This is a genomic window from Dongia sp. (assembly GCF_041909655.1).
Taxonomy (GTDB): Bacteria; Pseudomonadota; Alphaproteobacteria; order Dongiales; family Dongiaceae; genus Dongia.
The window spans coordinates 111,595-224,463 of sequence record NZ_JAYRDA010000006.1; the positions used below are offsets into that span (position 1 = coordinate 111,595).

Below are 112,869 nucleotides of genomic sequence, written 5' to 3' on the forward strand. Positions count from 1 at the left end.
TTCATGCGCGCAAGGGAGATACGACCGATGCCGACTTTACCGACCGAAGCCGATTTTGCCGATGCGCTAGGCGCCATCCGCGCGACGGCGCCACTCATCCACAATATGACCAATATCGTTGTGGCCAATGTCACGGCGAATGCGCTGCTCGCCATCGGTGCCTCGCCGGCGATGGTCGAGAATACCGAGGAGGCGGCCGAGCTTGCCGCCATTGCCGGTGCGGTGGTGGTCAATCTCGGCACTTTGTCGCCGGATTGGGCGGCGGCGATGCGCCTGGCGACCCAGCGGGCACAGCAGGAAGGGCGGCCCTGGCTGCTCGATCCGGTGGCGGTGGGGGCACTCGGCTATCGCACGCGATTGGCGGCGGACCTCATCGAACATGGCCCGGCCATCATCCGCGGCAATGCCTCCGAAATCGTGGCGCTGGCAGGCGAGGCATCGGGCGGCAAGGGCGTCGACAGTACGCTTGGATCGGACGCCGCCATCGATGCCGCGAAATCTCTGGCGCGGCGTTATCACACGGTGGTGGCGGTCAGCGGCGCAATCGATTACGTGACCGACGGATCGCGCCTTGCCGGCATTGCCAACGGCCATCCCATCATGACGCGTGTCACCGGCATGGGCTGCACGGCCAGCGCCATCTGCGGCGCCTATCTCGCCGTGCTCGAGGACCCGTTCATGGCGGCCGTGCAGGGCATGGCGGTAATGGGGGTCGTGGGCGAGATCGCACAAGGCATCTCGGCCGGCCCCGGCTCGTTTCAGGTGGCCTTCCTCGACACGCTTCACGGCATCGATGCCGGTCGATTGGCGCAGAGGGCGAGGCTGTCATGACCGCGTTCAATCCCGCGCTCTATCTCGTTGCCGATCAGCAATTCTGCCGGCAAGGCGGCATCGAGGCGATCGTGGCCGAGGCCATCGCTGGCGGTGTCACCATGGTGCAGTTGCGGGGCGATCGCCGCGATCTCCGGCAATTGCTGGCCGATGCCCAGGCCTTGCGCAGGGTGACGGCGAAGGCCGGCGTTGCCTTCGTCGTCAACGATCATCTGGACATCGCACTCGCCGCCAAGGCCGATGGCGTGCATGTGGGACAGGCCGACATGCCGGCGCCTTTCGCCCGGCAATTGCTGGGCAAGAACAAGATCGTCGGGCTCTCGGTCACCAATGCCGCGGAACTCGTGGGCATTGATCCGGCGCTGGTTGATTATGTCGGTCTCGGCCCGGTTTTCCCGACGCAATCGAAGATCGACGCGGCACCCGCTTTGGGGCTCGAAGGTTTCAGCGATCTCTGCCGCTACATCCCGCTGCCGGTCGTCGCCATCGGCGGCATCAAGCCCGAGAACGCGGCGGATGTCGTCGCAGCCGGCGCCGATGGCATCGCTGTGGTCTCGGCGATCTGCAGTGCCGCCGACCCGCGCGCGGCGGCGGCGGCGCTTGCGCAATCCATGGCGGGAGCGAAAAAATGATCCCCAATGTTCTCAGCATCGCCGGCAGCGATCCCAGCGGTGGGGCCGGCATTCAGGCGGACCTCAAGACCTTCTCGGCGCTTGGCTGCTATGGCGGCGCAGTACTGACGGCGCTCACCGCGCAGAACACGCGCGGCGTCTTGGGCGTCGAAACCGTTTCCGCCGGTTTCGTGGCGCAGCAGATCGACGCGGTGTTCGACGATCTTCGCATCGACGCGGTGAAGATCGGCATGCTGGCGAATGCCGCGATCATTGCGGCGGTGGCGGATTGTCTCCGGCGCTGGCAGCCGCGCTGGATCGTGCTAGATCCCGTCATGGTAGCCAAGAGCGGTCATCATCTGCTCGATGCGGACGCGGTCGACGCCCTGCGCCGCGACTTGCTGCCCTTGGCGAGCATCGCCACACCCAATTTGCCGGAAGCGGCGGTCCTGCTGGACATGGACGAGCCGGTCGATTGGGCCGGCATGGAGCGATTGGCCGATACCTGGCAGGCGCGCTTTGGTACAGCCTTGTTGCTCAAAGGTGGCCATCTCACCGGGGCAGCAAGTCCGGATCTGCTGGCCATTGATGCGTCGCGTCATCGCTTTGATGCGATCCGGATCGGCACCGGCAACACGCACGGGACCGGCTGCACCTTGTCATCGGCCATCGCCGCCTTGCTGCCGCGGCACGCCGATATCGCTGCGGCGGTCGGCGCGGCCAAGGCCTATCTCACCGGCGCCATCGCGGCGAGCGGCGAGCTCGACGTGGGCCATGGGCATGGACCGGTCCATCATTTTCACCAGCTCTGGAAGACGGGACATACATCATGAGCTCCTTCATCGCGACCGCGCGCCAGCAGAACGCCGATCTGCGCCAGGCCATCCACGCGCTGCCGTTCAACCGGGAACTGGGGCAGGGCGTGCTGCGCCAGGGCCGCTTCCAGCATTACCTTATCCAGGACGGTCTCTATCTCACCGATTATGCGCGGGCCCTGGCAGCGCTTGCGGCGAAGGCGCCTGATGCGCGGCTGATCGCCCAATTCGCCGAGAACGCGGCGGGCGCGGTGCATTTCGAGCAGGCGATGCAGCAGACCTATCTCGCACAATTCGGGATTGATGCCGCCACGGCGCAGGCCGCCGAACGCTCGCCGACCTGTCTCGGCTATACCAGCTTCTTGCTGGCCGAGTCCGTGACGGGTTCCTATGAAACCCTGCTCGCCGCCGTCCTGCCCTGTTTCAGTATCTACGCGGAAGTGGGCTTGGCAATCGCCGCCGATGCGGTGCCCGACAATCCCTATCAGGCCTGGATCGACACCTATGCCTCGGATGAATTCCAGGGCGCCGTGCGTGCGGCCGAGGCAGCGGCGGAGACGGCCTTTGCCCATGCTGGTTCGTTATGCCAGGCGCGAATGCTGGCGCTCTTTCAGCGCTCGGTCGAATTCGAATGGATGTTCTGGGACGCCGCCTACCGCCTGGAGACCTGGCCGACGGCGCAATATCGCTAAAAAAGAAAACGGGCGATGCGAGGGGTTCCCGCATCGCCCGTGAGACGTCGATTTACTTCGCGTCGGCGGCGACCTGGACTTTCACGATTTTGTCCGGGTTGGTGACGGCGCCGTTATTGGCTTCCGTGCCCGGCGTGATGCGGTCGACGAAATGCATGCCGTCGATCACCTGGCCCCAGATGGTGTATTTGCCGTCGAGGAACGGGGCGTCGCCGAAGCAGATGAAGAACTGGCTGTCGGCGCTGTTGGGGTCCTGCGCGCGGGCCATCGAGACGGTGCCGCGCACATGCTTCATGCTGCTGAACTCGGCCGGCAGGTTCTGGCCAGAGCCGCCCGTGCCGGTGCCCGTGGGATCGCCCATCTGCGCCATGAAGCCCGGGATGACGCGGTGGATCGGCGTGCCGTCGAAGAAGCCCTGGCGCGCCAGTTCCTTCATGCGGGCCACGGTCTGCGGCGCCACGTTCGGCAGCAATTCGATCACCACGCGGCCGTCCTTGAGGTCGAGGAAGAGCGTGTTCTCGGGATCGGCGGCAAAGCTTGGTGCGCTGGCGCCGATGAAGAGGGTCAGAGCCAGGAGGAGTCGTTTCAACATGATGATCAGCCCATCGCTTTCTTGAGGTTCTCGTCGAGCTTGTCGAGGAACTGGGTGGTGGTCAGCCATTTCTGGTCGGGGCTGATGAGAAGGGCGAGATCCTTGGTCATGAAACCGGATTCGACCGTGTCGACGCAGATCTTCTCGAGATTTTCGGCGAATTTCTGCAGCTCGGGCGTGTTGTCGAACTTGCCGCGATACCAGAGGCCGCGCGTCCAGGCATAGATCGAGGCAATGGGGTTGGTCGATGTTTCCTTGCCCTTCTGGTGCTCGCGGTAGTGACGCGTCACCGTGCCATGGGCGGCCTCGGCTTCCACCGTCTTGCCGTCCGGCGAGAGCAGGACCGAGGTCATGAGGCCCAGCGAGCCGAAGCCCTGTGCCACGGTATCCGATTGCACGTCGCCGTCATAGTTCTTGCAGGCCCAGACGAAACCACCGGACCATTTGAGGGCCGAGGCGACCATGTCGTCGATCAGGCGATGTTCGTAATGAATCTTCTTCGCCTTGAACTGATCGGCGAATTCCTTGTCATACACTTCCTGGAAGATGTCCATGAAACGGCCGTCATAGATCTTGAGGATCGTGTTCTTGGTCGAGAGATAGACCGGCCAGCCCAGCATCAGGCCGTAATTGAAGCAGGCACGGGCAAAGCCACGGATCGAATCGTCGAGGTTGTACATGCCCATGGCGACGCCGGCGCCGGGGAATTTGAAGATTTCCTTCTCGATCGGCGCGCCGCCGTCTTCCGGCACGAAGGTCATGGTGAGCCGGCCCTTGCCCGGCACGATGAAATCGGTGGCGCGGTATTGATCGCCGAAGGCATGGCGGCCGATGACGATCGGCTGCGTCCAGCCCGGGACCAAACGCGGCACGTTCTTGCAGATGATCGGCTGGCGGAACACGGTGCCGTCGAGGATGTTGCGGATGGTGCCGTTGGGCGACTTCCACATTGATTTGAGATTGAACTCCTTCACGCGGCCTTCGTCCGGCGTGATGGTCGCGCATTTGACGCCGACGCCATATTGCTTGATCGCGTTGGCGGCATCGATCGTGATCTGGTCGCCGGTCTTGTCGCGGCTTTCGACGCCGAGGTCGTAATACTTCAGGTCGATGTCGAGATAGGGCAGGATCAGCTTGTTCTTGATGAATGCCCAGATGATGCGAGTCATCTCATCGCCGTCGAGCTCGACGACCGGAGTCTTGACCTTGATCTTTGCCATGAAGCGATTGTCCTTCTGATAGAAGCGCCTAGCAGGCGGCGGAATGCCGGGAATGACGCAAAATCGGCGGCAGTCTAGTGGGTGGCCCGGCCGATTTGAAGGATTTTGCTAGGCCATTGTCGACAGATCTTGTGAGAAACCTTACTGACTCCTGACATTACAATTGTTATACAGGTGAGCCATCCGGGCGGGGAGGCGACAGAGAAACTATCGAGCGCATTACTATGGCCTATCTTCGGTTGCCGTTTTGTTCACCGTATAAACTGTTCTGGTCCCTCGGCCCCGCCAAAACCCCCGCTGCCATCATCCATAAATCCTACGCCAGATATGTCTGGCGGATGCATGGCAAAAGCGCCTGGCCGCGTATCGCTCTCTACAGCGTCACCTGGCCGGTGATGTTCGCCTATCTCTCCTGGAAGCATACAACCAAACTGGGGGACAAGGTCCGGGAGGTGTCCGGCAAGGGAAAACCGCGCCAGGTCTGGGAGCAATGGGTCGTTGCCTTCCGGCATTCGATCTCGCCGAAGAAATATTACGTGTTCGAGCTGTTCCGCCCCGAGCGCTATGCCAATGCCGGCGCCTATATCGCGCGCTACGAATTCAAGGGCGGCCTTCACAATCTGATCGAGTCGCGGATCGATCAGTCCAGCCGCCGTATCCTCAACAACAAGGCGGCCTTCTTCCTGCATTGCGAGAAGGCCGGTGTCACCACCATTCCCTCGTTCATGCTGGTGCATGACGACGGCCGCATCGAGCGACTGGCGACGTTCGAGGGCGATCTGCCGCCCGTCGACATTTTTTTCAAGCCGTTCCGCGGGCGCGGCGGCCGTGGCTGCGAACGCTGGCTGCGCCAGCCCGATGGCAGTTATGCCGATCAATATGACACGCGCAAATCACCCGCCGATTTGCTGGCCCATATCCGCGCCCAGGCCAAGATCGAACCGGTTATTGTGCAGCAGGCGCTGTTCGGCCACAGCGCGCTTCGTGACCTTTCCATCAACGTGCTCACAACCTGCCGTGTGATGTCGGTCAAGAACGAGAGCGGCGGCTATGAAGTGACCCATGCCGTCTTCAAATCCTCGACCCGGTCGGATTCCGTGGTCGATAATTTCCACAAGGGCGGCATTGTCAGCCGGGTGGATGTGACGAGCGGGAAGCTCGGCCCGGCCTCTGATGCAGGCACCAAGCAACCCTGCGTGTGGTTCGACAGGCATCCCACCACCGGGGCGATGATCGCCGGGCGTCAGTTGCCGTTCTGGCAGGAAACTAAGGAATTGCTCTGCCGCGGTCATGCCGCCTTCTCCGACCGCATCACGATCGGCTGGGATGTCGCCATCACCGATGACGGTCCGGTCATCGTGGAAGGCAATGTGCAATCGGGCTGCGACATGATCCAGCGCACGCATGACCTGCCGGCCGGTATCGGGCGCCTGGCGGAATGCTATGCGCACCATATCCAGATCGCCGAGCGCCAGCCGATCAGCGAGAGCTGGAAGGCACGCCGCGCGCGGGCGTAAGACCCGCGACGATTGAAGGTGCAATGGCGCTTAGAGGCGCTCGGGGAAATCCGGTTCCTGAGTGTCCGCGGGTGCCGCCAGAAGATCGAACAGGCGACCGACTGAATTGGCGACCGAGAAGTATTGGCGCACGGCGGGCTTTGCAAAGCCATCATCGATGATGCCGTCGATCATGCCGACCAGTCGGTCCCAATAGCCATCGGCATTGAGCACGATGATCGGCTTGTCGTGAATGCCGAGCTGCCGCCAGGTCACGACCTCGAACAATTCCTCAAGGGTCCCCAGCCCACCCGGCAGAACGCAGAACGCGTCCGACAGGTCGAACATCATGCGCTTCCTGGTATGCATGTTGTCGACCACCTTCAACTCGGTGAGGCCGGTATGGCCGACTTCGAGATCCTGGAGATGCTGCGGGATGATGCCGATCACCTCGCCGCCGCCGGCCATGACGGCATCGGCGCAAGCGCCCATCAGGCCGACTCGCCCGCCGCCATAGATGAGGCGGATGCCGCGCTGGGCCATGTCACCGCCGAGTTCCTGGGCGAGCTTGAAAAAAGCGGGGTTGGTGCCGCGGGATGACCCGCAATAGACGCAGAGTGAGGTGATCGGAGTCATTCCGATTTCATTGCTCCTGAAAATGGGTGGTTGGTCACGGCCAGATTGGGCCGGAGAGATAATCGTCGCGTTTTCATTGCCACCAATATGAGCCAGCTTCCGGGACAGTTCAATGACGATACCGCCGCCGGGGACGCGCCGGAATAATGTCCCCGGGGAGGCCGAGCGCCCGGCATGGGAGTGATTGCCTGAATCTGCGCCGAGGATTAGCTTTCCTTGAGGCAAATCACATGTCCGGGCCAGACGGCACGGAATCGGGCCGGAACGGGGTAGAGAAATGTCGAGACTGGCACTGATTGGGGCGGCGGGCGCCGCCGTGGTGATCCTGGCGGCCGGCCTCATCTACGCGATCGGGCAGCAGGAACAGGAAGATGCCCTGGATGCCCCGCCTGCCACCGAAGCACCGGCCACCGCCGAGAGTTCCGATTCCGCCCCGGCGACGAGGGCTCCCACGGATAGCACGGCGGTTGAGCAAGGGGGCGAAGCAGCGACCACGAGCGGTTCAGCGGCGAACCCCGCCGCATCGCCCGAGAACGAGGCCGATGATATCCTGCCCAGCTTCGACGTGGTGCGTGTCAATCCCAATGGCGATGCGGTGATCGCTGGCCGCGCAGCGCCCGGTGCCGAAGTCGAGTTGCTTGATGATGGCCAGGTCATCGGCCGTGCCGAGGCTGATGACCGCGGCGAATGGGTTCTGCTGCCCAACAGTGCGATCGAGCCGGGCGAGCATAAATTCACGCTGCAGGTTCAGCGCCCCAATGCGCCGTCGCTGCAATCGGAGCGCATGGTGATCGTCATGGTGCCGGCGCCGGCCAAGGATATTGCCGGCAGCGCGGTCACCGAGCCGGCGGGCGCCTTGGCGCTCTCGGTCCCGCGCGACGGCGACGGGCCCAGCCAGATTCTGAACCTCCCCAGCGCGGGATCCGGCGGCGAGGCGGCGACAGGACCGGTGACGGCACCCGTGCTCGACGTTCTCGATTTCGATCGCGACGGCCGCATGGCCCTTTCCGGCCGCGCCCCGGCGGACGGCAAGATCGCCCTTTATCTGGACGACAAATTGCTGGGCGCGGTCGATGTGGACCCGCAGGGGCGCTGGGCCTTTATCCCCACCGAGACCTTGCCGGTGGGCGGGCATGAATTGCGGATCGATCAGCTCGACGCTGCGGGCAAGGTTGTTGCCCGTTCCGCGCAACCGATCGAGCAACCCGATTTCGCGGGCCTGTCGCCCGAGGGGGACAAGATAATCGTGCAGCCGGGCAATTCGCTTTGGCGCCTGGCGCGCCGTACCTATGGCGACGGCATGAACTACAGCGTCATCTACGAAGCCAACAAGGATCGCATCCGCGATCCGGATCTTATCTATCCCGGCCAGGTCTTCGAACTGCCGAACTAGATCCGGCTGCCAGATCCGGCTGTTTGTCAGGAGCTTTGGCGCGACGGCCAGGCCGGCAGGATTTCGGCCAGCATCTGCAGATAGGGGCTGATTTCAAGGATGACGCTGGTGGCGGCCGCGATCAGATCGACCGGCGCCCAGGAATCTCCGATCGGCGCCTTGCCGACGCACAGGATCGTCTTGTGCTTGCTGATGGCAAGGCGCGTATGCGGCAGATGCTGGCTGGCGGCGATGATGGCCATGGTCGAGCGGCGGACCGTGATGCTTTCGGCGGAATAGGGCAGGGGTGCGACCTCGCCCGAGATCTGCACAATGGGGCCGGATTGAATCTGCCGGGTGTTGGCGCTGAAGGGCACGTCCATGAAACGGAACTGGAACTGAACCAAGCCGCCGCTGCGCCCGACGCGAAGCTTGCCGCCATCATCGATCCGGACATGCTCCACATCCGACGGCAGCATCTTCTTGGCTAACATCTCCATGGTCACGGTCGGGCGCCCCTTCTTGCACCGTCCAATGCCGCGGCGCGAAAATGGATGCTAGGGCAGTACGTTTAACGATTTGTAAAAACTCCGCGCCATCACCAGATTTTCATGTGATGCCGCGGTTGCGATTTCATTCGTGACGCGCCTCCCGTTCTGTGGCAAATCAAACTGTTAGTCGTCGGCGCTGCGTTCTTTCCGAAGGTGCCGCATGGAAAAGAGAGCCTATTTTGACGCCAAAAGTCCTCTGCCCGATCCACCGCGCCGGCTGGCCGTTTATCGGCATCTTTGCCGCCGTCACGATTCTGCTGTGGTGGCTCTGGATGCCGCTGGGCCTTGCCGGTGCCGTTCTCACGCTATGGTGTGCGTATTTCTTCCGCGACCCGGACCGTGTGACGCCCACGCGCCCCGGCCTGCTGATCAGTCCGGCCGATGGTGTCGTGCAGATGATCCAGCCGGCGGTGCCCCCGGCCGAGCTCGGCCTCGACCAGCGCCCGCGCACACGCATCAGCGTCTTCATGAATGTCTTCAACGTGCATGTTAACCGCTCCCCGATCGATGCCGAGGTGATGGCCAGCGCCTATCGCCCGGGGAAGTTCGTCAATGCGGCCCTCGACAAAGCCAGCGACGAGAACGAGCGGCAATCCCTGCTTCTGCGGACCGCCGACGGCCAGGATATCTGCACGGTGCAGATCGCAGGTCTGGTGGCGCGGCGCATCATCTGCTGGACCCAGGTCGGCCAGCGCCTGAAGGCCGGCGAACGTTTCGGCCTGATCCGGTTCGGCAGCCGCGTCGATGTCTATCTGCCCGATGGCGTGCAGCCGCTGGTCAGTGTCGGCCAGATTGCCATTGCCGGTGAAACTGTCCTCGCCGATCTGCGTTCTGAAGAAGCCACCCGCCTCGGCGAGATGCGCTGAGAGATAGGAGAGTAGGATGATTCGACGCCATCGCCTGCGCGACCATTCGATCAACCGCCTCATTCCGAACATGCTGACGCTCTGCGCGCTCTTCGCGGGGCTCACCAGCATCCGCTTTGCGCTGCTCGAACGCTGGGATTACGCGGTTATTGCGATTCTGATCTCCGCTGTCTTCGACGCCCTGGACGGTCGTATCGCGCGCCTCCTCGATTCCGCCAGCAAATTTGGCGCGGAGCTCGATTCCCTGAGCGATTTTGTGAGCTTTGGCGTGGCACCCGCGGTGATCATGTTCCTGTGGAGCACGCAGGAAGTGAAAGGCGTCGGCTGGGCCCTGGTTCTTGCCTTCAGCGCCTGCATGGCGTTGCGCCTCGCCCGCTTCAATACGAAGCTCGACAATGCGGATCTCCCCGCCTGGCACAGCCGCTTCTTCACCGGCGTTCCGGCGCCGGCTGCCGCCGGCCTTGTGCTGATGCCGCTCATCGCCTGGCTGGAATTTGGCTTCACCTTCCTGCGCTCGCCGGCTTTCGTGGGGCTGGTCATCATCGGTGTCGCGGGGCTCGCGGTGAGCCGTCTGCCGACTTTCTCCTTCAAGCGGGTACGCATAAGCCAGCGTCTGGTGCTGCCCACCATGACGGCGGTGGCGATCTATGCCTCCTTGCTGGTGAGCCTGCCCTGGGCGACCTTGTTCTTCACCTTGCTGGCCTATATCTGCACCATCCCCGTCGCCTATCAGACTCACCATCGCCTGCAGGCGCAACGGCCGGCCAACGCGCCGGTCGAAAACAGCGTCGACATGGATCACGACTGATGCTGGATCGCGCCGTTCGCCGGCGCATCGATCCGGTTTTGGAACGCGTGGCAGCCAGGCTCGCCAGACAAGGCATCGCCGCGGATGCCGTGACGTGGTTCGGGTTCGCTCTCGGCCTTTGCGCCGCTGCTGCAATCGCCGCTGATTGGCGCGTCTTGGCCTTGTTTCTTCTTTTCGGGAACCGTCTTTGCGATGGCCTCGATGGGGCGCTGGCGCGTCTCTCCGCGCCGACCGATCGCGGCGCCTATCTCGACATCGTCCTCGATTTCCTGTTCTACGCGCTGTTCGTGTTTGCCTTTGCCTGGCGCGATCCGGCGGATGCGTTGGCAGCGGCTTTTCTCATCCTCAGTTTCGTGGGCACCGGGACCAGCTTTCTGGCCCATGCCATCTTCGCTGCCAGGCATGGCGGTGCTGCCGCCACCCCACGCAAGGGCATCGCCTATATCGGCGGCCTCACGGAAGGGACCGAGACGATCTTCGTCTTCGTGCTGATGCTGTTGTTGCCCGGGCATTTCGCCTTGCTGGCCTGGATCTTCGGCGCGCTCTGCTGGGCAACGACGGCCAGCCGCGTGGTCACGACGCTGGACATGCTACGCCGCTGACGGCGCGCTTATTTGTGACGGCGCGCTTACGCGCCTACTTGTGATTGTGATGCGCCTGCAGGGTCTGGACCAGTTCTTCCAGCTTGCTGCGGTCCATCAGATAGAGATTGCGGCCCTTCCGCTTCAGGAGGCCGCTCGGATAAAGCTGGCTGATGGCGCGGTTGACCGTTTCGCGCGTGGTGCTGGTCATGCCGGCGATCTCGTGCATCGGCGGCAGGGGGCGCACGACCCAGAGGCCGGGCACGGCCGCTTCAGGCTGGGCCATGCGCAGCAATTCGGCATAGACGCGCTGTGCGGCCTGCAGCGTCGAAAGCTCCATGATGCGCAGGCCGCTTTGCCGGACCAGGCGCGCCATGCGCTGCATCAGATGGAACGAGACGGCGGCATTGGTGCGGACCAACTCGACGAAAGTGTCGGGCGGCATGATGCACAATTCCGACTTTTCGATCGCCGTCACGCTGGCCGAGCGGGGCTGCTCGTCGATCGCCGCCAACTCGCCGAAGGATTCGCCAGGCTTTACGGTCGCCAGGGTGACTTCCTTGCCGGTCGGGGAAAACGTCACCACCGCAACCGAGCCGCGCAGGACGAAGAACACGTCGCGCGAGGTGGCGCCCTTGTCGAGGATGGTCTGTCCCTTCTCGTAGATGCGCCAGCGGCAGCGCCCTTCGAGTGCCTTCAATTCGGCTTCGGACAGGCCCTCCAGCAGCGAAAAGGTGCGTAGAGTCCGTTCCACAATTTGTGTCTGAGTCGTTCCCATGGCGGGCAGCATAATCGAAACATGCGGCGGCGCCAACCGGGGCGCGCGCCTGCGTCGCGATGGAACTCTACGGGAACACTACCAGCGCAAGTAGCGCCGGCCAATGAGGGCACCCAGAAGTGTCACGATGGCGATGGCTCCCAGATACCAGATCGCGACATAAAACGGCGAATCATTGTCGCAATGGATGGCGAAGATCAGGGCGCCGATGCCGCCGGCGGCCAGCCCCGCCGCGGCACCGCCGGCCAGGGGCGATTGCGGGGCCCCCCGGCCGATGGCCCAGAGTGTCGCAACGAGTGGTGCCAGCGAGAGCAGCGGCACGAAGATCAGGCAGAAATAGGGCTGCTGCCCTAAAGCGGCCGTCGCCCATTGCTCGCGCGCCAGGAGCGAGCCTTCGGCGGCAAAACCGGCCAGCAAGGGCAAGGCGAGCAAGGGGAGAAAGCGGAAGGCCGCACGCGGCGCATGGAGCGGGTTGGCGAGATGCAGGACGAAGACCGTGGCCGTGACGGCGATGAGCGCCGCCATCAGCACCTTGAGCAGATAGCGCCAGGTGGCAAGGGCGTCGGCAAGGTCCGGGCGCATGTCCAGGAAATAGGCAAAGATCATCATCGACAGGATAATCGCCGGGGGCAGGGCATAGAGAATGCCATGCCCGGCGCGGAGCGGCTTGCGGTCCTGATCGGCCACCAGGCTGTCGATGAGTTGGTCGGTCTTCATGTCATTTGCTTCATGTTATCTCGCCGCTGCGCGCGGCCTTGGCGAGGGCGGCCAGCCCCCGGTGCAAGGCGACGCGCACGGCACCTTCCTTCATGGTCAATCTCTGTGCCGTCTCGCTGATCGAGAGGCCCTCTACCGAGATCGAGCGGACCACCTTTTCCTGGCCCTTGGGCAATTGCGCGAGATGCTTGTCGAGGGCGTCCGAGGTCAGCGTCTCCTCCGGCTCCGGCGCCGGCAGGAATTCGGCAAAATCGTCGATCGGCACCATCACCCGGCGACCGCGGCGGCGCAGGCTGTCGATCATCTTGTGCCGACTCACCGCGCGCAGCCAGGGCAGGATCGGCCGTTCCCTATCCCAGGTCGCCCGCTTCAGGTGAATGGCGATCAACGTTTCCTGCACGATATCCTCCGCATCCGCGACATCGTAACCCTGGCGCGACAATTCACGCCGGGTCCAGCCCCGCAGCAGACCCGCCAAGGCGCCGAGCAAACGGCGATACGCGGCCTCGTCGCCAGCCAGGGCAACCCGCATCGAACCCGCCAGTTCTTGCTCCAAATCACTCACGCCTTTCCCCCTTCTTCGGCGCCCGGCCAGGATTGTTACACTTTTTCCCAAGCCATGATGCCGCAGGGTGTGCGGCCGGTAAACCGCCCATCCACCGGTCGCTGGATTATGGCGGCCGGTACTGTAACGCCCCCGACGAGCGCGGCGTAACTCCCTGTAAGCCGATCCCGGCCCAACTTCAATCGTGAGGAACCCCATGAATCGTCGCACTGCCGGTCTCGCCATTGCCGGCTCTCTCCTTTCCGCGCTTGCTCTCTCTGCCGGCCCGGCCGCCGCCGAGGGTACCGAGAAATGCTATGGCATCTCATTGGCCGGTCAGAACGATTGCGCCTCGACCGGTGGAAATTCCTGCGCCGGCACCTCCAAGGTCGATTACGACAAGGCTGCCTGGAAACTGGTGCCGGCTGGTTCCTGCGAAACCACGATGGTGACCTTGCCCGACGGCAATACCCGCGCTGGTTCCCTGAAGCCGATCGAATCCTGATTGGTCATTGCCGTGCCGCCCATGGTCCCTCCCCAGATCGATGGCATGGTTCCGATGCCGGCCGGGCTTCAAGCCCAGGCCGGCATCGGCTTGCGCCCGCAGCATTACAATGATGCTCTGGCGAATCCGCGCGATGTTGCCTTCGTCGAGGTGCATCCTGAAAACTATCTCTGCGCCGGTGGCCCGCAGCATCATTATCTGACGCTGGTGCGCGAAATTCTGCCGGTCTCGTTTCACGGCGTCGGCCTTTCCTTGGGGGGTGAAACACGTCCCGACCGGACACATCTTGAGCGCCTGCGCGGGCTCATTGATCGCTATCAGCCGTTCCGGTTTTCCGAACACCTCGCCTGGTCCAGTCATGGCGGGCATTTCTTCAACGATCTGCTGCCGCTTCCCTACACGCAACGCAATCTTGCGCGCATGGTGGATCATGTCGTCGAGACGCAGGAAGCGCTCGGCCGGCAGATCCTGATCGAGAACCCTTCGCTCTATCTCGGTTTCGCCGAGAGCGAAATGAGCGAGCCGGAATTTCTGGCGCAATTGGCGGCGTGCAGCGGCTGCGCCTTGTTGCTGGATATCAACAACCTTTATGTCTCTGCGATCAATGCCGGGACCGATCCATGGGCCAGCCTCGCCGCGTTTCCACTGTGGCAGGTTGGTGAAATTCATCTCGCCGGCCATGCACGGCAGGTGGATGCGGATGGCGATGTCCTGCTGATCGATGCGCATAACGCACCGGTCGCGGATGCCGTCTGGCAGCTCTTTGCCGAGGCGGTCGCGGTGATGCCGCCGGTCCCGGTCCTGATCGAATGGGACAATGATCTGCCGGCCTGGGCGGAACTGACAGCCGAAGCGCACAGCGCCCAAAGCATTCTCGATCTATCGCAGCCTGGAGGCCGTCTTGCCGCCATCGCGTGATGATTTCGCGGCTGCCTTGCTGGATCGCCGCTCCGTTCCACCGGCCGGACTCATCGCGCGCCCAGACGTGTCGCCCGCCAGCCGTTTTGCCGTTCATCGCAATCATATCTTTGCCAGTTTGAGCGCACTCCTGCAGGCGCGTTTTCCCGCGATCCACCGGCTCGTCGGCGCGGATTTCTTCCATCATCTCGCCCGGGAGTTTATCGTGGTGCATCCACCGGCCTCGCCGGTGCTGATGGAATATGGCGGCGCTCTGCCGGGTTTTTTGCGCAGCTTCGCGCCGGTCCGGCATCTCGCCTATCTGCCGGACGTGGCGCTGCTGGAATGGTCGTGCCACACGGCGGCGCATGCTGCCGATACCGTACCGGTGGATCTTGCCGGGTTGGCTGCGATGGCACCGGACGAGATGGCGCGACTAAGTTTCAGCCTCCATCCCAGCCTGGCGCTTTTGCCCTCGGACTTTCCAGTCGTCTCGATCTGGCGGACCAATGTCGAAGATGCCGAGCCGCAGCCGATACCGGCAGATCTGCCGGCGGAAAGCGCGCTGATCGTGCGGCCGCATCTCTCGGTCCAGGTCCATCCCGTTCCACGCGATATCCTGCGTTTCATCGCGCGCCTGCAAGCGGGTGACAATCTGGGCGATGCCGCCGCGGCGTCGGATGCCGCTTTCGATCTCACGGCCGCTCTCGCCTTTCTTTTCCGCGCCGGTGCCGTCACCGGATATCGCTTGGTCCAACCATCCAGCTAGGAGTTGCTCATCATGATAGCCCGCATTCAACGTCTCAACGGCTTGCTCGGTCTTGTTCCCGCCGATCTCGTTGTCCTTCTGGCGCGGCTTGGCATCGGTGCCATCTTCCTGCGCTCCGGCTTACTGAAGCTGGATGGCTGGGAGAGCGGCCTCACTCTGGCGCTGTTCGAAAGCGAATACCGCCTGCCGTTCCTGCCGCCGGAACTGGCCGCACCCCTGGCGATGGGCGCCGAACTCAGCATGCCGTTCCTGCTATTCCTCGGCCTCGGCACGCGCTACGCGGCGCTGGCGCTGTTCGGGATGACGGCGGTGATCCAGATTTTCGTCTACCCCAACGCCTTCGACACCCATGCGGTCTGGGCCGTGGCGCTGCTCTGCCTGATAAAGTTCGGCGCCGGGCGTTTCTCTCTCGACCATCTTCTCAAGCTGAAGATGGGGACGGCTCAGCCGGCGCCTTTCGGCCGGGGGATGGCATAGCGCCCCATCAGGTACCAGAGGAGGGCGGCAAGCTGAAACACCAGCAACCCGCCGAAGGCGATCGCATAGCCGCTCTGCCGGTCCGCGCCGGCTTGGTCGAGAATCCAGCCGATGCCGGATTGGAACAGGGCCGAGGCCAGGAACAGCAGCAAATTCGCCGCCGATTGCGCGCGTCCGGCAAGTTCGCGCCCGAAATGGCCGGCCAGCGTCGCATAGCCGAGATTGGCGGTCTGGCCGGTAAAGCCGAAGGCCATCCAGATGAGCGGCAACAGCACGGGGAGGGCGAAGATCATCGCGATCTGGGTCGCGCTGAAAATGACAAAGGTGCCTGCGATCACCGCCTTCAAGCCGATACCGCGGCGTTGCAGGCGATCGGCGATGAAGCCGGTCGATAAAGATCCGATTGCAAAGGCAAGTCCCAGGATCATCAATTGCTGATTGGCAGCATGTTGATCGAGACCGCGCACATCCGTCATCCAGCGCGTTGCCCAGAGGGTCTGGATCGCGATCGCGGCACCGGAGAGGGCTGCAACCATCGGCGCCACATGCCAGAAGACGGGATCGCGAAAGATCTGCCAATAACCGGCCAATTGCTCCTTGAAAGCGACCGGCCGGTGATCGTCGGGCCGCTTCGGCACGACCAGATAGATCGTCGCCGCGATGGCGAGAATGAAGATGCCGAGGCAGACGAAGAGGGCACGCCAGCCGATGACACCTGCCAGGAAATTGGCGGGGTAGGTCCCGGCCAGGAAACCGAGGGCACCAAAGGTGATGACGGCTGAATTGCCGAGCGCCAGGCGTTCCGCGGGCAGCCACATCGCATTGGCCTTGAAGGCCGACATCAGGCAGCCTGCCAATCCCATGCCGATCAGCAGGCGCGCGATCGCGAGATTGGTCGTGTCTTCGCCGAGCGCGAACCAGATGGCACCGATCGCGGCGACCAGCAGCAGGCAGGATTGCACCAGACGCGCCCCGAAGCGGTCCAGGAGCAGGCCGAGCGGCAATTGAAACAGCACGAAGCCGTAGAGATACATGGCCGTCATCAGGCCGAGATCGGTATTGCTGAGGCCAAGCTCGGCAATGAGGTCGTCGGAGATGGCGGCGTTGACGACGCGAAAGAGATAGGACGCAAAATAACCGGCGGCGAAGGGGCCGAGGGCGCGGAGGAGAATGCTGGCGGTCGTGCTCATGATGATCAGGCGACGTTGAGCGGCTGCGGCTGCACCCGGCGCTGGTCGTAGAGCGTGTTGGCTGCCACCGCGCCGATCACCAGCGCGCCGCCGTAAAGCGCATAGATTCCGGGGTTCTCGCCGAGGAACAGGAACACCCAGAAGGCGCCCAGAACGGTTTCCACCAGCGATAGCAGAGCGGCCTGTGCCGCCGGAATATGCCGCGCGCCGGTGGTGAAGAGGATGAGGCCGATCGCCAATTGCACCGCGCCGAACAGGAACAGATAGCCGAAATCGACGAGGTTGATCTGAAGCGCGTCCAGACCTGCCATCAGAAACCCGGCCAGGCCCATGAAAGCCGTGCCGAGGCAGGTGGCGGGGGTCATCCGCACGTGAGCGAAGCGCCGCGTCAGCACCGTCGCGAAAGCAAAGCTCACGGCAATGACACCGGAAAGTGTCAGCCCGATCGCATCGGCATGACCCTCGGCCTTGCCGACCATGAGCAGGATGCCGGCAAAAGCTACCGCCATGGCGGCGATGCGCGCCCAGCCCAAACGTTCACCCATCCAGACCCAGGCGATGAGCCCGGCGATCAGCGGTGCCGTCGATTGCACGACCAGGATGAGGGCGACCGTCGCATGCTGCAGCGCGATCACGAACGAGATCGAGGCGGCGGCGAAGCAGATGGCAACGCCGATGCCGCCCAATCCCATGTTGCGGAAGAGGGCCCAAGTATTGCCGCGGTCGCGGAGCAGCAGGAAGAGAAGCAGGCTGATGGCGGCGATGGTGCCGCGCCAGGCGACGATGGTCCAGGGATCGAGATTGATCTGCCGCGCGATGAGGCCGCCGAGGCTCCAGCAGATCGCCGCACCCACCACGAGCAAAGTTCCCAAGCGTTGCGCGTTGGCGTGTTGCGAGCCTGCCGGCGACGTCGACATGATGTTCTCCCCTGTTGCCGCGGCAGCATAAAGAGGCCGCCCGAGCGCGCAAGCTTGGCGCGCCTCATGGCAGATATGCACGCAGCGGTGACGGCCTCACCCGGCGGCTGTGCTTTGGCTGTTCTGGACTTCCGCCAGCAGCCAATCTCGAAAGGCCGCAAAGGGCGGATCGGTGAGAGCCTCCGGGCGATAGATCAGGTGCCAGGCCTTGCCGGGATCCACCAAAGCGAGATCGAACAGGCGCACCAGACGACCGGCATCGAGATCGTCCTGGACGTAAGGCGGTCGTACCAAGGCGATGCCGAGCCCGTCGAGCGCCGCCTGAATGGCATAGGTCGAATAGTCGAAAGAAAGGCGCCGACGGAAGCGCGCGGGGTCGAGACCGCTTTCGCTGAGCCAGCGCGGCCAGGCCTGGGGCGCATGCGAGACCTCCAGCAGCGTGTGGTGGATGAGGTCGCTCTGCCGCTTGATCGTCGCGGCGACCTGAGGGGCGGCCACGGGAATGAGGGCCGCCGAGAAAAGCCGCTCGGCCAGCAAGCCGGGCAGGGGAGCGGCACTGAGGCGGATCGTGGCGGCCCAGTCTTGCCGCAACGTGATGTCGTCTTCGATCGCAGTCACCAGCCGCACCTCGATCCCGGGATGCCGCATCTGGAAGAGATGCAGGCGCGGGATCAGCCAGCGCATGGCAAAGGTGGGGCCGATCGCGACCGAGAGGCCCGGCGGTGTTGCCCGGCGCACCGTGTCGACCGCCGCATCGAGGCGCCGGAAGGCATCCTCCAGCAGCGGCGCCAGGCTGCGTCCGGCGGGGGTGGGCGTCAGGCTGTTGGCCTGGCGGTCGAACAAGCGCTGGCCGAGTTGTCCTTCGACCAGCTTCACCAGGCGGCTGATCGCCGTTTGCGTCACGTTGAGTTCGTTCGCTGCGGCCACGAAACTGCCCAAGCGCAAGGCAGCCTCAACCGCCTTCAGGCCTTTCAGCGATGGCGTCATTTCAATCCTACCCCAATCTAATATTGGCCTAGTCTGGCATATTGGCGCTGGCGCGAACAGGGCCGGAATGGCACTCCTGACGCCACCCCACCGGCAATTCCCGAGTCATCCATGGGCACCCTCGCAACCCTTTTCGCCGTCATCGCCGCGGTGCTCTCGACCTCCTTCCTCTCCGGCATTTTCGGCATGCTGGGCGGGCTCATTCTGCTGGCGCTACTACTGGTGGTCCTGCCCGTGCCGGCGGCGATGAGCCTGCATGCCGTGACGCAGATGACGTCGAACGGGTGGCGCGCCGTGTTGTGGCATCGCTATGTCCTTTGGCAGATTCTGCCCGGCTATCTCGCCGGCTCGTTGGTCGCGTTCGGCATCCTTACCTGGATCAGCTTCCAGCCGCCGACCGCCTGGGTCTATATCGGCCTCGGCATCATCCCGTTCCTCGCCCTGGCCATTCCGGCGCGCCTCGCCCCCGATATCCGCCGGCCTCTCGCCCCGTTTTGCCTGGGCTTTGTGGTGATGAGCATCCATGTCGTGGCCGGTGTCTCCGGGGCACTTCTCGACATCTTCTTTTTTCGCACCGATCTCGACCGGCGCCAGATCGTCGCCACCAAGGCGTGCTCCCAGACTTTGGGGCATCTGCTGAAGCTCGCTTATTTCTTGCTGGTCGCAAATGCCGGCGAAATCGCGAGCGACGTCCCGGTTTGGATCTTCGCCATCTCAATTGCTACGGCCATTGCCGGGACCAGCCTCGCGCGACTGGTGATCGAGCGCCTCAGCAACCGCGCCTTCCAGCTTTGGACGCGCTGGCTGGCCGCCCTGGTGGGCGGTATTTGCGCCATCCGTGGGATTGTCATGTTGATCGGCTAAGTGCCCATAAACAGGTGACTTTCCGCCGGTCTGCCCGTATTCTCGCCACACCTTTCAACAAATGATTCGGGTTCGGTGAGCGAGATGTCTGTTAATCGCAGCAAGGGGCGCTGGAGCGCCGCCACAATCCTGGCGACGGTGCTGATGGCTGGATGTGCCTCGCCGCCACCGCCGCAGGCCCAGGCGGCAGCACCCACCGAGAATGCGCCGGCACCTGCGGCGGAAACGGCGCCGGCCGCCGCCGTGAATGTTCCGGACATCACGGCGATCAACCAGACCTCCTGTCCCAAACAGGCCGCGAGCTATGAAGAATGGGTGGCGCGCTTCGGTGCCTATGCTTTGCATCAGGGCCAGTCGGAGAAGGTGGTGCGCACCGCCTTTGCCGGCGTCTACGAAAACCCCAGCATCCGCGACCGCGCCGGCAAGCAGCCGGAATTCGTGACGCCGGTCTGGACCTATCTCGAAAAGGCGGTTTCGCCCGAACGCATCGCCAAGGGCCAGGCCAGGCTGCCCGAGAACCGCGCGCTCTTGGCCGAGATCGAGCGCGATTTCGGCACCAATCCCAACATCCTGATGGGGATCTGGGGCATCGAGACCGATTTCGGCAATAATTTCGGCGACGTCAACGTGTTCGAAGCGCTCTCCAATGTTGGCTACGGCACCAGCCGCAAGGATTTCGCCTGCACCGAGCTGCTTTCCGCGTTGAAGATCGCCGCCGGCGGCAAGATCGCGCCCCAGGACATGATCGGCTCCTGGGCCGGTGCGATGGGGCATAGCCAGTTCCTGCCCTCGAACTACCTCACCATTGCCGTCGATCGCGACCGTTCGGGCGCTCCGGATCTCTGGACCTCGATGCCGGATGTCTTCGCCTCCACCGCCAATCATCTGGTGCGCGATGGCTGGCAGCGCGGGCAACCCTGGGGCTTCGAGGTAAAGCTGCCGGCCGGGTTCCCCTATCAGGAAGCCGAGCTCGACATCGAAAAGCCGGTCAGCCACTGGCAGCAATTGGGGGTGAAACGGGTGAACGGCCAGGCCCTGCCGGCCTTGTCGGGCGATACCGCCATCCTGCTGCTGGCGGGGCATAAGGGCCCGGCCTTCCTCACCACGAAGAACTTCAAGGCGATCCTGAAATACAATTACTCGACCTCCTATGCCCTCGCGGTGGCCTATCTCGGCGACCGGGTCATGGGTGGTTCGGGCATTCAGGGGAAGTGGCCCGTCGACGAGCCGCAGCTCAGCCTGGCCGAGCGCGAGGAGATCCAGCAGCGTCTGGTGGACCTTGGCCATTTGAGCGGCAGCGTCGACGGCGTCATCGGCCTGAAGACCCGCAAGGCCATCCGTCTCTTCCAATCCCGGGCGGGCTTGCCGGCGGATGGATTCGCCACCAAATCACTGCTCCTGGAAATGCGCCGACGCGCGGCTGGGTGATTGCCGCTAACCGTCTGTAATTCAAGGCAAAGGGCCAGATTGCTTTTCTGGGCCCGATGGTTATAGTCGCGCCTTTCGGGAGGGTTGGGACGGCGTGCCGGACCCTGACGGTCAATTAATTCCAGGGAGAATATCGATGTTCGTTTCCGAAGCTTATGCGCAGGCCGCCGGTGCCGCCCCCGGCGGGACCGATATGCTGGCGAGCTTTCTGCCGCTGGTCCTCATTTTCGTGGTGTTCTGGTTCCTGATGATCCGCCCGCAGCAGAAGCGGATGAAGGAGCATCGGGCGCTGGTCGCCTCGCTGAAGAAGAACGACAAGGTCGTCACCAATGGCGGCATCATGGGTGTCGTCACCAAGGCGGTCGATGGCGAGAACGAGGTCGAAGTCGAAATCGCCGCCAATGTGCGCGTACGCGTTCTGCGCACCGCGGTGAGCGAAGTCGTCAACCGCACGCTGCCGGCCAAGGGCGCCAAGGCGGATGCGAAGGCCGAGGCGAAGACGGTCGAGACCAAGAACGGCGCCAACGACGCCTGATTTGAGCTGACGAGGCCGCTCGATCGCGAGCGGCCTCGATCCTCTGGCGCAAGTCGCCCAGCACCGAAGGTCACATGCTGCATTTCTCCAAATTCAAGATCACCCTGATCCTGCTCAGCCTGATCATCGGGCTCTATGCGGTGGCGCCGAACTTCTTCAGCGAAGGCCAGTTGCAGCGTATTCCCTCCTGGCTGCCGGCGCGCACGGTCAGCCTCGGCCTCGATCTGCAGGGCGGTTCGCATCTGCTCTTCGAGGTCGACACCAATGCGCTGATCAAGGAGCGGCTGGAAGGTACCTTGGGTGAAGTGCGTCAGGCCTTGCGCGGCGCCAGCCTGGGCTATACCGGCCTCGGCATCCGCGACAATCAGGTGGTCGTCACGTTGACCGATCCCAGCGCGGCTGAGCGAGCGCGGGAGGCACTGGCGCCGGTCGCCACCAACATGGCATTCGACATCGCCGCCGATGGCAGCGTCACGCTGGCTTTTTCGGATACGGCGATCGAACAGGCCAAGACACATGCCGTCGATCAGTCGATCGAGATCATCCGGCGCCGCATTGATGAGACCGGTACCAAGGAACCGACCATCATCCGCCAGGGCGAAGATCGCATCGTCGTGCAATTGCCCGGCGTCAAGGATCCGCAGAATCTGAAGGCGCTCATCGGCGCCACCGCGAAGATGACCTTCCAATTGGTGGACGAGACGGCGGAATCCACCGGTACGGCGGCTGCCACCTCCATTCAATTGCCCATGGCCGAGGGCGAAGGGGCGGCAGGCCAGCGCCTCTGGGTGCAGCGGAGCGTGCTGGTCTCCGGTGAAAACCTGACCGATGCGCAGCAGAGCTTCGAAGGTGGCCTGCCGGTGGTGCAGTTCAAATTCGACTCCATCGGTGCCCGCAAGTTCGGCGACGCCACGGCGCGCAATGTCGGCAAGCGCTTTGCGATCGTGCTCGACGGCAAGGTCATCAGCGCACCGGTGATCCGCGATGCGATCCTGGGCGGCAGCGGCATCATCAGCGGCAATTTTACCGCCCAATCTGCCAACAATCTGGCGTTGCTGTTGCGTGCCGGTGCTCTGCCGGCACCGCTCACCGTGCTGGAGGAGCGCACCGTCGGTGCCGATCTCGGCGCGGATTCGATCGAGGCCGGCAAGCTGGCGTTCATCATCGCCATTGTGATGATCGTGGTGGCGATGGTCGTGCTCTACGGCTTTTTCGGCATCGTTGCCAATATCGCGCTGTTGTTCAATGCGGTGTTGCTGCTGGGCATTCTCTCGCTGCTGCAGGCGACGCTGACCCTGCCCGGCATTGCCGGCATCGTGCTGACGCTGGGCATGGCGGTTGACGCCAACGTGCTGATCCTCGAGCGCGTGCGCGAGGAAATGCGCAATGGCCGCTCGCCGGTAAATGCCATGGAAGCGGGTTACCGCGAGGCGCAGACCACCATCATCGACAGCAATCTCACCACCCTGATCTCGACCTTGTTCCTGTTCGGCTTCGGCTCGGGGCCGATCAAGGGCTTCGCTGTGACACTCTCGGTCGGTATCGTCACCTCGGTCTTCACCGCCGTTCTGGTGACCCGTCTCATCACCTCGATCTGGTTGCGCCAGGCGCGCCCCAAGGTCCTGCCGCTTTAGGAGTTACGGCGCATGTGGAAACCACTGCATCTGGTGCCGGCCAATACGCGCATCGACTTTCTGCGCTTTCATAAATTCACCTTCGTGCTGTCGATCGTGATGGTGCTGGGGTCGATCGGCCTCATCGCGACCAAGGGCCTCAATTTCGGCATCGACTTTGCCGGTGGTATCGTCATGGAAGTAAAGAGCCCGGATGCGAGTGCCGATCTCGGCGCCATGCGCTCCGGACTCAACAACCTCGGTCTTGGCGAAATGTCGCTGCAGGAATTCGGCTCGCCCGATGTGGTGCTGATCCGCATTCCGCAACAGGATGGCGGCGAGACGGCGACGCAGGAAGCCGTCGCCAAGGTGCAAGCCTCTCTCGGCAGCAATTGGGAATACCGCCGCACCGAGACCGTGGGGCCCAAGGTCGGCAGCGAGTTGATCGAAGGCGCGCTCATCGCCTTCCTGCTCGCGATGGGGGGCATCATGGCCTATATCTGGTTCCGCTATGAATGGAATTACGGCGTCAACGCGCTCATCGCTTTGGTGCATGATTGCGTGACGACGGTTGGGCTCTTTGCCCTGCTCGGCCTCGAGTTCAATCTCACCACCGTGGCCGCGGTGCTTACCATCGCCGGTTATTCGGTCAACGACACGGTCGTTGTCTTCGACCGGATCCGTTACGAACTCCGCCGCTACAAGACCATGAATGTGCGCGACGTGATCAATCTCTCGCTCAACGCCACATTGAGCCGCACGACCGTTACCTCGGGCTTGACCATGCTTTCGGTCCTCGCGCTCGCCATCTGGGGCGGCGAGGCGATGCGTGGGTTCTCGATCGCCCTGGTCTGGGGCATCGCCATCGGCACCTATTCGACCCTGTTCATGGCGACGCCGCTCCTGCTCTACGCAAACCTGCGGCCCGGTGCCAAGGCGAAGACGGCGGAAGCCGACTCGCCCTCGGCCTGATCGGGAATCCAGATGGACCTGACGCCCCTCATCCCGACCGGTCGTCAGATCATCGAGAGTTATGGCGATGGTCGCTTCCGGGTGGCCGGTGCCGTCTATGAGGGTTCGGTCCTGGTCTTCCCGCAAGCGACACTCGCTTGGTCAGTCACGATGATGACTGAGCTTTCGGCCGAAAGCCTTGCCCCCGTCGCGGCCCAGGCCGACGCGGGGGAAATCGATCTTCTGCTGGTGGGATGCGGCCCGCGTCTGGCCATGATCCCGAAGGATCTGCGCGCGCAACTACGCGCCAAGGGTGTCGTGATGGAGCCGATGGATACCGGCGCCGCCGCGCGGACCTACAATGTACTGATGGCCGAGGGCCGCCGCGTGGCGGCGGCCCTCATTGCCGTCTAGGCCTCGTTACCTGCCGGCCTTGCGGATGGTCTTGGCCTGGTCGGCCGAGGCATCGGCCAGGTTGTTGGCGGCGAAGCGCCAGTTCACCAATTCCCAGAACGCATTCAGGTAATCCGGACGCTTGTTCCGGTAATCGATGTAATAGGCGTGTTCCCAGACATCGCAGGTGAGCAACGGTTTGGCATCGCTGGTGAGCGGGGTCTGGGCGTTGCTGGTGTTGACGATGTCGAGGTTGCCATCCGCTTTCTGCACCAGCCAGGTCCAGCCGGAACCGAAATTGCCCGTGGCCTGCTTGGTGAACTCGGCCTTGAAGGTATCGAACGGGCCCCATTTTTTCTGAATCGCTTCGCCCAGCGAGCCGTCCGGCTCGCCGCCAGCCTTCGGCGCAAGGCAGTTCCAATAGAAGGTGTGGTTCCACACTTGGGCCGCGTTGTTGAAGATCGGGCCGGACGCCTTCTTGATGATCTCTTCCAGCGGCATGTTCTCGAATTCGGTGCCGACGATCATCTTGTTGAGGTTGTCGACATAGGTCTTGTGATGCTTGCCGTAGTGATACTCGAGCGTCTCTTTGGAGATATGCGGCGCAAGCGCATCCATGGCATAGGGCAGTTCGGGGAGTTTGTGGGTCGTCATGGCGTGCCTTCCTTGGGAATTGGGCGTTTCAATGACGATTGCCACGCATCGGGGAGGGCAGCGCGGCAACGTGCATTTATCAGACTAGAACGGATCGATGACCGATTGGTTCCGCATCGGGCGCGGCGGATTGGCACGTACAAAGAATAGGGAATTACCAAACAAAACGGGGCCCCGCAGGGCCCCGTTCGTCGTCGTGATTGTGGCTGAGATCAGCCGGTATAGCCCTGCTGGTAGGCGACCATGCAATAGAGCATGGGAAGCGACAGCATGGTGTTGGTGCGCGAGAACAGCATCGCCGTGCGCGCGGCCTTTTTCTTGGTGTCGGCATCCGCCTCGACCAGGCCCAGCGCCTTCTTCTGGTTCGGCCAGATGACGAACCAGACATTGAACGCCATGATAAGCGCCAGCCACATGCCGATGCCGATCGTGAGGAAGCCCGGCTGGAAGGTCAGGGCCTCGATCAGATAGCCAAGATGCATCGCGGTCAGCAGGCCGAACACGACTGTGCCCAAGGCCGCCCAGCGGAAGAAGAAGAGGGCAGTCGGCGCAATCACCTTGCCGATCGCCGGCTTGTGCTCGTCGGGAATCTTGGGCATCGACGGGATCTGCACGAAGTTGAAGTAATAGAGCAGACCGATCCACAGGATGCCGAACCAGACATGGATCCAGCGGAACAGGAACGCAAAATAGCTGCCCGGATCGAAATTGCCGAGATTGATGATCAGAAAGACGATGATGGTGAGAACGATACCTGCCGCCAGCGTGCGGTGCAGGTTTTCCAGAATTTTGCCCATGGCTATCCCCCTCGATAAGCAAAAGCGGTGTGGCTATGCGCCGCATTCTATAGGATGGCCTTAACCGAAGAAACTGATTCCCCCTAATCCATTGGAAAATTATGGGAATGCTGTGAAAATGGCGCCCCCGAATCCAGACGCCGGCTCAGCCCCGGGGCAGAGCGAGGAAACCGCTCTCGCCGCCACTCTGCAGGAGTTGCGGGCGAGCGACCGAGATCGCTTTTTATGTGCATTGGCGGCCTCGGCCGATCTCCGCGCGGATCTCGCCACACTCTATGCCTTCAACGCCGAGATCGCCGGCATCGCCGAAAAAGTCTCCGAGCCGATGCTCGGCCTCATTCGTCTGCAATGGTGGCGCGATGCCTTGGGGGACATCGCCGCCGGACGCAGCCATCGCCATCAATTGGTCCAGGCCTTGGGCGATATCAGCCGTCGCCGTAGGCTCGATCTGGCTCTCCTGAATGCGATGCTCGATGCGCGTGAAGGCGATGTCGATCCGGCGCCGCCGCCGGATCTTGCCGCACTCGAGACCTATGCCGCAGCGACCGCCGGCAATCTTTCCGTGGCCGCGCTCGAAATCTGCCGACGCGATCCATCGTCGGCCTTGCGCCAGGCCGCGCGCCAGGCCGGCACCGCCTATGGCCTGGTCGGCCTGATGCGTGCCACTCCCTATCTCGCGCGGCGGCGCATCATCCGCCTGCCGCTGGCCGAGATGCAGGCGGCGCAGAGTTCGCTCGACCGGCTCTGCGATTCGAAGCCGGACGCGCAATTGCCCGGCGTCGTGGCAAAGGTGGCCGACCGGGCTGCGGTATTGCTCGATTCAGCACGTCGCGAAAAGCGCCCGGCCGATGCGGCAGCGGCGTTCTTTCCCGGCCGGCTAGCGCGGGCACAGCTTGAGCGACTGCGTCGGCACGGCTACGATCCCTTTCGACCCGGGGCAATCGCCGGGTCCGGCCTGGATATCTGGCGGCTGCTTTTGGCGCGCTGGACCGGACGTCTTTAAGAAACTTTTTCGGGAATGGAACGCCAGCCATCATGAGCACGCCAGCCATCATCACCGTCGCCATCACCGGCAGCCAGCCCTCCAAGGCACAGAACCCGGCCTTGCCGACGCAGCCCGCCGAGCAGATCGAAAGCACCCATGAAGCCTTCGAGGCTGGTGCCAGCCTGGTGCACATCCATGTCCGCGACGATCAGGACAAATCCTCCTCCGACATCGAGAAGTTCCGGCAGGTGCAGGAGGGCATTGCGAAACATTGCCCGGGCATGATCATCCAGTTCTCCACCGGCGGTCGCGGCCGCGAGGCCTCGGAACGCGGCGCGGCGTTGAAGCTGAAGCCCGATATGGGCTCGCTTGCCACCGGCTCGGTCAATTTCGCGACAATCATCTACGAGAACCCGCCGCAGCTGATCGACGATCTCGCCGGCGACATGCTGAAATATGACGTGAAGCCGGAATGCGAATTGTTCGATCTCGCCATGCTCTACAACGCGAAGGTTCTGGTCGATCGCGGCCTTCTCAAGGGGCCGGCCCATGTGCAATTTGTGCTCGGCATTCCGGGCGCCTTGCCGGCGCGGGAAAAGATCGTCGATTTCATGCTGGAAGAGCTCACCGAAATGCTGCCGGATGCCACCTGGACGGCGGCAGCGATCGGCCGTATGCAGCTCGACGCCAATCACTGGGCGCTGAAGCGCGGTGGCCATGTGCGTACGGGCCTTGAAGACAATATCTATTTTGAAAAGGGCCGTCTTGCTGCCAGCAATGCGGAATTGGTGAAGCGCGTCGCCGATCTCTGCGGCAAATATGACCGCCATCCGGCGAGCCCGGCGGAAGCGCGCGCCTTGCTGGGCTTGCGCGCCGCCTAGCGCAATTGATTTGCATCAAGGCGGCGGCCCTGCTGCGCTGTGATGATGGCCTCCAATGTGAAGGAGGTTGCGATGCCGAAAACCATGAAAGCCGCCGTCGTGCGCAAGTTCGGTGCGCCTCTGGCGATCGAGCAGGTGCCTGTGCCGACGCCAGGCCCCGGCGAGGTTCTGATCAAGGTGATGGCCAGCGGCGTCTGCCATACCGATCTCCACGCCGCCGATGGCGATTGGCCGGTGAAGCCAAACCTGCCCTTTATTCCGGGGCATGAAGGTGTCGGCATCGTCGCTGCATTGGGTGCCGGTGTTACGCGGCTGAAAGAAGGCGATGCGGTGGGTGTGCCTTGGTTGCACGATGCCTGCGGCTGCTGCGAACATTGCATTACCGGCTGGGAGACATTGTGCGAATCCCAGCACGACACGGGCTACAGCGTGAATGGCGGCTTTGCCGAATATGTCATCGGTGTTGCCGATTATGTCGGACGCCTGCCCGACAAGGTCAATTTCGCGGAGATGGCGCCGATCCTTTGCGCGGGTGTCACGACCTATAAAGGTCTCAAGGAAACAGATGCACGTCCCGGCGAATGGGTCGCGATCTCCGGCATCGGCGGATTGGGTCATGTCGCCGTACAATACGCTAAGGCGATGGGCTTCCATGTCGTGGCGCTGGATATCGGTACCGAGAAGCTGGATCTCGCACGGAGACTGGGGGCAGATCTTGCGATCGACGCGGCCGATGAAGATGCGGCGGCTCAGGTGGTAAAGGCAACCGATGGCGGTGCCCATGGTGTGCTGGTGACCGCCGTCTCGCGTGCGGCCTTCGCGCAATCTTTGAGCTATGTGCGCCGCCGCGGCACGGTGAGCTTCGTCGGCCTGCCGCCCGGCGATTTCCCGACGCCCATCTTCGACGTGGTGCTGAAGCGAATCACCTTGAGAGGGTCAATTGTCGGCACCCGCAAGGACCTCGCCGAAGCGATCGCCTTTGCCGCCGAGGGCAAGGTCAGGGCGCATATCCACAAGAAGCGCCTGGAGGACATCAACGAAATCTTCGCCGATCTGAAGGCGGGCCGGGTGGATGGCCGCATCGTGCTCGATTTTGCCGCTTAAATGAAACGGGGCGCTACCGACTGGGTAGCGCCCCGTTTCGAATCTCTTATCGGTCGCCCGATCCTACTTGATCTTGGCTTCCTTGAACGCGACGTGCTTCTTCACCACCGGATCATACTTCCGGAATTCCAGCTTCTCGGTGGTCGAGCGCGGGTTCTTCTTGGTCACATAGTAGTATCCGGTGTCGGCGCTGCTCACCAGCTTCACCAGGATCGTGGCGGACTTGGCCATGGCGGTCTCTCAAAAATACGTTTCTCGGCAAAAGGATGGCGCAAAATAGCGAGGAACGCCCGAATGTCAAGTTATTGGGCGGCCCGCATCGGCCCGGTTTGGCGGGGCTGACTCAACTTCATGATGTTATTGCGATAATTCAATAATTTAGGCGGCTCAGAACCGATCGGAATACGGTCCCGCCAGCGGCGCAAGGCGGTCTCCAGGACATATTCCGTAACGTCGACCAGCCTTAGATCGGACAGCCTTGCGGCCGGGCACCAGGCCAGATCCTCCAACTCTCCATTCCCGGCAAGCTCGCCCACAGCCCCGGCCCCGTCGGCCAGGAAAAAGCGGGTATTGAAGCGCCGCCTGGACGTGACCGGGGTGATCGCCCGGCAGAGATAATCGAAGCCTCCCAGATCCGGGGCCAGGCCCGCCACCCGATAGGCGCGCCAAAGCTCGGAATCGCCTGTGGTTTCCGATTCCGGTGCCGCTGGGCGACCGACCAGCAAGCCGGTCTCCTCGAAGGTCTCGCGAAGAGCGGCATGGAGAAAGGCTGCCGGCTGCCGGCCCAGGGCGGCGGCAATCTGAGGATGCGGTGCGCTGGCAAAGCCGCTGGGCAGGGAATCTTCCGGATCGACCCGGCCGCCGGGAACCACATGAATGCCGGGCAGGAAGCCCATGCGCGCCGGGCGCCGACCGATCAGGATTTCCGGCTCGCCCTTTCGCGCGGCACGGATCAGGACCAATCCGGCGGCGTCAGTCGGTCGGACTGGATGGCGGCGTTTTGCGGGTTCGGTGTCGGCCAAGGTCAGGGGACGAAGGGCAGCAGCGCTTCCGCCGCGTCGTCGAGTTGTGCCGCATCGGGCGGCTGGGCAAGTCCCACCGCGCTGGCATAGAGGCTCGGCTGATCGATGAGGCGCAAGGCCAGTTCCAGATCGACCGGGTCCTCGGCACGCCGTGCCGGGCAGATGCGCCTGAGCGCATCGAGCGCCTCGGTATCGTCCGGCTTGGCGGCATTGCGGCGCATCGTGGGGACCTGGGGCAATTGCCCGGATTGCAGCTCGGCCAGCAGCGTGTCGGCGCTGACCTTGCCGCTGGTGCAGACCGTCGGCAGCACACCGAGGTGATGCAGGGTGTAGCCGGAAGGCGCATGGAAGCGCGCCCAGGTCAGCTTGATCTCGCCCTGATTGGGCAGGGTCTTGATGTTCTGGACCGTGCCCTTGCCATAGGAGTTGGAGCCGATCAGCACGGCGCGGCCATTGTCCTGCAAGGCGGCGGCCACGATTTCGGCGGCCGAGGCGGAATTGCCGTCGATCAGAACCGCGACCGGCTTTCCGTCCGAGACATCGCCTTCGCTGGCCTCGAAATATTGATGGCTGTCCGGATGGCGGCCATGGATCGAGACGATGCGGCCTTCCTCAAGGAACATGTTGGCGACGGCGACCGATTGCGGCACCAGGCCGCCCGGATTGCCCCGGAGATCCAGGATAAAGCCTTTGAGCTTCTTGCCGATCTCCGCCTTGGCGTCCTTCATCTCGCGCTTCAGGCTGTTGGCGGTTTCGGAATTGAAGCCGAACAAGCGGAAATAGGCGACATTGCCCTCGCGCCGGTAGCTCACGGTTTCCGGCACCACATGGGCGCGCTTGACCGAAACTTCGAACGGCTCGTCCTTGCTTTCGCGCTCGACCAGCAGAAGCACCCGGCTGTCGACCTCGCCGCGCAGCAGGTTGACCACCTGCTGCTGCGTCAGTCCTTCGACGGAATCGCCGTCGATCTCCAGGATGATGTCGTCGCGCTTCAGGCCCAGGCGCTCGGCCGGGGTGTAATGCATGACCGAGGTGATGCGCACCTGGTCGTCTTCCACCGAAATACGCACGCCGATGCCGCCGAAGCCGTCCCGTGCGGCGCGTTCTTCCTTGGCTGCATCGGCCCCGGAATAACGCGAGAAACTGTCCAGCTTGCCGATGAAGCCGGTGAAGACGGTCTCGTAGACCTTTTCGTTGCCGGCCTCGGCGACGGCCGGCGATTTGAGCCGCGCTTCCTTCAGAAGCTCGGCGGCGGCGCGGCCCCATTTCTTGGCATCGGCCTCGTTCCCGTCATCGATATGTTCGGCTTCGATCAGGGAATCGTTCCACAGCAATTTGAGATCGTCCTCGTCGCCTTCGACCTTCAGGGCGGGGTCCAGGCTGGACAATTGCTGCAGGCCGGCAAGGGTGAGATCGCTCAAACGCGGTTTGGTGATGTAGATATTGTCGATGTCACCCAGGCCGCTGACCATCATGTCGCGATCGAGGGCGGCATCGATATCCCCCGGCGTCCTGCCGGCATCGCTGGCGCAGCCGGCAATGCCGAGGAGGAGGGGGAGGGCCAGGATCGGCAGCAAGGATTTCCGGGAACGGAAGGACACAAGCGCCGCCCACCCAGCGCCCGTCAACTCAGCCCCCATCAATTCAGCCGGGGCGCCATGCCGCGCCGTGACGCTGAGACCCGTGTTTGCGATCAACCCGTTTGGCATCCGCTACAATCCCGGCACCGCGTCAAGCGCCGCGGGCGCTGCCGGTCCTTGTTTGTTCGGCCACAATCTAGCAGAAATCCTGCCCTAGGCTAGGGCCTCATCTGCTTCAGATTGCATACATATTGGTAGCCTAACGCCGTCTTTTCTTGGCTTTTCCGCCCTTTGCGGCCTTGCCCTTTGCGGCCTTGCCCTTGGGTGGCTGTCCCCGCTGGGTAGGATTTCCGCCCTTGCGCGGCGGCCCCTTGACGCCCCGGGGGCGGCCTCCCGGGCGGCTGGGTGGGGTGGAGCGGAACTCGACGCCGTCGAAGGGTTCGGCCGACAGCATCTCAAGCGTGATGCCGCCGGTGAGCGCATCAGCGCTGACCAGCCGGACGGTAGCCGATTGGCCGAGTTGGAAACGCCGCCCGCTGCGCCGCCCCACCAAGGCATGGCGGTTCTCGTCGTGATCGTAGAAATCATTGGGCAGGGTCGAGATCGGAATGATGCCATCCGCGCCGCTGCCCCGGAGATTGATGAAGAGGCCGAAGCGGGCGACGCCGGAAATGCGGCCCTGGAATTCGGCATCCACCTTGTCGGCGAGGAAGGCTGCCACATAGCGGTCGATGGCATCGCGTTCCGCCGCCGCGGCGCGGCGTTCGGTCGCGGAGATGTGGACGCCGGTCTCGGCGAAATCCTTCGGGTCGGATTTCTCCAGCGCGCCTTCGCCGAATTCATAGGCGCCGATCAGGGCACGATGCACCAGCAGGTCCGCATAGCGGCGGATGGGCGAGGTGAAATGCGCATAGCGCGGCAGCGCGAGACCGAAATGGCCGAGATTCTCCGGCGCATAAACGGCCTGAGCCTGCGAGCGCAGAACCAGCGTGCTGATCATCTCGGCAAAGGGCGAACCTTTTGCCTGTTCCAGAAGCCGCGTGAAATGCTTCGGCAGCAAGACCTGGCCCTTGGCGAGATTGAAATCGAGCGTCGCCAGGAATTCGCGCAAGGCCTCGATCCGGGTTTCGTCCGGCCGGTCGTGAACGCGGTACATGCAGGGCCAGCGCTTCTTTTCCAGGGCCTCCGCCGCCGCCACATTGGCGGCGATCATGAATTCCTCGATCAGGCGGTGGCTGTCCAGGCGCGCGCGCGCCTCGATGCGGTCGATCCGGCCTTCCTTGTCGATGAAGACACGCCGCTCGGGGAGGTCGAGTTCCAATGTGCCGCGCGCCTCGCGCGCCTTGAGAAGCGCGTTGAACGCCCCGTAAAGCGGTTTGATCACTGGATCGAGCAGCGGGGCGGTAAGCTCGTTCGAATTGCCGTCCATGGCGGCCTGCGCCAGCTCGTAGGTCAAGCGTGCGGCCGAGCGCATCAGGCCGCGCATGAATTTGTGATGCAGCTTTCGGCCGTTCGCGTCGATGGTCATCTCGACCGCGAGCACGGGCCGATCCTCATGAGGCCGCAGCGAGCACCAGCCATTGCTGAGTTCCTCGGGCAGCATGGGAACGACGCGGTCCGGGAAATAGACCGAATTGCCGCGTTCCCAGGCATTGCGGTCGAGCGGATCGCCCGGGCGCACATACCAGGCGACATCGGCGATGGCGACCATGATGCGCCAGCCGCCGGGATTGTTCGGGTGATCGTCGGCGCTGGCCCAGACAGCGTCGTCGAAATCGCGCGCGTCATCGCCGTCGATGGTAACCAGCGGCACTTTCCGCAGGTCCGTGCGATTGCCGAGCGGGGCTGCCGTGGCGGTTTCCGCCTGTTCGAGAGCTGCCGGCGAGAACTGGAACGGGATGTGGTGTTCGGCGATCGAGATGATGCTGACCGCTTTCGGTTCGCCGATCCTTCCGATCCGCTCGACGATGCGGGCCTTGGGCTGGCCGAGACGCCGCGCCGGTTCGACTTCCGCAACCACGATCTCGTCTTGTTTCGCGCCGTTGACGTCGCGGGTCTCGACCACGAATTCGGTCTTCACCCTTTTACTGGAGGGAATGAGACGGCCGCTGCCATGCGGGCCTTTCTCGAAGACGCCGACCACACGCTCGGCGCGGCTTTGCAGGCGCCGGATCGGCCGGGCTTCATAGACATCGGCATCCTTGCGCTCGAGCCGTGCCAAAATTCTGTCACCCGCTGCCAAGGGCCGATCGAGCTTCTTGTCCTCGATGACGATGATCTGCGGTTCGGCATCGTCTTCCGGAAAATCGATTGGCCGCGCCCAGATATCGCCATCGGCATCCGGGCCGATCACCTGGATGACGGTGACTTCGGGAAGGGCGCCGGGGGCGGCGAGGCGCTTGGCATGGCCGCGATCGACTTCGCCTTGCTGCTCCAGTTCCTTCAGTAGCGCTTTCAATGGAATGCGGTCTTGTCCGCGCAGATGAAAAGCGCGCGCGATCTCGCGCTTGCCGACCGGCACGGGCGAGGTGCGGATGAATTCCAGTACCTGCTCCTTGGTCGGGAACGGCACCGCCTTGCCCTCGGCTTGCGAGGACTTGGACGACTTACCCTTGCGCGGCCGCTTCGGTGCGGCTGCGTCGGCGGTCACCGGCCTAGGGCGCTTTGAATTCGATTTCGACAAAGACAAACTCGTAATCGTTGGCGTTGATGACATTGTGTTCGACGCCAACCGGGCGATAATAGGACTTGCCGGCAGCGAGTTCGGCGATGCGCGTCTCCGTGCCGTCATCGATCTGAAGGCGCCCGGTTTTCATCGGCACCACCACGTAATCATAGCCGTGACGGTGCCAGGTCGTCTCGGCGCCGGGCGCAAAGCGCCACTCGGTCACACAGACTCGGTCATTGTCCACCTGGACGGTACCGGTCGCGGCTGGGCGGGAAGACGTCGATTTGTTCGGCATGTGATGGGATTTCCATTGTGATTGGGGCCATTGAACCCTAGTCATGCCTCCGCTACAAGGCCCGCCTTTCGCTGATTGTACCGATTCGGGAGAAAACGCATGATTTCCATCGAAGCCAGGATTGCCGCGGAGTTGAATGCGCGCGAAGCGCAGGTCCACGCGGCGGTCGAATTGCTCGATGGTGGCGCCACGGTGCCTTTCATTTCCCGATATCGCAAGGAAGTCACAGGCGGCCTCGACGACACGCAACTCCGCAAACTGGAAGAACGCCTCGGTTATCTGCGGGAGCTTGAAGATCGCCGCGCCGCCATCTTCAAGAGCATCGAGGAGCAGGGGAAGCTCACCGACGAACTCACCCGCGAGATCGCCACCGCCGACACCAAGGCGCGGCTCGAGGATCTCTATCTTCCCTACAAGCCCAAGCGCCGCACCAAGGCGCAGATCGCGCGCGAGGCCGGCCTCGAACCCCTGGCAGACCTGCTGCTCGGCGATCCGACCAAACAACCGCAGACGGAAGCCGCCGCCTATGTCGATGCGGAAAAAGGTGTGGCCGATGTGAAAGCGGCACTCGACGGCGCGCGCGATATCCTGGTCGAACGCTTCGCCGAGAATGCGGACCTCCTCGGGCGTCTCCGCGATTTCATGTGGGACAAGGCGCGCCTTGTTTCCAAGGTGATGGACGGCAAGGAAGACAAGGGCGCCAAGTTCTCCGACTACTTCGATGCTGCCGAGCCCATTTCCAAAGTTCCCTCGCATCGTGCACTCGCCATGTTCCGCGGCCAGAAGGAAGAATTCCTGGCGCTGAGCCTCGCCATCGACGAGCCGGAGGACCGCAAGGCGCTGAACGAGGCCGAGCGCGCTATCGCGGCGGCCGCGGGCATCGCCGATAAGGCCCGTGCCGCCGATGCCTGGCTGATCGATGTCGTGCATTGGTGCTGGCGCGTGAAGCTCAAGCTCAGCATCGAGCTCGATCTCATGGGCCGCCTGCGGCTTGTGGCGGAAGAGGAGGCAGTGCGCGTCTTTGCTTCCAATTTGAAGGACGTGCTGATGTCGGCCCCGGCCGGCGGACGCGCCACTCTGGGCCTCGATCCGGGCCTTCGCACCGGCTGCAAGGTCGCGGTCATCGCCGCCACGGGGAAGGTGCTGGAATTCGCGACGATCTATCCGCATGAGCCGATGCGCAAATGGGATGAAGCGATCGCGATCCTTGCTGCCCTCTGCCACCGCCATAAACTCGAGCTGGTGGCGATCGGCAATGGCACCGCAAGCCGCGAGACCGACAAGCTCGCCGACGATCTGATGAAGCGTCATCCGGAACTGAAGCTCACCAAGGTCATGGTCTCGGAAGCCGGCGCTTCCGTTTACTCCGCTTCGGAATATGCTTCGAAAGAACTTCCCGAACTCGACGTCACCATCCGCGGCGCCGTTTCGATTGCGCGGCGCTTGCAGGATCCGCTGGCTGAACTGGTGAAGATCGACCCGAAATCGATCGGCGTCGGGCAATACCAGCACGACATCGCCGAGTTCCGCCTTTCGAAGGCCCTGGATGCCGTGGTCGAGGATTGCGTGAACGCGGTCGGCGTCGAGGTCAACACCGCCTCGGCGAAATTGCTCGCCCGGGTCTCCGGCCTCGGCGATAGCCTGGCGCAGAACATCGTTTCGTTCCGCGATGCCAACGGTCCCTTCAAATCGCGCCAGCAATTGCTGCAGGTGCCACGTTTGGGGCCGAAGGCCTTTGAACAGGCGGCGGGCTTCCTGCGCATCCGCGATGGCGAGGATGCGCTCGACGCATCTTCCGTGCATCCCGAGGCCTATCCGGTCGTGCGCCGCATCCTCGCCGTCTCGGGCCGCGAGATGAGTGCGGTTATCGGCGATACCAAATTGCTGCGGAGCCTCAGCCCGGATCAATTCACCGACGAGACGTTCGGCGTTCCCACCGTGAGCGACATCCTCAAGGAATTGGAAAAGCCCGGCCGCGATCCGCGCCCCGAATTCAAGACGGCGACCTTCAAGGAAGGCGTCGAGGAGTTGAAGGATCTGCGCCCCGGCATGCAATTGGAAGGCGTCGTCACCAATGTGGCGGCCTTCGGGGCTTTCGTCGATATCGGCGTCCACCAGGACGGGTTGGTCCATGTCTCGGCGCTGGCCGATCGTTTCGTCAAGGACCCGCGCGAGGTGGTGAAGCCGGGCGATGTGGTCACCGTCCGCGTGGTCGAAGTCGACATTCCCCGGAAGCGCATTTCACTGACCATGCGTTCGGGCGAAGCGGCGGCGAAACCGCGCGAGCAGGGCGCGCCGAAAGACCGGCCGATGGGCAAGAACGAGCGCAAATTCATGCAGGACAACAAGCCGGCCCAGAAAAAGGATGCCGGCGACAACGCCCTCGCCGCCGCCTTCGCCAAGGCCGGGTTCAAGAAGTAGGCCCTCTCGCCAATGTAACAACGGCAGGCTAGGCTCCTGCTCGCGGCCGATGGAGTCGGGTCGCAGGCGGGGGACGCTTGAGCAAGCTGCTGCTGATATCGCTGGGAAAGCTCAACGGCGCGATGCTGGAGGCGGCGGCGCGCGATGGGCGATTCCCGCATATCATCGTGGCGACGCGGAACGTGGCGGCGGCCCGGATGCGCGCCAATGCCGCCCGGATTGGTGCTGCCCTTGAGGGCGAATATCCCCGCATCGATGTGGTGGGCTTCGATTTCAATGCGCCCGAGGCGGCCGACGCCTTGCGCAAGATCCAACCCGATCTGATGCTGGCGGCACCCACTTTGCTGCCCTGGTGGAAGCTCAGCGGTCACTCCAACCCGAAGGTGCGGGCCTTGCCCTTTGCCGGCTGGCTCGCCTGCCATCTGGCGCCAATGCTTGCCTTGCGCGCGGCCTGGGACAAGTCCGAACTGCATTGCCCCTGGGTCTCGGCGACCTATCCCGATGTGGTCAATGCGATCCTCCACATGACCGGGTCGGGCCCGAGCATCGGCATCGGCAATGTCAGCGAATGCCTGCCGAAGATCAGGTTCCTCGCCAGCCAGCATGCCAACGCGCCGGTTTCGGAACTCGCGATCAAGCTGGTGGGCAGCCATGCATTGTCCAATCTTTTCTATCGCGACGAGGCGGTGAAGGAATTGCCGCCCTTCCTGCTGCAGGTGCTTTGGCATGGTCATGACATTTCGCTGGCTGTTAAGGACAAGCTGCGCAGCGTCAAAATGCCGGTCGTGCACGATCAGGAAATCAACCGCATCACCGCTTCCGCCGGGCTCGACGTGCTGGCAGCTCTTCTGAACGACGAGCCCCACGCCTTGCATGCACCCGCACCCAACGGTCTGGTCGGCGGCTATCCGGTGAAGATCAGCCGCAAGGGCGTTGCCATCGACCTGCCGCCGGAATGGCCGCTGGAACATGCGCTCGGCATCAACGCCTCGGCACTCACCTTCGACGGCATCAGCGCCATCGAAAAGGACGGCGGTGTGATCTTCACGGAGAAATGCGCAGCCGCTTTGAAGGCATTATTGGGTGAGGACTGGCCACGCTTGAAGCCGGACGATGCGCCGGCCATGGCCGCGAAACTGATCGCCGCCATCTGACTCGTCCCAACCTGACGTTATGCCTGGGCATGACGTCGGAGGCGGAACGATGCTGGTGGGACCCCCTAGATTTCGGTCGCTTTCGCTTCTTCCAGGATCCAGTTGAGGAAGCTCTGCGCCTCCGGCCGTTTCAGCACGTCGGGGCGGTGCACGATGTAATAGGCGAAAGGTGTGACGATGCTCTTTTCGAAGGGGCAGAGCAGGCGCCCATCCGCGAGGAGATCTGCGACGGCGCCGGTGGTGCCGAGAGCAACACCTTGCCCCGCCACCGCGGCTTGCAGGCAGAGCGCGAAATCGGTGAAGTGGATGCCGCGCGAGGTGTCGACATCCTCGATCCCGGCGGCGCGCAGCCAGGCCGGCCAATCCGGCCAGATCACCGGCTGTCCGGTCCAGTCGAGATGAAGGAGGGTGTGGTGCTTGAGGTCGCCGGGCTCGGCCAGGGGGTGGCGCTCCAGCACGCGCGGGCTGAAGACCGGATAGACCTCGTCGGCAAAGAGACGGTGCGCAGTGACGCCCGGCCAATCGCCGAGGCCGAAGCGGATGTCGAAATCGAAAGCTTCCGGCTCCATCTGCGCCCAACTGGTTGCCGTCTCCAGCACCACGTCGACGCTGTCCGGCCGCGCGCGGTAGCGCTGCAGCCGCGTCAGCAGCCAATTGGCGGCGAGTGCCGGGTCCTCGATCCGCAGGCGCAGCGACAGTCCCTTGAGACCCCGCCGCATGCGATCGGAAACACGTCCCAGCAGGCGAAAGGCGGTGGTGAGGTCGTCCTTCACCTCCTGGCCCATGCGCGTCAGCACCAGGCCGGTGCCCTGTCGCTGCACCAGGGTGGCGCCGATTTCCGCTTCCAGGGCCTTGACCTGCTGGCTCACGGCCCCGGGCGTCACATGCAATTCCTCGGCCGCCTCGCGGACGCTGCCCAGGCGCGCCACGGCCTCGAAGGCGCGCAGCCCGGGGAGGGCGACAAGGCGGCGATAGGGGAGGGGAGGATTTAGCATAGCTAAATATATTCGTTACTACATATCGCGTGTCAATCGGCCTGTTCATCCCTATTTTCAGACCATGAGCGCAGATGTTCGAACCTCCTGAAAGGTCCGGACGACTGAGATGAGCTAAATAACTCGAGATTGCCGCGTGGCGGCAAAGAGATACCGGAGACGAACCATGTTGACCCGCCTTTTCCTGCGCAGCCGCGCCAAAGCGATCTCCCCCAGCCTGGAAGTGATCCTGTCCGATTGCGACGACCATATGCTGAGCGATATGGGTTTGCTGCGCGATCCCGCGAACCGGCTGATGCGTGCTCCGGCGGAATTCTACGCCTATGACACAACAAAATTCGGTCGTGGCGCCGCCAATGAATTCGCCAGTGAATTCGGGGGGCCGAAGGCGGCCTGAGGGCTGCCGGAAAGCCTCGCGATACGGCCGGAATCGGCGTGATTCTGACCGACATCTCCCAAACTGCCCTGACTTCCGCCCGCCGTGCGTTTTAATGCCCGGCGGGCCTTTGTTTTTATTGGGTTTTTTCACCCTCTCGGGCGGTCTGCTTTTGTTGTTCCGGATGGGCCAATCTGCTATCTTCCGCACGCGGTTTGAGGGGCTCCCGCGCCTGCCCATAAGTTATTGAACAACAAGGCATAATTTACAGTGACTGAGACGCCGACGACACCCGGATTCGATATCGCGCCGATTGCCATCGAAGAGGAGATGAAGCGCTCCTATCTCGACTACGCGATGAGCGTCATTGTGAGCCGGGCGCTGCCCGATGTGCGCGACGGCCTGAAGCCGGTCCACCGGCGCATCCTCTACGCCATGAGCGAGGGCGGTTTCTCCTCCTCCGGCGGCTTCAAGAAATCGGCCCGCGCGGTCGGTGAGGTGATGGCCAAATACCATCCCCATGGCGACCAATCGATCTATGACGCCATGGTGCGCATGGCGCAGGACTTCTCGCTCCGCGTTCTCTTGGTCGACGGCCAGGGCAATTTCGGCTCGATGGACGGCGATCCGCCCGCCGCCATGCGATACACCGAATCCCGCCTGTCCAAGGCGGCGGAAGCCCTGCTGGAAGACATCGACAAGGAAACCGTCGACTTCCAGCCCAATTACGACGACCGCGAGCAGGAGCCGGTGGTCCTGCCGGCACGCTTCCCCAATCTGCTGGTCAACGGCGCCGGCGGCATCGCCGTCGGCATGGCGACCAATATTCCGACCCATAATCTTTCCGAAGTGATCGACGCCTGCTGCGCCTATGTTGAGAATCCCGATCTCACGATCGAGGAATTGATGCGCCATGTGCCGGGGCCGGATTTCCCGACCGGCGGCATCATCCTGGGGCGCAACGGCATCCGCGAGGCATATCACCTTGGCCGCGGCTCGGTCATCATGCGCGGCCGCACCAATTTCGAGGAGATCCGCAAGGACCGCGAAGCCATCATCATCACCGAGATCCCGTATCAGGTGAACAAATCCCGCATGATCGAGCGCATGGCCGAATGCGTGCGCGAGAAGATCATCGAGGGTATCGCCGATCTCCGTGACGAGAGCGATCGCGACGGTGTGCGCGTGGTGGTCGAGCTGAAGCGCGATGCCATGGCCGACGTGGTCTTGAATCAGCTCTACCGCTTCACGCCGCTGCAGACCTCCTTTGGCGTCAACATGCTGGCATTGAACGGCGGCAAGCCGGAAATGCTGACGCTGAAATCGATCATCGTCGCTTTCGTGGCCTTCCGCGAGGAAGTGATCACGCGGCGCACCGCCTACGAGCTCGGCAAGGCGCGCGAGCGGGCCCATGTCTTGGTGGGCCTCGCCATCGCGGTCGCCAATATCGACGAAGTGATCCAGGCCATCCGCACGGCACCCGATCCCACGGTCGCCAAGGAACGGCTGATGAACCGCGACTGGCCGGCGACCGACGTGGCGCCGCTCATTCGCCTGATCGACGATCCGGCGCATCCCTTGAGCGAGAGCGAGACCTACCGCCTCAGCGAAACACAGGCGAAGGCGATCCTCGATCTGCGCCTGCAGCGCTTGACCGGTCTTGAGCGCGACAAGATCGCCGAGGAATTGAATGCCCTGGCGAAGGAGATCACCGATCACCTCGAGACGCTGGAAAGCCGGCCCAAGCGCCTCGGCATCCTCACCAGCGAACTCATCGCCATCAAGCAGCAATTCGGCTCGCCGCGCCGGACCTCGATCGAAGAGAACGAGTTCGAGCACGACATCGAAGACTTGATCCAGCGCGAGGACATGGTCGTCACCGTGACTCATGGCGGCTATATCAAGCGCGTGCCGCTCTCGACCTATCGCTCGCAGCGTCGTGGCGGCAAGGGCCGCTCGGGCATGTCGACCCGCGACGAGGATTTCGTCAACAAGCTCTTCGTCGCCGATACCCATACCCCGGTCCTGTTCTTCTCGACCAAGGGCATGGTCTACAAGATCAAGGTCTATCGCCTGCCGCTGGGCACGCCCCAGGCGCGCGGCAAGGCCCTCGTGAATATCCTGCCGCTTTCCGAGGGCGAGACTATCTCGACCGTGCTGCCGCTGCCCGAGGATGAGGCGAGCTGGCATGACAGTCATGTCATGTTCGCGACCTCCAGCGGCTATGTGCGCCGGAACGAACTCAGCGATTTCGTCGATGTCCGCGCCAACGGCAAGATCGCCATGAAGCTGGATGACAGCGAAAAGTTGATCGGCGTCGCCGTCTGCTCGGCGGAAAACGACATTCTCCTCGCCGCCCGCAGCGGCAAGGCGATCCGCTTCCCGGTGACCGATGTGCGCGTCTTCGCCGGGCGCGATTCCGTTGGTGTCCGCGGCATCAGGCTGGAAGAGGGGGACGAGGTCGTCTCGATGACCACCCTCAACCATATCGAGGTCGAGACCGAGGAACGCGACGCCTATCTGCGCCTCGCGGCCCAGAAGCGCCGTGCCGTGGGCGAGGAGGTCGATACCGATGGCGAGGAAACGCCGGCGGAAATCGATTCCAGCATGAGTCCCGATCGCTTTGCCGAGTTGGAAGCGAAGGACGAACTCATCCTTACCGTTACCGCCAAGGGTTATGGCAAGCGCACCTCGGCCTATGAGTACCGCCTGACCGGGCGTGGCGGCCAGGGTGTCGCCAATATCGAAATGTCGGCCCGCAACGGCCATGTGGTGGCTTCCTTCACGGTGGCCGAGCAGGACCAGATCATGCTGGTCACCGATGGCGGCCAGTTGATCCGCTGCCCGGTCCACGACATCCGTGTCGCCCGGCGCCAGACCCAGGGCGTCACCATCTTCAAGGTGGCGGGGGACGAACAGGTGGTCGCGGTCGCGCATATGCCGGACATGATCGACGAGGACGGCGAAGAGGGGGACGCCGAGAACGGCGCGGAAACCGCGCCGGCGGCGGAAGTGGGGCCTGATGAATCGGCCTCGGATGAATCGGGGGGAGCGGATGGCAAGTAGGATCGGGGTCTATCCGGGCACCTTCGACCCGGTCACCAACGGGCACATGGACATCATCCACCGTGCCAGCGTGATGGCCGACCGGCTGATCATCGCCGTCTCGACCAATGCCGGCAAGGGACCGCTGCTCTCGATCGACGAGCGGATCGAACTGATGAAGGCCGAGATCGCCGATCCCAAAAACGGGCTCAACGGCAGTAATGTCGAGGTCCGTGCCTTCGACAATCTGCTGATGCATTTCGTCGAGCATGTGGGCGCCCATTTCATCATCCGGGGCCTGCGCGCCGTCTCGGATTTCGAATACGAGTTCCAGATGGCTGGCATGAATGCCCGCCTCAACCCGGCGGTCGAGACGGTCTTCCTCATGGCTTCCGAGCGCCAGCAATTCGTCTCCTCGCGCTTCATCAAGGAGATCGCGCGATTGGGGGGCAAGATCGACGAATTTGTCTCGCCCCGAGTCAACGAGCATTTAAAGCGCGCTTTCGCCGCCGGCCGGTAACGTTTTGATTTTGTGATATTTCCCCGGGTTGCCGGAGCGACCCTCTTCCTGTCGCGCGATGCGATCGATGCTTGCTTTTTGCGCCGGATAATGGGATTTGATCGCCGCCGCATTTGATTGGTAAAGGGCCGGTAGCTCAGCGGTAGAGCATCTGACTTTTAATCAGAGGGTCGCGGGTTCGAACCCCGCCCGGCTCACCAAATTAAAAAGGGGCGCCCCCGCCAGGGGCCGCCCCTTTTTTCATGATTACTCCGCTGCCGCCCGCTCGATGGGTGTGCCCTGTTCCAGGGTGTGGCCGGTGAAGGAGCGGGTTTCCGGGGCGGGGAGGCCGTTGCTTTCGATCTCCGCCATCAATTCCTTCTTCCGCATGGCCAGGCGTTCGCCGAGATCGTCGACATCAAGGCCGGCGGCCTTGGCCTGGGCGAACATGCCTTCGGAGCGCATCTCTTCCTCATGGACGTGATGCTTGATGTGCTCGGAGAGAACCTTGACCTTGGCGTCGAAGAATTCGTCCTCCGGGGTGCTGGCGTCGATTTCGGCGATCAACACCTTGGCGCCGTCATGTTCGACATAGGCCTCGTGCAGCAGATTCTCTTCGATCTCGCCCTTGCAGGCGGGGTAGAAGATCTCCTCCTCGATGATCGCATGCACGGTGAGTTCCGTGCAGATTTCCTTGGCGAGCGCGGCCTTGCGCTCGGCTTTGCGGGCGGATTCGAATTTCTCGAACAGATCCTCGACCTTGCGATGGTCTGCCTTGAGAAGGGCGACGGCGTCTTGTTTTGCGGCGGCCATGTGGGTTCTCCATCGGGTTTCAATTGAGCGTTTATGCGGGTGCTCCTCGGTCTCGCCGCACCGAGTTGGGCGGCGCTCACGGGGTAACCGCGCGGGCAATGCCGGGTTCCACGGATGTCGGCGCGGAACGAAAAGGTCACGGCGGGTCTGTGACCTGTCTCACAGCGGGTGGCCGAACCTCGCGCTATCTGAAAACGACCAATCGGCACGGAAAGGCGGCCGGCAAGGCCGCCCCATAAACGACAGATGGCATGAGGAAATGATGATTGTGACCAGTTTGACGGCGGTCCGTGGCAACGAGGCCAGTGCGACCTTCGAACGTGCTCTCGCGCGCGGCATGGGTGGCTTGATGGTGCTGCTGGGTGCCTGGCATGCCCGTTATCGCACCCGCCGCGATCTCGCCCGCATGAGCGATCACCTGCTGAAGGATATCGGCCTCACCCCGGGGGACGCCATCCATGAGGCAGCCAAACCCTTCTGGCGCGTCTGATCCAATCGTCTCGGCTTCAGGTCGCACCGCCGGGTATCGCTCGCCGGTGGTGCGGTTGTCTTCAGGCCTTGCGCCAGACCACCAATGTGCCGGGATTGAGCGGGTCGTTTGCGACGAGATCCTTGTCGATCGTTTCGATCACGATCTTGCCGGCCCTCTCATAGCGGCGCAGCGTTTCCAGCAGATTGCGGTTCTTGCCGTGGCGCCAGCAGCGGCGGCGTGCCGCCATCGCCTGGCTGAGCGGCGGCAGGCCCAGCTTTTTGCCGATCCGGTCCAGCCTGGCGACGAGTGCGCCGGGATCGACCTGCCAGCCCACCGGCTCGACATGGACGCAACGCGTGAAGCCCGGAATGGCCAGGATGCGGTCGATCAGTTCGTCCTTGATGAAGGTGATCTGCTCGATCGAATAGGTGCTGAAGACCAGGGTTTCGAGCGGCTGCGTGAATTCCGAAAAATCCGGCTGGTGATAATCGAAGGCGCGGGTCTGCAGTCGGAAGCGCGGCTCGGAATCGGCCAGCAATTGCGAGGTCTGCCGACCGGCCTCGGTATATTCCAGCGCCCAATATTCCGCGTCGCGCGGTGCGCCCATCAGCCACAGGCTGGTGATCATGGCGCCCCAGCCGGAGCCCATTTCGACGATGCGTCCCGTGCTCTCCGGCAGGCGGGTCCGGATGGTTTCCAGCACCACGGATGAATAATAGGCGAGATGGCTCATCTGGCTGACCCGGTCCGACAGGACCTCGCCGCCGATCCGCGGCAGATAGCGCCCACGCTCCTTGCGGGGGCCGGCGCCGCGTGCCGCCAGACACAGATTGAAGATGCGGGCGAGGTTCTGGCCCTCGGCGGCGCGAGCCGCCTTGGCGACGTCCAGATAGTTCTGCCAGCCGCTGTTGTAATGGTTCCAGACGGCCTGCTCGTCCTTCACGCGCACTTTGCCAGCCTGCTGGGCCGTCGCGGCCGTCATTTCCATCTTGGATCCCCTAAGTGCGGTGCGCTCACTACACGCAGAAAAATGGTGCCGGCAGAGGGATTTGAACCCCCGACCTTCGGTTTACAAAACCGCTGCACTACCACTGTGCTATGCCGGCAGCCCTGAATGCCGGTCTGTTTAGCCGGAGGCGGGGGCCCCGGCAAGGATTTTGGGATTTCCAGGAGCCGGAACGGAATGCGGGCGCCCGATGGGGATGGCACCGGACGCCCGCGATCTGAAGCGGGGATGGGGACGGTTGGGTGAACCCCGCTTCATAGGAATCAAGATAAGCGCCACCCCGTTCGGCGTCTGTGATCCGGGTCACAATCGAGTGTCGCTTATCGATGCGGCGTGCACCGAGGTCGAAATTGTCCGCCAATCGACTGAAATCACCCGATCTTTTACGAGCAAATGACAACGCGCGGGGACAGCCATTGGCACTTGGCGGCGCGGGTAAATCTGTTTAGGTTCCCGCCGTCATTTATCCGCCCCGGGGACCCGGCTGGGCGAATCAGGAGTAAGCGGTTGGCGAACAAGTTCAATGCAAAGCGCTGGTGGCGCGCGACGAAGCGTTACATCGGCTGGCGTTTGCGCAACCCTTTGGCTCCCTACGAGAATTATTACGTCGACGTTGTCATGCGGAAGGTGCGCGGCAGTGGTCATCCGGCCATCGGCCCCAATGCGCGGCCCGTGCGCGAGCAGAGCGAATTGCTGGATTTCCTGATCCGCTTCGGCCTGAAACCGACCGACGTCGTGGTGGATTATGGCTGCGGCTCCCTGCGTCTGGGCGAATCGGTGATCAACTATCTCGAGCCCGGCAAGTATTGGGGGGTGGACATCACCCACGAATTCTACGAACTGGGCCTTCAAGGGATTGATCCCGCGTTGATCGGTGCCAAGCAGCCGAAACTGGGCGTCATCAACGCCGAGACACTCGCCAAGGTGCGTGCGGACAAGCCGCGCCTCGTCGCCTCATGGCATGTCTGCTCCAAGGTGCCCGAGGCCAGGCTCGATTCTTACATCGGCAACATCGTCTCGCTGCTTGGCGCCGGCAGCACCGCGATTATCCATTTCCCGGAAACAGCCGAGCGGCGGCAATTGTCGGGTCTCGCCTGGGCCAGCCCGCGCGCCCTGCTTGAGAAGCTCGCGCGCCAGCACGCGCCCAAAGCCGAGATTTCCTTCCAGCCGCTGGTCGAGGGCGAAGCCGACGGCATCCGCCAGACTCTGCTGGTTATCCGGACCTGAGCGTTCCGTTCAGGACTTGTTGGGCGCGATGCGTCCGGACAGGCGATAGCGGCTGCCGGGATAGATGAGCCGCACATGGCTGACCGGTCTGCCGCCGGACCAGGTGCGGCGCGTCAGTTGCAGGCAAGGTTCCTGCGCATCGATCTTCAGATGCTTGCGTTCCCAGGCGGCCGGCAGCACTGCCTCGATGATGTGCTCGGCCTCTGAAATCGGTGCGATCGCCGTCAAATACACATAGGGCGTCTGACGCGCGAAATCCTGGTTGAGGTAATCCTTGGCCAGGCGCGGATCGACATAGCGATCCTCGAGCTGCACGGGCAAACCGTTCTCGCGGTGCAGCAGCACGGAATGATAGACCTTCGTCCCGGGCTTCATGGCAAAGGTCGCGGCGATTTCCGCCGGCGCCGCCACGGCAGCCAGAATCAGCACGTCGGCGCTGTGCTGGTGGCCGCGCTCGGCGATTTCCTCGGCGATGTTCCGTACTTCAAAGAGGGCAGCCTGAGGTTTCGCCGTCGCGATGAAGGTGCCCACACCTTGAACGCGTGTGAGCAAACCCTCAATGGTGAGCTCGCGCAGCGCCCGGTTGACCGTCATGCGGCTTACCCCCAGCGCCTTCACCAATTCCGCTTCCGAGGCGATACGGTCGCCCGGTCCCCAGGTGCCGGCTTTGACCCGCTCGGCGATGAGGCGCTTCACGCGTTCGTAATGTGGGACGATCTGTTGATTCATCTGGCTCGCATGCTCCCCGGACTCGACAGGTCTTCCGGAATCCCAGATACATATACCTGTATAGACAGCCTTCCGGGAAGTAGCCATGCCCAAAGCCCTCTTTGCCCCGCAAGCTTTGCTGCCCGATGGGTGGGCCGAGCAGGTGCTGATCGAGACCGACGCCCGTGGCATGATCACGCGCGTCACCAGGGGGGCTGAGGCGCCGGCGGGGGCGGAGCATTGTCATGGCCCCGTTCTGCCCGGCATGCCCAATCTTCATTCGCACGCCTTTCAGCGGGCGATGGCGGGACTCGCCGAGGTGGCGCTCAATCCGGAGGATTCCTTCTGGACCTGGCGCGATCTGATGTACCGCCTAGTGGGGCGCCTCACCCCGGATCAGGTCCAGGCGATCGCACGCTATCTTTATATCGACATGCTGAAGGGCGGCTATACGGCGGTCGCCGAATTTCACTATCTCCACCATGACCAGAACGGCAGACCCTATGCCGATCCTTCCGAAATGTCGCAGCGTGTGCTGGCGGCTGCGGAAGGAACTGGCATCGCCATCACGCTTCTGCCGGTGATGTATGCCCATGGCGGTTTCGGTGGCAAAGATCCCAGCGATGGCCAGCGTCGTTTCATCCACACGACCGATCAATACCTGAAGCTGCAGGAGAAGCTGGCGGCCTTTTGCGCGAAGCCTGGCCGCCGGCTCGGCTTCTGTTTCCATTCCCTGCGCGCCGTGACGCTCGACGAAATCAAGGCCGTGATGGCGAGTACCGATGACGACCGCCCGGTCCATGTTCATATCGCCGAGCAGCAGAAGGAGGTGGAGGATTGCCTCGCCTGGAGCCGGCGCCGGCCGATCCAGTGGCTCTATGACAATGTCGACGTGGACGATCGCTGGTGTTTGATCCACGCGACCCATGCCGAGCCCGATGAAGTGGCGGCGATAGTAAAGAGCCGCGCCATTGCCGGCATCTGTCCCACGACCGAGGCCAATCTCGGCGACGGCCTCTTCCCCGCGGTGAGCTTCGTCGATCAGGGCGGACGGCTCGGCATCGGCTCTGACAGCCATGTTTCCTTGAGCGTGGTCGAGGAATTGCGCTGGCTGGAATACGGCCAGCGTTTGAAGCACGAACGGCGCAATCGCCTGCATGGTCCGAACACCAAGCATGTCGCCGGCTATCTCTATCGCGCGGCCCTCGATGGTGGCGCGCAGGCTTTGGGCCAGAAGATGGGTGCGATCGCCCCCGGCCATCGCACCGATCTCGTCGTGCTGGACGGCCAGCATCCGCTCCTCGCCCATGTCGGCGGCGACGACATCCTCGGCCGCTGGCTCTTTGCCGGCCTCAACCGGATGGTGAAGGATGTGATGGTGGGCGGCCAGTGGGTGGTTCAGGACGGCCGCCATGCGGACGAGATCGAAGCGGGCAGGGCCTTTGCTGCCGCGGTCAAGGCCGCGATCTAGATTCTGCGACTTTCAAAACTGGAACCGGTGCTGTGACCGACCAGTTCGCCGAACTGAAGGCCGCCATAGATCCGGTTCGGTTCGACGTGAACAGCAACACCTTCGACAAAGCGTGGGGCGCGGTTGCCGATCTTCACTACCTGACGCATCCAGATTCCCGTACCGGGCTCCACGCAGGATCGGAAACCGGCCAGCACCGCGGCACTGTGCGTGCCGTGCAAGAACTCTTCCATGAAATGTCCTTTGACGGAGCGGCCAAAGGCATTGTCCAGCGTGGTGCCGGTCAGCCGGATGCGCAAGCGTGGCGGATTGTCAGGATGATCGCGTTCGATCGCAAGAATAAAGAGATGCGGCAGCAGATCTGGGGCGATGTGGACCGGGTCGACGGCCGTCCCGTCGCGGCGCTTCGACAGATATGCAGCAATCCGCGCCAGGATCGGATTCATCGCCGGCGAGTTTTGGTCGGTATTGGCACCCAATGACGCTCTCTGCGGCGCGTCGTCGGACAGCATGGCACCCCCTTTTCGGCAAAGGGCATTCGCATGGCCCGGGAGTCACAACTCAATCGGACACCCCGGACCATGCTAAGTCAACTGCGAAAGGGCGGCGGCGTCAGGCGAGCTTGGGCCGCAATGCCTTGGGCCAGAGGAAATCGATTACCAAAGCGACGATGATCGACAGGCCGACTAGCGGAAACACGATGCCGAGCAGCGTCAGGATGAGGACGGCACCGCGGGCGACACGGTAATCGCTGGGATAGCGTGGCGCCCCCAGCGTACCCGCCGGTCGGCGCTGCCACCACATGACGATCGCCGAGACCGACATCAGCACGATGGCGATGCAGGCGCCCAACATCAACAGTTGGTTTATCACACCGAATTCCTGACCCATATGGACGCTCACCCCCCATTCGATCGTTTTTCCGCCGGCGCCCAGATCCTGGAAACCGGCATCGAACAGGACCTGGCCGCTGTACTGATCGAGATGGATAATCCGCTCGTCCGCGATGTTGTCGGGATAGACCGAGGCTGTGTAGACACCTTCCGGATCCTGCGGCAGATCCACCGCATAGCCTTTCGAGATGCCCAGTTTGTCGAAGGTAGCGATCGCCTGGCTGAGGCTGAAAGCGGGCGCGCCGGTGGGTGTCGATGCCGGCATGGGCGCATTCTCCAGCGTCCAGTTCACCTCCGTCATCGCCTCCTTCATCGGTACCGTGGAGACGGGGACGTTGTCCCAATAGCCGGTCGGATAGCCGATGCCCATCTGATTGACATAGGTGTTGACCTTGTCGCCCCAGAAGCCGGACCAGGGCAGGCCCGTCACCGCCAGGAAGACGATGAAGAAGCCGGTATAGATACCGGTGACGGCATGCAGGTCGCGCCAGAAGGGGCGCTTCTTGGCACCGTTGCGGATCTTGAACTGGCCGACACCCTTGCCGCGCGGCCACCACAGATAGATGCCGCTCACCACCAATACGACGGCCCAGCCCGCCACGAGTTCGATGACGCGGTTGGCGACCCAGCCGAAGTAATCGAGGCTGTGGATCTTGCGGATCAGGAACATGAACGGAGATCGAGCGGCACCCCCATCCTCAAGTGTGCCCAGCACGTTGCCCGAATAGGGGTCCACATAAACGCGCAGTTTTTCACCCGCTTCGGTCTTGACGGCGACGATCGCGGATGCGTCGACACTGTTGGGCGGCAGATAAGTACGTACTGTTCCAGGAGTCGCTGCCAGGACCTTGCCGACGATCTCGTCGGGCGAGAGCTGCGCGGTGGCCTGGGGCGCGACGGTGAGATACTTGCCGTAGATGACGCTGTTGAGCTCGTCCTTGAAGAGGTAGATGCCGCCGGTGACGGCCAGCAGAATCATGAACGGAATGACCAGCAGGCCGGCATAGAAATGCCAGCGCCAGATGGCACGATAAAGCGGCGAGGGCGCGGTGGCGCGCTCGCCTGCAAGAGCTTGTGACATGGAATTGCCCCATGAAAAGCACGCGCCGCATGGCACGCGCGGATTGACGATCGAGACGAAAATATCGGCTAGATCGTCGCCGGTGGGGCGCGGGCGGGTAGGTCGGAATCGAAGAGCGCCGGACGCGGCAGGGTTATCTCGGCATGGCGTGCATGCGAGGCCGCTTCGGCGCGGGCAATGAGATAGAGCGGGACAAGGTCGGGCTGGGACAGGACCGGCAAGGCGATACCGGCGGCACAGGCGATCCCGCAATTGAGGCAATCTTCGGCGGGTGCCTGCTGCTCCGAACTCCCCGGATCGGCGATGCGGCGGCCCTCGGTGCCATCCTCGACGCAGAGCATGGCAAGGCCCAGCATTTCCTGCTGCGCCATGGCAAAGGCATGGGCGCTCGCGGCCGCCGGCCCCAGGATCGCCTGGAACAGCAGCACGTAACCCAGCACCAGGGCGGGCAGGAACGACCGGCGGCGCAGATGCTTCAGGATCGACGAGCGCAACATGACGCGATGATTACGCCGGGTGGCCGGCCGCGGCAAGAGTCTTTCAAGGGCGCCAGGTCGCCATGGTTTCGACGAAACGCTGCAGGATGGGCCTGACCTTCCCCGCCAAATCCGGCAGATAATCGAAAGGCGCCACTTCGCGCATATAGGTGCGCTGAGCCAGCTCAAGTTGCACCGCATGGATTCCGTTCTGCGGCTGGCCGTAATGGCGCGTAATATGGCCACCCTTGAAGCGGCCGTTGACCACATGCCGATAGCCCGGCGCATCGCAGATGGCGGCCAGTTTCCGCATTAGGCCGTCGGCGCAGGCCTTCCCCTCATTGGTGCCGATATTGAAATCGGGCAGATCGCCCTCGAACAGGCGCGGCACGTTGCCCTTGATCGAATGCGCATCGAAGATCACGGCAAAGCCATGGCGCGCCTTCTTCTCGGCAAGCGCGCTGGCGATGCGATCGTGATAGGGCTGCCATATCTCCGTCAGGTAGCGCGCGCGTGCCGCCTTGTCGGGCTCCTTGCCGGGTGTGAAGAGTGGCTGCCCGTCGAAGAGCGTGTCGGGATAGAGACCGGTCGTCGCCGTCGCATAAAGCGGCTTGTCATCCGACGGCCGGTTGAGATCGATGTTGAAGCGCGACCAGCGCGCGATCAGCAGGCTGGCGCCGAGATCGCGGGCGAAATCGTAGAGGATTGGCAAATGCCAATCCGTATCGCAAAGGCCCTTGGCCGGCGCGCTCAACCCTGCCGCCACTTCCGGCATCAATTCCGTGCCGACATGGGGCATGGAAATGAGCAGCGGCGAGGGGCCGGGGATGAAATCATAGGCGTCGGTCATTGTTCGCCTTCGCCATGGGCTTTGAGGGCAACGATGATGGCCCGCGCCTTCGGGCTGGTGATGGCGAAGGTGGTGGTCTCGGTCGTCTCCGATTCCAGCCGCAGCGTATCGCCATCCTTCAGCGATTCCCCACCGCATTCCGCCGTGCCGTGAATGAGGTGCAGCAGGCTCAGCGGCGCCACCGCCAAGGTCAGCTTCTGCCCCATCACGAAATCAAACCCGTTGACGGCGGCGCGGCCCCAATCGCGTCGCACCATGACGTTGAAATCCTGGATGGCACCTTCGATGAGCCGGCAATCGGTTTGCCATTCGCCCTTGAAGGCATGGGGGCGCAAGGGCTTCGCGATCACGACGGGCGGCGCCTCATTGGCAAAGCTCAGCACCATGCCGTTGCCCGCCACCAGCATGATCTGCCGGTCGATGCCGGTGAAGGTCGAGAAGGGGCCGGGCTTCTCGACATCGGCGATGGAGAGGCGCCAGTTGAAACCGCCATCGGGTGCCGGATCCTGCAGCAGTTCCAAAGTGGAGCCGCCGCCATTCTTCCAGGGCATGCGGCGGTAATCGGCGCCGCCCAGTTTCGTTACGCGCATCTCTTCACCCAGGACCCGTTCTTGACACTGCCGGCGCAGGGATTACCACCGAACCAATAAGCAAGTTCCGCCGGCCGTTCGATCGACCAGATGGCGAGATCCGCCGCCATGCCGGTCTTCACTTGACCGTGGCTGGCCTGGAGACCCAATGCCTGGGCGGCATGGCGCGTCACGCCCAGCAACACCTCTTCCGGCGTCAGGCGAAAGAAGGTCGTCCCCATCGAGAGCATGAGGAGCAGTGACAGGGTGGGCGAGGTGCCCGGATTGTGATCGGTCGAGATCGCGATCGGCACGCCGGCCTTGCGGAAGGCGTCGATCGGCGGCAGCTTGGTCTCGCGCAAGGCATAGAAGGCGCCGGGCAGCAGCACGGCCACCGTGCCGGCCCTGGCCATCGCATCGACGCCCGCGTCGCTTACATATTCTAGATGGTCGCAGGAAAGAGCGCCGAATTCGGCAGCGAGCTGTGTCCCTCCCTGATCCGACAATTGCTCGGCATGGAGCTTCACCGGCAGGCCCAGTTTCTTTGCCGTCTCGAAGACGCGGCGGGTCTGCGCGGGGGTGAAGGCGATCTTCTCGCAGAAGGCATCGATTGCATCGGCAAGGCCCTCGGCGGCGATGGCCGGCAGGATCTCGTTGCAGACGGCGTCGATATAACCTTCGCTGTCGCCGGCAAATTCCGGCGGCAAAGCATGGGCGGCAAGGCAGGTGGTGCGCACGGTGACAAGTCCGGCCTCGCCCAGGCGCCGCGCTGCGCGCAATTGCTTGCGCTCGTTCTCCAGATCGAGGCCATAGCCCGACTTGATCTCGATCGTGGTGACACCTTCCGCCATCAGGCTGGCAAGGCGCAGCGCGCTCGCGGCGACCAGGTCGTCGAGACTCGCCGCCCGCGTCGCCTTTACGGTCGAGGCGATGCCGCCCCCGGCCTTGGCGATCTCCTCATAGGTCGCCCCTTTGAGGCGCAACTCGAATTCCGCCGCGCGGTCGCCGCCATAGACCAGATGGGTGTGGCAATCGATGAGGCCCGGCGTTACCCAGCGGCCGTTCAGCTTGACGGTCTCCTTGGCGGCTCCCAGCGGCATCTCCTTGCGCGGGCCGATCCAGGCGATCCTGCCATCGCTCACGGCAATCGCCGCGTCTTCGATGGCGCCATAGGGAAGCCCGCTCGCCGCCATGGTGGCAACGCGGCAATCGACCAGCAGAAGATCCCAGTTCATATGCGCGCCGATGCTCTCAGGTGTTCAACATCGGCAGATTTAGCCCTTGTTCGCGCGCACATTCAATGGCGCTCTCGTAACCGGCATCGGCATGGCGCATGACGCCCGTGCCGGGATCATTGGTGAGCACGTTTCTGAGGCGCCTGTCGGCATCCTCCGAACCGTCGCACAGCACGACCATGCCGGAATGCTGCGAGAAGCCCATGCCGACACCGCCGCCGTGATGGAGGCTCACCCAGGTGGCGCCCGAGGCGGTGTTGAGAAGGGCATTCAGCAGCGGCCAGTCCGAGACCGCGTCTGAGCCGTCTTTCATCCCTTCCGTCTCGCGGTTGGGGCTGGCGACCGAACCGGAATCAAGGTGATCGCGCCCGATAACGATCGGCGCTTTGAGTTCGCCCTTCCTGACCATCTCGTTGAAGGCCAGGCCCAGCTTCATGCGCTGGCCCAAGCCCACCCAGCAGATGCGGGCAGGCAGGCCCTGGAATTTGATGCGCTCGCGCGCCATGTCCAGCCAGTTATGGAGATGCTTGTCGTCCGGGATCAGTTCCTTGACCTTGGCATCGGTCTTGTAGATGTCCTCCGCCTCGCCCGAAAGTGCCACCCAGCGGAACGGCCCCACGCCGCGGCAGAAGAGGGGGCGGATATAGGCCGGCACGAAGCCCGGAAAATCGAACGCGTTGTCGACGCCGGCTTCCTTGGCCATCTGGCGGATGTTGTTGCCGTAATCGAAGGTCGGAATGCCCATCTTCTGGAAGGCGAGCATGGCGCGCACCTGGACGGCCATGGAATCCTTCGCGGCCTTCACGACGGCTGTCGGATCCTTGCGCCGCATCTCGGCGGCATGGGCCAGCGACCAGCCGGCCGGAAGATAGCCGTTCAAGGGATCGTGGGCGCTGGTCTGGTCGGTCACCATGTCGGGGCGGATGCCGCGCTTCACGATTTCCGGGAAGATCTCGGCGGCATTACCGAGCAGGCCGATCGAGATCGCCTTGCCGTCCTTCTTCGCTTTCTCCAGGAGGCCGAGCGCCTCGTCGAGCGAGTTCGCCTTCACGTCGACATAGCGCGTCTCCAGGCGCTTCTCGATGCGTGAGGGCTCGCATTCGACCGCAATCATCGAGGCCCCGGCCATGGTGGCGGCCAGCGTCTGCGCACCGCCCATGCCGCCCAGGCCGCCGGTCAGAATCCAGCGCCCCTTGACGTTGCCGCCGTAATGCTGGCGCCCGGCCTCGACGAAGGTCTCATAGGTGCCCTGCACGATGCCCTGGCTGCCGATATAGATCCACGACCCCGCCGTCATCTGGCCGTACATCATCAGGCCCTTGGCATCCAGTTCGCGGAAATGCTCCCAGGTCGCCCAATGCGGCACCAGATTGGAATTGGCGAGGAGGACGCGCGGCGCGTTCTCATGGGTGCGGAAGACGCCGACGGGCTTGCCCGATTGGATGAGCAGCGTTTCGTCCTTCTCCATCTTCTTCAGCGTCTCGACGATCTTGTCGAAACAGGCCCAGTTGCGCGCCGCCTTGCCGATGCCGCCATAGACCACCAGCTCGCCGGGGTTTTCGGCCACCTCGGGGTCGAGATTGTTCATCAGCATGCGCAAGGGAGCTTCGGTCGCCCAGGATTTGGCATTGAGCTGGGTCCCACGCGGGGCACGGATGATGCGCTGGTTGGAGGTGGCGGCCATGTCTTTCATCCTATTTGGCTAACTTGTATATACATGTATGGACATTAGCATGCGTGCCCATGAGTGACAACCCTGCGGAGCCCTCTAGCGGCGTGTTCATAAACGGTTTAATCTCAATAACGTAGCTGGGTTGGGGGGATGATGTCGAACGAACTCAAGGGGGTTCTGCTGGCCATCGGTGCGACGGTTGGCTGGAGCCTCAGCGGCGTCTTCGTCCGCTTCGTCCCCACCATCGATCCGTGGACCTTCAACGCCTATCGTGGTGCCAGCATGAGCTGTGCGCTGCTGCTCTGGATGCTCCTGCGCTACCGCGGCGAGATCTTCTCGCATTTCCGCCAGGCGACGCCGATTCCGCTCATAGCCACGGCCGGCTTCTTCGGCATCGGCTCCTCGCTCTATATCCTTGCCATGCAGCAGGCGAGTGTTGCCGCGGTCTCCTGCGTCGCCGCGACCTCGCCGCTCTTTGCGGCCCTGCTCGCCTGGGTCTGGCTGGGCGAGCGCACGCGCCTGGTCGTTCTTCTCGCCATCTTCGTCGCTTTGGGTGGCGTCGCAATCGTTGCCTTCGGCGAGAGCGGCGCTTCGCTCAGTGGTCTCTACGGTTCGCTCGTCGCCCTGCTGGTGGCGTTGTGCTTCGCCGGACAGAGTGTGACCTTGCGGCGATATCATGCGGTCGAGATGGCCCCCTCGCTCATCATCGGCGGCTTCGGCATTTTCCTGGTTGTTAGTCTCACGGTCGGTCTCAAGGCCATCAGCCTCAACGAATTCCTGATCCTCGCTGGCATGGGCACGGTGCAACTCGCTTTGCCGCTGGTCCTCTATATGCGCGGGGCACGCTATGTGCCGGCCGTGCAGATGGTGCTGATCTCGCTGGCCGATGCCGTGCTCAATCCCTTTTGGGTCTGGCTGGTGCATGGCGAGGTTCCGGTGGAAAGCGTCTATTGGGGCGGCCTGATGATCCTTGGTGCCATTGCCGCCGCCACCTGGCCGCGCCGCAGGACCGCCACGGCCTGATTTTTTCCGTTTCCCCGCCTTGAAACCTTGCCGATCCGCGCTATTTCAGCGTGAACGCGCTCTTGCGCGCGTGTCCGGGCCCCTCTGGCCGCCAAGGCGTTGGCGGTGATGTCGGACTTTCCACCTAAATCTGGCGCGGCCGCGGCGTCTTCATAGGATCTGTTCGGAGGGGCCGTGGATATCTCAATCCTGGAATCCGTGTTTATGGGCACGCCCGCTTGGGCGTGGCTCATGTTCGTCACCATTGTCGTTACCTTGCTGGCTCTCGATCTGGGTGTCCTGCACCGCAAGGAACGCGAGATCGGTGTCAGGGAAAGCCTGTGGCTTTCCGCCGGCTATATCGGCATCGCCTGTGCCTTCGGCACGTGGGTCTGGTGGCATCTGGGGGCGGAATCCGGCATGAACTTCTTCACCGGCTTCGCGGTGGAAAAGAGCCTGTCGCTCGACAACGTCTTCGTTATTTCGCTCATCTTCAGCTACTTCGCCATTCCGCGGCTTTACCAGCATCGCGTGCTGTTCTGGGGCATTCTCGGCGTCATCGTGCTGCGGGCGATCATGATCGGGCTGGGCACGACTTTGGTGCAGGAATTCCACTGGCTACTCTATATCTTCGGTGCCTTCCTCATCTTCACCGGCATCAAGATGCTGTTCATGTCCGGCGATGGCCACGATATCGGCCAGAGTCCGGTCCTGCGCTTCCTGAAGCGGCATATGCGGGTGACCCCGCAGCTTCATGGCAAGAATTTCGTGGTGCGTCTCCCCGATCCCCAGACCGGCCGCATGAAATCCTGGGCCACACCCCTGTTGCTGACATTGATGCTGGTCGAGATCGCCGATCTCATCTTCGCAGTCGATTCGGTGCCGGCGATCTTCGCCATCACCACCGATCCCTTCATCGTCTATACCAGCAACATCTTCGCCATCCTCGGCTTGCGCGCGCTTTATTTCGCGCTGGCGGCGATGGTCGAACGGTTCAAATATCTAAAATACGCCCTGTCTTTGGTGCTGATTTTCATCGGCGGCAAGATTTTCTACAACCAGTTCTTCGGCAAACTTGATGCGGCGATCTCTTTGGGCGTCACTTTCGGCCTTTTGGCGCTGGGCGTCCTGGTTTCGCTGGCGCTGACGGCGCGCGAGGAACGGCGCATAAACGCACACGAGATGGAATAGGCAGGCGGCCATGGCTTCGCTATGATCGGCCCGCCGATCGACCAAATGCGAAAGCGAAGCCATGACTGCCAAGTCTTATGCCAGCGTCAACATCATGTCGGAGATCGTCGAACATGTGTCGGAGGACGATCCCCTGTGGGTGCCGCTGGCGGGCGGTGTCAGCTTCCGCCCGCTGATGTTCGATTGCTCGAAAGGCGCCTGGTCGAACGTGCTCAAGGTGACGCCCGGCGGCTCGCTCGCCTGCCATTACCACACGGCGCCCGTCCATGCCTTCGTGCTGGAGGGATCCTGGCGCTATCTGGAACATGATTGGGTGGCCGAAACCGGCAGTTTCATCTACGAACCGCCGGGTGAACTTCATACCCTGGTCGCCGATGCGAAGCTCGGCATGCGCACCTTCTTCGTCACCACCGGTTCGCTGGTCTATACCGACGCGAAAGGCAAGCAGATCGGCTTCGAGGACGTCTTTACTCGGCTGGCGCTGTTTCGGGACCACCTGGCGCGCCAGGGGCTTGATCAGACAATTGCCGATCAACTGATCCGCTGAATTTGGCTGCGATCAGGGTATAGGCAACCGGCACGACGAAGAGGGTGAAGAAGCTGCCGAAGATGAGGCCGCCCACGATCACCCAGCCGATCGCCTGACGCGATTCGGCACCGGCCCCCTCGGCCAAAGCGAGCGGGATGGTGCCCAGCACCATGGCGCCTGTCGTCATCAGGATGGGCCGCAGGCGCAGCACCGCCGCGTCGATCACCGCCTGCATCCGATCCGCACCCGCTTCGCGCCGCTGATTGGCGAATTCCACGATCAGGATGCCATGCTTGGTGATGAGGCCGATCAGCGTCACCAGGCCGATCTGGCTATAGACGTTGAGCGTGCCGCCGGTGAGGTGCATGGCGATGAGGGCGCCGGTCATGGCAAGCGGTACGGTTAGCATGATGATGAGAGGATCGCGGAAACTCTCGAACTGGGCCGAGAGCACCAGATAGATGAAGGCGAGGGCGAGCAGGAACACCACCACGCCGCTCTGGCTCGAGGCCAGGAATTCGCGCGACTGGCCCGAATAATCGACCTGCATCGTGTCGGGAAGCGTGCGTGCCGCGATCTGCTGCAAGGCCTGCAAGGCTTCGCCCGAGGTATAGCCGGGGGCGGCATTGGCCGAGATGGTCGCTGCGCGCAGCTGGTTCCAGCGGTTGAGATCCTTGGGCGCCACCGTCTCGCGGATGCTCACCAGATTGGAAAGCGGAATCATAGCGCCGCCGGCCGCGCGCACGTAAATGAGCTTCGCCTGATCCGGCGTCGTCCGCGAGCGGTCGTCGACCTTGACCACCACGTCATATTGCCGCCCGTCGCGCTTGAACCGGGTAACGTCGCGCCCGGCCAGCAGCGTCTCGATGGTCGAGCCGATGCGGTCGACATCGATGCCGAGATCCGCCGCCTTGTCGCGATCGACCGAAAGCCGGATTTCCGGTTTCGATAATTTGAGATCCGATTCCGGATTGGAGAGGCGCGGATCGGTCATCGCCGCGTCGACCACGGCTTGCGCCGTGGCATCCAGCTCCTCATAGGTGCCGGTGCTCAAGATCACCAGCTCGGCCGCCTTCTGGTTCGGCCGACCACCAAGGGAGGCGGGCACGTTCACATAGGCATTGACGCCGGGCAATTGACTGAGTGGCCCGCGCAGGCTGGCGGCGATTTCCTTGGACGAACGCTCGCGCTCTTCCCAGGGCTTCAGGCGGATCGGCGCCATCGCCTGAGAGGGGCTCTGGTTGCCGGTGACGGTGTTGAAGGCACTGACTTCCGGAATGGGGCCGAACAGCGATTCCAGCTTTGCGACATAGGCCGAGGTGTAATCGAGTGTGGCCCCCTCCGGCCCCGTCACCGAAGCAAAGAGCAGGCCGCGATCCTCGACCGGCGTCAGTTCCGAGCGCAATCCCGAGAGCAGCCAGATGGCACTGCCGGCAACGGCGATGACCAGCAGCACCACCAGCCAGCGGATTCGCATACAGAATTCGAGACTGGCGCGATAGCCGTTGCTGAGCGCCACCAGCAGATATTCGATGGCGCCATAGATCGCGCCATGCTTCTCATGCTCGCGGTCCGGCAGCAGCTTGGCACAAAGCATAGGCGCGAGGGTGAGGGCGACGAAGCCCGATATCAGCACCGCGCCCGCCAGGGTGAGCGCGAATTCGATGAAGAGCTTGCCGGTGCGCCCGGTCTGCAGCGCGACCGGCACATAGACCGCGGCCAGGGTGATGGTCATGGCGAGGACCGCGAAGGCAATTTCCTTGCTGCCGACCAATGCCGCCTTCAAGGGCGACAGGCCCTCTTCGATATGGCGGTGGATGTTCTCCAGCATGACGATCGCATCGTCGACCACCAGGCCGATCGCCAGCACGAAAGAGAGCATGGTGAGGGTATTGAGGCTGAAGCCCAGCGCATACATCATCGCGCAGGCACCGATCAGCGACAGCGGAATGGTGGTGAGTGGGATGATGGTGGCGCGGATCGAACGCAGAAAGAAGATGATGACGAGAAGCACCAGCACCACCGCCTCGCCGATGGTGCGATAGACGTTCTCGATCGACCGGGCGATGAAGGTCGAGGAATCGTAGGCGAGTTCCAGTTTCATGCCGCTCGGTAGCGATTCCTGGATCGAGGGGAGAGCCGCCTGGATCGCTTGCGAGACGTCGAGCGGATTGGCGGTCGATTGCTTGACGATGCCCAGGCTGACGCCGCTCTTGCCGTTGATGCGCGCCCGCACATTGTCGTCATAGGCGGCAAGCTCGATATCGGCGACATCGCCCAGACGCACCAGCGCCTGGTTCGAGCGGCTGACGATGATGGCGGAGAACTCCTCCGGCGTGTTGATACCGGTATCCGAGAGGACCGAGAATTCCCGCGCCTGGCTCTCGATCGTGCCGGCCGGCATTTCCAGATTCTGCGCCCGGATCGCTTCCTCGACATCCTGAACGGTGAGGTTGAAGGCGGCGAGGCGCTCGGGTTTCAGCCAGACGCGCATGGCGGGCTTGCGTTCGCCGAAGATGCGCACTTCGGAAATGCCGGTCAGGGTCTGCAGGCGGTTCTTCACGAAACGATCGACGTAATCCGAAATCTGCAGCGGCGAATCGAGCTCGCTGGTGAAGGCCATCCAGATGATCGGCTGCGCATCCGCCTCGACCTTGGCGATGACCGGTTCCTCGACGTCGTCGGGCAGGCGCCCGCGGGCGCGCGAGACGCGGTCGCGCACATCGGCGGCGGCGGAATCGATGTCGCGGTCGGTGCGGAAGGTGATGCTGATGCGGGATGATTCGGCGCGGCTGGTCGAACTGATGAAATCGATGCCTTCGATGCCGGACAGGCTTTCTTCCAGCGGCTGCGTCACCTGGATTTCGATGATCTCGGCCGATGCGCCGCGGAAATCCGTGCGCACGCTGACAATGGGCTCGTCGATATTCGGGTATTCGCGGACGGTCAGCCGCTCATAGGCGATGACGCCCACCAGCAGGATGATGAGATTGATGACGGTGGCGAAGACAGGGCGGCGGATGCAGAGCTCTGGCAGGCGCATCGCTCCGTTCCCCTATCGCTCGACGATCTTGGCGTCGGCGCCGGGCCGCAGCTTGATCTGCCCGTCGGTCACGACGATGGCGCCGCTCTCGATACCGCTCACGATCTGTACCTTGCCGGATTCGCGCACGCCGGTCGCGACCGGCACCAGTTCCGCCTTGCCGTCCTTGAGCTGATACACGAAGACCTTGTCGCCGCGGGCCACCAGGGCTTCTTCTGGTATGGTGACGGCATTGGCGATCTGGCCCGCTTCGATATCGACTTCGATGAAAAGGCCTGGCTTCAGGCGCCCATCGGGATTGTCGATTTCGGCGCGGATCGAGACGGCACGTGCTGCCGGATCCAGATTGGGATCGATCGCCACGACCGCGCCATTGAAGCTCTCGCCGGGATAGGCATCGGTCTTGATCGCGACGCGGGTGCCCAGTTTCACCACGGCAAGTTCCGTCTGCGGCAGGGTGAAGTCGACATTGAGGCGGTCGATGCGCGCCAGCGTGAAGATCGCCTGGCCGGGCGTCAGATATTCGCCGATGCTCACTTGCCGCAATCCCAACTCGCCGCTGAACGGCGCCGAGATGCGTGTCTTGTCGATCGTGGCATTGGCGAGATTGAGCGCCGCTTCGGCGATGCCGAGTTCGGCGACGGCCTCGTCGAGCGCCTTTTGCGTGCCGGCGCCTTTCGACATCAGGCTGCGGGCGCGCTCGGCATTGGCCTCCCACAGCACTTTCTTGGCCGTCGCGTCGGCGATCTGGGCCCGGTACATGGCGGTATCCAGCTCGGCCAGCAAATCGCCTTCCTTCACCTCGCCCCCTTGCCGGTCGGAAATCATCACGACGCGGCCGGCGATTTCCGGGCTGATGGTGACGCTGTCCGAGGCGGTGAGGGTGCCGATGGCGCGCGAGCGGCGAATCAGTGTTTCGGTCTGCGCCTGGGCCACATAGACCGGGACGGGCGGGGTGGCCTGGGCGGCGGGAACCGGGGCGGCGGTCGATGCCGGCATCAGGCTGGAGGGCATCCAGTTCTGCGGCAGGTGATCCCGGGCCAGGAACAAACCACCGCCAAGCGCAGCCAGAACGCCCAAGGCGATCATTCGGGGAAGGCGGGAGCGGGTGGGAATCGGCTGCATTTGTTTCGGTCGAGTCCTGAAGTTTGGCGATTATCGGCGGATTTCTTGGCTTTTATTGACCTTCCGCCGCCCCCCGAGCCGGCTCGGTATCGTGTTTACGCTGATGATCGGGGCCCGGCTCACCGGTTGCAGACATAGATCCACATCAGTTTACACGCCTCCGGACGGTAAAGCCTGCGCGGCCAAGCATAATAATCCGCCTTCTCCGCCGCACCGACCATGAATTTTTTGCGGCGCGGCAATGGGGTCGGCCCGCGCATTCGTGTTGACAGGCTGGTTGGCCTTGAAGTACATGCTGCCCCGCCGAACAGACGCGCCAAATCGCTGGTGTCGATCCTGTCTTGCGCGGGTGTAGCTCAGTTGGTTAGAGCGCCGGCCTGTCACGCCGGAGGCCGCGGGTTCAAGTCCCGTCACTCGCGCCATTCTCCTTTCATAAATTCCTATGCCGTTTCAATGTGTTGCCGGTGGCCGGAAGGTCAATTTACGGCACTTTGGCGTGGTTTTTACCCTTCCGTGGCCGCGTTAACCTCTTTATAGTGTGCCCCGCCTGGAATCGCGGCCAGCATCGCGATCAGGGTCTTTTGCGCTGCGAAAAATTGGCGTAAAGGACCGCAGCCGTCGCGGCCCGCCGATCAAATACTTGGGGCGCCGCGCCGGGACCGAATATTGGGTGAAGCCGAGGAAAGCGTTGGGGATGGACGAGCTGCTCATCGAATACCTGCCAATCCTGATCTTCCTGGTGATCGCCACGGCGCTGACCCTGGTGATGGTCGCAGCCTCGCTGCTGCTGGGGAAGCAGAACCCCGATTCGGAAAAGCTCTCGCCTTATGAATGCGGTTTCGAGGCGTTCGACGACGCCCGCCGCCAGTTCGACGTGCGCTTCTATCTTGTTGCCATTCTCTTCATCATCTTCGACCTGGAAGTGGCCTTCCTGTTCCCCTGGGCGGTCTCGCTCGGGAATATCGGGATGTTCGGTTTCTGGTCGATGATCATCTTCCTTGGCGTCCTCACCGTGGGCTTCATCTACGAGTGGAAAAAGGGCGCCCTGGAATGGGAGTAAGCCAAATGAGCCAGCCCCAAATGGTGCCAGCCAGCAATGCCATCCTGCGGCCGGGTCCGGCGCAGGACCAGGTTCTGACCGAGGTCACCAACGAACTCCAGGACAAGGGTTTCGTGGTGGCGCAGATGGACAAGCTGGTGAACTGGGCGCGCACCGGTTCGCTCTGGCCGATGACCTTCGGCCTCGCCTGCTGTGCCGTGGAAATGATGCACGCCTACATGGCGCGCTACGATCTCGACCGTTTCGGCGTCGTGCCGCGCGGGTCGCCCCGCCAATCCGACGTCATGATCGTTGCCGGCACGCTCACCAACAAGATGGCTCCCGCTTTGCGCAAGGTCTACGACCAGATGGCCGAGCCGCGCTGGGTCATCTCCATGGGCTCCTGCGCCAATGGCGGCGGTTATTATCACTATTCCTATTCCGTGGTGCGTGGCTGCGACCGCATTGTGCCGGTCGATGTCTACGTGCCGGGCTGCCCGCCGACGGCCGAGGCGCTCGTCTACGGAATCCTGCAACTGCAGAAGAAGATCCGACGCACATCGACGATCGCGCGCTGAACCAGCGCGGGCAACGTTGAACTGGGCTTAGGGGAAGGGTAGGGCCATACCATCATGACCGATGCTTACCGCGAGTTGGGAGATCATATCTCGGCCGCCCTCGGCGACGCCGTGCTGCGTACCGAGGTGGTTCTGGGCGAACTCATGGTCTATGTCCCGGCGGCGCGTCTCGAGCGGGTGCTGAGTTTCCTGCGCGACGATCAGAAATGCTTCTTCAAGATGCTGATCGACATCTGCGGCGTGGATTACCCCGAGCGGGCCGAGCGCTTCGACGTCGTCTACAATCTCCTCAGCCTCAAGCACAACACGCGCTGCCGCGTGAAGGTTGCGGTGGGCGAGGATGAAGCGGTGCCGAGCGCTGTCGGCATCTATCCCGCCGCCGGCTGGTTCGAACGCGAAGCCTACGACCTCTACGGCATCTTCTTCGACGGCAACCCGGATTTGCGGCGCATCCTCACCGATTACGGTTTCGAGGGGCATCCCTTCCGCAAGGATTTCCCGCTCACCGGCTATGTCGAGGTCCGCTACGACGAACAGCAGAAGCGGGTCATTTACGAGCCGGTGAAGCTGGTTCAGGAATTCCGCTCGTTCGACTTCCTCTCGCCCTGGGAAGGCATGCTGCAGCCGCGGCCGGTTCTCCCCGGTGATGAAAAAGCGGCCCCCGACCAACAAGGCGCCGCCCCGGCTGGAAAGACCAACTGATGGCCGAAATGCAAATCAAACCGATGACCATGAATTTCGGGCCGCAGCATCCGGCGGCCCACGGTGTGCTGCGCATGGTCATGGAAATGGATGGCGAGGTCGTGCGCCGGGTCGATCCCCATATCGGCCTGCTGCATCGCGGCACCGAGAAGCTGATCGAGTACAAGACCTATACCCAGGCGATCCCCTATTTTGACCGCCTCGATTACGTCAGCCCGATGTGCCAGGAGCATGCCTTCGTGCTCGCCGTCGAAAAGCTGCTGGGTCTCGAAGTGCCGCTGCGCGGCCAGTATATCCGCGTCATGTTTGACGAAGTGACGCGCATCCTCAATCACCTCCTCAACATCCCGGCCTATGCCATGGATGTGGGCGCCATCACGCCCTTCCTCTGGGTGTTCGAGCAGCGCGAATTGCTGATGGAATTCTACGAGCGCGTCTCGGGCGCGCGTCTGCATGCCGCTTACTATCGTCCGGGCGGCGTGCATCAGGACATTCCGGCCGGCCTCCTCGAAGATCTCTGGGCGTGGAGCGAGCAATTCCCCCAGATCGTCGACGACATGGAAGGGTTGCTCACCAACAACCGCATCTTCAAGCAGCGTCTCGTCGATGTCTGCCCGGTTTCGGCCGAGGATGCGATCGCCTGGGGCTTCACGGGGCCGGTCCTCAGGGCCTCGGGCGTGCCGTGGGATCTCAGGAAATCGCAGCCTTACATGGTCTATGACCGCATGGATTTCGACATTCCGGTCGGCAAGAACGGCGATTGCTACGATCGCTATCTGGTCCGCGTCGCCGAAATGCGCGAAAGCCTCAAGATCGTGCGCCAGTGCATCAAGGAAATGCCGGGCGGTCCGGCCAGTTCCACCGATCACAAGGTTACCCCGCCCAGCCGCGGCGAGATGAAGCAATCGATGGAATCGCTGATCCATCACTTCAAGCTCTATACCGAGGGCTATCACGTGCCGGCGGGCGAGACCTATACCGCGATCGAAGCGCCCAAGGGCGAGTTCGGTGTCTATCTGGTGTCCGACGGCACCAACAAGCCGCATCGCTGCAAAATCCGCGCGCCGGGTTTCCCGCATCTCCAGGCCATGGACTTCCTGTGCAAGGGATACATGCTGGCGGATTCGGTGGCGATCCTCGGCTCCCTCGACATTGTCTTCGGCGAGATCGACAGATGAGTGCTTCTGCAAATACCGACGTGGTTCAGCCGGAGAGCTTCGCTTTCACGGCCGAGAACCTGGCAAAGGCGAAGGTCATCATCGCCCGCTATCCGGAAGGCCGCCAGCCCTCCGCGGTGATGCCGCTCCTCGATCTGGCGCAGCGCCAGCATGGCTGGATCCCGCGCGTCGCGATGGATGTGATCGCTGGCATGCTCGATATGGCGCCTATTCGCGTCTACGAGGTGGCGACCTTCTATTCGATGTACAATTTGCAGCCGGTCGGCAAACACCTCATCCAGGTCTGCCGCACGACGCCCTGCTGGTTGCGTGGTTCCGACAACCTCACCGATTACCTGAAGAAGCGCCTCGGCGTCGGTATGAAGGAAGTGACCAAGGACGGTCTCTTCTCGATGATGGAAGTCGAATGCCTCGGCGCCTGCTGCAACGCGCCGATGGTGCAGATCAACGACGATTTCTACGAGGACCTGACGCCGGAAACGCTGGGCAAGGTGCTCGACGAGCTGGCCGCCGGCCGCAAGCCGCAGACCGGTCCGCAGAACGGCCGACGTGCCTCGATGGCGGAAGGCGGCAAGACGACTCTGCAGGAGATTCCCATCTCCTACGACATGTCGCCGGATCTGGTGGGAGGTAAGTGATGCTTCAGGACCAGGACCGCATCTTCAAGAACATCTACTGCCAGGACGATTGGCGCCTCGCCGGCGCGCGTCGCCGCGGCATCTGGGACAATACCAAGGCGCTTCTGGAAGCCGGTCCCGACAAGATGATCGACGACATCAAGGCCTCGGAATTGCGCGGCCGTGGCGGCGCCGGTTTCCCCACGGGCATGAAGTGGTCCTTCATGCCCAAGCAATCGGACGGGCGTCCCTCCTATCTCGTCGTCAATGCCGACGAATCCGAGCCCGGCACCTGCAAGGACCGCGAGATCCTGCGCTTCGATCCGCACATGCTGATCGAGGGCTGCCTGATTGCCGGTTTCGCCATGCGCTGCAAGGCGGCCTATATCTATATCCGCGGCGAATTCTACCAGGAGGCCGTCCACGTCCAGACGGCGATCGACGAAGCCTATGACGCCGGCCTCATCGGCAAGAACGCGTCGGGCTCCGGCTACGATTTCGACGTCTATCTGCATCGCGGCGCCGGCGCTTATATCTGCGGCGAGGAATCGGCCCTCATCGAAAGCCTCGAAGGCAAGAAGGGGCAGCCGCGGTTGAAGCCGCCATTCCCGGCGGCGGTCGGCCTCTATGGCTGCCCGACCACGGTCAACAATGTCGAAACAATCGCGGTGACGCCGACCATTCTGCGGCGCGGCCCCGCTTGGTTCGCCGGTCTTGGCCGGCCGAAGAATGTCGGCACCAAGCTCTTCTGCGTGTCGGGCCATGTGAACAAGCCCTGCAATGTCGAGGAAGAGATGGGCATCCCCTTGCGGGAACTCATCGACAAGCATTGCGGCGGTGTGCGCGGCGGCTGGGACAATCTGCTGGCGGTGATCCCCGGCGGCTCCTCGGTGCCGATGCTGCCCAAGCATATCTGCGACGACGTGCTCATGGATTTCGATAGCCTGCGCGCGGTCCAGTCGGGCCTCGGCACGGCGGCGGTCATCGTCATGGACAAGTCGACCGATCTCATTGAGGCGATCACGCGCTTTGCCCATTTCTACATGCATGAAAGCTGCGGTCAGTGCACGCCGTGCCGCGAAGGTACCGGCTGGATGTTCCGCATCATGACGCGCTTCGTGAAGGGCGATGCCGATCCGTCCGAGATCGACATGCTGCTCGACATCTCGAAGCAGATCGAAGGCCACACCATCTGCGCGTTGGGCGATGCGGCGGCGTGGCCGATCCAGGGTTTGATGCGCCATTTCCGACCGGTGGTGGAGGAGCGCATGCGCGCTTTCCGCGGCCGCCAGGCGGCTGAGTAGGGCAGGGAGCAGGGTTCAAGATCATGCCGAAGATGACAATCGACGGGATCGAGATCGAGGTACCGGCCGGTATTACCGTGCTGCAGGCCTGCGAGCTCGCTGGCAAGGAAATCCCGCGCTTCTGCTACCACGAGCGCTTGTCCGTCGCGGGCAATTGCCGCATGTGCCTGGTGGAGCAGGAAAAGGCGCCAAAGCCGGTGGCGAGCTGCGCCATGCCGGTGGCCGAGGGCATGGTGATCAAGACCGACAGTCCGCTGGTCCAGAAGGCCCGCAAGGGCGTTATGGAATTCCTGCTGATCAACCATCCGCTCGATTGCCCGATCTGCGATCAGGGCGGCGAATGCGACCTGCAGGACCAGGCAGTGGCCTTCGGCAAAAGCTTCTCGCGCTACAATGAAGAAAAGCGCGCTGTTACCGACAAGGATTTCGGGCCGCTGGTGAAGACCGAAATGACGCGCTGCATTCAATGCACGCGCTGCATCCGTTTCGCGACCGAGGTGGCTGGCGTCGAAGTGCTGGGTGCGGTTGCCCGCGGCGAGCATATGGAAGTCACCACCTATGTCGAGAAGGGCATCGCCTCCGAGCTCTCCGGCAACCTCATCGATCTCTGCCCGGTCGGTGCTCTGACGTCGAAGCCCTACGCCTTCACGGCGCGTCCCTGGGAACTCACCAAGACCGAATCCGTCGATGTCGCCGATGCCGTCGGTGTCAACATCCGCATCGATTCCCGCGGCCGCGAGGTGCTCCGCATCCTGCCGCGCCTCAATGAGGACGTGAACGAGGAATGGATGGCCGACAAGGGCCGCTTCTGGGTGGATGGTCTCCGCCGCCAGCGCCTTGATCGTCCCTTCCTCCGCGAGAACGGCAAGTTGCGCGCGGCCACCTGGGCCGAGGCTTTCGACGCCATCGCCGCCAAGGTGAAGGGCGTCGATGGCAAGCGCATCGCCGCCATCGCCGGTGATCAGGTCGATGCCGAAAGCCTCTTTGCGCTCAAGGAATTGATGGCCTCCCTGGGTTCGCCCAACATCGATTGCCGCCAGGATGGCGCGGCGTTCGATGCGACGATCCGGGCCTCCTATCTTTTCAACAGCACCATTGCCGGCATCGACAAGGCCGATGTGATCCTGCTGGTGGGTTCCAATCCGCGCTGGGAAGCACCGGTGATCAACGCCCGCATCCGCAAGCGTCATCTGAAGGGCGGCCTCAAGGTCGCCAGCATTGGTGCCGTGGGCGATCTCACCTATCCGGTCGAGATGCTGGGTGCCGGCCCGGAAACCTTGGCGGATCTCGCCAAAGGTGGCCATAGCTTCGCGGAAGCTCTGAAGAATGCCAAGGCGCCGATGATCATCATCGGCCAGGGGGCGCTCACGCGTCCCGACGGTACGGCGATCCTCGGTCTTGCCCGCAAGCTCGCCGATGCCTGCAACGTCGTGCGCGCCGATTGGAACGGCTTCAACGTTCTTCATACGGCGGCTTCGCGCGTCGCTGGCCTTGAGTTGGGCTTCGTGCCGCAAACGGGCGGACGCGATGTCGCCGGCATCCTCGACGGTGCGCAGAAGGGCGAGATCGACATCGTCTATCTGCTGGCCGCCGACGAGATCGACACCAACCGCCTCGGCAAAGCCTTCGTCATCTATCAGGGGCATCACGGCGATCGTGGCGCCCATCGCGCCGATGTCGTTCTGCCCGGCGCCGCCTATACCGAAAAGGACGGCACCTATATGAACACGGAAGGTCGCGCCCAATTGGGCCGTCTCGCGATCTTCCCGCCGGGCGATGCCAAGGCCGATTGGAGCATCCTGCGCGCACTCTCCGAAGTGCTTGGCAAGAAGCTCGGTTATGACAGCCTCGATCAATTGCGCCGCAAACTCTATCTCGCCCATGCGCGCTTCCAGCATCTGGGGGTGATCGATCATGCACCCTGGACGGCTTTCGGCGGCAGCGGCGAGCCATCGCGCGAGGCCTTCAAGCCGGCGATTTCGAATTACTACATGACCGATCCGATCAGCCGCGCCTCGGCGACGATGGCGCAATGCACCGAGCGTTTCGTGCAGCCGGCTCAGGGCGGAAAGACGGGCACCCATGGCTGAGTTCTTCACTTCCACCTTCGGGGACTATCTCGGCATCACGATCTTCACGGTGCTGAAGATCCTGTGCATCATCGTCCCGCTTTTGCTGGCCGTTGCCTACCTCACCCTGGCCGAGCGCAAGGTGATGGCGGCGATGCAGATCCGCCGCGGCCCCAACGTGGTCGGGCCCTTCGGTCTGCTGCAGCCGATCGCCGATGGCGTGAAGCTGCTGTTCAAGGAAACCATCATCCCGTCTGGTGCCAACCGCGTGGCCTTCGTCGTGGCGCCGATGATCACCTTCATCCTTTCGCTCATCGCCTGGGCGGTGATCCCGTTCGATGACGGCGTGGTGCTGGCTGATCTCAATGTCGGCATCCTCTACCTCTTCGCCATCTCGTCGCTGGGCGTCTACGGCATCGTGCTCGCGGGCTGGGCCTCGAACTCGAAATACCCGTTCCTGGGTGCGTTGCGCTCGGCGGCACAGATGGTCTCCTACGAAGTCTCGATCGGCTTCGTGCTGGTGACCGTGCTTCTTTGCGTGGGCTCCCTCAATCTCAACGACATCGTCAAGGCGCAGGCCAATTGGTGGTTCTGCATCCTTCTCTTCCCGATGTTCATCGTCTTCTACATCTCGGCCCTGGCGGAAACCAACCGGCCGCCTTTCGATCTCCCGGAAGCGGAATCGGAACTGGTCGCTGGTTATTTCTCGGAATATTCCGCCTTCACCTTCGCGCTCTTCTTCCTCGGCGAATACGCCAATATCTGGATGATGAGCGCCATGACCTCGATCCTGTTCTTAGGGGGCTGGCAGGCGCCGTTCGACGTGGCGCCCTTCACCTGGATCCCCGGCTGGATCTGGTTCGCCCTGAAGGCCAGCTTCGTCGCCTTCTCCTTCATCTGGGTGCGCGCCACTTTCCCGCGCTACCGCTATGACCAGCTGATGCGTCTCGGCTGGAAGATCTTTCTGCCCCTGTCCTTGGCCATGGTGATCATCACCGCGGGCGTGCTGCTCGCGACCGACAGCCTGCCGAAGAAGGGTAACGTCATGCCAGCCAGTGCGGTGGAAACCACCGTGCCGGCCAGCGATTGAGGAGCTGATTAGATGTCCGTCATGTTCCGCACGGCCAAGAGCTTCCTGCTTTGGGAACTGGTTTCCGGCATGGTCCTCACCTTCCGCTATCTCTTCAAGGAGAAGGTGACGATCAACTATCCCTACGAGAAGGGCCCGCTTTCGCCGCGCTTCCGGGGCGAGCATGCCTTGCGCCGCTATGCCAATGGCGAGGAACGCTGCATCGCCTGCAAGCTGTGCGAGGCGATCTGCCCGGCCCAGGCCATCACCATCGAGGCCGAGCCGCGCGACGACGGCAGCCGACGCACGACGCGCTACGATATCGACATGACGAAATGCATCTATTGCGGCTTCTGCCAGGAAGCCTGCCCGGTGGATGCGATCGTCGAGGGACCGAATTTCGAGTTTGCCACCGAGACCCGCGAGGAGCTGTTCTACAACAAGGACAAGCTGCTGCGGAACGGCGAGCGCTGGGAAGCGGAAATTGCCGGCAATATCGCCGCCGACGCGCCCTATCGCTGAACCGGATAGGGTGGGGGAGAACAGCTAGATGATCGTCCAGACCATCGCCTTTTATGTCTTTGCCGCGGTCGCCGTCGTTTCGGCGCTGCTGGTGGTCGGGAACCGCAATCCGGTCTATTCGGTGCTGTTCCTGATCCTGACCTTCTTCAACGTCGCAGCCCTCTTCGTCCTCATCGGCGCCGAGTTCCTGGCGATGATGCTGGTGGTCGTCTATGTCGGCGCCGTCGCGGTGCTATTCCTCTTCGTCGTCATGATGCTCGACATCAATTTCGTCGAATTGCGCCAGGGCTTCGTCAAATACCTGCCGATCGGCGCCGTCATCGGCATCATTCTGGCGGCGGAACTCATCTTCGTCGTGGCCGGCACCGGCCTCGGTACAGCGCCCGCCGCGGCGCCGACACCGGCGGTGAGCGAGTTCACCAATACCGAGGCCCTCGGCAACATCATGTACACGCAGTATTTCTACCTGTTCCAGGTGGCGGGGCTGGTGCTGCTGGTCGCTATGATGGGCGCCATCGTGCTGACCCATCGCGATCGCGGTGGCGTGCGTCGCCAGCGCATCTCGGACCAGTTGGCGCGCGGCCGGGATTCGGTCGAGCTCAAAAAAGTTCAATCGGGCAAGGGGGTGTGACGCCATGAGCATCGGCATCGAACATTACCTCACCCTCTCGGCGATCCTCTTCACGATCGGCATCTTCGGCATCTTCATCAACCGGAAGAACGTCATCATCATCCTGATGTCGGTCGAATTGATGCTGCTGGCCGTCAACGTGAACATGGTCGCCTTTTCGGCCTTCCTGAATGACCTGGTCGGCCAGGTTTTCGCCATGCTGATCCTGACCGTCGCCGCGGCCGAGGCCGCGATCGGTCTTGCGATCCTCGTCGTCTTCTTCCGGACTCGCGGCTCGATCGCCGTCGAGGACGTCAACATGATGAAGGGCTGACATGAATATCGACGTCGCCATCGTCGCCCTTCCGCTGCTGGGCGCAATCATCGTCGGCTTCGGCAATCGCCGCCTTGGCGATCATGCCGCGCAATGGATCACCTCCGGCCTCATGCTGCTGGTGATGGTGCTCTCCTGGACCGTCTTCTTCGACGTGACGGGGAGCGGTGTCGCGCGCACGACCGAGCTCTTCACCTGGTTCGAGACCGGTACTTTCCGCGCCGCCTGGGCGGTCCGTGTGGATCAGCTTTCGGCCGTGATGCTGATCGTGGTCACCACCGTTTCCGCCATGGTCCATGTCTATTCCATCGGCTACATGCACCACGACAAATCGGTGCCGCGCTTCATGGCCTATCTGTCGCTCTTCACCTTCTGCATGCTGATGCTGGTGACGGCGGACAATTTCATCCAGATGTTCTTCGGCTGGGAAGGTGTGGGCTTGAGCTCTTACCTGCTGATCGGCTTCTGGTTCGACCGGCCCAGCGCCAATGCCGCCGCCATCAAGGCCTTCCTGGTCAATCGCGTCGGCGATTTCGGCTTCGCGCTCGGCATCATGGGCGTCTTCCTGGTCTTCGGCACGGTCGAGTTCAAACCGGTCTTCGATGCCGTCGTCACCGGCAACATGCCGCAGAGCTTCAATTTCCTCGGCCATGATCTGCCGACCCTGGAAGTGCTCTGCCTGCTGCTCTTCATCGGTGCCATGGGCAAATCGGCGCAGCTCTTCCTGCACACCTGGCTCCCGGATGCGATGGAAGGCCCGACCCCGGTTTCGGCTCTCATTCATGCCGCGACCATGGTGACCGCCGGTGTCTTCATGGTCTGCCGCCTGTCGCCGATGTTCGAATATGCGCCCATCGCCAAGGACGTGGTCACCATCGTCGGTGCCTCGACCGCCTTCTTCGCGGCGACGATCGGTCTTACCCAGAACGACATCAAGCGCGTCATCGCCTATTCGACCTGTTCGCAGCTCGGCTACATGTTTTTCGCGGCGGGCGTCGGTGCCTATGGCGCCGCCATGTTCCACCTCTTTACCCACGCTTTCTTCAAGGCGCTGCTGTTCCTTTGCGCGGGTTCCGTGATCCATGCCATGTCCGGCGAGCAGGACATGCGCAAGATGGGCGGCATCTACAAGCTCATTCCCTTCACCTATGGCCTGATGTGGATCGGCAATCTGGCGCTGGCCGGTGTCGGCATTCCGGGTGTCTACGGTTTTGCCGGATTCTACTCCAAGGACAGCATCCTCGAATCCGCCTTTGCCGCGCATAGCGCCGTCGGGCAATACGCCTTCTGGCTGGGCATCGTCGGCGCGGTGATGACGGCATTCTACTCCTGGCGCCTCATTTACCTGACCTTCCACAACAAGCCGCGTGCTTCCCATGACGTGATGCATCACGTCCATGAAAGCCCCTGGGTCATGCTGGCCCCGCTCTTCGTTCTGGCGGCGGGCGCTTTGGGCACCGGCATCATCTGGTATGAAAGCTTCGTCGGCCATCACATGAACGAGTTCTGGGGGCAGGCGCTGCATTTCGCCGCCAGCAATCATGTGCCGCACGAGGCTCATAACGTACCGCTCTGGGTGAAGCTCATCCCGCTCTTTGCCGGCCTTACGGGCATCGCCTTTGCGACCTATGCCTATATGGTCCAGAAGGGCCTGCCGGCGGCGATCGCCGGGGCGCTCAGGCCGCTTTACCTCTTCTCCTACAACAAGTGGTATTTCGACGAGCTCTACGATGCGCTCTTCGTGCGCCCGGCGCTATTGCTCGGCCGCTTCCTGTGGAAGGGCGGCGACGGTGCCGTGGTCGATGGCGCCATCAACGGCTTTGCCTGGCTGACCGGCGATTACCTCGCCAAGAAGGCGGGACGCCTGCAGACCGGCTATGTCTACCACTATGCTTTCGTCATGCTGATCGGCATCGTCGCGCTGGTCACATGGTACATCTTCGCCTTCGGTAAGTGAGATCGTGATGAGCGGCAGCATGCCCATCCTCAGCCTGACCACCTTCCTGCCGCTTGTCGGCGCGGTGCTCATCCTCATCCTCAAGGGCGAGGAGGGGGCGGTCGCGCGCAATGCCCGCTACGTGGCCTTGTGGACCTCGCTCATCACCTTCGCCGTCTCGCTGGTGATCTGGTTCCAGTTCGACCGCAATGCCGTCGGATTCCAGTTCGTCGAAAAGGCCGAATGGCTGCCCTCGCTCGGCATCAACTATCATATGGGCATTGACGGCATCTCGATGACCTTCGTGCTGCTCTCGACCCTGCTGACGCCGGTCTGCATTCTGGCCAGCTGGGAAGCGATCGAGAAGCGCGTCAAGGAATACATGATCGCCTTCCTCGGCCTCGAGACGCTGATGGTCGGCACCTTCTGCGCCCTCGATTTCGTCACTTTCTACATCTTCTTCGAATGCGTCCTCATCCCGATGTACCTCATCATCGGTATCTGGGGCGGCCCGCGCCGGGTCTATTCGGCGATCAAGTTCTTCCTCTTCACCCTGGCGGGTTCGGTGCTGATGTTGCTCGCCATCCTGGCGATGTATCAAATCGCCGGGACCACCGACATCCCGACCCTGATGGCGTTCGCCTTCGATCCCAATGTGCAGTTCTGGCTCTGGCTGGCGCTGTTCGCGTCCTTCGCCGTGAAGGTCCCGATGTGGCCGGTTCATACCTGGCTGCCGGACGCCCATGTCGAGGCGCCGACCGCGGGTTCCGTGATCCTGGCCGGCGTTCTGCTGAAGATGGGCGCCTACGGTTTCCTGCGCTTTTCGATCCCGATGCTGCCCGAGGCCTCGGCCTATTTCACGCCTTTGGTCTACGGCCTCAGCATCGTTGCCGTCATCTACACCTCGCTCATCGCGCTGGCGCAGGAGGACATGAAGAAGCTCATCGCCTATTCTTCCGTGGCGCATATGGGCTTCGTCACCGCCGGTATCTTCTCGATGAACCAGCAGGGCATCGAGGGGGCGCTGTTCCAGATGCTCTCCCACGGCATCGTCTCCGGCGCACTCTTCCTCTGCGTCGGCGTCATCTATGACCGCCTGCATACCCGCGATATCGCGCGTTATGGTGGTCTCGTTCACCGCATGCCGCGTTATGCGCTGGTCTTCATGATCTTCACCATGGCTTCGGTCGGCCTTCCCGGGACCGCCGGCTTCATCGGCGAATTCCTGATCATGGTGGGCGTGTTCCAGGACAATACCTGGGTGGCGCTTTTCATCGCGACCGGCCTCGTCCTGGGTGCCGCCTATATGCTGTGGCTCTATCGCCGCGTCGTTTTCGGCGAACTCACCAAGGAAGATCTGAAATCGATGCTCGATCTCTCCTGGCGCGAGAAGATTGTCTTCGCGCCGCTGATCATCCTGGTTTTCTGGATGGGCATCTATCCGGTGAGCTTCACCTCGATCTTCGCCCCGACCGTGAACGCCTTCATCAGTGATTACGGCCCGCGCATGGATGCGGTGGCGGAGCATGGTCTGGTTCCGGCGGCGCAAGCCGTGGAAACACAATAAGCCGAGGGCAGAGCAGTCATGGAATCCTTCGTCAGCCTCAATCTCGGTCTCGCCCGGCCCGAAATCTTCCTCGCCGCGGCGGGCCTCTTTCTGCTGGTCTGCGGTGCCTGGGGCGGTGACCGCTCGACCCGCCTCATTGGCTGGGCCAGTGTTGCCGCGCTCGTCATCGCCATCCTGCTCACCGTCACCGACGGGGCGAGCGGTCTTGCCTTCAACGGTCTCTTCGTCGCCGATGGCTTCGCGGCCTTTGCCAAGATCCTGTCCTTTGGTGCTGCGGCGGTCGCTATCATCGTGGCGCTCGACCAGATGGCGCGCGACGGCGTGGTGCGGTTCGAATTGCCGCTCCTGATGCTGCTGGCTTCCCTCGGCATGGCGCTGATGATTTCGGCCAACGATCTCATCTCGCTCTATGTCGGCCTCGAGCTCCAATCGCTGGCCCTCTATGTCGTGGCCGCGATCCGCCGTGACACGGTGCGCTCGACCGAAGCCGGCCTCAAATATTTCGTCCTGGGAGCTCTGAGCTCCGGCATGCTGCTCTACGGCGCCTCGCTGATCTATGGCTTCAGCGGCTCGACCAGTTTCGCGGTGCTGGCGAACACACTCAGCGGCGAACCCTCACTCGGCCTCATCGTCGGCCTCGTCTTCCTCTGCGCCGGTCTCTCCTTCAAGATTTCCGCGGTGCCCTTCCACATGTGGACGCCCGACGTCTATGAAGGTGCGCCGACCCCGATCACCGCCTTCTTCGCGGCAGCGCCCAAGGTGGCGGCGATCGCGCTCTTCGCTCGGGTCCTCATCGGTCCCTTCGGCGACATGGTGGGGCAGTGGCAGCAGATCATCATTGTGGTCTCGGTCCTTTCCATGGTGCTGGGCGCCGTGGCCGCGATCGCGCAGAAGAACATCAAGCGCCTGATGGCCTATTCCTCGATCGGCAATGTCGGCTACGCCTTGGTGGGCCTTGCCAGCGGCACGATCGACGGCGTTTCCGGCCTGCTCACCTATATGGCGATCTATGTGGTGATGACCATCGGCGCCTTCGCCGTGATCATGGCCATGCGCCGCCAGGGCGAGGGCGTCGAGGAAATCTCGGACCTCGCCGGCCTCAGCCGCTCGCAGCCGGGCCTTGCTTATGCGCTCGCCATCTTCATGTTCTCGATGGCCGGCATCCCGCCCTTCGCCGGTTTCTTCGGCAAGCTCTTCGTCTTCATGGCGGCGATCAACGCCGGCCTCTATGTGCTGGCCGTCATCGGCGTGCTGACCAGCGTGATCTCGGCCTTCTATTATATCCGTATCATCAAGGTGATGTTCTTCGACCAGGCGACCACACCCTTCGACCGCGTGCCGGGAACTTTGCGTCTGGTGCTAGTGGCCAGCGTCGCCATCATCACCTTCGGCTTCCTCGCCGGCGCGCCCTTCTTCGATCTCTCGGCCGCCGCCGCGGGCTCGCTCTTCGCCGGCTGATCCGGGCCAAATGCCCCTCATCTTCCGCGTCGAAACTGTCGAGGAGATCGGCAGCACCAACGACGCGCTGAAGCTTCGCGCAAGCGATGGCGTGGAGGAGGGGCTGGTGCTGCGCGCCGAAAGGCAATCGGCCGGGCGCGGCCGCCGCGGCCGTTCCTGGACCTCCGAACCCGGTAATCTTTACGTCTCCCTCCTGCTGCGGCCGGCGAAGGCGCCGGGCGAGGCGGCGACCCTCGGTTTCGTCGCCGCTATCGCCACTGGCAATCTGCTACGCGCCCTGATGGATGTGCCGGTCACGCTGAAATGGCCCAATGATGTGCTGGTGGACGGGGCCAAGATCTCCGGCATCCTCCTCGAATCCGGCGGTGTCGCCGGGGGCAAGGTCGATTGGCTGGTGCTGGGAATCGGCATCAATCTGCGCCACCATCCCGAGGACGCCCTCTATCCGACCACCGATCTCGTGGCGGCCGGCGGTCCGGCCTTGCCACCGGCCCAGACCCTCGATCTGCTTCTGGCGGAGTTCCAGCCGCTCTATGAACGTTGGCTCGCCGGTGGTTTCGCGGTCTTGCGGGAGGAATGGCTGCGTCATGCGCGCGGCCTGGGGTCTCCCATCCTGGCCCGGCTGGGGACGGAGGAGGTGCCGGGAATCTTCGCCGGGATCGAAGGCGACGGCACCCTGCTGCTCACCACCGAGGGGGGCGGGACGCGCCGCATCGCCGCCGGTGATATTTTCTTCGCACCCGTCTAAGCTGGCCCAAAGCCTGAACAAGGGGAATGCGCGATGCTGCTCGCGATCAATGCCAACAACACCAATGTGAAGTTCGCCGTCTATGACGGCGACAAAGCACTAGGGGACTGGCGCATCAAGACCGAGGCCGGCCGCACCGCCGATCAATACGTGGTCTGGCTCAATCAGCTGATGCTGATGAAGGGGCTCAGCCTCAAATCCATCACCGCGGCCATCATCGCGACGGTGGTACCGCAATCGCTCTTTCACCTCAATCTGCTGTGCGAGACGCATCTCGGTTGCAAGCCGCTGGTGGTGGGCGATCCCGGCGTGAAGCTCGGCATCGCCGTGAAGATGGATATCCCCAGTTCCACCGTCGGCGCCGATCGCCTCGCCAATGCCGTTGCCGGCCATATCACCTACAAGAAGCCGCTGGTGGTGGTCGATTTCGGCACCGCCACGACCTTCGACGTGGTGGATGGCGATGGCAATTACATCGGCGGCGCCATTGCGCCCGGTATCGTGCTCTCGGTCGAGATTCTGCACAGCGCCACCGCCATGCTGCCGCGCATCGTCGTGGAACGGCCCGGCCGCGTCATCGGCAAAAGCACCACCGAGGCGATGCAATCCGGCATCTTCTGGGGCTATGTCGGTCTGGTCGAGGGCATGGTGCGGCGCATCTCGGAAGAATTCGGCGGCCCGCTCGACGTGGTGGCGACCGGCGGCCTCGCGCCGCTCTTCCACGGCCAGACACCCGTCATTACCCATCTCGATCCCGACATCACCATGCGCGGCCTCGTCGAAATCTACCGGCGCAATCAGGCCTGAGAAAGTCAAGGATGACCGATCCGCTGCAACCACGTTCCGACGAATTGCTGTTCCTGCCCTTGGGCGGGTCCGGCGAGATCGGCATGAATCTCAATCTTTACGGCCATGCCGGCAAATGGCTGATGGTTGATCTCGGTATTTCCTTCGGCGACGATACCGTGCCCGGCATCGATGTCGTCATGCCCAACCCGCAATTCATCGCCGAACGGGCGAAGGACCTCGCCGGCATCGTGCTGACGCACGCCCATGAGGATCATATCGGCGCGGTGCCCTATCTCTGGCCGCGCCTCCGTTGCCCGCTTTATGCGACACCCTTCACCGCCTCGGTCCTGAAACGCAAGCTCGCCGAAGCGGGATTGGAGCGCGAGGCCAAGATCACCATCATCCCGATGTCGGGCAAGGTCAGCATCGGCCCCTTCGAAATCGAGTTGATCACGCTCACCCATTCCATCCCCGAACCGAACGCGGTCGTAATCCGCACGCCTTTGGGGGCCGTGCTTCATACTGGCGATTGGAAGCTCGATCCGGAACCCCTGGTCGGCCCCACCACCGACGAGGCCGCCTTGCGGGCCTTGGGACAGGGTGGCGTCCTTGCCATGATCTGCGATTCGACCAATGTCTTCGTCGAGGGCACCTCCGGTTCCGAGGCCGATGTGCGCGCCTCGCTGATGGACTTGGTGGGCCGTCTCAAGAACCGCATCGCCATCGGCTGCTTTGCCAGCAATCTCGCCCGCGTCGAGACCATTGCGAAGGTAGCCGAAGCCCATGGCCGCCACTGCGCCTTGGTCGGCCGTTCGCTCTGGCGCATGGTCGAGGCGGCGCAGGAGAACGGCTATCTCACTGACCTGCCGCCTTTCGTCAGCGAGCATGATGTCGGCTATTTCCCGCGCGAAAACGTGCTGATGATCTGCACGGGGAGCCAGGGCGAGCCGCGCTCGGCCCTCACGCGCATCGCCCGGCGCGAGCATCCGCAGGTCCATCTGGAATCAGGTGATCACGCGATCTTCTCTTCCCGCGTCATTCCGGGGAACGAGATTTCGATCAACCGCCTCCACAACGATCTCACCAAACTGGGCGTCGAGGTGATCACCGATCGCGACGAGCATGTCCATGTCTCCGGCCATCCGGCCCGCGACGAACTGGCCGAGATGTATCACTGGGTGCGCCCGCGCATCGCCTTGCCGGTCCATGGCGAGGCGCGCCACATTCAGGAACATGTCGCCTTCGCCAGGGCTTGTCAGGTGCCCGAAGCCCTGGCGCCCGAGAACGGCATGCTCATTCGCCTCGCTCCCGGCCCGGCCGAGATGGTGGCGCGCGTTCCCGCCGGCCGTCTTGCCCTCGACGGCAAGGCGCTGGTCCCGGCCGATAGCGAGGCGATCCGCCACCGCCACCGCATGAGCTTCAACGGTGTCATCCTGGTCTCGCTGGTGGTCGACAAGAACGGCAAACCCCTGGTGTCCGCCAAGGTCTCACTGGACGGCCTCCTCGACGAACCCGCCGCCGGCGAAGCAGTCGCTGCCATCGCCGACGAAGTGGCCGACGCCATGGACGAGATGCCTCGGGCCAAACGCGGCGACGATGCCGAACTCGCGGAAGCCGTGCGCCTCGCCGCCCGTCGTTGGTTCCACAAGACCTACGACAAGAAGCCGATCACCAAGGTGCATCTGATCAGGGTATAATTTATCGACGGTTAAATTAGAGCCGAAAAAGAGAGAGCGATCGCATGTATCTCGCGCGATGGAGAGCACTGTCTCTAATCGGGTGTATCTGGTGGATATCCAGCGCATCTTTAACCGAGCCGGCAATTGCGAATGAGAATGCCGCTGAGGACTTGATTGCATTTGCGATTGAACCATGGCGCCCGGCCAACCCTGGTATTGGTCTGGTTCGATGGCCCGTTCAGCCATCGGTGACACTTCATTTTCTTGCAAAAAATATGTCGGCTGAAGAGGCGGCGGCGGTCGAGTATGTCAATGATTTTCGCCAGAAATGCAGTTGCATCTCTGCCGTTAGTGTTGTCACGCGTGGTGACAGAATTGAGCGGCGGCAGAACGATATTCTGATTCTCATCGACAAGAACGGTTTTGCCAGTTTTCTGGATCAAACGCCGGAAGAGATAAAAACGACGTTCGGAACGGCGTCTCAGCTAAATGAGAACTTCCCGCGGACTTTGCCAAAGTCACGTTCAAAGACAGAATCCTCATTTCGCTTCTTGGCGGATCGGGAGCATGTTCTTGCAGTGACCGCCGTTATCTCGGTCAATGAGAAGCTAGAGGGGCTCCGCAGCGTTTTAGCTTTCAATCTTCTCGCAGGATTGAATCCAGCGCTAGCACAGTCGCCCGACCTGATTCAGGTCTATGTAAAAGATGCCGGGACATCCGGCGATGAAATGAAGATTCCAACGCCAGCCGCTTATGATCTCTTGCGGCATCTTTTCAGTTCCAAGATTGTACCTGGGATGATGCCGGAAGATGTGAGGCGGATCGAGTGGTAGAAGTGCCATCTTGAGGTCGCACAGTTTATTTTATTTGGCTCAAATGGAGCACCCGGCCCCCACCCCGGCCCTCCCCCTAAAGGGAGAGGGTTTTTTTCCGTCGAGTTCGCACTCTCACCTCGCTCCAATCTCCCTCTCCCTTTAGGGGGAGGGCCGGGGTGGGGGCGCCAGTGAAGATTCTCCGAAAGGGTGGCTCCCCTCACTTTCCCGTCATTCGCGCCCCGGCACCGGACTTGCTAGAATGACGCCATGAAAGCGCTCCTCATCGCCCTGCCGCTGGTCCTGCTGGCCGGCCCAAGCCTGGCCGATGTCGCCGTCTCCAAGCGGGATTGCGACCGGCTGGTCGAATACCAGCAGGCGCCGGGCGTGGAATACCAGCCGGGGGTGGATGTCCATGGGCGCCCCGTGGCGCCGGCTGATCTCGGCGGCGGGTACAACATCAAACCACCGGAAATCATCGTGATTCCGATCGAAATCCTGATCCAGGACCGCTTCAATATTCCCGCGAATTCGGTGCTTTGGGACGCCAAGGCCCAGGTGGGCACCGTCATCGTCAAGGGCAACCAGGTCTATTACGAAGGCCAATTGCTGGGCGATCCCGAGACCGCCGCCTTAGCCGAGCTCTGCCGCGAGCATTATCCGCCTCAATAACGCCCTATTGTGGACAGATACCTGCGGTTTCCCTAAAGTCCGGCCCGACCGAAGAACCCCGATTCAATAAGGCTCCCTTATGCGTTCCAGCCAGTTTTTCATGCCGACGCTGCGCGAAAACCCCAGCGAAGCCCAGATCGTCTCGCACCGCCTCATGCTGCGGGCCGGCATGGTGCGCCAGGCCAGTGCAGGTATTTATTCCTGGTTGCCGCTGGGCTTCAAGGTCTTGAAAAAGATCGAGCAGATTGTCCGCGAGGAGCAGGATCGGGCCGGCTGCCAGGAGCTCCTGATGCCGACCATCCAATCGGCGGATCTGTGGCGCGAGAGCGGCCGCTATGACGATTACGGCAAGGAGATGCTGCGCATCACCGACCGCCATGACCGCGAGATGCTCTATGGCCCGACCAACGAGGAACTCATCACCGAGATCTTCCGCAATTCGGCGAAGAGCTACCGCGACGTGCCGAAGATGCTCTATCACATCCAGTGGAAATTCCGCGACGAAGTGCGCCCCCGCTTCGGCGTCATGCGCGGCCGCGAATTTCTGATGAAGGATGCCTACAGCTTCGACCTCGACAAAGAGGGCGCCAAGCGCGCCTACAACAAGATGTTCGTGGCCTACCTCCGCACCTTCGCGCGCATGGGCCTGCAGGCCATCCCGATGGCGGCGGATACCGGCCCCATCGGCGGCGATCTCTCCCACGAATTCATCATCCTTGCCGATACCGGCGAGAGCGCGGTCTTCTGCGACAAGAGCTTCATCGAGCGCGATGTGCTCTCGATGGATCTCGATTACGAAGGCGACCTCGAGCCGATCGTGAAGCAATGGACCACCGATTACGCCGCCACCGACGAGAAGCATGACGCGACACGCTTTAGCGCTCTGCCGAAGGACCGTCAGGTCGAGGCACGCGGCATCGAAGTCGGCCACATCTTCTATTTCGGCACCAAATACTCCGAACCCCTCAAGGCTCAGGTGCAGACCCAGGACGGTCAGGCCATTTCGGTCCATATGGGCTCCTACGGCATCGGCGTCTCGCGTCTGGTGGGTGGCATCATCGAAGCCAGCCATGACGAGAAGGGCATCGTCTGGCCCGAGAGCGTGGCGCCGTTCAAGGTCGGCCTCATCAATCTGAAGGCGGGCGATGCGGCGACCACGCCGATGGCGGACGATCTCTATGCCAAGCTCAAGAAGGCCGGCATCGAGGTTCTCTATGACGACCGCGATGTCCGCGCTGGCGAGAAATTCGCGCAGATGGATCTGATCGGTTTGCCCTATCAGGTCGTGATCGGTCCGCGCGGCGCCGCCAAGGGCGAGGTCGAGTTCAAGCTCCGCAAGACCGGCGCCGTCGAAGAAATCAGCGCGGAAGCGGCGCTGAAGAAGCTCGGCGCATGATCTTTTCCGCCTTCGAACGGTTGGTGGCGCTGCGCTATCTGCGCGCGCGCCGCCAGGAAGGTTTCGTCTCGGTCATCGCCGGCTTCTCGCTGCTGGGCATAGCCCTCGGCGTCGCGACGCTCATTGTCGTGATGTCGGTGATGAACGGCTTCCGCGCCGAACTGCTCGATCGTATCCTCGGTTTTAACGCCCATCTCTCGGTGAATGGCGGGCCGCAGGGCATCCCGCAATATGACGAGATCACCAACCGGTTGCGGGTGCTGCCCAGCATCGCCTCGGCGACGCCGCTGGTCGAAGGCCAGGTCTTCCTGACGGCGAATGAGGGCGGGTCCGGCGCCATCCTCCGCGGAATCCGCCTCGACGACATCAAGGCGAAGAAGCTCATCGCCGAGAACATCGTCGCCGGCTCGCTGGAGGGTCTTGCGAACCGCGACGGCATCGTGATCGGCCAGGCGCTCGCCAACGCGCTCCGGGTCGGAATCGGTTCGGAGGTGACGGCCATTTCCCCCGACATCGCCGTCACCATCGGCGGCGCCTTGCCGCGCATGAAGACCTTTACGGTGGTCGGCCTCTTCAATGTCGGCATGTATCAATACGACAACACCATCGCCTTCATTAATCTTGAAATGGCACAAATCTATTTCAAGGTGCGTCAGGCGGCGACCAACATCGAAGTGATGGCCAGGGACATCAACAACCTGCCGCAGGTAAAAGTCGATATCCGCTCCAGCATCGGCGGCGATTATTATATCGGCGATTGGCAGGAGGCGAACCGCGACTTCTTCACCGCGGTCGAGGTCGAACGCAACGTCATGTTCCTGATCCTGACGCTGATCATCATCGTCGCCGCCTTCAACATCATCAGCGGCCAGATCATGATGGTGAAGGACAAAGGCCGCAACATCGCCATCATGCGCACGATGGGGGCGACGAAGGGCATGATCCTCCGGATTTTCCTGCTCTCCGGCGCCAGCATCGGTATCGTCGGCACGCTCCTCGGCTGCCTGTTGGGTACCGCCTTTGCCGCCAATATCGAAACCATCCGGCGTTTCCTGGAAGGCCTGACCGGCACCGACCTCTTCAACGAGACGATCTATTTCCTCTCCAAGCTGCCGGCCATCGTCAACCCGGTCGAGGTGGCGCTGATCTCGCTGATGTCGCTGGTCTTGACGCTGCTGGCTTCGATCTATCCCGCCTGGCGTGCCGCGCGCCTCGATCCGGTGGAGGCGCTTCGCTATGAGTAGAGGTCAGGTGAAAGGCCCGGGGCACGCCCAGAACGGCAGCATCGTCCTGGAACTCAACGGCATCCAGCAGAGCTTTCCACAAGCCGATGGCGGCCGCTTGGACGTGATCAAGCGCGCCGATCTCACGCTGCGGCGCGGCGAGATGGTGGCCCTGATCGGTCCATCGGGCTCGGGCAAGTCGACGCTCCTTCACATTACCGGCATGCTGGAAAAGCCAGCCGCCGGCGAGATCGTGATCGATGGTGAGGCAACGGCCGATCTTGGTGACGATGCCAAGACGCGCATTCGCCGCGAGAAGATGGGCTTCGTCTATCAATACCATCACCTGCTGCCCGAATTTTCGGCCATCGAGAACGTCATCATCCCGCAGATGATCGCGGGGAAGTCGCGCCGCGAAGCCGAGCCCCGGGCCCGAGAATTGCTGGAGCGTGTCGGTCTGGGTGGCCGCCTGCAGCATCGCCCGGGCAAGCTCTCGGGCGGCGAGCAGCAGCGTGTCGCTATCGCCCGGGCACTGGCGAATTCGCCCAAGCTCATTCTGGCCGACGAGCCCACCGGCAATCTCGACCACAACACGTCGGACGGCGTTTTTGCCATGCTCTCCGATCTGGTGCACGATTTCGGCGTGGCGGCCCTGATCGCCACCCACAATCTCGAAATCGCCCAGCGTATGGACCGCGCGGTGACCCTGCGTGACGGCGAATTGGTCGCTGCCTGAAAAAGCAGCAGCGACTGTAACCTTTTCGTCATCGAATCGTCCGCAGAAGGTCACGGCGCGCGCTTAAACCGCCTATCTCGCCCGACATAAGTTTGGCTTTGGCATAGGAGGCTATCGCGATGACTGACCGTCATTACCGCACGCCGGTAGAAATCAACAACGAGGACGATTCGAACCCGTCCAACCCGAGCGCCGGTCCGGCGCTGACCGACCTCATTCAAATTCGTCTCTCGCGCCGCAATGCCCTGAAGGGCCTGATGGCGAGCGCTGCCTTGGGCGCCATCGGCGTTGGCCTCAATCCGCGCGGTGCCAGTGCCGCGCCGAAGCTCGGCTTTGCGGAAATCCCGCATGCCTATGACGAGAACCTCCACATCCCGCAGGGCTACACTGCGAAGACCTTGCTGCGCTGGGGAGATCCCATTATCGCGGGCGCGCCCGATTTCGATCCAATGAAGCAGGATGCCGCGGCGCAAGCCGGTCAGTTCGGCTACAATTGCGACTTCGTGCATTTCTGCCCGCTGCCGGAAGGCGCCAATGCCAGCGATCACGGCCTGCTCGTGGTCAATCACGAATATACCGACGCGCACTTGATCTTTCCGGGTTTCGCGGACGGCAAGGCGGCGCTCGAGGCGACCAATGCCGAGATGGCGGCCTATGAACAGGCCGGCCACGGCCTCAGCGTCGTCGAGATCAAGAAGGACGGTGCGGGCTGGTCGGCTGTGCCGGGCAGCAAGTTCAATCGCCGCATCACCCTGGCGACCGAGATGGAACTGGTCGGCCCCGCGGCCGGCAACGATCGCCTCAAGACCTCGGCCGATGCCACCGGCACCAAGGTGCTGGGCACGATGAACAATTGCGCCGGCGGCTGGACCCCCTGGGGCACCATCCTCTCGGCGGAAGAGAACATCCATCAGTATTTCGGTGGTGATCCGGCAGCGACGCCGGAAGCTGCCAACGCCAAGCGCATGGGCATCAAGGGAGAACCCTCCTATGCCTGGGGCAAGTTCACCGACCGCTTCGACATCTCGAAGGAGCCCAACGAGCCCAACCGTTTCGGCTGGATCATCGAGGTCGATCCCTACGATCCCGCTTCGACGCCGAAAAAACATACGGCGCTCGGCCGCTTCAAGCATGAAGCCGCGACCACGGTGATCAACAGCGATGGCCGCCTCGTCGTCTATACCGGCGATGACGAGCGTTTCGAATACATCTACAAATTCGTCAGCGCCGGCACCTATGACGCCGCTGCGGGCCGCGCCAATTCGGCTTTGCTCGACGAGGGCACGCTCTATGTGGCGAAGCTCGATGCCGACGGCAACGTCACCTGGATGCCGCTCACGTTCGGCGAAGGCCCGCTCACCGAAGCCAACGGCTTCAAGAGCCAGGCCGACGTGCTCATCGAAGCGCGCCGCGCCGGCGATCTCCTCGAAGCCACCAAGATGGACCGGCCCGAGGATATCGAGACCAGCGATCAGACCGGCAAGGTCTATGTCGTCCTTACCAAGAACGACAAGCGCAAGGCCGAGCAAATCGATGCCGCCAATACCCGCGAGAAGAACATCTGGGGCCACATCGTCGAGATGGTACCGCCGATGAAGGACGGCAAGGCCGACCACGCCGCCACCGCCTTCACCTGGAGCGCCTTCATCCAGGCCGGCAATCCGAAGGATGCCGCCGCGAACGCGACCTATGGTGGCGAAGTCACGGATGCCGGCTGGTTCGCCAATCCGGACAACGTCGCCTTCGACGCGTCGGGCCGCCTCTGGATCTCGACCGACGGCTTCCCGGATCACGGCGTCCATGACGGCCTCTGGGTCACCGAGACGGAAGGCGAGGGGCGGGCGGTCACGCGCCACTTCCTCGGCTGCCCGCGCGGTGCCGAACTCTGCGGTCCCGCTTTCACGCCGGACGGAAAGACCTTGTTCGTCGCGATCCAGCATCCGGGCGACGAGGAGGGCAGCAACTTTGAAAAGCCGAGCACGCGCTGGCCGGATTTCAAGGACGGTGTCCCGCCGCGTCCCAGCGTCGTCGCCATCACCAAGGACGACGGCGGCGAGATCGGCGCGTAAGCTTGGCCAACCAACATAAATCGTCATGCCCGGGCTTGACCCGGGCATCCACTCTCTCAACTGCCGCAGTGGATCCCCGGGACTTCGCCCGGGGATGACGACTAAACAATAGCCATCAACCCGGCTGGGTCCTTCCCAGCCGGGTTTTCCTTTGTGTCAAAAGCCGTCACCAATCTTTCACATGATCTCCCCGGCGCGGTCATGGCGGCGGGATATGCCGATGTCTCCCATCTCAAAAAAATATTGGAGGCTTCGATGCTGGATTCGTCGATACCCACTTATGCCGATCTCGTGGCTTTTGGTCGGTCGCGCGGCGCCATTTTGGTGGGCGCCGCGGCGACCACGGCGGCGGCCGGTCTCGGCCTGAAGCTGCCGGCGGCCCAGGCCGCGACCGGTGGCTCGACCCTGACTTTCCCGGAACTCACCAAGATCTATGACGAGACCCATCATGTCGCCGATGGCTACAATGCCGACATCCTGGTGCGCTGGGGCGATGCCATTCTGCCCGGCGCCAAGCCGCTCGACGCTGCTGCGCAGAGTGCTGCCTCCCAGGCCGGTCAATTCGGCTACAATTGCGACTTCGTCGGCTACCTGCCGCTGCCTTTGGGTTCCGAGAACAGCGATCACGGCCTCCTCTGCGTCAACAATGAATATGCCGACCCGCAGTTGATGTTCCCCGGCATGACCGAGGACGACGCCAAGGACAAGATGACGCCGGAACAGATTGCCGCCGTGCAGGAAGCCTGGGGCCATTCCATCGTTGAGGTGAAGAAGACCGACGGCAAATGGGCGATCGTGCCGGAGAGCAAGTTCAACCGCCGCATTACGGGCACCACAGAAATGCTGATCTCCGGTCCCGCCGCCGGCCACAAGCTGCTCCAGACCAGCGCCGATCCGACCGGCACCAAGGCGATCGGCACCGGCTACAATTGCTCGGGCGGTGTCACCCCCTGGGGCACCGTGCTCTCCTGCGAGGAAGGCCTCTCCGACACCTTCGGCGGCGATCCCGCGAAATCCGCCGATCCGGCCCTGCTCGAGCGCTACTCTTACGACGGCTCCGACTATTACGGCCTCGCCCGCATCAACGAGCGCATGCAGCTCGACAAGGAGCCGAACGAGCCCAACCGCTTCGACTGGGTGGTCGAGATCGATCCCTATGAACCCGGCGAGGCGCCGGTGAAGCGCACCGCGCTGGGCCGCATGGGCCACGAGGCCGCGACCTGCGTCGTCAACAAGGATGGCCGTGTCGTGGTCTATACCGGCGACGACGATTACTTCGAATACATCTTCCGCTTCGTGAGCAGCGGCACCTTCAACCCCGCCGACCGCGCCGCCAACAAGAAGCTGCTCGACAGCGGCGAACTCTCCGTCGCGAAGTTCACCGAGGACGGCACGCTGACCTGGCTGCCGCTGGTCCACGGCCAGAACGGCCTCACGCCTGAGAACGGCTTCGCCGATCAGGCCGAAGTGCTGATCAAGGCGCGGCTTGCCGGCGATGTGCTGGGCGCCACCAAGATGGACCGGCCCGAGGATATCGAGCCCAATCCGGTGACCGGCCGCGTCTATGCGGTGATGACCAAGAACAAGAAGCGCGAAGCGGGCGAGGTCGATGCCGCCAATCCGCGTGCCGCCAACGAATACGGCCATATTCTCGAGATGGTGCCGCCGGGCGAGGGCAAAGATTCCGACCATGCGGCAGCCGCGTTCAAATGGGATGTCTTCCTGCTGGCCGGCAATCCGGCAAAGCCCGAGCAAGGTGCCAAGTACAACGCAGCCACCAGCGAGAACGGCTGGTTCGCGGCACCCGACAACATCGCCTTCGATCCCAAGGGCCGCATCTGGATCGCCAGCGACGGTGCCACCGATTTCGACATCGCCGATGGTCTCTACGGTGCCGATACGCTGGGCGACGGGCGCGCCTTGCCGCGTTTCTTCTTCGCTTGCCCGCTGGGCGCCGAGGCCTGCGGGCCGGCCTTCACGCCGGATGGCCGCACGCTGTTCCTGGCCGTCCAGCACCCGGCGGAGGATTCCGACGACCTAGCCAACCTCACCACGCGCTGGCCGGATTTCGGTCCCGATTCCCTCCCGCGCCCGAGTGTCGTCGCCATTACCAAGCAGGATGGCGGCGAGATCGGAGGCTGACAATGGGTGCCGTCATCAAGGTGTCATCCCCTTGCAAGACGGCGGCAACCGGAATCGGGCAGATTGCTGATTAGAGAGGGTGCCCGGTTCCGGATGACGGCACATTCGGTGTCGTGATCCGGGACCGGTGCATCGCAGGTTTCAAGTTCAGCGGAGGATCGCGCCATGACCATCCAAGCGGCCGTGATGGGGATTGCGGCGAATTCCGGCAGCCCGGCGATCGTCGTTACCGCGGACCTTACCGAAATCGTCGAATTGCGCCGCGAACGCCTGTTCGATGGCGCCGATATATCCTTCGATCAGGCGCGCCGCGAAACCGGCGCCGAAGCCTCCACCGCCTGGCAGCGCCTCGCGCGCCAGCGCTTGGGCATCGGCACGGCGCTCATCGATGTCGACAACGCCTTGGCCTACGCAATCGATGTCGGCCCGCAGATCATCCTCTACCGAGTCATCGTGGCACAGACTCTGCCGCGCCATCTCGACCTCGGCGCCTTGTTCGCATCCGGGGAAGTGGCGGCGGCGCGTTTTGCCGCCAACGGCATCGTCGAATGGGTGAAAATCACCGGGGCCGGTAACGTGAACGAGGCGCGTCTCAATGCGCTCCGTCAGGGCGCCACGCCGCTGGGCCGCGTTTTCGCTTTGGGATCCCTGCCGGCGGAAGGCGGTCTGCGCCTCATCGCTACCGGCGGCGATCCGCTCACCCTCGATCTCGTTCCGCCCAGCGTGTCCGGCCATCACTTTCCGCAGGCCCGGCGCTTTGCCTGGAACGAGCCCGACACGCCCATGAGCTATGGCTTCGGCACCCCCGCGGCTGAGCAGATGCCGGGCGGTCTCGCGGCGCTCTTTTCCGCTCCCTGGCAGTAAAACGCCGCGGCAACACGTATTTTCGTCAAAGGCGCGTAACCCGGTCCCCATCTGCCGGGCTCTGCCGCGGTCACCCCCGGAAGCCCGGCCGCGGTTTTCCTCAAGCCTCCAATTGTCCTCTCTGTCGGACGATTGGGGGTTTTCTTTTGCTCGCCTTATCCCGTCCGCCTGTCCTAGACTTGAGGGCCGTCCACGAGTCCCGATTGCCCCGCCATGCCGCACGCCGATTTCGTCCATCTGCGCGTCCATTCCGCCTATTCCCTCTCGGAAGGGGCGATCAAGAACAAGCAGCTGATCGATCTCTGCAAGCGGAACTCCATGCCCGCCGTGGCGGTAACCGATACCGGCAATCTCTTTGGCGCCATGGAATTCACCGGCTATGCCAAGGATGCCGGCATCCAGCCAATCACCGGCTGCCAATTGGGCATCGCCCGCGACCGCGACCCGCATCAGATGCAGATCCCGGCCCCGGACCAGATCGTACTCCTGGTCCAGAACGAGACTGGCTATGCCAATCTCATGAAGCTCAGCAGCATCGCCTATCTCGAAAACGAGCCGGGGACGATTGCCCAGGTTTCGCTGGAAGTCCTGGCCGCCCATGCCGAAGGCCTGTTGGCGCTCTCCGGTGGTCCCAAGGGTGTCATCGGCCGGCTGCTGCTGGAAGGCCAGGACGATGCCGCCAAAACGATGGCCCAACGCCTCGCCGCGATGTTCCCGGGCCGCTTCTATATCGAGCTCATGCGCCACGGCATGGAGGAGGAGGCGCGGTCGGAGGAAGGTTTCATCAACCTCGCTTACGATCTCGATCTGCCGCTGGTCGCCACCAATGACGTCTATTTCAGCGACGAGGGCATGTACCAGGCCCATGACGCGCTTCTGTGCATTGCCGGCGGCACCTATGTCGCCGAGGGCAACCGGCGCAAGGTCACGCGCGAGCATCGCTTCAAATCCGCCCCCGAGATGCGTGTGCTCTTCGCCGACCTTCCGGAAGCCATCGACAACACGCTGGTGATCGCCCGGCGCTGTGCCTACATGCCGCCGGCTCGGAAACCCATTCTGCCGGCCTTCTCCGACGGCAAGAGCGAGGACGAGGCCCTGCGCGAGATGGCGCTGGCCGGCCTGGAAAAGCGCCTCGCCGTCATGAATCTGACGCCCGAGCAGGAGAAGCCCTATCGCGACCGCCTCGAATTCGAGCTCGGTGTCATTATCCAGATGGGCTTTCCCGGCTATTTCCTGATCGTCGCCGAGTTCATTCAATGGGCCAAGGCCGAGGGGATTCCGGTGGGGCCGGGCCGCGGCTCGGGTGCCGGTTCCGTGGTCGCCTGGTCGCTCACCATTACCGATCTAGATCCCCTGCGCTGGGGCCTGCTGTTCGAACGCTTCCTCAACCCGGAACGCATCTCGATGCCGGATTTCGACATCGATTTCTGCCAGGACCGGCGCGAAGAGGTGATCCGCCACGTCCAGGAACGCTATGGCCGCGACAAGGTCGGGCAGATCATCACCTTCGGTAAGTTGCAGGCCCGCGCCGCCGTCCGCGATGTGGGCCGCGTGCTGCAGATGCCCTATGGCCAGATCGACCGGCTCTCGAAACTCATCCCCAACAACCCGGCCAATCCGATCACCCTGAAGGATGCGATCGAGGGCGAGCGGCAATTGCGCAATGCGATGGACGAGGACCCGGCGGTCAAGCGCCTGATGGAACTCGCCATGAAGCTCGAAGGCCTCTACCGCCACGCCTCGACCCATGCCGCCGGCGTCGTCATCGGCGACCGTCCGCTGGATCAACTGGTGCCGATGTACCGCGATCCCCGCTCGGACATGCCGGTGACGCAGTTCAACATGAAGGATGTCGAGAAGGCAGGGCTGGTGAAGTTCGACTTCCTCGGCTTGAAGACGCTCTCGGTCCTGCGCACGGCGGATGAATTGCTGCGTCAGCGCGGTATCGAACTCGACATCGACCATCTGCCGCTGGATGACGAAAATACCTATGCCATGCTGGCGCGCGGCGATTCCACCGGCGTGTTCCAGCTGGAAAGTTCCGGCATGCGCGACGTGCTTAGGAAGCTGAAGGCCGACAGATTCGAGGACATCATCGCCGTCGTGGCGCTCTACCGCCCCGGCCCGATGGACAACATCCCGAAATACATCAATTGCAAGCATGGGCGCGAGGAGCCCGATTATCTCCATCCCTCGCTGGAAGGCATCCTCAAGGAAACCTTCGGCATCATGATCTACCAGGAACAGGTCATGCAGATCGCCCAGGTGCTGTCTGGTTACAGCCTCGGCAACGCCGATCTGCTGCGCCGTGCCATGGGCAAGAAGATCAAGGAGGAGATGGAGGCGCAACGGAAATTGTTTGTCGACGGCGCGGTCGAGCGCAAGGTGAAGGCGGACAAGGCGGCCGAGATTTTCGACCAGGTCAACAAATTCGCTGGCTACGGCTTCAACAAGAGCCACGCGGCGGCCTATGCCTTGGTCGCCTATCAGACCGCCTGGCTCAAGGCCAATTACCCGGTCGAGTTCTTCGCCGCCTCGATGACCTACGACATGGGCAATACCGACAAACTCAATCTCTTCCGCCAGGAACTCAACCGCCTCGGCATCAAGCTGCTGCAGCCCGACATCAACAAATCGCGTCCGACCTTCGCCGTCGAGCAACAGGCCGATGGCTCGTTGGCCGTGCGCTACGCCCTGGGGGCGGTGAAGAATGTCGGCATGGGCCCGGTCGAGGCCATGCTGCGGACCCGCGAAGAGGGCGGTCCCTTCAAGAGTCTCGAGGATTTCTGCGAGCGCGTCGATCCCAAGGGCCTCAACAAGCGCCAGCTTGAAAATCTCGTTCTCGCCGGCGCCTTCGACAGCCTCAATGCCAACCGCCGCCAGGTCCATGACAGCGTAGAACAGATGCTGCGCCAGGCCCAGGCGGCGCATGAGGCGCGTGGTTCGTCGCAATCCATGATGTTCGCCGAGGCGACGCAGGTGCGCCTCAATCTGCCGCCGATTCCCGATTGGCTCCCCATGGAGCGCCTGCAGAACGAATTCGGCGCGATCGGTTTCTATCTCTCCGCGCATCCGCTGGATTCATATGGCGCGTCGCTGGCACGCCTCGACGTGGTGCCTTTCGCCGATCTGCCGCAATGGCTGAAAGCGCGCGGTGCCACGCGAGCGAAGGTCGCCGGCCTCGTCGTTGGCAAGCAGGAACGCACCTCGCAGAAGGGCAACCGCTTCGCCTTCATCCAATTGACCGATGCCAGCGGCATGTACGAAGCGACGATCTTTTCCGAGCGTCTCACTGCCGCGCGCGAGATGCTGGAGCCGGGCCGGGCGCTCCTCCTCTCGGTCGATTGCCGCCAGGAGGAGGACAGCCTCCGTCTGATGGTGAACGAAGTCTCCAGCCTCGATCAGGCGGCGGCCGCCACCGCCGCGGGGTTGAAGATCTTCTTGAAGGAACCCAGCCCCGTCGACGGCATCAAGCAAATCCTCGCCAAAGCGGGCAGGGGCAAAGGCAAGATCGAACTCATCCTCGACCTCCCCGAACAGAAACGCGAAGTCGACGTCACCCTCAAGGACCGCGTCGCCGTCTCCCCCCAGGTGCGCAGCGCTATCCGCGCGATCCCGGGTGTCCTTGAGGTGATGGATACGTGAGGCGGTCGGTCCGCTAGAACGCGTCGAACCGATAGGTGAAACCGATCATCGCCATGTGGCTCGATAGATCGACGGAACTGTCGATGTCGCCAGGGTTGGCGGCCTGAGACGCATTGAAGACGTGGGTTCTGGTATCTACGGTCCCCAGATCGGTGTAGGAATATTGCGCCGAAACGGACCAGTTCTTGTCGATGGCATAGTCGCCGCCGATTCCAATAACATAGCCAAGCTTCGTTTCTGAATCCGAGCTATGCCCCTCCGCGCCAGTACCGACGTTATCCGAGTAATCGGTTTCTATTTTGAGCCGGCTAAGGGTAGGGCCGGCCATGACATAGACCAGCCAATTATCCTGCGCCCATCCGAGGCGGGGGCGCAAAGCAACCATCCAATCGGCTTCCACGCGCTGCTTCAGCGTAAATTCCGTCCCCGCGAGACTGATCCAGTCCTGCGTACTGCTGCGCTTTTCATCCCACAAGAGCAGATCGCCCGTGGCGCCGACGCCGAGGACGATATTGCCGAATTGGCGTGAATAGCCCACCTGCAAGCTCGCGGACCAATCCCACTCGGTCGGGCTGCCGCTTCCAGCATCCTTCAATTGCTTAAGGTCACTGGCCGCACTGAAGTAGGCGCTCGGGTCGAGGCCTTCGGCATCAGTTTCGGGTGTCAGGATGCCGCCCCCAGCCAAGGCGCTGACGCTGAAACCGGACCAGTCCACGGCCGGTGCTGATTGCGCCGATGCCTGTGCGATGGCCAAACCATTGCAGCAGAAGGCAGTGATAACTGCGTAGCGAAGCGTGCCCATTCCCCATCCCCCGAAAACGACTCAATAACAGCGGTTAAGAATAGTATTTTTTTCTTAAGCAATTCCTAAACGATTTACATCCGGCTCGCCTTTTTCGCCGACTTTCGACACCGCCACAAACCGGCCTGGCGCTTACTCCGCCGCGTTGTGATGCGCGGCTTCGGGCACGGTGAACGTCACCGTCTTGCCGAGATAGACGTGGTGTTCGGGGCTCGCCAGTTCGATCAGCAGCTTGTGCGCGCCGGCGGGGAGCCCGGCCACGACGATGGTGCCGACATTGTCGAACTCCGCCCAGCGCCAGGGCAGATCGTCGACGCTGACATGGAGATGACCGACGCGCGGCGAGACGTTGTTGGCGCCCTCGCCCAGCACAGGGAGGATGCGCAGGTTTTCGACGCGATAGGGCAGCAGGACGACGCCCCGGGCCAACGGACCGGCGAGCGGTGCCTCGAGGGTCAATTGGGGTGCTGGCTCGTTCGCGACCGGGAGCAGGGAGGGGCTGCCCTCGGCAAAGGCGCAGGAGATGAGATAGGCGCCTTCGGTAAAGGCCGTGAGCCCCAGCACCGCGCCGAGGATGATCGCGGCGAATGTCTTGAGGGACTTTGTCATGTCGGTCTCTCCTGTCACGGGGCGTAGCGGTTGAAGACGAAGTCGCGGGACTTCGCCGCCTGATGGCAGGCATGGCAGGTCTCGTGCACCTTCGCATCGGCCGGTTTGCCGTCGTTGAAATGGGCGTAACCCCAGCCATCGGTCGCGGCGTATTTCTGCGAATCCTTCACCATGAACTGCACCCCGTTCTTGGGATGCACCGCGACATAGGATTGGGCTTGTCCGAACGCCGCTTCGCTTTCGGCGAGCTTTTCATAATCCCAGGCGAGGCGGGCGATGATCGTGCCGTCCGGAAAGGGGCGCTGGTCAGCGCGAAAGGCGTCGATCGCGGTGTCGTTGCCGAGAATGGCGCGGAGATCGTTGAGCTTGCCTTCTTCATGGGCGACCGAGATCAGCCGCCAATCGCGATATCCCTCGGGGAGCGTGATGCCGAAGATCGGTGCTGCCTCCCCGGCGGGCTCGCCGGAGGCAGGCGTCAGATAGGCGGCGAGACCCGCCAGGCTGATGAAGATGGTGGCCAATGCGCTGGCAAGCCGTGTCATGGTTGGTTTCCCTCGTTGGGTTTTTAATAGAGAACGATTATATCGTATGCGATATATAAGAGATTATCCCCGCAAATCAACCCTCCCATGGGATCACGGGCGATTTTTCCGGAAAGGCGTCTTTGGATGCCGCTAATCTACCGGTAAGCTATTGAACAATATTTGTATTTCCCGCCTCTTGCCATTTCCGGCACAAGAGGGTACTTACCCGCCGCTAACAAACCGCATGCGGGTTCGCGCGCTGGTGGGGAGACATCCCGCCAGACTTCGCTCCGGTGGCCCTCTCGGGGGCCGCAAAACCCGCAGAGGCTTAACCGGAAAAGGACTACTCAAATGGCGCTGCCAGAATTCAGCATGCGTCAGCTCTTGGAAGCTGGCGTTCACTTCGGTCACCATACCCGTCGTTGGAACCCGCAGATGGCTCCCTATCTGTTCGGCGTCCGCAACGGCGTGCATATCATCAATCTCGAATACACCGCGCCGATGCTCGAGCAGGCGATCAAGACCGTGCGCGACGTCGCCGCGGCCGGCGGTCGTGTCCTCTTCGTCGGCACCAAGCGCGCTGCCTCCGACAAGGTTGCCGAAGCGGCCAAGCGCTGCGGCCAGTATTACGTCAACCATCGCTGGCTGGGCGGCATGCTCTCCAACTGGAAGACCATCTCGCAATCGATCAAGCGCCTGCGCGAGATCGAGGAGAAGCTCGGCACCAACACCGTGGGCCTGACCAAGAAGGAATTGCTCATGATGACCCGCGACCGCGACAAGCTCGAGCGGGCGCTGGGCGGCATCAAGGACATGGGCGGTCAGCCCGACATCCTGGTGATCATCGACACCAACAAGGAATCGCTCGCGGTCAAGGAAGCCAACAAGCTCGGCATCCCCGTGGTCGCGGTGCTCGATTCCAATTCCTCGCCGGAAGGCATCAACTTCCCGGTCCCGGGCAATGATGACGCCATCCGCGCCATCTCGCTCTATCTGGATCTCTTCTCGGGCGCCGTCCTCGACGGCCTGCAGCAGGAAGCGATCTCGACCGGCCGCGACATCGGCGAATCCGAGGAACTGCCGGCCGAGCAGCTCCCCTCGGCCGAAGCCGCCGAAAACAGCGCGACGGCCTAAACGCGGCGGGCACTTTGATGGGGTCCGGTGCGTTATCTCGCTCCGGACCCCATTGCCGCATCTAAAGACCATCCCAGATGACGATTTAAAGACGGAAGGATAAAAGCATGGCCGAGATTACTGCTGCGCTCGTGAAGGAGCTGCGCGAAACCTCCGGTGCCGGCATGATGGATTGCAAGAAGGCGCTCGGTGAAACCAATGGCGATATCGAGGCCGCGGTCGACTGGCTGCGCAAGAAGGGCCTCGCCGCCGCCGCCAAGAAGGCCGGCCGTGTCGCCGCCGAAGGCCTCGTCGGCGCCGTCGCCGAAGGCAAGGCCGGCGCCCTGGTCGAGGTGAATGCCGAGACCGATTTCGTCGCCCGCAACGACCAATTCCAGGGTTTCGTCTCCGCCGTGACCAAGCTCGCTTTGGCCGGTGGCGACATCGAGGCGCTGAAAGCCACGAAATATCCCGAAGGTGGTGTCACCGTTGCCGAAAAATTGACCAATTTGGTCGCCACGATCGGCGAGAATATGAACCTGCGCCGCATGGCGCAGCTCTCGGTGAAGGATGGCGTCGTGGCAACCTATGTCCACAATGCGGCGGCCCCGGGTATGGGCAAGATCGGCGTGCTCGTGGCGCTGGAATCGACCGGCGATGCCGCGAAGCTCCAGGCGCTCGGCAAGCAGATCGCCATGCATGTGGCGGCGGCGAACCCGCAATCGCTCGACATCGGCAGCGTCGACCAGGACGCCCTCGCGCGCGAGCGCGATGTCTTGTCCGAGCAGGCGCGCGGTTCGGGCAAGCCGGAAGAAATCATCGCCAAGATGGTCGAAGGCCGCATCCGGAAATATTACGAAGAAGTGGTGCTGCTGGAGCAGGTCTATGCGATCGACGGCGAAAGCCGCGTGAAGCAGGTGGTCGAGAAGGCCGCCAAGGAACTGGGCGCCCCGGTGAAGCTCACGGGCTTCGTCCGTATGGCCTTGGGCGAAGGCATCGAGAAGGAAGAAAAGGACTTCGCGTCCGAAGTCGCGGCCCAGCTCCGCGCCTAAATCTACCCAATCCCGCCCCGGTCGCCGGGGCGGGATTGGCTTCTCACCCGGGTGTGACGGCTTGCGCTTCCGCCCCGGTGATTCGGTGTATAGTTTGCACCGGATCGGGTTATTGGGTGGCGCCGCCGCGTCATCGGTTCGGATCGGTACTGGCAGGGGAGACGAACGCATGTCCATTGCAGGTGCAGCTTCGAGCGGCGATGCTTCTGGCGATTCCCATGTCGCCCGCCCGCCCGCGGCACCTGCCAAAGGTCTCCTATACAAGCGCGTTCTCCTGAAAATTTCCGGCGAGGCCCTGATGGGCAGCCGTGATTATGGCCTCGAGCCGGCGACCGTGAACCGCGTCGCCAAGGAAGTGCGCGAGGTCCATGCCTTGGGTGTTGAATGCTGCCTCGTCATCGGCGGCGGTAATATCTTCCGCGGCATCGCCGGCGCCTCCGAGGGCATGCAACGCGCCTCTGCCGATTACATGGGCATGCTGGCCACCATCATGAACGCGCTCGCCATGCAGAACGCGCTCGAACAATTGGGCGTCGATACCCGCGTCCTTTCCGCGATCCCGATGCAATCGGTCTGCGAGCCCTATATCCGCCGCCGCGCCGTGCGGCATCTCGAGAAGGGCCGCGTCGTGATCTTCGCTGCCGGCACCGGCAACCCCTATTTCACCACCGACACCGCGGCTGCCTTGCGCTCCTCGGAAATGGGTTGCGAGGCGCTGTTGAAGGGCACCAAGGTCGACGGCGTCTACAGTGCCGATCCCAAGGTCCACCCGGACGCCGAACGCTATCAGCAACTCAGCCACCAGGACGTATTAAGCCGCAATCTCAAGGTCATGGACGCGACGGCGATTGCGCTGGCGCGCGACAACGGCATTCCCATCATTGTGTTTTCGATCCACTCGCCCGGCATGTTCGCCGAGGTGATGCAGGGTCGTGGCCGCTATACCGTGATCGGTGAGCGGGCCGGAACCGCGGAATAAGAAGACGAGGAGAAACGATTATGACGGATCCGCGTTTGGGGGATTTCAGCCGCCGCATGGATGGCGCGCTGGAGGCATTGCGCAAGGAATTCGGTGGTCTGCGCACCGGCCGCGCCTCTGCCAGCCTGCTTGAGCCCGTGCAGGTCACTGCCTACGGCAACCCGATGCCGCTCAATCAGGTGGGCACGGTCAGCGTGCCCGAGCCGCGCATGATCACCGTCCAGGTCTGGGACAAGGGCCTGGTCTCGGCGGTCGAGAAGGCGATCCGCGATGCCGGCCTCGGCCTCAATCCGGCCAGCGACGGCAGCACGGTCCGTGTGCCGCTGCCGGAGCTTTCGCAGGATCGCCGCCAGGAACTCACCAAGGTCGCGCATAAATACGCCGAGCAGGGCCGCGTCGCCGTGCGCAATGTGCGCCGCGACGGCATGGATTTCCTGAAGAAGCTCGAGAAGGATCACGACATTTCCGAGGACGAGCACAAGAAGCTCGCCGACCAGATGCAGAAGCTCACCGACGAGCATGTGAAGAAGGTCGACGAAGCCTTGGCCGCCAAGGAAAAGGAAATCCTGCAGGTTTGATTTGAACCAGCCGCGCCGCATCGCTGAACCGCCCGTCCAGACGGGGACCGAAACGCTGCCGCTCGGCGGTGGCGAGCGGCGCCCGCCGCGCCATGTCGCCATCATCATGGATGGCAATGGCCGCTGGGCGCGGGCGCGTGGCCTGCCGCGGACGGTCGGCCATAACAGCGGGGCCGAGGCCGTGCGTCAGGCGGTCAAGGGTGCTGTCGCCTGCGGTGTCGAGTACCTGACCCTGTTCGGTTTCTCCTCCGAAAACTGGAAGCGGCCGGCGGCGGAGATCGACGATCTCATGGGCCTTCTGAAGCTCTATCTCCGGCGCGAGATCGAGGAACTGCATCAGAACGGCGTGCGGCTCCAGGTGATCGGCGATCGTGCCAGGCTGGGGCGCGACGTGGTCAACCTGATCGAGGCGGGCGAGGCACGGACCCGTGACAATACCCGCCTGGTCCTCACCGTGGCGCTCAGCTACGGCGCCCGGGCCGAGATCGTGCTGGCGGCCAAGCGCCTGCTGGAAGCGGCCGGGAAGGGCGACATCAGCGCCGAGGATCTCAATGAGGAACGCTTCGGCAGCTTCCTGCTGACCGCCGGCATGCCGGATCCGGACCTCCTCATCCGCACCAGCGGCGAGAAGCGCATCAGCAATTTCCTGCTCTGGCAATGCGCCTATGCCGAGTTCATCTTCGTCGACAAGCATTGGCCGGATTTCGGCATCGACGATCTCAAGGCGGCGATCGAGGAATATCACGGGCGGAGCCGGCGCTATGGCGCCGCCGAATAGTCCCGCCGCCCCGGCCTCTCAGGGTCGGCCCGGGCGCTCCAACCTCGTCACCCGGATTCTCTCCGCTTTGGTCCTCATTCCGGTGGTCGCCGTCGCCATCTGGGCGGGGCGTCCCTGGTTCGACGCTCTGGTGATCCTCTTCGCCGGGCTCATGGCCTGGGAATGGGCCCGCATCGCCGGCCGCCGCCGCAACCCCGCCGACCCGACTCCGGCCGCCCGCCTCACGGTCAGCGATTGGGCGCTGCCCGGTTTGGTGCTCGCGGCCCTCGTCGTCATCATCCTGCTGGCCGAGCGTGCGCCGCCGCCCTTGCCGATCGGCCTGCCGGCCTGGGGGCTCATTGCCATCGCATCTGTGCTGGCAACGATCGTGGCGCTGCCGGCGCATCGAATCCGCGCCGTCTGGTTCGGCCTCGGAATCCTCTATGTCTCCGTTCCGGCGCTGGCACTCCTCTGGCTCCGCGACGACCCGGTGACCGGTCTCGGGATCGAGACCCTGGTCTGGATCCTGGCACTGGTGATTTTCACGGATACCGGCGCCTATGCCGCCGGCCGTTCCATCGGCGGGCCGAAGTTGGCACCGCGCATCAGCCCCAACAAGACCTGGGCCGGCTTGTTCGGCGGCGTCGCCGCGGCGGCTCTGGTCGGGCTTCTCATGGCGCTCTGGCTCGACGGCCCAAGCATTTGGAAATTAATGATTTTGAGCGGCGGTCTCGCCGTGATAGAGCAGATGGGCGATCTCTTCGAATCCGCCTTCAAACGCCGCTTTGGCGTGAAGGACAGCAGCCATATAATCCCGGGACACGGGGGCGTGTTGGACCGGGTCGATGGGCTGCTGACGGTATCGGTGGCGGTCGCCGCGTTGGATTATTTTGGTAAAGGCAGTGTGCTCTCATGGCTATGAGCGGAGCGGCGGAGCTTCTGGTTCCCGCACAAGGTCAAGCAACCGAACCCCGCAGCGTCACGGTGCTGGGCTGCACCGGCTCGGTCGGTTGCAACACCATCGACATGATCGAGCGCGATCCCGGTGCCTATCGGGTCGAGGCGCTGACCGCCCATGGCAATGTCGACCTCCTCATTGAGCAAGCGCGCCGCCTCAAACCGCGCCTGGCCGTCACCGGCAAGGAAGAAAATTTCGCCAAATTGAAGGCCGGCCTGGCCGGTACCGGTATCGAGGTGGCGGCCGGCCGGGCCGCCGTGATCGAGGCAGCCGAGCGGCCGGCTCAATGGGTCATGGCCTCCATCGTCGGCGCCGCCGGGCTTGAGCCCACCTTGGCGGCGGTCCGCCGCGGCGCCATGATCGGTCTTGCCAACAAGGAGACCCTGGTCTGCGCCGGCGCCTTGATGATGAAGGAAGTCGCCCAATCCGGCTCGATCATGCTGCCGGTCGATTCCGAGCATTCCGCCATCTTCCAGGTCTTCGATTTCGAGCGCCGCGAGGCCATTGAGAAAATCATCCTCACGGCGTCGGGCGGCCCGTTCCGCACCAAGACCGTGGCCGAGATGGCCGAGATGACCCCGGCCCAGGCGGTCGCCCATCCCAACTGGTCCATGGGGGCCAAGATCTCGGTCGATTCCGCTTCCATGATGAACAAGGGCCTGGAGCTGATCGAGGCCTATCACCTCTTCGGCCTGCCGGAGAACCAGATCGAGATTCTGGTGCATCCCCAATCGGTGATCCATTCCATGGTCGCCTATCGTGATGGCTCGGTCCTGGCGCAATTGGGCACCCCGGACATGCGCACGCCGATCGCCTATGCCTTGGGCTGGCCCAAGCGAATTGACGCACCCTCGGCGCGGCTGGACTTCGCCAAGATTAGTCAATTCACCTTCGAAGCGCCTGATCCTGAAAGATTTCCAGCCCTTCGCCTGGCGCGCGAATCGCTCAAGGCAGGGGGGCGTGCCCCCACCATTCTCAACGCTGCCAACGAGATTGCCGTGGCCGCCTTCCTGGACAATGGCCTGCGCTTTACCGATATCGCAGCGGTGGTCGAGGCGGTCCTGGGGCGCCTGCCGGCGGGGGTGCTCTCCAGCATCGCCGACGTGCTGGAGACCGATGCCGCCGCGCGCGAGGCGGCCCGGGAAGAGGTCGCGGCCCGGCGCCGCAACGCTGCCTAAACACACGCACGCGAACCGAAAATACTTCAGGAACAAGGATCTGGCATGGAAATCTTCGGCGAAATCTCGCGCAACGGCTTCTGGTTCCTGGTCCTGTTGACGCCGCTGGTTTTCGTCCACGAGCTTGGCCATTTCCTGGTCGCGCGCTGGTGCAGGGTTCGGGTCGAGGTCTTCTCGATCGGCTTCGGGCGCGAGCTCTTCGGCTTTACGGATAAGCACGGCACCCGCTGGAAATTCAGCCTGCTGCCGCTCGGCGGTTATGTCCGCATGTTCGGCATGGCGGCCAGCGAGTTGGAAGGCGGCGAGGGCGTGCCGCAGGAAATGAGCGAGGCTGACCGCAAGGTCTCCTTCGCCGAAAAGACCGTCTGGCAGCGGGCGGCTATCGTGGCCGCCGGCCCGGCCGCCAATTTCATTTTCGCCATCGTCGTCTTCGCCTGCCTCTATGCCACCTATGGCAAGCAATTCACCGCCCCGGTCCTCGACGAGATCGTGAAGGATTCGGCGGCGGCCGAGGCGGGGCTCCTGCCGGGCGACCGGATCCTGGCGCTCAACGGGCAAGACATCGCCACCTTCGAGGACCTGGCCGAGCAGATCCTGCTCAACATGGACCAGCCGCTTCAGCTTTCGGTCGACCGCGCCGGCCAGGTGCTCGCCATCGAGGCCACGCCGCGAATCGTGACCCGGAAAGATATTCTCGGCAAGGAAATGAAGGCGGCCCTGCTGGGTGTTGCCAGTCACACCCCCGGGCCGCTGATGACGCTGGGACCGGTCGATGCGGTCCTGGTGGGCGTTGAGGATACCTATCTGAAGACGGTCGGCATGCTGACAGGTGTCTGGCAGATGATCTCCGGCCAACGTTCGGCAGAGGAAATTGGCGGCGTTCTGAGGATAGCCACCATTTCTGGCGCGGTAGCAGAGTTCGGTTTTTACAATTTCGTGCTGCTTGGGATCGCTCTTTCCATCAATCTTGGCCTTATTAACCTCTTTCCCGTACCCATGCTCGATGGGGGTCACCTCGCTTATTACGCGGTCGAGGCGGTCCGGGGCCGTCCGTTAAGCGACGGGGCCCAGGAATGGGGCCTAAAAATCGGTCTGGCGATGGTACTTAGCCTCATGTTATTTGCCACATGGAACGACTTGGTTTATCTGGAAGTCGGCGAAAAATTCCGTTCGCTCTTCAACTAACCGGATGATGCGTAATATGGCCCTCCTGCGTAAGCTGTTATGCGCCAGTCGCTGCGCCAGGCCTGGCCGCTTGCGCTTCGTGGCGATGGCTGTGGCGCTTGCCGCCGTTGTGACAATCGCCGTCGGGCAGGGGGCTCTCATCCGGCCGGCTTTGGCGCAGTCGATCGGGTCGGGCGACCCGATCATGGAAATCCGCATCGAGGGCAGCCAGCGCATCGAGCCGGATACCGTGCGGTCCTACATGGCGATCAATCCCGGCGATCCCTTCGACGCCCGGGCCATCGACCGGGCCCTGAAGAACCTGTTCGCGACCGGCCTCTTCGCCGACGTTAATTTCCGCCGCGAAGGCAATTCGCTGGTGGTCCAGGTGGCCGAGAACCCAATCATCAACCGCATCGCCTTCGAGGGAAACGACAAGCTCGAAGACGACGAGCTGCAGGCCGAGATCCAGCTCCGTCCGCGCGTGGTCTATACCCAGGGCCGCGTCCAGGCGGATGTGAAGCGGCTTCTCGATCTCTACCGCCGCAACGGCCGTTTTGCCGCCGCGATCGAGCCCAAGATCATCAAGCTCGACCAGAACCGCGTCGATCTGGTTTTCGAGATTACCGAAGGCGAGGATACCGGGATCGAGCGCATCGATTTCGTCGGCAACAAGATCTTCGACGACAGCGATCTCAGGGACGTGATCATCACGCGCGAAAGTGCTTTCTACCGCATCCTGACCTCGAACGATTCCTATGATCCGGACCGCCTGACGGTCGACAAGGAAACCCTGCGCAAGTTCTATCTCGCCGAGGGCTATGCCGATTTCCGCGTGGTCTCCGCTGTCGCCGAACTGTCGCCCGACCAGGAAGCCTTCTTCATCACCTTCACGGTGGAAGAGGGCGAACGCTACAAATTCGGCAAGATCGATGTGAAGACGACCCTCAAGGACCTCGATCCCGCCGCCGTCTGGGGTGACGTGCTGACCTTCGAGGGCGATTGGTACAATGCCGATCTGGTCGACAAGAGCGTTCAGGCGATCGCCGACCGGGTGGGCAGCCTCGGCTATGCCTTCGTCGACGTGCGCCCGCGCATCGACCGCGATGCCGAGAATCGCATCCTCAGCCTGACCTACGACATCCAGGAAGGCCCCAAGGTCTATGTCGAGCGTATCGACATCACCGGCAACGTGCGGACCCAGGACAAGGTGATTCGCCGCGAATTCCGTCTGGCCGAAGGCGATGCCTTCTCGACCGCCAAGATGCGCCGCACCGAACAGCGCCTCCGCAACCTGACCTTCTTCGAATCCGTGGATATCCAGACCACGCCGGGCAGTGCGCCGGACAAGACCATCATCAAGGTGAAGGTGGCCGAAAAATCCACCGGCGAACTCAATTTCGGTGCCGGCTTCTCGACCGCTGACGGTCCCTTGGGCAGCATCGGCGTGCGCGAGCGCAATTTGCTCGGCAAGGGCCAGGATCTGCGCTTGAACTTCACGCTCTCCGGCAAGCGCTCGCAGGTCGATTTGAGCTTCACCGACCCCTATTTCCTCGACAAGGAATTGTCGGCGGGCTTCGATCTCTTCCACCGCCGCTTCAGCGATGTGCGCGGCGATTCCTACGATCTGCAGCAAACCGGCGCTGGCGTCCGGCTCGGTTACGAGCTCTCCGAATATACCCGCCAGACGCTGAACTACCGCCTCAGCGTCGACAAGGTGCATGACCTCGACGACGATATCTCCGAAGCGATCCGCGACGAGAAGGGCTATACGATCCGTTCCAGCGTCGGCTCGACCATCATGTATGACCGCCGCGACAATCCGGCCGATCCGCGCGATGGCTATTACGCCAGCCTTTCGAACACGTTTACCGGCGTGGGTGGCGATGTCTTCAACTTGCAGACCTCGGTTCGCGGCGGTTATTTCTATCCGCTCAATGACGACGTTTCGATCGGCCTCGCTGGCGGTGTCGGCTACATCCAGGGCATCGGCGATCGCGTGCGTGTCACCGATGCGTTCTCGCTGGGTGGTGCCAATCTGCGCGGCTTTGAATCGTCCGGTGTCGGTCCGCGCGATGCCGACACCAATGACTCGCTCGGCGGTCAGTTGCTGTTCGACGGCACGCTGCAGGCGACGTTCCCGATCGGCCTGCCCGAGGAGTTCAATATCCGCGGTCGCGCCTTTACCGATTTCGGTACGCTGACGGAAACCGATCTCGAGAATAACGACGTCAATATCGACGACGATGCGTCCTTGCGCGTGTCGGTGGGCGGCGGCCTCACCTGGGTGTCGCCCTTTGGCCCGATTGCCGTCGATCTTGCCTATCCGATCATGAAGGAAGATTACGACAACACGGAATGGTTCCGGTTCAGTGTCGGTACCTCCTTCTAGGTCTCAACCCCGTATGTTCTGTGGAGCTACGAAAGTGTTTAATTTGCGATCCATGATGAAGGCCCTTATGGCGCTGGCCGTGACGACAGCTTTGCTGTTGCCGGCCATCCCCTCCGAAGCGCAGGAAGCACCGGCGATTCCGGTGCTCGTGGGCATCGTCGATGTCCAGCGCGTCATCTCTTCCTCCTCAGCCCAGCAATCGCTGCACAAGCAGGCCGAACAGCGCCGCAGCCAGATCCAGGCCGATCTGGTCGCCAAGGAAAAGCAGTTGCGGGCCGAGCGGGATCAGCTCTACGCCGCGAAGGCCAACATGGTGCCGGCCGATTTCCAGAAGCAGGACGCCGCATTGCAGGAAAAAGTGAAGGTCTGGCGCCAGGAAGGCGAACAGAAGCGCAAGGGCTTCGAGAAATCCTACAATGACGCCCAGAAGATCATCTTCCAGACCTTGCAAAAAGTGGTCGGCGAGATCGCCGTGCAGCGGAAGCTGACGCTTGTGCTTAACAAATCCGTGGTAATCGTGAGTGCTCAGGCTTGGGATATTACGGATACCGCCTTGGCGCAGCTCAACAAGACTCTGCCTTCCGTCAAGATGATGTAGAGCCGATGGACGAGAATGCGCGCCAGAAATTACCGGTGAGTGAGGGGAGCGGGATGGCGGAGGAAATGCCGGCAGGCGGCGTTATCGACATCGCGGCGATCATGCGAATGATCCCGCACCGTTATCCGTTCCTGCTGATCGACCGCCTGGTCGATGTCGTGTCGGGCGAAAGTGCGACCGGCATCAAGAACGTGACCGTGAACGAGCCCTTCTTTCCCGGCCATTTCCCCGGCGCCCCGGTGATGCCCGGTGTGCTCATCGTCGAGGCGATGGCGCAGACTGCCGCTGTCATCGCCGTGCACGCGCTCGGCAAGGAAGCCGAGGGCAAGATTGTGCTCTTCATGAGCATCGACGATTGCCGCTTCCGCCGTCCGGTCACCCCCGGCGACCAGCTCCAGCTCGAAGTGAAAAAGGACCGCGCCCGCGGCCCCGTCTGGCGCTTTACCGGTGTCGGCAAGGTCGACGGCCAGGTCGTCGCCGAAGCCACTTTCGCCGCGATGATCCGGGACAGGTAGTTCTCCTACTTCCCCTCTCCCTTCAGGGGGAGGGACTAAGGGGCCTGTAGCCCCCTCTAAACAAACCCCTCGAAAATCTCGTTGAGCTTGTTCCCCGACGCCGCCTGCGCGAAGGCGGCGAAGGAGCCTTCCTTCAGGATCTGCTCGGCCGCGGCGATGGCACCGCCCCAGGCGGCCCGCGCCAGCGCGCCGCCGACGCTGATCCGGCGCACGCCGAGATCGGCCAATTCCCTCACCGTAATCTCCGGGCTCACCACCAGCACGTTCACGGGCTTGGGCGCCAAGGCGCGCACCATGGCGGCGATGTCTTCCCTTTTCTTCACGCCCGGCGCAAACAGGCAATCGGCCCCCGCTTCGGCAAAGGCGATCAGCTTGTCGATCGCCGGCGTGATGGCACCCGGTTCGCTGAACAGAAGCTCCGTGCGCGCGATCAGCATCACATCGGCACCGGATTGATCGATCGCCTGCCGCGCCGCCCGGATCCGCTCGACGGCGCGCGGCGTGTCATGCAGGCCGAAGGGGGCTGTGAGCACATTGTCCTCGATGGACAGCCCGGCGATTCCGGTGGCGATGGCGCGGGTGACATTGGCCGCCACACCTTCCGGCGCGTCGGCAAAGCCCGCTTCGAAATCGGCATTCACCGGCAGGTCGACCGCCGCGCAAAGCGCGGTTAGATGCCCCAGCACATCCTCGCAGGTCACACCGTTATCCGGCTTGCCAATGGTCCAGGCAAAGCCCGAACTGGTCGAAGCCAGCGCCTTGAACCCCATATGCTGAAAGAGGCGCGCGCTCCCCACGTCCCAGGGATTGGGCAGCACGAAGCAGCCCTCTTTGTGCAACTCCCGGAACCGGGCCCGGATCGCGGCGACATCGTGAGTCATCGGTTGCGTCCTCTTCACTGTCTTGCTTGGCTCGCTCGGTGAATGGCGGCCGGGAGCACTCGTGGCTCTCGTTAGATAAGACTTGGTACCACGGACGTCGGATCAGTCAACACGTCAAGCGCTGTTACGGGATGCGGTAGCGACGTTGTTCTTGCTGGTTCCTACGCCGAGAGCATGCGCTGCGCGTGACAGCGAAATCAACAAGTGCCCATCGCGGATTTGCGCATGCGCGGTGACCAGCGCAGCCAGGTCGCAGAAGACGAGCGAGTTCCTCTGCGATTGGGGCAGGCACGAGGCGTCGGCGATGTACGGGAATACCTTTTCGGAAGTAACGCCGAGGCTCGCGAAGTAGGAGCCACCGAGCGGTGTCAGCAATTGCCTGGCTGGAAGATCGAGCATGCTGGTCAACATTTCTCGGGCCGAGATGGGATCTTTCGGTCGGGCCGACAAACGCCAGGCTGGGACGCAGGGTATGGTCGCATTGCCGGTGTGGATCTGGGCGCCCGGCAATTCGCGCAATTCGATGCCGACCAGATAGCTGCCGTCTTGTCGGCGCAACACCGGCAGGATCGACCCCGTGCAAGGCGAGCCTGACCATGGCTCCGCCCAATCGAGCGTCAGTTCGGCAATCGCTGTACTTGAGGCGTCGACATCCTTGAACAGGCCCGCGCGCACAGCCATCCACGGCACGGCCGGATCTGGTGCGGGGCGGAACGGTGCAGTGTGTCGCGCGAACAGCTCCGGCACTTGGCAAACTGGCGGCAAACCCGTCCCCGATGGTTCGGTCAGTTCGGGCATGTCTCCGGCCCATGCATCCAGGCCCACGCCGAGCCGCCGCAGCAGGAAGGCCGTCGCAATTTCGAGCCGTGCCTCGTCCAGGGCGCCGACTTGCCCGGCGCGCAGGATGTCCTGTGCATCGAACGACCGAATCCAGCCGGCGCGCGACAAGGGGCCCGTGAGTTGTTTGGGCGCCGGCAGGTCCGTCAGTTCCAGATCGTAGCTCGCCGCCATTTCTGCAATGCCGCCGGCTGAGGGCAGAAAGGTGAGGCGGTGGGCAGCGCTGCTCGCGACTAGAGGCGTGATGCCGAGGGATTCGACGACGGCCGGCAAGGCACTGTCATCGCCTGCGAAGGCGATCGGCTCGATGACGCGCCCGGGATGACGATGATCCGCCACTGTTGCAATCGGCCGGGGGTATCCGTCCCGCGCCAGGATTCGCACGCGCTCGTCGCGCCAGGTCCAGGGCAATAATTCGATCGCCTGCGCCGGTCGCTCGACAAGGGTCCAGGTCTCTCCGGCAGTTTGCATTGCCCAGTTCGACTGCTTCAGGTAACCGCTGGGCGGCGGCGATGCATGCCAGCGTACTTGCAGGGCGTTGCCGCTTGCGAGCTTGCGGCCGGAGACCAGGAGATTGGTGAACGGCCAAGGAGAGATGCGGCCATCTTCTTCCTGCAGGATCGCCTTTTTCGACCAGCGATTGGCGACGATCCACGAATTGAGCACCGGCACGGCACGCACGTCTCCAAGGCCGGCTGCCTGAAAGGCGGCAAGGAACCCCTCGATCGTGAAGTAACCGTATTGCTCGCACAATTCCGAGGCCCAATCGGCTCGGTAATCCTTTCGCAACAGGAACTCCGTCGCCGATTTGCGCGAAAGCCGAAAACGTCGATGTGGTCGGCCGGGTTCGGGCGCCAGTTCCTCAAGCGGGAATCCTGGACCGAGCCTGCGATCGAGCGGCCGTGCCGTTCGTGCGAATTCCTCCAGCAGCGACGGTTCGTCCAGCATCCCCGGATTGCCTGACGTCGTTTTCGGCAACAGGCTGAGGATGACGGGATCATCGGGGCCGTCGGGAACCACGAAATCACGCACGGCCAGCACGCCGCCATCCTTCAGCGAGGCGGCATGTGCCTCAATCGCGGCCAGGACGGCGGCATGGGAGTAGGGCGGATCGGCAAAGGTGAAGACATGATGCAGGGTGGAGGAACTCAGGATGGCGTCGGCTTGCAGATCAAGCGGCTCGGCGACGTTTCCGCGCTGGAACGACAAGTTGGACAAGGGATATCTCGTCCGGCAGGCGTTGATGGCCTCGTCGTCCAGATCGATGCCAATCACGGTGACGCGCGGATTGAGGCGAGCCAGATGGTAGGCGGCGGCGCCGGAGCCGCAGCCCGCATCAACGACGGTGGCGCCGTCGTCGAGCAGCATGAGGCCGGACAGCAGCGCGAGTTTCTGCGGCATGGATCGGTCCATGCCCTCCCAATAGCGGCGTGCGATGCCTTCCGCGCGGTTCTCGCGAGCGTGCGGTCGCTCGGTCGCATGACTCATGGGCGCTGTCTCCTCATATCGTTCGGTCGAAGAAAACAGGGCGCATGCCGCGTTTTACCCGGTAAATCTGCGCCGGGCGGTGGCTTGCCATCCGCCTTTCTCCGGCGATTGGTTCCAGGAAGTCCGCCGTGGCCATCCGCTTGCGGAAGGCGGATTTGTCGATGCGCCGACCAAGGACATCCTCATAGACCTGCTGCAGATCCGGCAATGTGAACTTCTCTGGCAGGAGATGCACCGGCAGCGATGTATATTCCACCTTGGCGCGCAATCGATGCGCAGCACAGCTGAGAATTTCTGCATGGTCGAAGGCGAGACCGGATTTGAGCCGCTTGTCGGTGATGTCCCGCCAGGCTACCTCCGTCGTTCCTGGACCTGCTACGATGCTGAGGCTGTCCGCATCGACAAGGGCGAAATAGGCGAATGTCGCCGTCCAGCCACGAGGATCCCTGCGTCTGTTGCCGAACGCCTGCAATTGTTCAAGGTAGGGCGCCTCAGCGCCGGTCTTTTCGCGCAGGATGCGCCGTGCGGCGGCATCAAGGTCGGTATCCTCATCCGGATGAATATAGCCGCCCGGCAGCGCCCAGGCCCCCAGAAACGGTTCGATGGACCGCTTGGCGAGCAAGGCGCAAAGCCGCCGCTCGCGCAATGCCAGGATCACGACATCCACGGTCACCAGCGGGCGGTCGAACAGGTGCGGATCGCCATTGGCACGGCCGTTCTTTGACCGCGTGCCGCCCGGTCTGGGTGTTGTCATGCTGATTCCCGTCGATAACCCGTCGATCCTGCCACTTTATCGCACGCCCATCTTAGTGTCAATTTCCAACTAACTTAGTTGACAACAACAACTAAGGTATCCATCTTTCAATCAGAGGATGGCTGGTGCCATCCGGATGAAAGGAGAATGAGATGTTTGGTGTGCGCTTTCTCAAGACCCAACCGACCGAATATGTGATCCAGTTCCGGAACGGCATGCCGATCCGGGAAGGGGCGGGACTTTCCCTATTTTACTTTGCCCCGACGAGCTCGTTCGCCGTGGTGCCGACGGCCAGTATCAGCGAGCCATTCATCTTTACCGAGGCGACCGCGGACTATCAGGAGGTGACCGTCCAGGGTCAGGTGATCTATCGCATCGCCGATCCCAGGCGCATTTCATCGTTGTTGAATTTCACGCTGGGGTCGAATGGCAGATATGCCTCTGAGGATCCTGACAAGCTGTCCCTGCGGGTCATCGACCAGATCCAGGTCGCGATGCGCAACGAACTGGAGAAGCTGACACTGCAGGAGGCCCTGGTTGGCGGCATCAGCCTGGTTACATCGGTCAGCGAGGCACTGAGGAATGCGCCCATGCTGCAGGCCCTTGGCCTGGATGTGTTGACCTTGTCAGTGCTGGAGATCAAGCCGAAGCCGGAAACGGCCAAGGCGCTGGCGGCGCAGGCACGTGAAGATCTGCTGCGACGGGCGGACGAAGCCATTTATGCACGTCGCAACGCATCGGTCGAACAGGAGCGCGGAATCAAGGAAAACGAGCTCAGTACCGAGGTGGCTGTCGAAAACAAGAAAAGACAGATCAAGGAGACCCAGATCGACGCCGAGAGATCGTTCATGGAGCGGCAACGTCTTATCAAGCAGGAGGAGATTGAAGGCAAGATCGATATCGAACGGCGCAAGAAGGAGTTGGTCGATCTGGCTGCCGAGAACTCCCGTCAGGAAGCGGATGCCAAGGCTTACGGCATCGAAGTGATGATGAAAGCCTTTGCCACGGCGGATGCCAAGGTGCTGCAAGCCCTGGCAAGCGTCGGCATGCAGCCGGGTCAGATGATGGCGATGGCTTTCCGCGAACTCGCTGACAACTCGGCCAAGATCGGCCAGCTTAACATCTCGCCTGACCTGTTGCGCGAGATGATGACCGCGAAAGAGATCTGACGATCATGCAGCCATCAACTGACCGAAAGACTGTGATTGTGGTTCGTCAAACGCGGCTGGACGACCTGGTGGCTCGCTTCAACACGGTGCAGCAGGCAAAGTTCTATGTCGAACATCTGGGCGAGGATTTCTCGGATTACCTGGACGAGCATGAACGCTACCGATCTGCCATGGTCACGACCGAGGTCGCCCTGCGCGATCTCGGTCGGGTGCAGCGTCTGGAACGACGCTATCTGCCGAATTTCGTGTTCGGCGAGGACGATTGCGTCGTCGTCCTCGGTCAGGACG

General features: G+C 62.8%; 108 protein-coding genes and 3 tRNA genes (1 of these 111 only partly in view). 74 read left to right on the plus strand and 37 right to left on the minus strand.

The window, feature by feature from the left end; translation table 11 throughout:
* Positions 1-27: 27 nt before the first annotated feature.
* The 4 genes from thiM to ACE3PR_RS13765 are packed head-to-tail and all read left to right on the plus strand — an operon-like array spanning position 28 to position 2,949.
* A complete protein-coding gene (gene thiM / locus ACE3PR_RS13750; protein ID WP_374372894.1) occupies positions 28-831 on the plus strand; it encodes a hydroxyethylthiazole kinase in 804 nt (267 codons plus the stop codon).
* Positions 828-1,463: a thiamine phosphate synthase gene (thiE, locus tag ACE3PR_RS13755; protein WP_374372896.1), complete on the plus strand. Its 636-nt coding sequence runs from the start codon at positions 828-830 to the stop codon at positions 1,461-1,463. Before thiM ends, thiE begins: the two co-directional genes overlap by 4 nt.
* The gene (gene thiD / locus ACE3PR_RS13760; protein ID WP_374372899.1) at positions 1,460-2,275 is read left to right on the plus strand and encodes a bifunctional hydroxymethylpyrimidine kinase/phosphomethylpyrimidine kinase; all 816 of its coding nucleotides are present in this window, start codon (positions 1,460-1,462) and stop codon (positions 2,273-2,275) included. The genes thiE and thiD overlap by 4 nt, the downstream gene beginning before the upstream one ends.
* The gene (locus tag ACE3PR_RS13765) at positions 2,272-2,949 is read left to right on the plus strand and encodes a TenA family protein (RefSeq protein ID WP_374372901.1); all 678 of its coding nucleotides are present in this window, start codon (positions 2,272-2,274) and stop codon (positions 2,947-2,949) included. The genes thiD and ACE3PR_RS13765 overlap by 4 nt, the downstream gene beginning before the upstream one ends.
* A 52-nt stretch (positions 2,950-3,001) precedes the next feature.
* On the opposite strand, the gene ACE3PR_RS13770 is transcribed toward ACE3PR_RS13765, so the two are convergent.
* Positions 3,002-3,541 carry a peptidylprolyl isomerase gene (locus tag ACE3PR_RS13770; RefSeq protein WP_374372903.1) on the minus strand — a complete coding sequence of 180 codons (540 nt, stop codon included), beginning with the start codon at positions 3,539-3,541 and terminating at the stop codon, positions 3,002-3,004.
* 5 nt (positions 3,542-3,546) lie between these two features.
* Positions 3,547-4,761 (minus strand): NADP-dependent isocitrate dehydrogenase, encoded by a 1,215-nt coding sequence (locus tag ACE3PR_RS13775; protein WP_374372905.1) that lies wholly within the window; start codon positions 4,759-4,761, stop codon positions 3,547-3,549.
* Positions 4,762-5,099: 338 nt separating this feature from the next.
* On the opposite strand from ACE3PR_RS13775, the gene ACE3PR_RS13780 reads away from it, so the two are divergent.
* A complete protein-coding gene (locus tag ACE3PR_RS13780; protein WP_374372908.1) occupies positions 5,100-6,278 on the plus strand; it encodes a sugar-transfer associated ATP-grasp domain-containing protein in 1,179 nt (392 codons plus the stop codon).
* Positions 6,279-6,308: 30 nt separating this feature from the next.
* Here the strand turns inward: ACE3PR_RS13780 and ACE3PR_RS13785 are convergent, their stop codons facing one another.
* Positions 6,309-6,893 carry a TIGR00730 family Rossman fold protein gene (locus ACE3PR_RS13785; RefSeq protein WP_374372910.1) on the minus strand — a complete coding sequence of 195 codons (585 nt, stop codon included), beginning with the start codon at positions 6,891-6,893 and terminating at the stop codon, positions 6,309-6,311.
* Positions 6,894-7,170: 277 nt separating this feature from the next.
* On the opposite strand from ACE3PR_RS13785, the gene ACE3PR_RS13790 reads away from it, so the two are divergent.
* Complete coding sequence (locus tag ACE3PR_RS13790) at positions 7,171-8,286, plus strand: LysM peptidoglycan-binding domain-containing protein (protein WP_374372912.1); 1,116 nt, start codon at positions 7,171-7,173, stop codon at positions 8,284-8,286.
* 26 nt (positions 8,287-8,312) lie between these two features.
* Here the strand turns inward: ACE3PR_RS13790 and ACE3PR_RS13795 are convergent, their stop codons facing one another.
* Positions 8,313-8,771, minus strand: coding sequence for a hypothetical protein (locus tag ACE3PR_RS13795; protein WP_374372915.1), 459 nt, complete (start codon positions 8,769-8,771; stop codon positions 8,313-8,315).
* Between the two features lie 224 nt (positions 8,772-8,995).
* Here ACE3PR_RS13795 and ACE3PR_RS13800 point away from each other — a divergent pair, with 224 nt between their 5' ends.
* The 3 genes from ACE3PR_RS13800 to ACE3PR_RS13810 are packed head-to-tail and all read left to right on the plus strand — an operon-like array spanning position 8,996 to position 11,092.
* On the plus strand, positions 8,996-9,682 hold the full coding sequence (locus ACE3PR_RS13800; protein ID WP_374372917.1) for a phosphatidylserine decarboxylase: 687 nt from the start codon (positions 8,996-8,998) through the stop codon (positions 9,680-9,682).
* Between the two features lie 16 nt (positions 9,683-9,698).
* Positions 9,699-10,490: a CDP-diacylglycerol--serine O-phosphatidyltransferase gene (gene pssA, locus ACE3PR_RS13805; protein ID WP_374372919.1), complete on the plus strand. Its 792-nt coding sequence runs from the start codon at positions 9,699-9,701 to the stop codon at positions 10,488-10,490.
* Entirely contained in the window at positions 10,490-11,092 is a 603-nt protein-coding gene (locus ACE3PR_RS13810) for a CDP-alcohol phosphatidyltransferase family protein (RefSeq protein ID WP_374372922.1), read from the plus strand. The genes pssA and ACE3PR_RS13810 overlap by 1 nt, the downstream gene beginning before the upstream one ends.
* 34 nt (positions 11,093-11,126) lie before the next feature.
* Here the strand turns inward: ACE3PR_RS13810 and ACE3PR_RS13815 are convergent, their stop codons facing one another.
* The 3 genes from ACE3PR_RS13815 to ACE3PR_RS13825 form a co-directional block, all read right to left on the minus strand.
* Positions 11,127-11,825 (minus strand): Crp/Fnr family transcriptional regulator, encoded by a 699-nt coding sequence (locus ACE3PR_RS13815; protein ID WP_374372925.1) that lies wholly within the window; start codon positions 11,823-11,825, stop codon positions 11,127-11,129.
* Positions 11,826-11,927: 102 nt separating this feature from the next.
* On the minus strand, positions 11,928-12,566 hold the full coding sequence (locus ACE3PR_RS13820) for an NrsF family protein (protein ID WP_374372927.1): 639 nt from the start codon (positions 12,564-12,566) through the stop codon (positions 11,928-11,930).
* 10 nt (positions 12,567-12,576) lie between these two features.
* The gene (locus ACE3PR_RS13825; RefSeq protein ID WP_374372930.1) at positions 12,577-13,131 is read right to left on the minus strand and encodes a sigma-70 family RNA polymerase sigma factor; all 555 of its coding nucleotides are present in this window, start codon (positions 13,129-13,131) and stop codon (positions 12,577-12,579) included.
* Between the two features lie 196 nt (positions 13,132-13,327).
* On the opposite strand from ACE3PR_RS13825, the gene ACE3PR_RS13830 reads away from it, so the two are divergent.
* Genes ACE3PR_RS13830 through ACE3PR_RS13845 form a run of 4 tightly spaced genes read left to right on the plus strand, consistent with a single transcriptional unit; the run spans position 13,328 to position 15,758 of the window.
* Positions 13,328-13,615, plus strand: a complete 288-nt coding sequence (locus ACE3PR_RS13830) for a DUF2282 domain-containing protein (RefSeq protein ID WP_374372933.1) — start codon at positions 13,328-13,330, stop codon at positions 13,613-13,615.
* Positions 13,616-13,669: 54 nt separating this feature from the next.
* Positions 13,670-14,533 (plus strand): DUF692 domain-containing protein, encoded by an 864-nt coding sequence (locus tag ACE3PR_RS13835; protein ID WP_374372936.1) that lies wholly within the window; start codon positions 13,670-13,672, stop codon positions 14,531-14,533.
* A complete protein-coding gene (locus ACE3PR_RS13840; RefSeq protein WP_374372938.1) occupies positions 14,517-15,281 on the plus strand; it encodes a putative DNA-binding domain-containing protein in 765 nt (254 codons plus the stop codon). The genes ACE3PR_RS13835 and ACE3PR_RS13840 overlap by 17 nt, the downstream gene beginning before the upstream one ends.
* A gap of 12 nt (positions 15,282-15,293) precedes the next feature.
* Entirely contained in the window at positions 15,294-15,758 is a 465-nt protein-coding gene (locus ACE3PR_RS13845) for a DoxX family protein (protein ID WP_374372941.1), read from the plus strand.
* Here ACE3PR_RS13845 and ACE3PR_RS13850 read toward each other — a convergent pair.
* The 3 genes from ACE3PR_RS13850 to ACE3PR_RS13860 form a co-directional block, all read right to left on the minus strand.
* Positions 15,725-16,948, minus strand: coding sequence for an MFS transporter (locus ACE3PR_RS13850; RefSeq protein WP_374372943.1), 1,224 nt, complete (start codon positions 16,946-16,948; stop codon positions 15,725-15,727). The genes ACE3PR_RS13845 and ACE3PR_RS13850 overlap by 34 nt on opposite strands.
* A gap of 5 nt (positions 16,949-16,953) precedes the next feature.
* On the minus strand, positions 16,954-17,865 hold the full coding sequence (locus ACE3PR_RS13855; RefSeq protein ID WP_374372945.1) for a DMT family transporter: 912 nt from the start codon (positions 17,863-17,865) through the stop codon (positions 16,954-16,956).
* A gap of 96 nt (positions 17,866-17,961) precedes the next feature.
* Positions 17,962-18,852, minus strand: coding sequence for a LysR substrate-binding domain-containing protein (locus ACE3PR_RS13860; protein ID WP_374372948.1), 891 nt, complete (start codon positions 18,850-18,852; stop codon positions 17,962-17,964).
* Positions 18,853-18,963: 111 nt separating this feature from the next.
* On the opposite strand from ACE3PR_RS13860, the gene ACE3PR_RS13865 reads away from it, so the two are divergent.
* From ACE3PR_RS13865 to ACE3PR_RS13890, 6 genes are all read left to right on the plus strand, one after another.
* The gene (locus ACE3PR_RS13865; protein ID WP_374372950.1) at positions 18,964-19,716 is read left to right on the plus strand and encodes a TSUP family transporter; all 753 of its coding nucleotides are present in this window, start codon (positions 18,964-18,966) and stop codon (positions 19,714-19,716) included.
* 84 nt (positions 19,717-19,800) lie between these two features.
* Entirely contained in the window at positions 19,801-21,144 is a 1,344-nt protein-coding gene (locus ACE3PR_RS13870) for a lytic murein transglycosylase (protein WP_374372953.1), read from the plus strand.
* Between the two features lie 136 nt (positions 21,145-21,280).
* Positions 21,281-21,679, plus strand: coding sequence for a preprotein translocase subunit YajC (gene yajC, locus ACE3PR_RS13875; protein WP_374372955.1), 399 nt, complete (start codon positions 21,281-21,283; stop codon positions 21,677-21,679).
* A gap of 74 nt (positions 21,680-21,753) precedes the next feature.
* Positions 21,754-23,313, plus strand: coding sequence for a protein translocase subunit SecD (gene secD / locus ACE3PR_RS13880; protein ID WP_374372957.1), 1,560 nt, complete (start codon positions 21,754-21,756; stop codon positions 23,311-23,313).
* 12 nt (positions 23,314-23,325) lie between these two features.
* The gene (gene secF, locus ACE3PR_RS13885) at positions 23,326-24,264 is read left to right on the plus strand and encodes a protein translocase subunit SecF (protein ID WP_374372959.1); all 939 of its coding nucleotides are present in this window, start codon (positions 23,326-23,328) and stop codon (positions 24,262-24,264) included.
* 12 nt (positions 24,265-24,276) lie between these two features.
* Positions 24,277-24,657, plus strand: coding sequence for an Mth938-like domain-containing protein (locus tag ACE3PR_RS13890; RefSeq protein WP_374372962.1), 381 nt, complete (start codon positions 24,277-24,279; stop codon positions 24,655-24,657).
* A 6-nt stretch (positions 24,658-24,663) separates the two neighbouring features.
* Here the strand turns inward: ACE3PR_RS13890 and ACE3PR_RS13895 are convergent, their stop codons facing one another.
* On the minus strand, positions 24,664-25,290 hold the full coding sequence (locus tag ACE3PR_RS13895; protein WP_374372964.1) for a superoxide dismutase: 627 nt from the start codon (positions 25,288-25,290) through the stop codon (positions 24,664-24,666).
* A gap of 212 nt (positions 25,291-25,502) precedes the next feature.
* The gene (locus tag ACE3PR_RS13900) at positions 25,503-26,087 is read right to left on the minus strand and encodes a urate hydroxylase PuuD (RefSeq protein ID WP_374372967.1); all 585 of its coding nucleotides are present in this window, start codon (positions 26,085-26,087) and stop codon (positions 25,503-25,505) included.
* A gap of 118 nt (positions 26,088-26,205) precedes the next feature.
* On the opposite strand from ACE3PR_RS13900, the gene ACE3PR_RS13905 reads away from it, so the two are divergent.
* From ACE3PR_RS13905 to adhP, 3 genes are all read left to right on the plus strand, one after another.
* The gene (locus ACE3PR_RS13905) at positions 26,206-27,090 is read left to right on the plus strand and encodes a squalene/phytoene synthase family protein (RefSeq protein WP_374372969.1); all 885 of its coding nucleotides are present in this window, start codon (positions 26,206-26,208) and stop codon (positions 27,088-27,090) included.
* A gap of 32 nt (positions 27,091-27,122) precedes the next feature.
* Entirely contained in the window at positions 27,123-27,953 is an 831-nt protein-coding gene (locus tag ACE3PR_RS13910; protein WP_374372971.1) for a 3-keto-5-aminohexanoate cleavage protein, read from the plus strand.
* 72 nt (positions 27,954-28,025) lie between these two features.
* Positions 28,026-29,057, plus strand: coding sequence for an alcohol dehydrogenase AdhP (gene adhP, locus ACE3PR_RS13915; RefSeq protein WP_374372973.1), 1,032 nt, complete (start codon positions 28,026-28,028; stop codon positions 29,055-29,057).
* A 63-nt stretch (positions 29,058-29,120) separates the two neighbouring features.
* On the opposite strand, the gene rpmG is transcribed toward adhP, so the two are convergent.
* From rpmG to ACE3PR_RS13940, 5 genes are all read right to left on the minus strand, one after another.
* Positions 29,121-29,288 carry a 50S ribosomal protein L33 gene (rpmG, locus tag ACE3PR_RS13920; RefSeq protein ID WP_374372976.1) on the minus strand — a complete coding sequence of 56 codons (168 nt, stop codon included), beginning with the start codon at positions 29,286-29,288 and terminating at the stop codon, positions 29,121-29,123.
* A 71-nt stretch (positions 29,289-29,359) separates the two neighbouring features.
* Positions 29,360-30,019 carry a hypothetical protein gene (locus tag ACE3PR_RS13925; RefSeq protein WP_374372978.1) on the minus strand — a complete coding sequence of 220 codons (660 nt, stop codon included), beginning with the start codon at positions 30,017-30,019 and terminating at the stop codon, positions 29,360-29,362.
* A gap of 62 nt (positions 30,020-30,081) precedes the next feature.
* Positions 30,082-31,776, minus strand: coding sequence for a S41 family peptidase (locus ACE3PR_RS13930; RefSeq protein WP_374372980.1), 1,695 nt, complete (start codon positions 31,774-31,776; stop codon positions 30,082-30,084).
* Positions 31,777-31,918: 142 nt separating this feature from the next.
* Positions 31,919-34,309 carry a ribonuclease R gene (gene rnr / locus ACE3PR_RS13935; protein ID WP_374372982.1) on the minus strand — a complete coding sequence of 797 codons (2,391 nt, stop codon included), beginning with the start codon at positions 34,307-34,309 and terminating at the stop codon, positions 31,919-31,921.
* A gap of 4 nt (positions 34,310-34,313) precedes the next feature.
* Positions 34,314-34,622 (minus strand): cupin domain-containing protein, encoded by a 309-nt coding sequence (locus tag ACE3PR_RS13940; RefSeq protein WP_374372984.1) that lies wholly within the window; start codon positions 34,620-34,622, stop codon positions 34,314-34,316.
* A gap of 99 nt (positions 34,623-34,721) precedes the next feature.
* On the opposite strand from ACE3PR_RS13940, the gene ACE3PR_RS13945 reads away from it, so the two are divergent.
* Both ACE3PR_RS13945 and ACE3PR_RS13950 read left to right on the plus strand, forming a co-directional pair.
* Positions 34,722-37,043: a Tex family protein gene (locus ACE3PR_RS13945; RefSeq protein ID WP_374372986.1), complete on the plus strand. Its 2,322-nt coding sequence runs from the start codon at positions 34,722-34,724 to the stop codon at positions 37,041-37,043.
* Positions 37,044-37,120: 77 nt separating this feature from the next.
* On the plus strand, positions 37,121-38,197 hold the full coding sequence (locus ACE3PR_RS13950) for a hypothetical protein (protein ID WP_374372988.1): 1,077 nt from the start codon (positions 37,121-37,123) through the stop codon (positions 38,195-38,197).
* 65 nt (positions 38,198-38,262) lie between these two features.
* Here the strand turns inward: ACE3PR_RS13950 and ACE3PR_RS13955 are convergent, their stop codons facing one another.
* The gene (locus ACE3PR_RS13955) at positions 38,263-39,192 is read right to left on the minus strand and encodes a LysR substrate-binding domain-containing protein (RefSeq protein WP_374372990.1); all 930 of its coding nucleotides are present in this window, start codon (positions 39,190-39,192) and stop codon (positions 38,263-38,265) included.
* 166 nt (positions 39,193-39,358) lie between these two features.
* Between ACE3PR_RS13955 and ACE3PR_RS13960 the strand changes: the two genes are divergently transcribed.
* The 4 genes from ACE3PR_RS13960 to ACE3PR_RS13975 all read left to right on the plus strand — a co-directional run bounded on the left by ACE3PR_RS13960 (position 39,359) and on the right by ACE3PR_RS13975 (position 43,333).
* Positions 39,359-39,589: a hypothetical protein gene (locus ACE3PR_RS13960; RefSeq protein ID WP_374372993.1), complete on the plus strand. Its 231-nt coding sequence runs from the start codon at positions 39,359-39,361 to the stop codon at positions 39,587-39,589.
* Between the two features lie 249 nt (positions 39,590-39,838).
* On the plus strand, positions 39,839-42,634 hold the full coding sequence (gene gyrA, locus ACE3PR_RS13965; RefSeq protein ID WP_374372996.1) for a DNA gyrase subunit A: 2,796 nt from the start codon (positions 39,839-39,841) through the stop codon (positions 42,632-42,634).
* Positions 42,624-43,133: a pantetheine-phosphate adenylyltransferase gene (gene coaD, locus ACE3PR_RS13970; protein ID WP_374372998.1), complete on the plus strand. Its 510-nt coding sequence runs from the start codon at positions 42,624-42,626 to the stop codon at positions 43,131-43,133. Before gyrA ends, coaD begins: the two co-directional genes overlap by 11 nt.
* 125 nt (positions 43,134-43,258) lie before the next feature.
* Positions 43,259-43,333: transfer RNA gene (locus tag ACE3PR_RS13975), tRNA-Lys, on the plus strand.
* A 46-nt stretch (positions 43,334-43,379) separates the two neighbouring features.
* On the opposite strand, the gene ACE3PR_RS13980 is transcribed toward ACE3PR_RS13975, so the two are convergent.
* A complete protein-coding gene (locus ACE3PR_RS13980) occupies positions 43,380-43,925 on the minus strand; it encodes a hemerythrin domain-containing protein (protein ID WP_374373000.1) in 546 nt (181 codons plus the stop codon).
* Between the two features lie 268 nt (positions 43,926-44,193).
* Between ACE3PR_RS13980 and ACE3PR_RS13985 the strand changes: the two genes are divergently transcribed.
* Complete coding sequence (locus tag ACE3PR_RS13985; protein WP_374373002.1) at positions 44,194-44,415, plus strand: DUF1127 domain-containing protein; 222 nt, start codon at positions 44,194-44,196, stop codon at positions 44,413-44,415.
* 61 nt (positions 44,416-44,476) lie between these two features.
* Here ACE3PR_RS13985 and ACE3PR_RS13990 read toward each other — a convergent pair whose 3' ends face one another.
* Together ACE3PR_RS13990 and ACE3PR_RS13995 are read right to left on the minus strand one after the other, a co-directional pair.
* The gene (locus ACE3PR_RS13990) at positions 44,477-45,385 is read right to left on the minus strand and encodes a hypothetical protein (RefSeq protein WP_374373005.1); all 909 of its coding nucleotides are present in this window, start codon (positions 45,383-45,385) and stop codon (positions 44,477-44,479) included.
* Between the two features lie 43 nt (positions 45,386-45,428).
* Positions 45,429-45,503, minus strand: a tRNA-Thr gene (locus tag ACE3PR_RS13995).
* Between the two features lie 407 nt (positions 45,504-45,910).
* Between ACE3PR_RS13995 and ACE3PR_RS14000 the strand changes: the two genes are divergently transcribed.
* Positions 45,911-46,630 carry a hypothetical protein gene (locus ACE3PR_RS14000; protein ID WP_374373007.1) on the plus strand — a complete coding sequence of 240 codons (720 nt, stop codon included), beginning with the start codon at positions 45,911-45,913 and terminating at the stop codon, positions 46,628-46,630.
* 9 nt (positions 46,631-46,639) lie between these two features.
* Here the strand turns inward: ACE3PR_RS14000 and hutC are convergent, their stop codons facing one another.
* Positions 46,640-47,359, minus strand: a complete 720-nt coding sequence (hutC, locus tag ACE3PR_RS14005; RefSeq protein ID WP_374373009.1) for a histidine utilization repressor — start codon at positions 47,357-47,359, stop codon at positions 46,640-46,642.
* Positions 47,360-47,444: 85 nt separating this feature from the next.
* On the opposite strand from hutC, the gene ACE3PR_RS14010 reads away from it, so the two are divergent.
* Positions 47,445-48,809 (plus strand): formimidoylglutamate deiminase, encoded by a 1,365-nt coding sequence (locus ACE3PR_RS14010; protein WP_374373012.1) that lies wholly within the window; start codon positions 47,445-47,447, stop codon positions 48,807-48,809.
* Here the strand turns inward: ACE3PR_RS14010 and ACE3PR_RS14015 are convergent.
* The 7 genes from ACE3PR_RS14015 to hutU all read right to left on the minus strand — a co-directional run bounded on the left by ACE3PR_RS14015 (position 48,806) and on the right by hutU (position 55,597).
* The gene (locus ACE3PR_RS14015) at positions 48,806-49,321 is read right to left on the minus strand and encodes a hypothetical protein (protein WP_374373014.1); all 516 of its coding nucleotides are present in this window, start codon (positions 49,319-49,321) and stop codon (positions 48,806-48,808) included. The genes ACE3PR_RS14010 and ACE3PR_RS14015 overlap by 4 nt on opposite strands.
* Positions 49,322-49,421: 100 nt before the next feature.
* Positions 49,422-50,783, minus strand: coding sequence for a PepSY-associated TM helix domain-containing protein (locus tag ACE3PR_RS14020; protein ID WP_374373017.1), 1,362 nt, complete (start codon positions 50,781-50,783; stop codon positions 49,422-49,424).
* A 68-nt stretch (positions 50,784-50,851) separates the two neighbouring features.
* A complete protein-coding gene (locus ACE3PR_RS14025) occupies positions 50,852-51,280 on the minus strand; it encodes a DUF2946 family protein (protein ID WP_374373019.1) in 429 nt (142 codons plus the stop codon).
* 43 nt (positions 51,281-51,323) lie between these two features.
* Positions 51,324-52,109 carry an N-formylglutamate deformylase gene (gene hutG, locus ACE3PR_RS14030; protein ID WP_374373021.1) on the minus strand — a complete coding sequence of 262 codons (786 nt, stop codon included), beginning with the start codon at positions 52,107-52,109 and terminating at the stop codon, positions 51,324-51,326.
* On the minus strand, positions 52,106-52,699 hold the full coding sequence (locus ACE3PR_RS14035; RefSeq protein WP_374373022.1) for a HutD family protein: 594 nt from the start codon (positions 52,697-52,699) through the stop codon (positions 52,106-52,108). Before ACE3PR_RS14035 ends, hutG begins: the two co-directional genes overlap by 4 nt.
* Positions 52,690-53,913 (minus strand): imidazolonepropionase, encoded by a 1,224-nt coding sequence (gene hutI, locus ACE3PR_RS14040; protein ID WP_374373025.1) that lies wholly within the window; start codon positions 53,911-53,913, stop codon positions 52,690-52,692. Before hutI ends, ACE3PR_RS14035 begins: the two co-directional genes overlap by 10 nt.
* A 16-nt stretch (positions 53,914-53,929) precedes the next feature.
* Positions 53,930-55,597 (minus strand): urocanate hydratase, encoded by a 1,668-nt coding sequence (gene hutU / locus ACE3PR_RS14045; RefSeq protein ID WP_374373027.1) that lies wholly within the window; start codon positions 55,595-55,597, stop codon positions 53,930-53,932.
* 138 nt (positions 55,598-55,735) lie between these two features.
* Here hutU and ACE3PR_RS14050 point away from each other — a divergent pair, with 138 nt between their 5' ends.
* The 3 genes from ACE3PR_RS14050 to ACE3PR_RS14060 all read left to right on the plus strand — a co-directional run bounded on the left by ACE3PR_RS14050 (position 55,736) and on the right by ACE3PR_RS14060 (position 58,325).
* Positions 55,736-56,608, plus strand: coding sequence for a DMT family transporter (locus ACE3PR_RS14050; protein WP_374373030.1), 873 nt, complete (start codon positions 55,736-55,738; stop codon positions 56,606-56,608).
* A 204-nt stretch (positions 56,609-56,812) separates the two neighbouring features.
* Positions 56,813-57,778, plus strand: a complete 966-nt coding sequence (locus ACE3PR_RS14055; protein ID WP_374373465.1) for a TerC family protein — start codon at positions 56,813-56,815, stop codon at positions 57,776-57,778.
* A gap of 61 nt (positions 57,779-57,839) precedes the next feature.
* Positions 57,840-58,325, plus strand: coding sequence for a 2,4'-dihydroxyacetophenone dioxygenase family protein (locus ACE3PR_RS14060; RefSeq protein ID WP_374373032.1), 486 nt, complete (start codon positions 57,840-57,842; stop codon positions 58,323-58,325).
* Here ACE3PR_RS14060 and ACE3PR_RS14065 read toward each other — a convergent pair.
* Positions 58,246-61,350, minus strand: a complete 3,105-nt coding sequence (locus ACE3PR_RS14065; RefSeq protein ID WP_374373035.1) for an efflux RND transporter permease subunit — start codon at positions 61,348-61,350, stop codon at positions 58,246-58,248. The two genes, ACE3PR_RS14060 and ACE3PR_RS14065, sit on opposite strands and share 80 nt — an antisense overlap.
* A gap of 12 nt (positions 61,351-61,362) precedes the next feature.
* Positions 61,363-62,430: an efflux RND transporter periplasmic adaptor subunit gene (locus tag ACE3PR_RS14070; protein ID WP_374373037.1), complete on the minus strand. Its 1,068-nt coding sequence runs from the start codon at positions 62,428-62,430 to the stop codon at positions 61,363-61,365.
* Positions 62,431-62,820: 390 nt separating this feature from the next.
* Here ACE3PR_RS14070 and ACE3PR_RS14075 point away from each other — a divergent pair.
* The 27 genes from ACE3PR_RS14075 to dnaE all read left to right on the plus strand — a co-directional run bounded on the left by ACE3PR_RS14075 (position 62,821) and on the right by dnaE (position 94,233).
* A tRNA-Asp gene (locus tag ACE3PR_RS14075) sits at positions 62,821-62,897 on the plus strand.
* A gap of 272 nt (positions 62,898-63,169) precedes the next feature.
* Complete coding sequence (locus tag ACE3PR_RS14080; RefSeq protein WP_374373040.1) at positions 63,170-63,535, plus strand: NADH-quinone oxidoreductase subunit A; 366 nt, start codon at positions 63,170-63,172, stop codon at positions 63,533-63,535.
* Positions 63,526-64,092 (plus strand): NADH-quinone oxidoreductase subunit B family protein, encoded by a 567-nt coding sequence (locus ACE3PR_RS14085; RefSeq protein WP_374373042.1) that lies wholly within the window; start codon positions 63,526-63,528, stop codon positions 64,090-64,092. The genes ACE3PR_RS14080 and ACE3PR_RS14085 overlap by 10 nt, the downstream gene beginning before the upstream one ends.
* Positions 64,093-64,146: 54 nt before the next feature.
* On the plus strand, positions 64,147-64,794 hold the full coding sequence (locus ACE3PR_RS14090) for an NADH-quinone oxidoreductase subunit C (RefSeq protein ID WP_374373045.1): 648 nt from the start codon (positions 64,147-64,149) through the stop codon (positions 64,792-64,794).
* A complete protein-coding gene (locus tag ACE3PR_RS14095) occupies positions 64,794-65,972 on the plus strand; it encodes an NADH-quinone oxidoreductase subunit D (RefSeq protein ID WP_374373048.1) in 1,179 nt (392 codons plus the stop codon). The genes ACE3PR_RS14090 and ACE3PR_RS14095 overlap by 1 nt, the downstream gene beginning before the upstream one ends.
* Positions 65,969-66,610, plus strand: coding sequence for an NADH-quinone oxidoreductase subunit NuoE (gene nuoE / locus ACE3PR_RS14100; protein ID WP_374373050.1), 642 nt, complete (start codon positions 65,969-65,971; stop codon positions 66,608-66,610). Before ACE3PR_RS14095 ends, nuoE begins: the two co-directional genes overlap by 4 nt.
* Positions 66,610-67,893 (plus strand): NADH-quinone oxidoreductase subunit NuoF, encoded by a 1,284-nt coding sequence (nuoF, locus tag ACE3PR_RS14105; RefSeq protein ID WP_374373052.1) that lies wholly within the window; start codon positions 66,610-66,612, stop codon positions 67,891-67,893. Before nuoE ends, nuoF begins: the two co-directional genes overlap by 1 nt.
* Before the next feature lie 23 nt (positions 67,894-67,916).
* The gene (nuoG, locus tag ACE3PR_RS14110) at positions 67,917-69,983 is read left to right on the plus strand and encodes an NADH-quinone oxidoreductase subunit NuoG (RefSeq protein ID WP_374373054.1); all 2,067 of its coding nucleotides are present in this window, start codon (positions 67,917-67,919) and stop codon (positions 69,981-69,983) included.
* A complete protein-coding gene (nuoH, locus tag ACE3PR_RS14115; RefSeq protein ID WP_374373056.1) occupies positions 69,976-71,052 on the plus strand; it encodes an NADH-quinone oxidoreductase subunit NuoH in 1,077 nt (358 codons plus the stop codon). Before nuoG ends, nuoH begins: the two co-directional genes overlap by 8 nt.
* 12 nt (positions 71,053-71,064) lie before the next feature.
* Positions 71,065-71,553, plus strand: coding sequence for an NADH-quinone oxidoreductase subunit NuoI (gene nuoI / locus ACE3PR_RS14120; RefSeq protein ID WP_374373058.1), 489 nt, complete (start codon positions 71,065-71,067; stop codon positions 71,551-71,553).
* Between the two features lie 28 nt (positions 71,554-71,581).
* Entirely contained in the window at positions 71,582-72,184 is a 603-nt protein-coding gene (locus tag ACE3PR_RS14125) for an NADH-quinone oxidoreductase subunit J (protein ID WP_374373061.1), read from the plus strand.
* Positions 72,185-72,188: 4 nt separating this feature from the next.
* Positions 72,189-72,497: an NADH-quinone oxidoreductase subunit NuoK gene (nuoK, locus tag ACE3PR_RS14130; protein ID WP_374373063.1), complete on the plus strand. Its 309-nt coding sequence runs from the start codon at positions 72,189-72,191 to the stop codon at positions 72,495-72,497.
* 1 nt (position 72,498) lies between these two features.
* Complete coding sequence (nuoL, locus tag ACE3PR_RS14135; protein WP_374373066.1) at positions 72,499-74,454, plus strand: NADH-quinone oxidoreductase subunit L; 1,956 nt, start codon at positions 72,499-72,501, stop codon at positions 74,452-74,454.
* Positions 74,455-74,461: 7 nt separating this feature from the next.
* Positions 74,462-76,000, plus strand: a complete 1,539-nt coding sequence (locus ACE3PR_RS14140) for an NADH-quinone oxidoreductase subunit M (protein ID WP_374373069.1) — start codon at positions 74,462-74,464, stop codon at positions 75,998-76,000.
* An 18-nt stretch (positions 76,001-76,018) separates the two neighbouring features.
* On the plus strand, positions 76,019-77,458 hold the full coding sequence (nuoN, locus tag ACE3PR_RS14145; protein ID WP_374373072.1) for an NADH-quinone oxidoreductase subunit NuoN: 1,440 nt from the start codon (positions 76,019-76,021) through the stop codon (positions 77,456-77,458).
* Positions 77,459-77,468: 10 nt separating this feature from the next.
* Positions 77,469-78,206: a biotin--[acetyl-CoA-carboxylase] ligase gene (locus ACE3PR_RS14150; RefSeq protein WP_374373074.1), complete on the plus strand. Its 738-nt coding sequence runs from the start codon at positions 77,469-77,471 to the stop codon at positions 78,204-78,206.
* A gap of 33 nt (positions 78,207-78,239) precedes the next feature.
* Entirely contained in the window at positions 78,240-79,013 is a 774-nt protein-coding gene (locus ACE3PR_RS14155; RefSeq protein ID WP_374373076.1) for a type III pantothenate kinase, read from the plus strand.
* An 11-nt stretch (positions 79,014-79,024) separates the two neighbouring features.
* Positions 79,025-80,692 carry a ribonuclease J gene (locus tag ACE3PR_RS14160; RefSeq protein WP_374373079.1) on the plus strand — a complete coding sequence of 556 codons (1,668 nt, stop codon included), beginning with the start codon at positions 79,025-79,027 and terminating at the stop codon, positions 80,690-80,692.
* A gap of 44 nt (positions 80,693-80,736) precedes the next feature.
* The gene (locus tag ACE3PR_RS14165) at positions 80,737-81,507 is read left to right on the plus strand and encodes a hypothetical protein (protein ID WP_374373081.1); all 771 of its coding nucleotides are present in this window, start codon (positions 80,737-80,739) and stop codon (positions 81,505-81,507) included.
* Between the two features lie 249 nt (positions 81,508-81,756).
* Entirely contained in the window at positions 81,757-82,158 is a 402-nt protein-coding gene (locus ACE3PR_RS14170) for a hypothetical protein (protein WP_374373083.1), read from the plus strand.
* A gap of 79 nt (positions 82,159-82,237) precedes the next feature.
* Positions 82,238-83,554: a proline--tRNA ligase gene (gene proS / locus ACE3PR_RS14175; protein ID WP_374373085.1), complete on the plus strand. Its 1,317-nt coding sequence runs from the start codon at positions 82,238-82,240 to the stop codon at positions 83,552-83,554.
* Positions 83,551-84,798: a lipoprotein-releasing ABC transporter permease subunit gene (locus ACE3PR_RS14180; protein WP_374373087.1), complete on the plus strand. Its 1,248-nt coding sequence runs from the start codon at positions 83,551-83,553 to the stop codon at positions 84,796-84,798. The genes proS and ACE3PR_RS14180 overlap by 4 nt, the downstream gene beginning before the upstream one ends.
* A complete protein-coding gene (locus tag ACE3PR_RS14185; RefSeq protein ID WP_374373089.1) occupies positions 84,791-85,513 on the plus strand; it encodes an ABC transporter ATP-binding protein in 723 nt (240 codons plus the stop codon). Before ACE3PR_RS14180 ends, ACE3PR_RS14185 begins: the two co-directional genes overlap by 8 nt.
* A 119-nt stretch (positions 85,514-85,632) precedes the next feature.
* A complete protein-coding gene (locus ACE3PR_RS14190) occupies positions 85,633-87,582 on the plus strand; it encodes a PhoX family phosphatase (protein WP_374373091.1) in 1,950 nt (649 codons plus the stop codon).
* Positions 87,583-87,837: 255 nt separating this feature from the next.
* Positions 87,838-89,724 (plus strand): PhoX family phosphatase, encoded by a 1,887-nt coding sequence (locus tag ACE3PR_RS14195; protein ID WP_374373093.1) that lies wholly within the window; start codon positions 87,838-87,840, stop codon positions 89,722-89,724.
* Positions 89,725-89,889: 165 nt separating this feature from the next.
* Positions 89,890-90,588 (plus strand): hypothetical protein, encoded by a 699-nt coding sequence (locus tag ACE3PR_RS14200; RefSeq protein ID WP_374373096.1) that lies wholly within the window; start codon positions 89,890-89,892, stop codon positions 90,586-90,588.
* Positions 90,589-90,801: 213 nt separating this feature from the next.
* Positions 90,802-94,233 carry a DNA polymerase III subunit alpha gene (dnaE, locus tag ACE3PR_RS14205; protein WP_374373098.1) on the plus strand — a complete coding sequence of 1,144 codons (3,432 nt, stop codon included), beginning with the start codon at positions 90,802-90,804 and terminating at the stop codon, positions 94,231-94,233.
* A gap of 13 nt (positions 94,234-94,246) precedes the next feature.
* Here the strand turns inward: dnaE and ACE3PR_RS14210 are convergent, their stop codons facing one another.
* From ACE3PR_RS14210 to ACE3PR_RS14220, 3 genes are all read right to left on the minus strand, one after another.
* Entirely contained in the window at positions 94,247-95,035 is a 789-nt protein-coding gene (locus ACE3PR_RS14210) for an outer membrane protein (protein WP_374373101.1), read from the minus strand.
* 132 nt (positions 95,036-95,167) lie between these two features.
* Positions 95,168-95,644: a DUF6130 family protein gene (locus ACE3PR_RS14215; protein WP_374373102.1), complete on the minus strand. Its 477-nt coding sequence runs from the start codon at positions 95,642-95,644 to the stop codon at positions 95,168-95,170.
* A 14-nt stretch (positions 95,645-95,658) separates the two neighbouring features.
* Complete coding sequence (locus tag ACE3PR_RS14220; RefSeq protein ID WP_374373104.1) at positions 95,659-96,186, minus strand: cytochrome P460 family protein; 528 nt, start codon at positions 96,184-96,186, stop codon at positions 95,659-95,661.
* A 333-nt stretch (positions 96,187-96,519) separates the two neighbouring features.
* Here ACE3PR_RS14220 and rpsB point away from each other — a divergent pair, with 333 nt between their 5' ends.
* From rpsB to fabZ, 11 genes are all read left to right on the plus strand, one after another.
* Positions 96,520-97,302: a 30S ribosomal protein S2 gene (gene rpsB / locus ACE3PR_RS14225; protein ID WP_374373106.1), complete on the plus strand. Its 783-nt coding sequence runs from the start codon at positions 96,520-96,522 to the stop codon at positions 97,300-97,302.
* Positions 97,303-97,409: 107 nt separating this feature from the next.
* Complete coding sequence (gene tsf, locus ACE3PR_RS14230) at positions 97,410-98,333, plus strand: translation elongation factor Ts (protein WP_374373109.1); 924 nt, start codon at positions 97,410-97,412, stop codon at positions 98,331-98,333.
* Between the two features lie 169 nt (positions 98,334-98,502).
* Positions 98,503-99,312: a UMP kinase gene (pyrH, locus tag ACE3PR_RS14235; protein ID WP_374373111.1), complete on the plus strand. Its 810-nt coding sequence runs from the start codon at positions 98,503-98,505 to the stop codon at positions 99,310-99,312.
* A 20-nt stretch (positions 99,313-99,332) separates the two neighbouring features.
* Positions 99,333-99,890, plus strand: coding sequence for a ribosome recycling factor (gene frr, locus ACE3PR_RS14240; protein WP_374373113.1), 558 nt, complete (start codon positions 99,333-99,335; stop codon positions 99,888-99,890).
* A gap of 106 nt (positions 99,891-99,996) precedes the next feature.
* The gene (uppS, locus tag ACE3PR_RS14245) at positions 99,997-100,668 is read left to right on the plus strand and encodes a polyprenyl diphosphate synthase (protein ID WP_374373467.1); all 672 of its coding nucleotides are present in this window, start codon (positions 99,997-99,999) and stop codon (positions 100,666-100,668) included.
* Entirely contained in the window at positions 100,652-101,569 is a 918-nt protein-coding gene (locus ACE3PR_RS14250) for a phosphatidate cytidylyltransferase (RefSeq protein ID WP_374373115.1), read from the plus strand. The genes uppS and ACE3PR_RS14250 overlap by 17 nt, the downstream gene beginning before the upstream one ends.
* A complete protein-coding gene (locus tag ACE3PR_RS14255; RefSeq protein ID WP_374373118.1) occupies positions 101,560-102,783 on the plus strand; it encodes a 1-deoxy-D-xylulose-5-phosphate reductoisomerase in 1,224 nt (407 codons plus the stop codon). Before ACE3PR_RS14250 ends, ACE3PR_RS14255 begins: the two co-directional genes overlap by 10 nt.
* Before the next feature lie 45 nt (positions 102,784-102,828).
* Positions 102,829-103,968, plus strand: a complete 1,140-nt coding sequence (gene rseP / locus ACE3PR_RS14260; protein ID WP_374373120.1) for an RIP metalloprotease RseP — start codon at positions 102,829-102,831, stop codon at positions 103,966-103,968.
* 16 nt (positions 103,969-103,984) lie between these two features.
* A complete protein-coding gene (gene bamA, locus ACE3PR_RS14265; RefSeq protein ID WP_374373122.1) occupies positions 103,985-106,339 on the plus strand; it encodes an outer membrane protein assembly factor BamA in 2,355 nt (784 codons plus the stop codon).
* 52 nt (positions 106,340-106,391) lie between these two features.
* Positions 106,392-106,937 (plus strand): OmpH family outer membrane protein, encoded by a 546-nt coding sequence (locus tag ACE3PR_RS14270; RefSeq protein WP_374373125.1) that lies wholly within the window; start codon positions 106,392-106,394, stop codon positions 106,935-106,937.
* 53 nt (positions 106,938-106,990) lie between these two features.
* Complete coding sequence (fabZ, locus tag ACE3PR_RS14275) at positions 106,991-107,452, plus strand: 3-hydroxyacyl-ACP dehydratase FabZ (protein ID WP_374373127.1); 462 nt, start codon at positions 106,991-106,993, stop codon at positions 107,450-107,452.
* Positions 107,453-107,508: 56 nt separating this feature from the next.
* On the opposite strand, the gene ACE3PR_RS14280 is transcribed toward fabZ, so the two are convergent.
* From ACE3PR_RS14280 to ACE3PR_RS14290, 3 genes are all read right to left on the minus strand, one after another.
* Positions 107,509-108,333 (minus strand): isocitrate lyase/phosphoenolpyruvate mutase family protein, encoded by an 825-nt coding sequence (locus ACE3PR_RS14280; protein WP_374373129.1) that lies wholly within the window; start codon positions 108,331-108,333, stop codon positions 107,509-107,511.
* 114 nt (positions 108,334-108,447) lie between these two features.
* Positions 108,448-110,658, minus strand: coding sequence for a trans-aconitate 2-methyltransferase (locus ACE3PR_RS14285; protein ID WP_374373132.1), 2,211 nt, complete (start codon positions 110,656-110,658; stop codon positions 108,448-108,450).
* A gap of 13 nt (positions 110,659-110,671) precedes the next feature.
* Positions 110,672-111,412, minus strand: coding sequence for an NUDIX domain-containing protein (locus ACE3PR_RS14290; protein ID WP_374373134.1), 741 nt, complete (start codon positions 111,410-111,412; stop codon positions 110,672-110,674).
* Between the two features lie 152 nt (positions 111,413-111,564).
* Here ACE3PR_RS14290 and ACE3PR_RS14295 point away from each other — a divergent pair, with 152 nt between their 5' ends.
* Both ACE3PR_RS14295 and ACE3PR_RS14300 read left to right on the plus strand, forming a co-directional pair.
* Positions 111,565-112,581: an SPFH domain-containing protein gene (locus ACE3PR_RS14295; RefSeq protein ID WP_374373137.1), complete on the plus strand. Its 1,017-nt coding sequence runs from the start codon at positions 111,565-111,567 to the stop codon at positions 112,579-112,581.
* A 68-nt stretch (positions 112,582-112,649) separates the two neighbouring features.
* On the plus strand, positions 112,650-112,869 hold the start of the coding sequence (locus ACE3PR_RS14300; RefSeq protein WP_374373139.1) for a hypothetical protein. Its footprint extends 656 nt past the window's final position; only the first 220 of its 876 coding nucleotides appear in the window; its start codon is at positions 112,650-112,652; the stop codon falls past the right edge of the window.

Bases quoted from the DNA above. Each gene is read 5' to 3' on its own strand.
- ACE3PR_RS14295 (WP_374373137.1), top strand. From the start codon at position 111,565: ATGTTTGGTGTGCGCTTTCTCAAGACCCAACCGACCGAATATGTGATC.
- ACE3PR_RS13905 (WP_374372969.1), top strand. From the start codon at position 26,206: ATGGCGCCCCCGAATCCAGACGCCGGCTCAGCCCCGGGGCAGAGCGAG.
- ACE3PR_RS13955 (WP_374372990.1), bottom strand. From the start codon at position 39,192: ATGCTAAATCCTCCCCTCCCCTATCGCCGCCTTGTCGCCCTCCCCGGG.
- proS (WP_374373085.1), top strand. From the start codon at position 82,238: ATGCGTTCCAGCCAGTTTTTCATGCCGACGCTGCGCGAAAACCCCAGC.
- ACE3PR_RS14165 (WP_374373081.1), top strand. From the start codon at position 80,737: ATGTATCTCGCGCGATGGAGAGCACTGTCTCTAATCGGGTGTATCTGG.
- hutG (WP_374373021.1), bottom strand. From the start codon at position 52,109: ATGACCGACGCCTATGATTTCATCCCCGGCCCCTCGCCGCTGCTCATT.
- ACE3PR_RS13810 (WP_374372922.1), top strand. From the start codon at position 10,490: ATGCTGGATCGCGCCGTTCGCCGGCGCATCGATCCGGTTTTGGAACGC.
- ACE3PR_RS13990 (WP_374373005.1), bottom strand. From the start codon at position 45,385: ATGGAAATGACGGCCGCGACGGCCCAGCAGGCTGGCAAAGTGCGCGTG.
- pyrH (WP_374373111.1), top strand. From the start codon at position 98,503: ATGTCCATTGCAGGTGCAGCTTCGAGCGGCGATGCTTCTGGCGATTCC.
- hutU (WP_374373027.1), bottom strand. From the start codon at position 55,597: ATGGCCGCCACCTCCAACCAGCGCATCATCCGTGCCCCGCGTGGGACC.
- yajC (WP_374372955.1), top strand. From the start codon at position 21,281: ATGTTCGTTTCCGAAGCTTATGCGCAGGCCGCCGGTGCCGCCCCCGGC.
- ACE3PR_RS14010 (WP_374373012.1), top strand. From the start codon at position 47,445: ATGCCCAAAGCCCTCTTTGCCCCGCAAGCTTTGCTGCCCGATGGGTGG.
- ACE3PR_RS14150 (WP_374373074.1), top strand. From the start codon at position 77,469: ATGCCCCTCATCTTCCGCGTCGAAACTGTCGAGGAGATCGGCAGCACC.
- adhP (WP_374372973.1), top strand. From the start codon at position 28,026: ATGCCGAAAACCATGAAAGCCGCCGTCGTGCGCAAGTTCGGTGCGCCT.
- ACE3PR_RS14095 (WP_374373048.1), top strand. From the start codon at position 64,794: ATGGCCGAAATGCAAATCAAACCGATGACCATGAATTTCGGGCCGCAG.
- fabZ (WP_374373127.1), top strand. From the start codon at position 106,991: ATGGCGGAGGAAATGCCGGCAGGCGGCGTTATCGACATCGCGGCGATC.
- dnaE (WP_374373098.1), top strand. From the start codon at position 90,802: ATGCCGCACGCCGATTTCGTCCATCTGCGCGTCCATTCCGCCTATTCC.
- ACE3PR_RS14160 (WP_374373079.1), top strand. From the start codon at position 79,025: ATGACCGATCCGCTGCAACCACGTTCCGACGAATTGCTGTTCCTGCCC.
- ACE3PR_RS13835 (WP_374372936.1), top strand. From the start codon at position 13,670: ATGCCGGCCGGGCTTCAAGCCCAGGCCGGCATCGGCTTGCGCCCGCAG.
- ACE3PR_RS13775 (WP_374372905.1), bottom strand. From the start codon at position 4,761: ATGGCAAAGATCAAGGTCAAGACTCCGGTCGTCGAGCTCGACGGCGAT.
- ACE3PR_RS14195 (WP_374373093.1), top strand. From the start codon at position 87,838: ATGCTGGATTCGTCGATACCCACTTATGCCGATCTCGTGGCTTTTGGT.
- ACE3PR_RS14050 (WP_374373030.1), top strand. From the start codon at position 55,736: ATGATGTCGAACGAACTCAAGGGGGTTCTGCTGGCCATCGGTGCGACG.
- ACE3PR_RS14180 (WP_374373087.1), top strand. From the start codon at position 83,551: ATGATCTTTTCCGCCTTCGAACGGTTGGTGGCGCTGCGCTATCTGCGC.
- ACE3PR_RS13860 (WP_374372948.1), bottom strand. From the start codon at position 18,852: ATGACGCCATCGCTGAAAGGCCTGAAGGCGGTTGAGGCTGCCTTGCGC.
- ACE3PR_RS14125 (WP_374373061.1), top strand. From the start codon at position 71,582: ATGATCGTCCAGACCATCGCCTTTTATGTCTTTGCCGCGGTCGCCGTC.
- ACE3PR_RS13770 (WP_374372903.1), bottom strand. From the start codon at position 3,541: ATGTTGAAACGACTCCTCCTGGCTCTGACCCTCTTCATCGGCGCCAGC.
- ACE3PR_RS14155 (WP_374373076.1), top strand. From the start codon at position 78,240: ATGCTGCTCGCGATCAATGCCAACAACACCAATGTGAAGTTCGCCGTC.
- ACE3PR_RS14020 (WP_374373017.1), bottom strand. From the start codon at position 50,783: ATGTCACAAGCTCTTGCAGGCGAGCGCGCCACCGCGCCCTCGCCGCTT.
- ACE3PR_RS14015 (WP_374373014.1), bottom strand. From the start codon at position 49,321: ATGCTGTCCGACGACGCGCCGCAGAGAGCGTCATTGGGTGCCAATACC.
- ACE3PR_RS13900 (WP_374372967.1), bottom strand. From the start codon at position 26,087: ATGGGCAAAATTCTGGAAAACCTGCACCGCACGCTGGCGGCAGGTATC.
- ACE3PR_RS14255 (WP_374373118.1), top strand. From the start codon at position 101,560: ATGGCTATGAGCGGAGCGGCGGAGCTTCTGGTTCCCGCACAAGGTCAA.
- ACE3PR_RS14055 (WP_374373465.1), top strand. From the start codon at position 56,813: ATGGGCACGCCCGCTTGGGCGTGGCTCATGTTCGTCACCATTGTCGTT.
- ACE3PR_RS13865 (WP_374372950.1), top strand. From the start codon at position 18,964: ATGGGCACCCTCGCAACCCTTTTCGCCGTCATCGCCGCGGTGCTCTCG.
- ACE3PR_RS14170 (WP_374373083.1), top strand. From the start codon at position 81,757: ATGAAAGCGCTCCTCATCGCCCTGCCGCTGGTCCTGCTGGCCGGCCCA.
- ACE3PR_RS14065 (WP_374373035.1), bottom strand. From the start codon at position 61,350: ATGCGCCTGCCAGAGCTCTGCATCCGCCGCCCTGTCTTCGCCACCGTC.
- ACE3PR_RS14200 (WP_374373096.1), top strand. From the start codon at position 89,890: ATGACCATCCAAGCGGCCGTGATGGGGATTGCGGCGAATTCCGGCAGC.
- ACE3PR_RS13870 (WP_374372953.1), top strand. From the start codon at position 19,801: ATGTCTGTTAATCGCAGCAAGGGGCGCTGGAGCGCCGCCACAATCCTG.
- ACE3PR_RS14060 (WP_374373032.1), top strand. From the start codon at position 57,840: ATGACTGCCAAGTCTTATGCCAGCGTCAACATCATGTCGGAGATCGTC.
- ACE3PR_RS14085 (WP_374373042.1), top strand. From the start codon at position 63,526: ATGGGAGTAAGCCAAATGAGCCAGCCCCAAATGGTGCCAGCCAGCAAT.
- ACE3PR_RS14080 (WP_374373040.1), top strand. From the start codon at position 63,170: ATGGACGAGCTGCTCATCGAATACCTGCCAATCCTGATCTTCCTGGTG.
- ACE3PR_RS13765 (WP_374372901.1), top strand. From the start codon at position 2,272: ATGAGCTCCTTCATCGCGACCGCGCGCCAGCAGAACGCCGATCTGCGC.
- ACE3PR_RS14035 (WP_374373022.1), bottom strand. From the start codon at position 52,699: ATGCGCGTAACGAAACTGGGCGGCGCCGATTACCGCCGCATGCCCTGG.
- ACE3PR_RS13890 (WP_374372962.1), top strand. From the start codon at position 24,277: ATGGACCTGACGCCCCTCATCCCGACCGGTCGTCAGATCATCGAGAGT.
- nuoN (WP_374373072.1), top strand. From the start codon at position 76,019: ATGGAATCCTTCGTCAGCCTCAATCTCGGTCTCGCCCGGCCCGAAATC.
- ACE3PR_RS13780 (WP_374372908.1), top strand. From the start codon at position 5,100: ATGCATGGCAAAAGCGCCTGGCCGCGTATCGCTCTCTACAGCGTCACC.
- ACE3PR_RS13910 (WP_374372971.1), top strand. From the start codon at position 27,123: ATGAGCACGCCAGCCATCATCACCGTCGCCATCACCGGCAGCCAGCCC.
- ACE3PR_RS13980 (WP_374373000.1), bottom strand. From the start codon at position 43,925: ATGGCCGCCGCAAAACAAGACGCCGTCGCCCTTCTCAAGGCAGACCAT.
- ACE3PR_RS13960 (WP_374372993.1), top strand. From the start codon at position 39,359: ATGTTGACCCGCCTTTTCCTGCGCAGCCGCGCCAAAGCGATCTCCCCC.
- ACE3PR_RS13895 (WP_374372964.1), bottom strand. From the start codon at position 25,290: ATGACGACCCACAAACTCCCCGAACTGCCCTATGCCATGGATGCGCTT.
- ACE3PR_RS13785 (WP_374372910.1), bottom strand. From the start codon at position 6,893: ATGACTCCGATCACCTCACTCTGCGTCTATTGCGGGTCATCCCGCGGC.
- nuoL (WP_374373066.1), top strand. From the start codon at position 72,499: ATGAATATCGACGTCGCCATCGTCGCCCTTCCGCTGCTGGGCGCAATC.
- ACE3PR_RS13850 (WP_374372943.1), bottom strand. From the start codon at position 16,948: ATGAGCACGACCGCCAGCATTCTCCTCCGCGCCCTCGGCCCCTTCGCC.
- ACE3PR_RS13855 (WP_374372945.1), bottom strand. From the start codon at position 17,865: ATGTCGACGTCGCCGGCAGGCTCGCAACACGCCAACGCGCAACGCTTG.
- ACE3PR_RS14215 (WP_374373102.1), bottom strand. From the start codon at position 95,644: ATGACAAAGTCCCTCAAGACATTCGCCGCGATCATCCTCGGCGCGGTG.
- nuoG (WP_374373054.1), top strand. From the start codon at position 67,917: ATGCCGAAGATGACAATCGACGGGATCGAGATCGAGGTACCGGCCGGT.
- ACE3PR_RS13845 (WP_374372941.1), top strand. From the start codon at position 15,294: ATGATAGCCCGCATTCAACGTCTCAACGGCTTGCTCGGTCTTGTTCCC.
- ACE3PR_RS13940 (WP_374372984.1), bottom strand. From the start codon at position 34,622: ATGCCGAACAAATCGACGTCTTCCCGCCCAGCCGCGACCGGTACCGTC.
- ACE3PR_RS13830 (WP_374372933.1), top strand. From the start codon at position 13,328: ATGAATCGTCGCACTGCCGGTCTCGCCATTGCCGGCTCTCTCCTTTCC.
- nuoE (WP_374373050.1), top strand. From the start codon at position 65,969: ATGAGTGCTTCTGCAAATACCGACGTGGTTCAGCCGGAGAGCTTCGCT.
- ACE3PR_RS13945 (WP_374372986.1), top strand. From the start codon at position 34,722: ATGATTTCCATCGAAGCCAGGATTGCCGCGGAGTTGAATGCGCGCGAA.
- ACE3PR_RS14270 (WP_374373125.1), top strand. From the start codon at position 106,392: ATGATGAAGGCCCTTATGGCGCTGGCCGTGACGACAGCTTTGCTGTTG.
- ACE3PR_RS14185 (WP_374373089.1), top strand. From the start codon at position 84,791: ATGAGTAGAGGTCAGGTGAAAGGCCCGGGGCACGCCCAGAACGGCAGC.
- ACE3PR_RS14190 (WP_374373091.1), top strand. From the start codon at position 85,633: ATGACTGACCGTCATTACCGCACGCCGGTAGAAATCAACAACGAGGAC.
- bamA (WP_374373122.1), top strand. From the start codon at position 103,985: ATGGCCCTCCTGCGTAAGCTGTTATGCGCCAGTCGCTGCGCCAGGCCT.
- nuoH (WP_374373056.1), top strand. From the start codon at position 69,976: ATGGCTGAGTTCTTCACTTCCACCTTCGGGGACTATCTCGGCATCACG.
- ACE3PR_RS14025 (WP_374373019.1), bottom strand. From the start codon at position 51,280: ATGTTGCGCTCGTCGATCCTGAAGCATCTGCGCCGCCGGTCGTTCCTG.
- ACE3PR_RS14250 (WP_374373115.1), top strand. From the start codon at position 100,652: ATGGCGCCGCCGAATAGTCCCGCCGCCCCGGCCTCTCAGGGTCGGCCC.
- ACE3PR_RS13790 (WP_374372912.1), top strand. From the start codon at position 7,171: ATGTCGAGACTGGCACTGATTGGGGCGGCGGGCGCCGCCGTGGTGATC.
- ACE3PR_RS13820 (WP_374372927.1), bottom strand. From the start codon at position 12,566: ATGAAGACCGACCAACTCATCGACAGCCTGGTGGCCGATCAGGACCGC.
- coaD (WP_374372998.1), top strand. From the start codon at position 42,624: ATGGCAAGTAGGATCGGGGTCTATCCGGGCACCTTCGACCCGGTCACC.
- ACE3PR_RS14290 (WP_374373134.1), bottom strand. From the start codon at position 111,412: ATGACAACACCCAGACCGGGCGGCACGCGGTCAAAGAACGGCCGTGCC.
- thiM (WP_374372894.1), top strand. From the start codon at position 28: ATGCCGACTTTACCGACCGAAGCCGATTTTGCCGATGCGCTAGGCGCC.
- ACE3PR_RS14210 (WP_374373101.1), bottom strand. From the start codon at position 95,035: ATGGGCACGCTTCGCTACGCAGTTATCACTGCCTTCTGCTGCAATGGT.
- secD (WP_374372957.1), top strand. From the start codon at position 21,754: ATGCTGCATTTCTCCAAATTCAAGATCACCCTGATCCTGCTCAGCCTG.
- rseP (WP_374373120.1), top strand. From the start codon at position 102,829: ATGGAAATCTTCGGCGAAATCTCGCGCAACGGCTTCTGGTTCCTGGTC.
- ACE3PR_RS14140 (WP_374373069.1), top strand. From the start codon at position 74,462: ATGAGCGGCAGCATGCCCATCCTCAGCCTGACCACCTTCCTGCCGCTT.
- rpmG (WP_374372976.1), bottom strand. From the start codon at position 29,288: ATGGCCAAGTCCGCCACGATCCTGGTGAAGCTGGTGAGCAGCGCCGAC.
- ACE3PR_RS14280 (WP_374373129.1), bottom strand. From the start codon at position 108,333: ATGACTCACGATGTCGCCGCGATCCGGGCCCGGTTCCGGGAGTTGCAC.
- ACE3PR_RS14220 (WP_374373104.1), bottom strand. From the start codon at position 96,186: ATGACACGGCTTGCCAGCGCATTGGCCACCATCTTCATCAGCCTGGCG.
- tsf (WP_374373109.1), top strand. From the start codon at position 97,410: ATGGCCGAGATTACTGCTGCGCTCGTGAAGGAGCTGCGCGAAACCTCC.
- thiD (WP_374372899.1), top strand. From the start codon at position 1,460: ATGATCCCCAATGTTCTCAGCATCGCCGGCAGCGATCCCAGCGGTGGG.
- nuoK (WP_374373063.1), top strand. From the start codon at position 72,189: ATGAGCATCGGCATCGAACATTACCTCACCCTCTCGGCGATCCTCTTC.
- nuoF (WP_374373052.1), top strand. From the start codon at position 66,610: ATGCTTCAGGACCAGGACCGCATCTTCAAGAACATCTACTGCCAGGAC.
- pssA (WP_374372919.1), top strand. From the start codon at position 9,699: ATGATTCGACGCCATCGCCTGCGCGACCATTCGATCAACCGCCTCATT.
- ACE3PR_RS14285 (WP_374373132.1), bottom strand. From the start codon at position 110,658: ATGAGTCATGCGACCGAGCGACCGCACGCTCGCGAGAACCGCGCGGAA.
- ACE3PR_RS14090 (WP_374373045.1), top strand. From the start codon at position 64,147: ATGACCGATGCTTACCGCGAGTTGGGAGATCATATCTCGGCCGCCCTC.
- rpsB (WP_374373106.1), top strand. From the start codon at position 96,520: ATGGCGCTGCCAGAATTCAGCATGCGTCAGCTCTTGGAAGCTGGCGTT.
- hutI (WP_374373025.1), bottom strand. From the start codon at position 53,913: ATGAACTGGGATCTTCTGCTGGTCGATTGCCGCGTTGCCACCATGGCG.
- thiE (WP_374372896.1), top strand. From the start codon at position 828: ATGACCGCGTTCAATCCCGCGCTCTATCTCGTTGCCGATCAGCAATTC.
- secF (WP_374372959.1), top strand. From the start codon at position 23,326: ATGTGGAAACCACTGCATCTGGTGCCGGCCAATACGCGCATCGACTTT.
- nuoI (WP_374373058.1), top strand. From the start codon at position 71,065: ATGTCCGTCATGTTCCGCACGGCCAAGAGCTTCCTGCTTTGGGAACTG.
- hutC (WP_374373009.1), bottom strand. From the start codon at position 47,359: ATGAATCAACAGATCGTCCCACATTACGAACGCGTGAAGCGCCTCATC.
- uppS (WP_374373467.1), top strand. From the start codon at position 99,997: ATGGATGGCAATGGCCGCTGGGCGCGGGCGCGTGGCCTGCCGCGGACG.
- frr (WP_374373113.1), top strand. From the start codon at position 99,333: ATGACGGATCCGCGTTTGGGGGATTTCAGCCGCCGCATGGATGGCGCG.